This is a genomic window from Polaromonas glacialis, assembly GCF_000709345.1.
Lineage (GTDB): Bacteria > Pseudomonadota > Gammaproteobacteria > Burkholderiales > Burkholderiaceae_C > Polaromonas > Polaromonas glacialis.
The window spans coordinates 1148912-1262148 of sequence record NZ_KL448323.1 but is presented as its reverse complement, the minus strand read 5'-3'; the positions used below and the strand labels follow the sequence as shown (position 1 = coordinate 1262148).

The 113237-nt window shown below is 61.5% G+C and carries 109 protein-coding genes, 3 tRNA genes and 3 pseudogenes (1 of these 115 cut by a window edge); 44 read left to right on the top strand and 71 right to left on the bottom strand.

Annotation, left to right across the window (positions count from 1 at the left end; genetic code table 11):
• Together EC86_RS0106395 and EC86_RS0106390 are read left to right on the top strand one after the other, a co-directional pair.
• Window positions 1-176, top strand: the final stretch of a protein-coding gene (locus EC86_RS0106395; protein WP_029524839.1) for a hypothetical protein. The gene continues 364 nt to the left of window position 1, outside the view; only the last 176 of its 540 coding nucleotides appear in the window; the start codon falls outside the window, past its left edge; the stop codon is at window positions 174-176.
• Entirely contained in the window at window positions 173-391 is a 219-nt protein-coding gene (locus EC86_RS0106390; RefSeq protein WP_029524838.1) for a helix-turn-helix transcriptional regulator, read from the top strand. Before EC86_RS0106395 ends, EC86_RS0106390 begins: the two co-directional genes overlap by 4 nt.
• On the opposite strand, the gene EC86_RS0106385 is transcribed toward EC86_RS0106390, so the two are convergent.
• The 3 genes from EC86_RS0106385 to guaB form a co-directional block, all read right to left on the bottom strand.
• Window positions 378-1574 (bottom strand): tyrosine-type recombinase/integrase, encoded by a 1197-nt coding sequence (locus EC86_RS0106385; RefSeq protein ID WP_029524837.1) that lies wholly within the window; start codon window positions 1572-1574, stop codon window positions 378-380. The two genes, EC86_RS0106390 and EC86_RS0106385, sit on opposite strands and share 14 nt — an antisense overlap.
• Window positions 1575-1880: 306 nt before the next feature.
• Window positions 1881-3503 (bottom strand): glutamine-hydrolyzing GMP synthase, encoded by a 1623-nt coding sequence (gene guaA / locus EC86_RS0106380; protein WP_029524836.1) that lies wholly within the window; start codon window positions 3501-3503, stop codon window positions 1881-1883.
• Between the two features lie 81 nt (window positions 3504-3584).
• On the bottom strand, window positions 3585-5054 hold the full coding sequence (gene guaB / locus EC86_RS0106375) for an IMP dehydrogenase (RefSeq protein ID WP_029524835.1): 1470 nt from the start codon (window positions 5052-5054) through the stop codon (window positions 3585-3587).
• Between the two features lie 143 nt (window positions 5055-5197).
• On the opposite strand from guaB, the gene EC86_RS0106370 reads away from it, so the two are divergent.
• Complete coding sequence (locus tag EC86_RS0106370; protein ID WP_029524834.1) at window positions 5198-5725, top strand: DUF4124 domain-containing protein; 528 nt, start codon at window positions 5198-5200, stop codon at window positions 5723-5725.
• 21 nt (window positions 5726-5746) lie between these two features.
• Here the strand turns inward: EC86_RS0106370 and EC86_RS0106365 are convergent, their stop codons facing one another.
• Both EC86_RS0106365 and EC86_RS0106360 read right to left on the bottom strand, forming a co-directional pair.
• A complete protein-coding gene (locus EC86_RS0106365) occupies window positions 5747-6112 on the bottom strand; it encodes an RnfH family protein (RefSeq protein WP_029524833.1) in 366 nt (121 codons plus the stop codon).
• Window positions 6099-6545 (bottom strand): type II toxin-antitoxin system RatA family toxin, encoded by a 447-nt coding sequence (locus EC86_RS0106360; RefSeq protein ID WP_029524832.1) that lies wholly within the window; start codon window positions 6543-6545, stop codon window positions 6099-6101. The genes EC86_RS0106365 and EC86_RS0106360 overlap by 14 nt, the downstream gene beginning before the upstream one ends.
• A 71-nt stretch (window positions 6546-6616) precedes the next feature.
• On the opposite strand from EC86_RS0106360, the gene smpB reads away from it, so the two are divergent.
• The 4 genes and pseudogenes from smpB to EC86_RS0106340 all read left to right on the top strand — a co-directional run bounded on the left by smpB (window position 6617) and on the right by EC86_RS0106340 (window position 8979).
• Window positions 6617-7174, top strand: a complete 558-nt coding sequence (gene smpB / locus EC86_RS0106355; protein ID WP_232229819.1) for an SsrA-binding protein SmpB — start codon at window positions 6617-6619, stop codon at window positions 7172-7174.
• Between the two features lie 114 nt (window positions 7175-7288).
• On the top strand, window positions 7289-7663 hold the full coding sequence (locus EC86_RS0106350) for a COG4315 family predicted lipoprotein (RefSeq protein WP_029524830.1): 375 nt from the start codon (window positions 7289-7291) through the stop codon (window positions 7661-7663).
• A gap of 65 nt (window positions 7664-7728) precedes the next feature.
• Window positions 7729-8136: pseudogene (locus EC86_RS0106345) on the top strand (RNA polymerase sigma factor); the annotation flags it as partial.
• Between the two features lie 12 nt (window positions 8137-8148).
• Window positions 8149-8979, top strand: coding sequence for an anti-sigma factor family protein (locus tag EC86_RS0106340; protein ID WP_029524828.1), 831 nt, complete (start codon window positions 8149-8151; stop codon window positions 8977-8979).
• Between the two features lie 22 nt (window positions 8980-9001).
• Here the strand turns inward: EC86_RS0106340 and EC86_RS0106335 are convergent, their stop codons facing one another.
• The 12 genes from EC86_RS0106335 to EC86_RS0106280 form a co-directional block, all read right to left on the bottom strand.
• Window positions 9002-10135, bottom strand: a complete 1134-nt coding sequence (locus EC86_RS0106335; RefSeq protein ID WP_051675755.1) for an enoyl-CoA hydratase/isomerase family protein — start codon at window positions 10133-10135, stop codon at window positions 9002-9004.
• Window positions 10098-11009, bottom strand: a complete 912-nt coding sequence (locus tag EC86_RS0106330) for a DMT family transporter (protein ID WP_036771910.1) — start codon at window positions 11007-11009, stop codon at window positions 10098-10100. Before EC86_RS0106330 ends, EC86_RS0106335 begins: the two co-directional genes overlap by 38 nt.
• Window positions 11010-11197: 188 nt before the next feature.
• A complete protein-coding gene (gene typA, locus EC86_RS0106325; protein WP_029524825.1) occupies window positions 11198-13021 on the bottom strand; it encodes a translational GTPase TypA in 1824 nt (607 codons plus the stop codon).
• A gap of 35 nt (window positions 13022-13056) precedes the next feature.
• Window positions 13057-14106, bottom strand: a complete 1050-nt coding sequence (gene truB, locus EC86_RS0106320) for a tRNA pseudouridine(55) synthase TruB (protein WP_029524824.1) — start codon at window positions 14104-14106, stop codon at window positions 13057-13059.
• An 87-nt stretch (window positions 14107-14193) separates the two neighbouring features.
• A complete protein-coding gene (rbfA, locus tag EC86_RS0106315; RefSeq protein ID WP_029524823.1) occupies window positions 14194-14559 on the bottom strand; it encodes a 30S ribosome-binding factor RbfA in 366 nt (121 codons plus the stop codon).
• Window positions 14560-14636: 77 nt separating this feature from the next.
• Window positions 14637-17630: a translation initiation factor IF-2 gene (gene infB, locus EC86_RS0106310; RefSeq protein WP_029524822.1), complete on the bottom strand. Its 2994-nt coding sequence runs from the start codon at window positions 17628-17630 to the stop codon at window positions 14637-14639.
• A gap of 29 nt (window positions 17631-17659) precedes the next feature.
• Window positions 17660-19180 carry a transcription termination factor NusA gene (gene nusA, locus EC86_RS0106305; RefSeq protein WP_029524821.1) on the bottom strand — a complete coding sequence of 507 codons (1521 nt, stop codon included), beginning with the start codon at window positions 19178-19180 and terminating at the stop codon, window positions 17660-17662.
• A gap of 22 nt (window positions 19181-19202) precedes the next feature.
• Window positions 19203-19811, bottom strand: a complete 609-nt coding sequence (gene rimP, locus EC86_RS0106300; RefSeq protein ID WP_029524820.1) for a ribosome maturation factor RimP — start codon at window positions 19809-19811, stop codon at window positions 19203-19205.
• Window positions 19812-20014: 203 nt separating this feature from the next.
• Window positions 20015-21703 carry an ABC transporter ATP-binding protein gene (locus EC86_RS0106295; RefSeq protein WP_232229817.1) on the bottom strand — a complete coding sequence of 563 codons (1689 nt, stop codon included), beginning with the start codon at window positions 21701-21703 and terminating at the stop codon, window positions 20015-20017.
• The gene (locus tag EC86_RS0106290; RefSeq protein ID WP_051676125.1) at window positions 21700-22761 is read right to left on the bottom strand and encodes an ABC transporter permease; all 1062 of its coding nucleotides are present in this window, start codon (window positions 22759-22761) and stop codon (window positions 21700-21702) included. The genes EC86_RS0106295 and EC86_RS0106290 overlap by 4 nt, the downstream gene beginning before the upstream one ends.
• Window positions 22762-22828: 67 nt before the next feature.
• Complete coding sequence (locus EC86_RS0106285) at window positions 22829-23863, bottom strand: microcin C ABC transporter permease YejB (protein ID WP_029524817.1); 1035 nt, start codon at window positions 23861-23863, stop codon at window positions 22829-22831.
• 172 nt (window positions 23864-24035) lie between these two features.
• Window positions 24036-25850, bottom strand: a complete 1815-nt coding sequence (locus EC86_RS0106280; RefSeq protein WP_029524816.1) for an extracellular solute-binding protein — start codon at window positions 25848-25850, stop codon at window positions 24036-24038.
• Between the two features lie 113 nt (window positions 25851-25963).
• On the opposite strand from EC86_RS0106280, the gene fabI reads away from it, so the two are divergent.
• Together fabI and EC86_RS0106270 are read left to right on the top strand one after the other, a co-directional pair.
• A complete protein-coding gene (fabI, locus tag EC86_RS0106275) occupies window positions 25964-26761 on the top strand; it encodes an enoyl-ACP reductase FabI (RefSeq protein ID WP_029524815.1) in 798 nt (265 codons plus the stop codon).
• 89 nt (window positions 26762-26850) lie between these two features.
• Entirely contained in the window at window positions 26851-27729 is an 879-nt protein-coding gene (locus EC86_RS0106270; protein WP_036772832.1) for a DNA ligase, read from the top strand.
• 86 nt (window positions 27730-27815) lie between these two features.
• Here EC86_RS0106270 and EC86_RS0106265 read toward each other — a convergent pair whose 3' ends face one another.
• Complete coding sequence (locus EC86_RS0106265; RefSeq protein WP_029524813.1) at window positions 27816-30104, bottom strand: arginine/lysine/ornithine decarboxylase; 2289 nt, start codon at window positions 30102-30104, stop codon at window positions 27816-27818.
• 312 nt (window positions 30105-30416) lie between these two features.
• Between EC86_RS0106265 and EC86_RS0106260 the strand changes: the two genes are divergently transcribed.
• The 11 genes from EC86_RS0106260 to EC86_RS0106205 all read left to right on the top strand — a co-directional run bounded on the left by EC86_RS0106260 (window position 30417) and on the right by EC86_RS0106205 (window position 39718).
• Window positions 30417-30845: an NfeD family protein gene (locus EC86_RS0106260; protein ID WP_029524812.1), complete on the top strand. Its 429-nt coding sequence runs from the start codon at window positions 30417-30419 to the stop codon at window positions 30843-30845.
• Between the two features lie 71 nt (window positions 30846-30916).
• Window positions 30917-31828, top strand: coding sequence for an SPFH domain-containing protein (locus EC86_RS0106255; protein WP_029524811.1), 912 nt, complete (start codon window positions 30917-30919; stop codon window positions 31826-31828).
• 40 nt (window positions 31829-31868) lie between these two features.
• A complete protein-coding gene (locus tag EC86_RS0106250) occupies window positions 31869-32243 on the top strand; it encodes a DUF2237 family protein (protein WP_029524810.1) in 375 nt (124 codons plus the stop codon).
• Window positions 32244-32319: 76 nt separating this feature from the next.
• Window positions 32320-32409 (top strand) — tRNA-Ser (locus tag EC86_RS0106245).
• 598 nt (window positions 32410-33007) lie between these two features.
• Window positions 33008-33733: a Crp/Fnr family transcriptional regulator gene (locus EC86_RS0106235; RefSeq protein ID WP_029524809.1), complete on the top strand. Its 726-nt coding sequence runs from the start codon at window positions 33008-33010 to the stop codon at window positions 33731-33733.
• Window positions 33734-33760: 27 nt separating this feature from the next.
• Complete coding sequence (locus tag EC86_RS0106230; protein ID WP_029524808.1) at window positions 33761-34852, top strand: phosphotransferase; 1092 nt, start codon at window positions 33761-33763, stop codon at window positions 34850-34852.
• Between the two features lie 87 nt (window positions 34853-34939).
• Window positions 34940-36199, top strand: a complete 1260-nt coding sequence (locus EC86_RS0106225) for an acyl-CoA dehydrogenase family protein (protein ID WP_029524807.1) — start codon at window positions 34940-34942, stop codon at window positions 36197-36199.
• A 187-nt stretch (window positions 36200-36386) separates the two neighbouring features.
• Complete coding sequence (locus EC86_RS0106220; protein WP_029524806.1) at window positions 36387-37091, top strand: glutathione binding-like protein; 705 nt, start codon at window positions 36387-36389, stop codon at window positions 37089-37091.
• A complete protein-coding gene (locus tag EC86_RS0106215) occupies window positions 37091-37708 on the top strand; it encodes a fused MFS/spermidine synthase (RefSeq protein ID WP_029524805.1) in 618 nt (205 codons plus the stop codon). Before EC86_RS0106220 ends, EC86_RS0106215 begins: the two co-directional genes overlap by 1 nt.
• Window positions 37692-38600, top strand: a complete 909-nt coding sequence (locus EC86_RS0106210; protein WP_029524804.1) for a spermidine synthase — start codon at window positions 37692-37694, stop codon at window positions 38598-38600. Before EC86_RS0106215 ends, EC86_RS0106210 begins: the two co-directional genes overlap by 17 nt.
• A 389-nt stretch (window positions 38601-38989) precedes the next feature.
• Window positions 38990-39718: a hypothetical protein gene (locus tag EC86_RS0106205; RefSeq protein WP_232229815.1), complete on the top strand. Its 729-nt coding sequence runs from the start codon at window positions 38990-38992 to the stop codon at window positions 39716-39718.
• 208 nt (window positions 39719-39926) lie between these two features.
• Here the strand turns inward: EC86_RS0106205 and EC86_RS0106200 are convergent, their stop codons facing one another.
• The 12 genes from EC86_RS0106200 to EC86_RS0106150 form a co-directional block, all read right to left on the bottom strand.
• Window positions 39927-40535: a hypothetical protein gene (locus tag EC86_RS0106200; protein ID WP_156955241.1), complete on the bottom strand. Its 609-nt coding sequence runs from the start codon at window positions 40533-40535 to the stop codon at window positions 39927-39929.
• Window positions 40536-40576: 41 nt separating this feature from the next.
• Window positions 40577-40984, bottom strand: coding sequence for a hypothetical protein (locus EC86_RS28610; protein ID WP_156955240.1), 408 nt, complete (start codon window positions 40982-40984; stop codon window positions 40577-40579).
• On the bottom strand, window positions 40981-43419 hold the full coding sequence (locus EC86_RS26955) for a DUF3987 domain-containing protein (protein ID WP_156955239.1): 2439 nt from the start codon (window positions 43417-43419) through the stop codon (window positions 40981-40983). The genes EC86_RS28610 and EC86_RS26955 overlap by 4 nt, the downstream gene beginning before the upstream one ends.
• A 5-nt stretch (window positions 43420-43424) precedes the next feature.
• Window positions 43425-43625: a hypothetical protein gene (locus EC86_RS0106190; RefSeq protein ID WP_029524800.1), complete on the bottom strand. Its 201-nt coding sequence runs from the start codon at window positions 43623-43625 to the stop codon at window positions 43425-43427.
• Window positions 43622-44260 carry a hypothetical protein gene (locus EC86_RS28605; protein WP_156955238.1) on the bottom strand — a complete coding sequence of 213 codons (639 nt, stop codon included), beginning with the start codon at window positions 44258-44260 and terminating at the stop codon, window positions 43622-43624. Before EC86_RS28605 ends, EC86_RS0106190 begins: the two co-directional genes overlap by 4 nt.
• Window positions 44257-44547 (bottom strand): helix-turn-helix domain-containing protein, encoded by a 291-nt coding sequence (locus EC86_RS0106180; protein WP_029524798.1) that lies wholly within the window; start codon window positions 44545-44547, stop codon window positions 44257-44259. The genes EC86_RS28605 and EC86_RS0106180 overlap by 4 nt, the downstream gene beginning before the upstream one ends.
• On the bottom strand, window positions 44541-44735 hold the full coding sequence (locus tag EC86_RS0106175) for a hypothetical protein (protein ID WP_029524797.1): 195 nt from the start codon (window positions 44733-44735) through the stop codon (window positions 44541-44543). Before EC86_RS0106175 ends, EC86_RS0106180 begins: the two co-directional genes overlap by 7 nt.
• Entirely contained in the window at window positions 44732-45091 is a 360-nt protein-coding gene (locus EC86_RS0106170; RefSeq protein ID WP_084181209.1) for a helix-turn-helix transcriptional regulator, read from the bottom strand. The genes EC86_RS0106175 and EC86_RS0106170 overlap by 4 nt, the downstream gene beginning before the upstream one ends.
• Window positions 45092-45173: 82 nt before the next feature.
• Window positions 45174-45782 (bottom strand): hypothetical protein, encoded by a 609-nt coding sequence (locus EC86_RS28600; protein ID WP_156955237.1) that lies wholly within the window; start codon window positions 45780-45782, stop codon window positions 45174-45176.
• Window positions 45783-45887: 105 nt separating this feature from the next.
• Window positions 45888-47129, bottom strand: a complete 1242-nt coding sequence (locus EC86_RS0106160; protein WP_029524795.1) for a tyrosine-type recombinase/integrase — start codon at window positions 47127-47129, stop codon at window positions 45888-45890.
• Between the two features lie 175 nt (window positions 47130-47304).
• Window positions 47305-47381, bottom strand: a tRNA-Arg gene (locus EC86_RS0106155).
• A gap of 40 nt (window positions 47382-47421) precedes the next feature.
• A tRNA-Pro gene (locus tag EC86_RS0106150) sits at window positions 47422-47498 on the bottom strand.
• 102 nt (window positions 47499-47600) lie between these two features.
• Between EC86_RS0106150 and EC86_RS0106145 the strand changes: the two genes are divergently transcribed.
• The 6 genes from EC86_RS0106145 (at window position 47601) to EC86_RS0106120 (ending at window position 53045) form a co-directional block, all read left to right on the top strand.
• Window positions 47601-48188, top strand: a complete 588-nt coding sequence (locus tag EC86_RS0106145) for a flavodoxin domain-containing protein (RefSeq protein ID WP_232229813.1) — start codon at window positions 47601-47603, stop codon at window positions 48186-48188.
• Between the two features lie 168 nt (window positions 48189-48356).
• Window positions 48357-49544 carry an ABC transporter substrate-binding protein gene (locus EC86_RS0106140; protein WP_029524793.1) on the top strand — a complete coding sequence of 396 codons (1188 nt, stop codon included), beginning with the start codon at window positions 48357-48359 and terminating at the stop codon, window positions 49542-49544.
• 145 nt (window positions 49545-49689) lie between these two features.
• A complete protein-coding gene (locus EC86_RS0106135; RefSeq protein WP_029524792.1) occupies window positions 49690-50553 on the top strand; it encodes a branched-chain amino acid ABC transporter permease in 864 nt (287 codons plus the stop codon).
• A complete protein-coding gene (locus EC86_RS0106130) occupies window positions 50550-51557 on the top strand; it encodes a branched-chain amino acid ABC transporter permease (RefSeq protein ID WP_029524791.1) in 1008 nt (335 codons plus the stop codon). Before EC86_RS0106135 ends, EC86_RS0106130 begins: the two co-directional genes overlap by 4 nt.
• Window positions 51550-52314 carry an ABC transporter ATP-binding protein gene (locus tag EC86_RS0106125; RefSeq protein WP_029524790.1) on the top strand — a complete coding sequence of 255 codons (765 nt, stop codon included), beginning with the start codon at window positions 51550-51552 and terminating at the stop codon, window positions 52312-52314. The genes EC86_RS0106130 and EC86_RS0106125 overlap by 8 nt, the downstream gene beginning before the upstream one ends.
• A complete protein-coding gene (locus EC86_RS0106120) occupies window positions 52311-53045 on the top strand; it encodes an ABC transporter ATP-binding protein (RefSeq protein ID WP_029524789.1) in 735 nt (244 codons plus the stop codon). The genes EC86_RS0106125 and EC86_RS0106120 overlap by 4 nt, the downstream gene beginning before the upstream one ends.
• Before the next feature lie 144 nt (window positions 53046-53189).
• Here EC86_RS0106120 and dinG read toward each other — a convergent pair whose 3' ends face one another.
• Complete coding sequence (gene dinG, locus EC86_RS0106115; protein ID WP_029524788.1) at window positions 53190-55370, bottom strand: ATP-dependent DNA helicase DinG; 2181 nt, start codon at window positions 55368-55370, stop codon at window positions 53190-53192.
• 227 nt (window positions 55371-55597) lie between these two features.
• On the opposite strand from dinG, the gene EC86_RS0106110 reads away from it, so the two are divergent.
• Both EC86_RS0106110 and EC86_RS0106105 read left to right on the top strand, forming a co-directional pair.
• Window positions 55598-56473 (top strand): CoA transferase, encoded by an 876-nt coding sequence (locus tag EC86_RS0106110; RefSeq protein WP_029524787.1) that lies wholly within the window; start codon window positions 55598-55600, stop codon window positions 56471-56473.
• Window positions 56474-56575: 102 nt separating this feature from the next.
• Window positions 56576-57265, top strand: coding sequence for a DUF1294 domain-containing protein (locus EC86_RS0106105; protein ID WP_029524786.1), 690 nt, complete (start codon window positions 56576-56578; stop codon window positions 57263-57265).
• A 103-nt stretch (window positions 57266-57368) separates the two neighbouring features.
• Here the strand turns inward: EC86_RS0106105 and EC86_RS0106100 are convergent, their stop codons facing one another.
• The 3 genes from EC86_RS0106100 to EC86_RS0106090 all read right to left on the bottom strand — a co-directional run bounded on the left by EC86_RS0106100 (window position 57369) and on the right by EC86_RS0106090 (window position 61149).
• Entirely contained in the window at window positions 57369-59759 is a 2391-nt protein-coding gene (locus EC86_RS0106100) for a YgiQ family radical SAM protein (RefSeq protein WP_029524785.1), read from the bottom strand.
• A gap of 183 nt (window positions 59760-59942) precedes the next feature.
• A complete protein-coding gene (locus tag EC86_RS0106095; protein ID WP_051675751.1) occupies window positions 59943-60410 on the bottom strand; it encodes a hypothetical protein in 468 nt (155 codons plus the stop codon).
• Window positions 60411-60669: 259 nt separating this feature from the next.
• Window positions 60670-61149 carry a CHRD domain-containing protein gene (locus EC86_RS0106090; RefSeq protein WP_029524783.1) on the bottom strand — a complete coding sequence of 160 codons (480 nt, stop codon included), beginning with the start codon at window positions 61147-61149 and terminating at the stop codon, window positions 60670-60672.
• Between the two features lie 207 nt (window positions 61150-61356).
• On the opposite strand from EC86_RS0106090, the gene EC86_RS0106085 reads away from it, so the two are divergent.
• The 4 genes from EC86_RS0106085 (at window position 61357) to EC86_RS0106070 (ending at window position 63662) form a co-directional block, all read left to right on the top strand.
• A complete protein-coding gene (locus EC86_RS0106085) occupies window positions 61357-61971 on the top strand; it encodes a type 1 glutamine amidotransferase domain-containing protein (protein WP_036771899.1) in 615 nt (204 codons plus the stop codon).
• Window positions 61972-61973: 2 nt separating this feature from the next.
• Window positions 61974-62921, top strand: coding sequence for a non-homologous end joining protein Ku (ku, locus tag EC86_RS0106080; RefSeq protein ID WP_029524781.1), 948 nt, complete (start codon window positions 61974-61976; stop codon window positions 62919-62921).
• 223 nt (window positions 62922-63144) lie between these two features.
• A complete protein-coding gene (locus EC86_RS0106075; protein WP_029524780.1) occupies window positions 63145-63342 on the top strand; it encodes a hypothetical protein in 198 nt (65 codons plus the stop codon).
• Window positions 63339-63662, top strand: coding sequence for a hypothetical protein (locus EC86_RS0106070; RefSeq protein ID WP_029524779.1), 324 nt, complete (start codon window positions 63339-63341; stop codon window positions 63660-63662). The genes EC86_RS0106075 and EC86_RS0106070 overlap by 4 nt, the downstream gene beginning before the upstream one ends.
• Window positions 63663-63767: 105 nt before the next feature.
• Here EC86_RS0106070 and EC86_RS0106065 read toward each other — a convergent pair.
• Window positions 63768-64229 (bottom strand): annotated as a pseudogene (locus EC86_RS0106065) (PA2169 family four-helix-bundle protein); the annotation flags it as partial.
• 104 nt (window positions 64230-64333) lie between these two features.
• Between EC86_RS0106065 and EC86_RS28595 the strand changes: the two are divergent.
• Window positions 64334-64474: a hypothetical protein gene (locus EC86_RS28595; protein WP_156955236.1), complete on the top strand. Its 141-nt coding sequence runs from the start codon at window positions 64334-64336 to the stop codon at window positions 64472-64474.
• A 103-nt stretch (window positions 64475-64577) separates the two neighbouring features.
• Here EC86_RS28595 and EC86_RS0106055 read toward each other — a convergent pair whose 3' ends face one another.
• Entirely contained in the window at window positions 64578-65246 is a 669-nt protein-coding gene (locus tag EC86_RS0106055) for a DsbA family oxidoreductase (RefSeq protein ID WP_029524777.1), read from the bottom strand.
• Window positions 65247-65393: 147 nt separating this feature from the next.
• On the opposite strand from EC86_RS0106055, the pseudogene EC86_RS25935 reads away from it, so the two are divergent.
• Window positions 65394-66752 (top strand): annotated as a pseudogene (locus tag EC86_RS25935) (MBL fold metallo-hydrolase RNA specificity domain-containing protein).
• A gap of 148 nt (window positions 66753-66900) precedes the next feature.
• Here EC86_RS25935 and EC86_RS0106045 read toward each other — a convergent pair.
• Window positions 66901-67371: a universal stress protein gene (locus tag EC86_RS0106045; RefSeq protein WP_029524776.1), complete on the bottom strand. Its 471-nt coding sequence runs from the start codon at window positions 67369-67371 to the stop codon at window positions 66901-66903.
• A 119-nt stretch (window positions 67372-67490) separates the two neighbouring features.
• On the opposite strand from EC86_RS0106045, the gene EC86_RS0106040 reads away from it, so the two are divergent.
• Window positions 67491-67901, top strand: a complete 411-nt coding sequence (locus EC86_RS0106040; protein WP_156955235.1) for a permuted SH3 domain-containing protein — start codon at window positions 67491-67493, stop codon at window positions 67899-67901.
• Window positions 67902-67903: 2 nt separating this feature from the next.
• On the opposite strand, the gene EC86_RS0106035 is transcribed toward EC86_RS0106040, so the two are convergent.
• Window positions 67904-68746 carry a universal stress protein gene (locus tag EC86_RS0106035; protein WP_029524774.1) on the bottom strand — a complete coding sequence of 281 codons (843 nt, stop codon included), beginning with the start codon at window positions 68744-68746 and terminating at the stop codon, window positions 67904-67906.
• 212 nt (window positions 68747-68958) lie between these two features.
• Here EC86_RS0106035 and EC86_RS0106025 point away from each other — a divergent pair, with 212 nt between their 5' ends.
• The 4 genes from EC86_RS0106025 (at window position 68959) to EC86_RS0106010 (ending at window position 71640) form a co-directional block, all read left to right on the top strand.
• Entirely contained in the window at window positions 68959-69399 is a 441-nt protein-coding gene (locus EC86_RS0106025) for a universal stress protein (RefSeq protein ID WP_029524773.1), read from the top strand.
• A 135-nt stretch (window positions 69400-69534) separates the two neighbouring features.
• Entirely contained in the window at window positions 69535-70278 is a 744-nt protein-coding gene (gene fabG, locus EC86_RS0106020; RefSeq protein WP_029524772.1) for a 3-oxoacyl-ACP reductase FabG, read from the top strand.
• Between the two features lie 205 nt (window positions 70279-70483).
• Window positions 70484-71059, top strand: a complete 576-nt coding sequence (locus EC86_RS0106015) for a chromate transporter (RefSeq protein WP_029524771.1) — start codon at window positions 70484-70486, stop codon at window positions 71057-71059.
• Window positions 71056-71640 (top strand): chromate transporter, encoded by a 585-nt coding sequence (locus EC86_RS0106010; protein ID WP_029524770.1) that lies wholly within the window; start codon window positions 71056-71058, stop codon window positions 71638-71640. The genes EC86_RS0106015 and EC86_RS0106010 overlap by 4 nt, the downstream gene beginning before the upstream one ends.
• A 160-nt stretch (window positions 71641-71800) precedes the next feature.
• Here the strand turns inward: EC86_RS0106010 and rlmB are convergent, their stop codons facing one another.
• Both rlmB and EC86_RS0106000 read right to left on the bottom strand, forming a co-directional pair.
• Window positions 71801-72574: a 23S rRNA (guanosine(2251)-2'-O)-methyltransferase RlmB gene (rlmB, locus tag EC86_RS0106005; protein WP_029524769.1), complete on the bottom strand. Its 774-nt coding sequence runs from the start codon at window positions 72572-72574 to the stop codon at window positions 71801-71803.
• Between the two features lie 130 nt (window positions 72575-72704).
• Window positions 72705-73421: an ABC transporter ATP-binding protein gene (locus tag EC86_RS0106000; RefSeq protein ID WP_029524768.1), complete on the bottom strand. Its 717-nt coding sequence runs from the start codon at window positions 73419-73421 to the stop codon at window positions 72705-72707.
• A 22-nt stretch (window positions 73422-73443) separates the two neighbouring features.
• On the opposite strand from EC86_RS0106000, the gene EC86_RS0105995 reads away from it, so the two are divergent.
• Window positions 73444-74160 (top strand): arylesterase, encoded by a 717-nt coding sequence (locus tag EC86_RS0105995; protein WP_084181203.1) that lies wholly within the window; start codon window positions 73444-73446, stop codon window positions 74158-74160.
• Complete coding sequence (gene mnmH / locus EC86_RS0105990; RefSeq protein ID WP_029524766.1) at window positions 74157-75215, top strand: tRNA 2-selenouridine(34) synthase MnmH; 1059 nt, start codon at window positions 74157-74159, stop codon at window positions 75213-75215. The genes EC86_RS0105995 and mnmH overlap by 4 nt, the downstream gene beginning before the upstream one ends.
• A gap of 123 nt (window positions 75216-75338) precedes the next feature.
• Here mnmH and EC86_RS0105985 read toward each other — a convergent pair whose 3' ends face one another.
• The 21 genes from EC86_RS0105985 to EC86_RS0105885 all read right to left on the bottom strand — a co-directional run bounded on the left by EC86_RS0105985 (window position 75339) and on the right by EC86_RS0105885 (window position 97101).
• On the bottom strand, window positions 75339-75530 hold the full coding sequence (locus EC86_RS0105985) for a hypothetical protein (protein WP_029524765.1): 192 nt from the start codon (window positions 75528-75530) through the stop codon (window positions 75339-75341).
• A 27-nt stretch (window positions 75531-75557) separates the two neighbouring features.
• Window positions 75558-76778: a PLP-dependent transferase gene (locus tag EC86_RS0105980; protein WP_029524764.1), complete on the bottom strand. Its 1221-nt coding sequence runs from the start codon at window positions 76776-76778 to the stop codon at window positions 75558-75560.
• A gap of 230 nt (window positions 76779-77008) precedes the next feature.
• Window positions 77009-77533 (bottom strand): phosphoribosyltransferase, encoded by a 525-nt coding sequence (locus tag EC86_RS0105975; RefSeq protein WP_029524763.1) that lies wholly within the window; start codon window positions 77531-77533, stop codon window positions 77009-77011.
• 77 nt (window positions 77534-77610) lie between these two features.
• A complete protein-coding gene (locus EC86_RS0105970; RefSeq protein WP_029524762.1) occupies window positions 77611-78951 on the bottom strand; it encodes an adenylosuccinate synthase in 1341 nt (446 codons plus the stop codon).
• Window positions 78952-79039: 88 nt separating this feature from the next.
• Entirely contained in the window at window positions 79040-80209 is a 1170-nt protein-coding gene (locus EC86_RS0105965) for an ATP phosphoribosyltransferase regulatory subunit (RefSeq protein ID WP_029524761.1), read from the bottom strand.
• 148 nt (window positions 80210-80357) lie between these two features.
• Window positions 80358-81263: a protease modulator HflC gene (gene hflC, locus EC86_RS0105960; RefSeq protein WP_029524760.1), complete on the bottom strand. Its 906-nt coding sequence runs from the start codon at window positions 81261-81263 to the stop codon at window positions 80358-80360.
• 11 nt (window positions 81264-81274) lie between these two features.
• Entirely contained in the window at window positions 81275-82669 is a 1395-nt protein-coding gene (gene hflK / locus EC86_RS0105955) for an FtsH protease activity modulator HflK (RefSeq protein ID WP_029524759.1), read from the bottom strand.
• A 65-nt stretch (window positions 82670-82734) separates the two neighbouring features.
• Window positions 82735-83886 (bottom strand): GTPase HflX, encoded by a 1152-nt coding sequence (hflX, locus tag EC86_RS0105950; RefSeq protein WP_036771894.1) that lies wholly within the window; start codon window positions 83884-83886, stop codon window positions 82735-82737.
• 17 nt (window positions 83887-83903) lie between these two features.
• A complete protein-coding gene (hfq, locus tag EC86_RS0105945; protein WP_029524757.1) occupies window positions 83904-84173 on the bottom strand; it encodes an RNA chaperone Hfq in 270 nt (89 codons plus the stop codon).
• A 57-nt stretch (window positions 84174-84230) separates the two neighbouring features.
• Window positions 84231-85568, bottom strand: coding sequence for a ribosome biogenesis GTPase Der (der, locus tag EC86_RS0105940; RefSeq protein ID WP_029524756.1), 1338 nt, complete (start codon window positions 85566-85568; stop codon window positions 84231-84233).
• Between the two features lie 36 nt (window positions 85569-85604).
• Window positions 85605-86750 carry an outer membrane protein assembly factor BamB gene (gene bamB, locus EC86_RS0105935; RefSeq protein ID WP_029524755.1) on the bottom strand — a complete coding sequence of 382 codons (1146 nt, stop codon included), beginning with the start codon at window positions 86748-86750 and terminating at the stop codon, window positions 85605-85607.
• A complete protein-coding gene (locus EC86_RS0105930) occupies window positions 86747-87439 on the bottom strand; it encodes a YfgM family protein (RefSeq protein ID WP_029524754.1) in 693 nt (230 codons plus the stop codon). Before EC86_RS0105930 ends, bamB begins: the two co-directional genes overlap by 4 nt.
• A gap of 71 nt (window positions 87440-87510) precedes the next feature.
• On the bottom strand, window positions 87511-88830 hold the full coding sequence (gene hisS, locus EC86_RS0105925) for a histidine--tRNA ligase (protein WP_036772817.1): 1320 nt from the start codon (window positions 88828-88830) through the stop codon (window positions 87511-87513).
• 56 nt (window positions 88831-88886) lie between these two features.
• Window positions 88887-90161 (bottom strand): flavodoxin-dependent (E)-4-hydroxy-3-methylbut-2-enyl-diphosphate synthase, encoded by a 1275-nt coding sequence (gene ispG, locus EC86_RS0105920; protein WP_029524752.1) that lies wholly within the window; start codon window positions 90159-90161, stop codon window positions 88887-88889.
• Window positions 90161-91072, bottom strand: a complete 912-nt coding sequence (locus EC86_RS0105915; protein ID WP_051675750.1) for a helix-turn-helix domain-containing protein — start codon at window positions 91070-91072, stop codon at window positions 90161-90163. Before EC86_RS0105915 ends, ispG begins: the two co-directional genes overlap by 1 nt.
• A complete protein-coding gene (gene pilW / locus EC86_RS0105910; protein ID WP_029524750.1) occupies window positions 91065-91874 on the bottom strand; it encodes a type IV pilus biogenesis/stability protein PilW in 810 nt (269 codons plus the stop codon). The genes EC86_RS0105915 and pilW overlap by 8 nt, the downstream gene beginning before the upstream one ends.
• Window positions 91871-93019: a dual-specificity RNA methyltransferase RlmN gene (rlmN, locus tag EC86_RS0105905; protein ID WP_029524749.1), complete on the bottom strand. Its 1149-nt coding sequence runs from the start codon at window positions 93017-93019 to the stop codon at window positions 91871-91873. Before rlmN ends, pilW begins: the two co-directional genes overlap by 4 nt.
• Window positions 93020-93102: 83 nt before the next feature.
• Window positions 93103-93528 (bottom strand): nucleoside-diphosphate kinase, encoded by a 426-nt coding sequence (gene ndk / locus EC86_RS0105900; protein ID WP_029524748.1) that lies wholly within the window; start codon window positions 93526-93528, stop codon window positions 93103-93105.
• A gap of 133 nt (window positions 93529-93661) precedes the next feature.
• A complete protein-coding gene (locus EC86_RS0105895; RefSeq protein WP_029524747.1) occupies window positions 93662-95248 on the bottom strand; it encodes a pseudouridine synthase in 1587 nt (528 codons plus the stop codon).
• A gap of 38 nt (window positions 95249-95286) precedes the next feature.
• Window positions 95287-95952: an SMC-Scp complex subunit ScpB gene (scpB, locus tag EC86_RS0105890; protein WP_029524746.1), complete on the bottom strand. Its 666-nt coding sequence runs from the start codon at window positions 95950-95952 to the stop codon at window positions 95287-95289.
• Window positions 95953-96066: 114 nt separating this feature from the next.
• Window positions 96067-97101 carry an RluA family pseudouridine synthase gene (locus EC86_RS0105885; protein WP_029524745.1) on the bottom strand — a complete coding sequence of 345 codons (1035 nt, stop codon included), beginning with the start codon at window positions 97099-97101 and terminating at the stop codon, window positions 96067-96069.
• A 17-nt stretch (window positions 97102-97118) separates the two neighbouring features.
• Between EC86_RS0105885 and EC86_RS0105880 the strand changes: the two genes are divergently transcribed.
• Complete coding sequence (locus EC86_RS0105880; RefSeq protein WP_029524744.1) at window positions 97119-97943, top strand: outer membrane protein assembly factor BamD; 825 nt, start codon at window positions 97119-97121, stop codon at window positions 97941-97943.
• On the opposite strand, the gene EC86_RS0105875 is transcribed toward EC86_RS0105880, so the two are convergent.
• Together EC86_RS0105875 and EC86_RS0105870 are read right to left on the bottom strand one after the other, a co-directional pair.
• Window positions 97906-99912, bottom strand: a complete 2007-nt coding sequence (locus tag EC86_RS0105875; protein WP_029524743.1) for a DNA repair helicase YoaA — start codon at window positions 99910-99912, stop codon at window positions 97906-97908. The genes EC86_RS0105880 and EC86_RS0105875 overlap by 38 nt on opposite strands.
• Window positions 99912-100115, bottom strand: a complete 204-nt coding sequence (locus tag EC86_RS0105870) for a YdcH family protein (RefSeq protein ID WP_029524742.1) — start codon at window positions 100113-100115, stop codon at window positions 99912-99914. Before EC86_RS0105870 ends, EC86_RS0105875 begins: the two co-directional genes overlap by 1 nt.
• A gap of 88 nt (window positions 100116-100203) precedes the next feature.
• Between EC86_RS0105870 and EC86_RS0105865 the strand changes: the two genes are divergently transcribed.
• The gene (locus EC86_RS0105865) at window positions 100204-100962 is read left to right on the top strand and encodes a PP2C family protein-serine/threonine phosphatase (protein ID WP_029524741.1); all 759 of its coding nucleotides are present in this window, start codon (window positions 100204-100206) and stop codon (window positions 100960-100962) included.
• Between the two features lie 13 nt (window positions 100963-100975).
• Here EC86_RS0105865 and EC86_RS0105860 read toward each other — a convergent pair whose 3' ends face one another.
• The 5 genes from EC86_RS0105860 to EC86_RS0105840 form a co-directional block, all read right to left on the bottom strand.
• Window positions 100976-101623 carry a hypothetical protein gene (locus EC86_RS0105860; protein WP_029524740.1) on the bottom strand — a complete coding sequence of 216 codons (648 nt, stop codon included), beginning with the start codon at window positions 101621-101623 and terminating at the stop codon, window positions 100976-100978.
• A complete protein-coding gene (zapE, locus tag EC86_RS0105855) occupies window positions 101620-102723 on the bottom strand; it encodes a cell division protein ZapE (protein WP_029524739.1) in 1104 nt (367 codons plus the stop codon). The genes EC86_RS0105860 and zapE overlap by 4 nt, the downstream gene beginning before the upstream one ends.
• Before the next feature lie 12 nt (window positions 102724-102735).
• On the bottom strand, window positions 102736-104163 hold the full coding sequence (gene lpdA, locus EC86_RS0105850; RefSeq protein ID WP_029524738.1) for a dihydrolipoyl dehydrogenase: 1428 nt from the start codon (window positions 104161-104163) through the stop codon (window positions 102736-102738).
• 68 nt (window positions 104164-104231) lie between these two features.
• A complete protein-coding gene (gene odhB, locus EC86_RS0105845) occupies window positions 104232-105494 on the bottom strand; it encodes a 2-oxoglutarate dehydrogenase complex dihydrolipoyllysine-residue succinyltransferase (protein WP_029524737.1) in 1263 nt (420 codons plus the stop codon).
• A gap of 48 nt (window positions 105495-105542) precedes the next feature.
• The gene (locus EC86_RS0105840) at window positions 105543-108434 is read right to left on the bottom strand and encodes a 2-oxoglutarate dehydrogenase E1 component (RefSeq protein ID WP_029524736.1); all 2892 of its coding nucleotides are present in this window, start codon (window positions 108432-108434) and stop codon (window positions 105543-105545) included.
• A 394-nt stretch (window positions 108435-108828) separates the two neighbouring features.
• On the opposite strand from EC86_RS0105840, the gene EC86_RS0105835 reads away from it, so the two are divergent.
• Window positions 108829-109854 carry an IS110 family RNA-guided transposase gene (locus tag EC86_RS0105835; protein WP_029524735.1) on the top strand — a complete coding sequence of 342 codons (1026 nt, stop codon included), beginning with the start codon at window positions 108829-108831 and terminating at the stop codon, window positions 109852-109854.
• Between the two features lie 866 nt (window positions 109855-110720).
• Here EC86_RS0105835 and tnpC read toward each other — a convergent pair.
• From tnpC to EC86_RS0105820, 3 genes are all read right to left on the bottom strand, one after another.
• The gene (gene tnpC / locus EC86_RS0105830) at window positions 110721-112322 is read right to left on the bottom strand and encodes an IS66 family transposase (protein ID WP_029524734.1); all 1602 of its coding nucleotides are present in this window, start codon (window positions 112320-112322) and stop codon (window positions 110721-110723) included.
• 83 nt (window positions 112323-112405) lie between these two features.
• On the bottom strand, window positions 112406-112759 hold the full coding sequence (tnpB, locus tag EC86_RS0105825; protein WP_029524733.1) for an IS66 family insertion sequence element accessory protein TnpB: 354 nt from the start codon (window positions 112757-112759) through the stop codon (window positions 112406-112408).
• Window positions 112747-113154, bottom strand: coding sequence for a transposase (locus EC86_RS0105820; RefSeq protein ID WP_029524732.1), 408 nt, complete (start codon window positions 113152-113154; stop codon window positions 112747-112749). The genes tnpB and EC86_RS0105820 overlap by 13 nt, the downstream gene beginning before the upstream one ends.
• Between the last annotated feature and the right edge of the window lie 83 nt (window positions 113155-113237).

Below are 113237 nucleotides of genomic sequence, written 5' to 3'. Positions count from 1 at the left end.
TTCTGCATGAGGCTGCGCAGTTGGCCACCGAGGTTTTCCTGACGCAACCGGCCCATGGCGCTCGCACCTTTCCAGGCGTGTTCGAGCTGGCCATGAAGGTACGACACGGCACGGCCCGCATGGCGGATGTGGCCGGCGCTGAAATCTATAACGCGAATAACGAAGCGACAACATGAAAACAAAACAGCTCATCAATAAAAAGACCTTGCACACCATGGTTCCGCTTTCGGAAAGAACCATTGATGCCATGGAAAAGAATGGCACCTTTCCGCGCCGGTTCGCCTTGTCGGCTCGCAGCGTGGTTTGGGACCAGGATGATGTCCTGGCATGGATCGAGGCGCGCAAGGCTGCCAGCGTGCAGGTGAAGCGGCCCGGACTCAGGCGGGCGTGAGGGTCCAGCCGTCAATCATGTCAGCCCATTCCTGGAGCATGCTGGCACGCTGCTCCCGGTATTCAGCCTTGTTGTAGATAGCACGCACGCCCTTTTGCTCATGCGCCAGGCACTTTTCAATCCAGTCGGTGTTGTAGCCCGCCTCGTGCAGCAGTGTCGAGCCGGTGCGGCGCAGGTCGTGTGGTCCGAACTTCGGCAGATTCTTGCCTTCCTTTTGCGCCAGCCGGTAGGTCAGCGTCAGCACTTGGTTGAGCGTGGCGCTAGACATCGGCAGATCCGGATCGTAGCGCGACGGCAGCAGGTAACGCGAGCCACCGGCAAACGTCTTGAGTGCTACAAAAATTTCCAGCACCTGCTTTGACAGGTAAACATTGTGCGGGTTGCGCCGCTTCATGCGCTCCTTCGGGATGGTCCAGAGCGCCTGGCCAAAATTGACCTCATTCCATGTCGCATCCGTCAACTCGGACTTGCGCACCATGGTCAGCAGCAGCAACTTGGCCGCCGAGCGGATCGACGGCGTTGTACCGATCCGCTGCAGGTAGGTGTACATCAGGCCGATTTCTTCCGGCGTCAATGCCCGGTCCCGGGCTTCGAACGTCGCAATTGAATTGGGCCGCACCAGATCAGCCGGGTTTTCCACCGACACGCCGCGCTCTTTGGCCCAGCGATACACCTGCATGACCACCTCCCGGGCATGCACGGCCGTGGCCGGCGCGCCGCGTGCCACGATGGCATCGGTCAGCCGGCGCAGATCTTCATGCGTGATTTCAGGCAGCTTGCACTTGGCAAATGGCTCTTTCAATTCGCGGTCGTATATCGACTGGCGCATGTCTCGCGTCGAGTCAGCCATGGTATGGCCCGAAAACCACTTGTCAGCCCAAGCGCCAAAGGTTTCAGCCGTTTGGACCTTGGCCTTGGATCGCGCCTTTTCTTTGGCCGGCGAACGACCCTCGGCAATCAGCTTCTTTGCGTCACCGAGCCTTACACGCGCCTCGACCAGCGAGATCCCTCCCGTGCCGTACTTGCCGATGGTCAGCGTCTCCTGCCTGCCGCTGATTGAATAGTTGTACCTGAATGAAACTCCACCGGCCGGCGTGACGGCCACATACATGCCATCACGGTCGGGCACCTTGTAGAGCTTGTCTTGTGGCTTAAGGTTGCGCAGCTTGGTATCGGTCAGCAAAGAATCACCCCAAAATCACCCCGAAATACCATGATTTTTGACCTCTGATTTTTTGCCATTTTTTTCTTTTAAATCAAGCACTTAGCTTAAATTAATACCATGACAATCAGAAAAATAGCTTCATGGTATTGAATGACTGTCATGGTATCAACCTAATTGGTACCATCGCCCATACCAAGAAAATAAAGCGCTTCAGGCTGCGGGATGCTGCGTGATATTGCAATGTTGAAATTAAAAATCCCTGCCAAATCAACGACTTGGCAGGGCTTTGATGCGCTGGGGTGCGCTAGGTTGCGAGACGTGTAATCACTCCCACTCGATGGTTGCGGGCGGCTTGCTGCTGACGTCGTAGGTGACGCGGTTAATGCCGCGCACTTCGTTGATGATGCGGCCAGAGACCTTTTTGAGCAGCGCATAAGGCAACTCAGCCCAGTCGGCGGTCATGAAGTCGCTGGTCTGCACAGCGCGGAGCGCCACCACATACTCATACGTGCGGCCATCGCCCATCACGCCAACGCTCTTCACTGGCAGGAACACGGTGAAAGCCTGGCTGGTCAGGTCGTACCAGCTCTTGCCGGTTTCCGCATCCTTGAAGTTTCGCAACTCCTCGATGAAGATGGCGTCGGCCCGGCGCAGCAGATCGGCGTATTCCTTCTTGACTTCACCCAGGATTCGCACGCCCAGCCCCGGTCCTGGAAACGGATGGCGATACACCATGTCATGCGGCAGGCCCAGCGCCACGCCCAATTCGCGCACCTCGTCCTTGAACAGTTCGCGCAGCGGTTCAAGCAGCTTCAGGCCCAGCTGCTCGGGCAGGCCGCCGACGTTGTGATGGCTCTTGATCGAAACGGCTTTCTTGCTCTTGCCGCCGCCCGACTCGATCACATCCGGATAAATTGTTCCCTGGGCCAGCCATTTCGCGCCCTTGTAGGCTCCGTCCAGCCCCGCCTTGAGCCGCGCGGCCTCAGCCTTGAACACCTCGACAAACTCGCGGCCAATGATCTTGCGTTTGGCTTCCGGGTCGCTGACGCCAGCAAGGTGGCCCAGGAACTGGTCGGCGGCATCGACGCGAATCACCTTGGCGTGCAGCTTGCCGACGAACATCTCCATCACCATGTCGCCCTCGTTCTGGCGCAGCAGGCCGTGATCGACAAACACGCAAGTGAGCTGGTCGCCGATGGCGCGGTGGATCAGCGCCGCAGCGACCGACGAATCAACCCCGCCCGACAGGCCCAGGATGACTTCCTCGTCGCCCACCTGCTGACGGATTTTATCGACCGCTTCAGCGATGTAGTCGCCCATGACCCAATCGGGCCGGGTAGCGCAAATGTCGAGCACAAAGCGGTTGAGGATGGCTGCTCCCTGCCGGGTGTGCGTGACTTCTGGATGAAACTGCAGGCCGTAGAAATGCCGCTCTTCGTCGGCGATGCCGGCAATCGGGCAGCTCTCGGTACTCGCCATGAGCTTGAAACCCGGCGGCATTTCGGTGACCTTGTCGCCATGGCTCATCCAGACCGTGAGCATGCCCTGCCCTTCGGGTGTGGTGAAGTCGGCAATGCCTTCCAGCAGCGCCGTATGACCGCGCGCACGTACATCGGCATGGCCGAATTCGCGCTTGTGACCGCCCTCGACCTTGCCGCCCAGCTGGTGCGCCATGGCCTGCATGCCGTAGCAGATGCCCAGCACCGGAATGCCCAGTTCGAACACCGACTGCGGCGCCTTGTCGGTGGCTTCTTCATAGATGCTGGCGTGACTGCCCGAGAGGATCACGCCCTTGAGATTGCCGTCCCGGGCATAGTCGCGAATCCATTCGTCGGTTACGTCGCAGGGATGGACTTCGCAGAAAACATGGGCTTCGCGAACCCGGCGCGCGATCAGCTGGGTGACCTGCGAGCCGAAGTCGAGAATGAGGATTTTTTGGTGCTGCATGAAAGACGCCTCGGGCGAAAAGTTCAGTCAAAAATAAAAAGGGCGCCTGCCGCCAGACGCCCATAATGCCTGGAAAAAGCTTCAGTCAGCGCGGTAGTTCGGCGCTTCCTTGGTGATCTGCACGTCATGCACATGGCTTTCGCGGATGCCTGCGGAGGTGATCTCAACAAACTCCGAGTTGTTATGCATGTCCTCGATCGTTGCGCAGCCGCAGTAGCCCATGCTGGCGCGCAATCCGCCGGCCATCTGGTAAATGATGGCGACCATCGAGCCTTTGTAAGGAACCCGGCCTTCAATACCCTCGGGCACCAGCTTGTCGGCATTCGGATTGCCGGTGCTCGACTCCTGGAAGTAGCGGTCGGCGCTGCCCTGCTGCATGGCGCCAATGCTGCCCATGCCGCGGTAGCTCTTGTAGCTGCGACCCTGGAACAAAATGACTTCGCCAGGCGCCTCTTCGGTACCGGCAAACATGCCGCCCATCATCACGGTTCCGGCACCGGCCGCGATGGCCTTGGCAATGTCGCCGCTGTAGCGGATGCCGCCATCGGCAATCAGGGGAACGCCGGTGCCGCGCAGGGCGGTCGCCACGCTGTCGATGGCCATGATCTGCGGCACGCCGACGCCCGCGACGATGCGCGTGGTGCAGATGCTGCCCGGGCCGATGCCGACCTTGACCGCATCGGCGCCGGCCTCGACCAGCGCCAGCGCAGCCGCGCCGGTGGCGATGTTGCCGCCGATCACGTCGATATGCGGATAGTTCTGCTTGACCCAGCGTACCCGGTCGATCACGCCCTTGCTGTGGCCATGCGCGGTGTCCACGACGATGGCGTCAACGCCAGCCCGGACCAGCGCTTCGACGCGCTCCTCGGTGCCCTCGCCCACGCCGACCGCCGCGCCCACGCGCAGTTTTCCGTGCAAGTCGCGCGCGGCATTCGGAAAGGTAGTCTGCTTGGTGATGTCCTTGACCGTGATCAGGCCCTTGAGCTCGAATTCGTCGTTGATCAGGAGCACGCGCTCCAGGCGGTGCTTGTTCAGCAGTGCCTTGGCGTCGGCCAGCGTGGCCGTGTCGGGCATGGTGATCAGGCGATCGCGCGGCGTCATGATGGTGCTGACCGGCACGTCCATGCGCGATTCGAAACGCATGTCGCGTCCGGTCACGATGCCAACGACCTTGCCGCCGTCAATCACCGGAAAGCCGGAAATGCCGAGCTGCTCGCTCAGCGCCATCACCTGCCGCACCGTGTGCGTCGGGGTGATCACGACCGGGTCGCGCAGCACGCCACTTTCGTAGCGCTTCACGCGGGACACCTCGGCCGCCTGCTGCTGCGGCGTGAGGTTTTTGTGAACAATGCCGATGCCGCCCTCCTGCGCGATGGCAATGGCCAGGCGCGCTTCGGTGACCGTGTCCATGGCAGCCGAAACAAGCGGCAGGTTCAAGCGGATGTTGCGAGAGAACTGGGTGGAAAGTGAGGCGTCCTTGGGCAGGACCTGGGAGAACGCTGGCACCAACAATACGTCGTCGAAGGTGAGCGCTTTGCCGAGTAGGCGCATAGAGAAAGCTCCAAAAATACGATTGTACCTTTGCCCCCGGTGTGCCCCATACTTACCCTGGCCCGCCACGTTTGCGAGTCTTCAAGGTTCAGCTTTGCCGGCAAAACGCACAGACCTTCGAAACACAGGGATACACTTTCGCCATGGACTTCAAATTTCTGACACGAACCGTGGTTCTGGCACTGGCCGGCAGCGCATTGACGATTCCAGCCCAGGCCCAATGGCAATGGATGGACAAGGACGGCCGCAAGGTCTTCAGCGACCGGCCGCCACCGCCCGATATTCCGCAGAAAAGCATCCTGAAGGAGCCGGGATTTAAGGTGGTCAGTCCTCCGACGACCGGAGCGGCCGGTACGCCAGCCCCGGCGGCATCGGCGCCTGCTGCAAAAGCCAGCATGCCCAAGCTCTCGGGCAGGGATGCAGAACTTGAAGCCCGGAAAAAACAGGCCGATGCGCTGGAGGAAACCAAGAAGCAGGCAGAGGCCGAAAAGCTTGCCAGCGCCAAGGCCGACAATTGCGAACGGGCAAAAAAAGGTCAGGCCACGCTGAAATCTGGCGTTCGCATTGCGCTTACCAATGCAAAGGGAGAACGCGAATTCATGGATGACGCTGCCCGGTCCGTGGAAACCAGGCGCCTCCAGGCGATTACCGAAAGCGACTGCGCCAGATAAGGCGCTTGCCTGCTCGGCGGTTCAATAACCGGCTTTTGCGCCAGGCCGCTTCTGGGTGAACAGCCCTGCGCTTTTAGACCCCTGCCGGTCAAACCGCTCGCGTCTGGCGGTTTTTGGATCGACACGCAAAGGCCGGTAGATTTCGATCCGGTCCTTGTCCGCCAGCAAATGGTCGAGCCGGATTCTTTGCCCCCAGATGCCTGCCAGCAACCGGTTTTCCGCAAGCTCCGGAAATTCTTCAAAGATGCCGCATTCCGCAAGCGCCTGGCGCACGGTCGCGCCGGGCTCAAGCGCAAGCGACCACTCCCTGACCTGGCGCGGGGCAGGTGAATAAACCAGCGTGATGTTCAGGCGAAATCCATCCTGTGATGGTTCAGGCGTCGCCATACACATGCGAAGCCCGCTTGACGAAGGCATCGACCAGGCTGCCCGCGATCTTGTCAAACACCGGCCCGACCAGCGCCGCCAGTGTTCCGTTGTCAAAGTCATAGCACAGGGTGAATTCGACCTTGCACGCGCGCTGGCTGCCGTCGCCCAGCGGCAGAAAGTTCCAGTCGCCTTCGAGGCGGGAAAAAGGACCGTTGACCAGCTTGAGGCTGACCTTCTGGTCTGCTTCATGCCGGTTGCGCGTTGTGAAGCTTTGCCGGATGCCGGCAATGGAAATACCGACCTTCGCCACCATGCCCTGAGCCGTTTCCTCTTCCACCGAAGCACGGTCGCACCACGGAAGAAATTGCGGATAGCTGACAACGTCGGTCACCAGCGCGAACATTTCAGCGGGGCTGTACCAGATAAGAACGGACTTGTGAACGGTTTTCATACAATCTAAGGCTGGGGGCAATTGTATGAGCCACAAGTGCTGCTTCGCCCCTTCGCTCCACTATCTTGACCATGGCCACCAAAGAAGCATCCACCTCCAAAAAACCAGCAGCAGCATCTTCCGGCAAGCCGGCAGGAAAACCCGCTGCCAATCTCTCGCCGAAAGCTGCGGCAGCGGCCGTGCGTATTGCCGACAACAAGAAGGCGACGTTCAACTACCACATCGAAGAGCGGTTTGAAGCCGGCATGGTGCTGGAAGGCTGGGAAGTCAAGTCGGTGCGCGAAGGCAAGGTGCAACTCACCGACGGCTATGTGGTGATCCGGGGTGGCGAGCTGTTCATCATCGGCTGCCAGATCAACCCGCTGGGCACCGCCTCGACCCATATCCGGCCCGACTCGGTGCGCACCAAGAAGCTCCTGATGCACAAGGAAGAGATTCGCCGCCTGATTGGCAAGACCGAGCAGAAAGGCTTCACGCTGGTGCCGCTGAACATGCACTGGAAGGCCGGCAAGGTGAAGTGCGAGATCGGCCTGGCCAAGGGCAAGGCCGAGCACGACAAGCGCGACACCATCAAGGACCGCGAAGGCAAGCGCGAGGTGGACCGCGCGATGAAATCCAGGAACCGCTAAACACACAGCACACAGGCGCAAAAAAAATAGTTTTTCAAGATGGAATAAACAGGCCGTCAAGGGTGTTCATCACGGTGCAGCCACTTGCTGCGCCACATCACCAAGGGAAACCTCATGAAAATCTTGTCCATCGCCTTTCTGGCCGCCGCATTGCTGGGCGGATGCGCCTCCATTGCAACAGGCAGCCCCGCCACCGTCGCTGATGCCGTGCTGGTCGGCTCCAACGGCATGACGCTGTACGTGTTCGACAAGGATGCCGCCAACAGCGGGAAATCAGTTTGCAACGGCCCCTGCGCCACCAACTGGCCGCCCTTGATGGCTGCCGATATGGACAAACCGGCGGGCGACTACATGGTCATCACCCGTGACGACGGCAAAAAGCAGTGGGCCATGAAAGGCAAGCCGCTGTATTACTGGGCCAAGGACAGCAAGCCTGGCGTCAAGACCGGTGACGGGTTCATGAACATCTGGCACGTCGCCAAACCCTGACGACTCGCCCGGCTTTCCCGCGCATCGAGCCAGGCAAGCCGTGAATAACTTTCCGCTCGCCCACTGGCAGCGACTTGCGTGCCTGGCTTTTCACATTGATGCATAACTTATATGTAAATGATATTCGCCGGGCGGCCCGGCAGGCGGAAGCCGGCATCCGCGTCAATGTGGACGATGTGGCGCACGAGCTGGTGGCGCCTGACCTGAACACTTCGCAGTCGCTCGACCTGCAGCGCTGCCTGCTGCGCCTGCCGCAAGACCAGCGCATCGTGCTTTTGCTGGTCAGCCTCGAAGACCTGAGCTATGAAGAAGTGGCCCGCATCACCGGTGCGCCCATCGGGACCGTGATGTCGCGCCTGTCACGGGCCCGCAGCCGTTTGCGCGAACTGATGGACCCCCCGGCAAGGCCTGCAGCCAAACCGATGGAATCCGTACCCACCCGTCCGACCGCCTGGCTGCGGCGCCTGAAATGAAGGTTGCGCATCATGGCTAAAGCCCACGCTGAAATGCTGCAAGACCAGATCAATGCGCTGGTCGATGGCCAGTTGCCCGACCACCAACAGGCCGAGGCCATGCAACGGCTGGCAAGCAATCCGGCCGCGCTTGAGACGCTACGGTCCTGGCAGGCGCAGCGCGAGGCACTGCGCGCACTGCATGCCCCCGTGCTGGAAGAACCGTTTCCCGAATCGCTGCTGGCGGCAGCCCGCCGCAGCCACACCAGCCGGCTGCATGTCACACCATGGTGGCGCTGGGGCGGCATGGCGGCGGCGATGGTGCTGGCGTTTGGCTTGGGCTGGCTGTTTCATGGACAGATGGACCCGCGGGGCACGCCTCCCCTGGCATCAGTCCAAAGGCAGTCGGCGCAGGATTTCATGCGCCAGGCTTCGGTGGCCCATGCAGTGTTTTCGCCCGAGGTCCGGCATCCGGTGGAAGTGACTGCCGCGCAGCAGGAGCACCTGGTGCAGTGGCTGTCCAAACGCCTCGGCAAACCCCTGAAGGTGCCGTTGCTGGCCGCGCAAGGCTATGAACTGGTGGGCGGCCGGCTGCTGCCCGGCGACAGCCGCGCCCGTGCACAATTCATGTTCCAGAACCCGGCAGGCTCGCGCGTGACGCTTTATCTGGGCGCGCTCAATGACCCTGCACCGGGCGCAGTGGCACAGAAGAACGACACCGCCCAGACAGCTTTCCGCTACAGCGCGGACGGTCCGGTGTCCTCCTTTTATTGGGTCGATCAGGATTTTGGCTACGCACTGAGCGGCACCCTGCCGCGCGAGGAGCTGATGCGACTGGCGCAGCTGGTTTACCAGCAGCTTTGAGCGCGTCAAAAGCGGTGAATGCCTACAGGTCGTGCAACGGGTGTTCTTCTGCAGTCCACGGGCTGACGAAAAAAGCATCCGCCATGCCGGGCTTCACGTCCTCGATGCGCGCGGGCTTCCATTGCGGCTTGTAGTCCTTGTCCACCGCCAGCGCGCGAATACCCTCGACGGTTTCACTTTCCGCAGCTAGCCGCAGGTGAAAGCACAGGTGCACCATGTCACGCTCCATGCGCAGGTCATCGGCCAGCGTCATGCCTCGGGCGCGGCGAATCTGCTCCAGCGTCACATGCAGCATCAGCGGCGATCTCTTGCGCAGCACCACCGCCATCTTGGCCGCCCAGCGGTCGTCCTTGGCCTTTTCAAGGGCATCGACGATGTGCTTGACACGCAGCAATGAAAAATAAGCATCAATCTGGCCTGTTGCGCAGGCGGGGCGTGTGCTGTCAGCTATGAATTTTGATGCAATCCATTGATCAGCCTCGGCTGCGGAAGTCCAGGGCGTGGCGCCCAGTTCCGCCCAGAGCGCCGGCAAGGCAGCCGCTTCCAGCCTGACATCGGCCAGCCCATAGGCAATCGCCTCGTCGGCACCAATCACTTCGCCGGTCAGCGCCAGGTATTCGCCCACATGGCCGGGGCAGCGGCTCAGGAAATAGCCGCCGCCCACGTCGGGGAACAGGCCTATATTCGTCTCGGGCATGGCCATCTTGGTGCGCTCGGTGACGATGCGCACCCGCGCGCCCTGGCTCAGGCCCATGCCGCCGCCCATCACCACGCCGTCCATGAAGGCGATATAGGGCTTGGGATAGGTCTGGATCAGGTGGTTGAGGGTGTATTCCTCGGTGAAGAATTCGTCCAGCGCGGCATCGCCGGCCAGCGCTGCCTGGTGAAAAAACCGGATGTCGCCGCCGGCGCAAAATCCGCCGAACAGGCTCTCAGGCGTTCCGGGGCGGCCCATCTTGTTGGTGCCGCGAATTGCCACCACACGCACCTCCGGGTCGTCACGCCAGGCGCGCAGGATGGCGAGCAGCTCGCGCACCATGGGCAACGACAGGGCATTGAGCGCCTTGGGCCGGTTCAGCGTGATCAGCCCGGAATGGCCCCGGCGCTCGGCCAGCACGTCACCGGCCGCATCGGCTTTCATCATTTCTGTTGTCATGTTTCTTTAGTCTCCATCCAATCAATTCATTCACCACCAGCGCGCCAATGACCAGCGAACCGCCGGTCAGCACGCTGGAACCGGGCACCTCGCCGGCACCCATCCAGGCCAGCAGGATGCCGAAAATCACTTCCAGCAAAGCCAGCAGCGCCACCTCGGGCGCCTTGAGCACGCCGGCGCACAACACCGCCAGCACGCACGGAATCGCCAGCTGGAACAGGCCGAGCCCGGCCAGCAGGCCGATGTCGTGCGGCGTTGCCGAAAAGGGAAACGCCAGCGGCAAGGTGGCCAGCGACGACAGCGCCGCCCCGATCAGCACCGCAGGCACCAGGTCGATCTTCTGGCCATGGGCACCGCCATGCTGCACCACCGTCCAGTTGATGGCGCCCGCCACCGGCACCATCAACGCCACCAGCGTACCGGCCAACTGGCTGCCCAGGTCCATCTGGCCGCCATACATCCAGGCAATGCCAACGCTGGCCAACGCAATCGCCACCCAGGTGCGCGCAGGAATCCGGTGGCCGATGAAAACCCACGCCATCAGGGCCGTGATGAAGGGACCGAGCGCCAGCGTCACCAGCACATTGGCCACAGTGGTCAGCGTCAGCGCCACCATGAAGGCGGTGAACATCACGCTCCAGCAAACGCCCGACAACCACAGCGCCTTGCCGCCATGGCGGATTTTCGAGAAAACCGCCCGCCCCTGGAAAAAAGGCAGGATCACCAGCAGCGACGCCAGCGTGAAAAAGCTGCGCCAAAAGGTCACCTCAAAGCTGCGTGCTGCCTCCAGCTGGCGCGTCACCACGCCGGCCATCGACCACAACAGCGTCACCAGAACCATCACAGCCACCGCGCGGGCATGCGTCAACTTCATGAGGACACCTGTGCAAACGATAAAAAAGCCGCTGGCGCTTTTTGCGCGCAACGGCCTGATTTTTAACTGCGCTCAGGCCCGCCCCGCCTCCACCAGCAGGGGCCGCGGATCTGGCTTTGCCAGGCCGCAGGCGCAGCGCCCCCTCGGGGGGCAGCGAACCACACGAAGTGGGGAGCGTGGGGGCTTGTTCAGCGGCCGAAGCGCTTGCGCTCGCTTTCGGTCAGGTAGCGCTTGCGCAAGCGAATCGACTTGGGCGTGATTTCGACCAGCTCGTCGTCCTCGATGAACTCGACGCCGTATTCCAGCGTGCATTCGATCGGCGGCGTAATCTTGATCGCGTCTTCCTTGCCGGACACGCGGAAGTTGGTCAGCTGCTTGGTGCGCGTGGCGTTGACCACCAGGTCGTTGTCGCGGCTGTGGATGCCGACGATCATGCCTTCGTACACCGGATCGTTCGCCTTGACGAACATGCGGCCGCGGTCGTCGAGCTTGCCCAAGGCGTAGGTGAAGATTTCACCGGCGTCCATGGAAATCAGCACGCCGTTCTTGCGGCCGCCGATGTCGCCCTTGTGCGGCTCGTAGCAGTCGAAGATGTTGGCGATCAGGCCGGAGCCGCGCGTCAAATTCAGGAATTCATTGGTGAAACCGATCAGGCCACGCGCCGGAATGCGGTATTCGAGGCGCACGCGGCCACGGCCGTCCGGCTCCATGTTGACCAGCTCGCCCTTGCGCTCGCCCAGCGCCTGCATCACGCCGCCCTGGTGCTGCTCTTCGATGTCGGCGGTTACCAGCTCGATCGGCTCGTGCTTGACGCCGTCCACATCCTTGAGCAGCACGCGCGGCTTGGAAACAGCCATCTCGAAGCCTTCGCGGCGCATGTTTTCCAGCAGGATGGTGAGGTGCAACTCGCCACGGCCCATGACTTCGAAAATGCCTTCTTCACCGGTTTCATTGACGCGCAGCGCCACGTTGTGCTGCAGTTCCTTTTGCAGGCGGTCCCAGATCTGGCGGCTGGTGACGTACTTGCCTTCACGGCCGGCCAGCGGGCTGGTGTTGACGCAGAAGTTCATGGTCAGCGTCGGTTCATCGACCTTGAGCATCGGCAGCGGCATCGGATTGGCCGGGTCGGTGATGGTCACGCCAATGCCGATGTCGGTCAGGCCGTTGATCAGCACGATTTCGCCGGGGCCGGCTTCGGTGGCCTGCACGCGCTCCAGGCCCTGGAAGGTCAGCACCTGGTTGATGCGGCCCTTGACGGCCTTGCCGTCCGGGCCTTCCATCACGACCACGTCCATCATGGGGCGGATCGTTCCCTGGCTGATGCGGCCCACGCCGATGCGGCCGACAAAAGTCGAAAAGTCGAGCGCGGAAATCTGCAGCTGCAGTGGCGCGTCAGGATCGCCTTTCTGGGCAGGCACATGCTTGAGCACGGTGTTGAACAGGGCCGACATGTCGGGACCCCACTGCTCGCCTTGCGCGCCTTCTTCCATCGAAGACCAGCCGTTGATGCCCGAGGCATAGACCACCGGGAAATCGAGCTGTTCATCGGTCGCGCCGAGCTTGTCGAACAGGTCGAACGTGGCGTTGATCACCTTGTCGGGATTGGAGCCCGGCTTGTCCACCTTGTTCACAACCACGATAGGCTTGAGGCCCAGGGCCAGCGCCTTCTTGGTGACGAAGCGGGTCTGGGGCATGGGGCCTTCCTGCGCGTCGATCAGCAGCACGACACCGTCAACCATGGACAGGGCGCGCTCGACTTCACCGCCGAAGTCGGCGTGGCCCGGGGTATCGACGATGTTGATGTGCGTGCCTTCCCAGGTCACGGCGCAGTTCTTGGCCAGGATGGTGATGCCGCGCTCTTTTTCGATGGCATTGTTGTCCATCACGGTGTCAACGACCTTTTCGTGGTCGGCAAAGGTGCCGGACTGGCGCAGCAACTGGTCAACCATGGTGGTCTTACCATGGTCAACGTGGGCAATGATGGCGATGTTACGGATCTGTTTATGACTCATGGTGGACTTTCTGGGGACTTGAAACGGTAATTGGATTAATGTTGAAAAAAGCCGGCTTCCGTGGGTTCGGAGGCTGCGGCCGTGGAAACTGGCGATAAAACTTCAATAGCATCTGTTGTGCGCCGGGCCGATTCCAGGATGTCCTGGACTTCAACCGGGCTCAGCAGGCGCTGGGGAATCAACTCGTCCGCGCAGATATGGGCAGAACCCAGAAATGCAGCAGGCTCGCTGCCATAAACCTGCACCAGCGGCGCATCGGCGCCCCACTGGCCCCGGCGGCGCAGGCCGCTCAGGAAACGTCCGGCATTATCGGCGTCCAGTGTGACAGTCGGGTAAGCCGCCACCAGCGATTGAGGCGGCAACAGGCAGGCGTCGCGCCCGGTTTCGGTCATCGCCTCCAGCGCGGCCAGTGTCACGCATTGGCTAGCGACAAAACCACCGGTCTCGATCCGGCGCAGCGAACCCAGGTGCGCGCCACAGCCCAGGGCTTCGCCGATGTCTTCGCCGAGCGTGCGAATGTACGTTCCCTTGCTGCAGCTTACTATTATTTTAATAGCTGCTTGCGCCCGTGGGTCGTGCGCAAACGCCATATTTAGCTTGAAAATCGTGATGTGGCGCGCTTCCCGCTCGACCTCGATGCCCTTGCGGGCATATTCATACAGCGCCTTGCCGTCCTTCTTCAGCGCTGAGTACATCGGCGGCACCTGCGCCAGCGGGCCGGTGAAGCGCCGGGTGATGGCTTCGAGCAGTTCGGGCGTGATCTCGGGCACCGGCCGGGTCTCGATCACTTCGCCTTCGGCATCGGCCGTGCTGGTCTTCTGGCCCAGCAGCAGCACCGCTTCATAAGTCTTGTCGGCATCCAGCTGCAGTTGGCTGAACTTGGTGGCCGCGCCAAAGCACAGCGGCAACACCCCCGTAGCCAGCGGATCAAGCGTTCCGGTATGACCGGCCTTGTCGGCGCGCAGCAGCCATTTGGCTTTCTGCAGTGCCTGGTTGCTCGACAGGCCCAGCGGCTTGTCGAGCAGCAGCACGCCGTGAACGGGACGTCGCTGGATTTTCTGGCGGGGAGAAGTTGTTTGCGTCATAAGCTTTGACAGGCTCGGCGTCCGGGCTGGCCCGAACGCCCGGTGGCACCGTTGCCCCCGAACCTGTCAAAGGGGAACGGCGCGAAGTTAGTCCTGGGCGCGGGAAGATACCGCCTTGGCAATCAAGGCGTTCAGGTCGGCCGCACGTTCGGTCGTCTGGTCAAAATGGAAATGCAGCGTCGGCACCGTGTGCGTCATCAGACGCTTGAACAGGCCGTTGCGCAGGAAGCCGGCGGCCTGGTTGAGGGCAATTTCGCACTCTTTCGGGTCGCCGACCAGCACGCTGAAATAAATCTTGGCATGGGCATAGTCGGGCGTAACCTCGACCGACTGGACCGTCACCATGCCGACGCGCGGGTCTTTCAACTCGCGCGCGATCAGTTCCGTCAGATCGCGCTGGATCTGGTCGGCCACGCGAAAGCTGCGGTTGGGAGTAGATGATTTTTTACGCATGTATTGGGGTCTGAAGTTGCAGTCCTTGTCTGGAGCAGGCCATTCGCCAACCCGAAGGCTGGCGAATGGCCATGTGCTTACAAAGTCCGGGCCACTTCCTTGATTTCGAAGAACTCCAGGATGTCACCGACTTCGATGTCGTTGTAGTTCTTCAGGTTCAAGCCGCACTCGAAGCCTTCCTTGACTTCCTTGGCATCGTCCTTGAAGCGCTTGAGCGAGTCGAGTTCACCCGTGAAGATGACCACGTTCTGGCGCAGCAAGCGCAGCTTGGCGGTGCGGCGAACCACACCGGCGGTGACCATACAGCCGGCAATCGAGCCGATCTTGCTGACCTTGAACACCTGGCGAATCTCGGCATTGCCGATGATTTCTTCCTTCTTGTCGGGCGTGAGCATGCCGGACATGGCGGCCTTGAGTTCGTCCACCGCGTCATAAATGATCTGGTAGTAGCGAATGTCAATGCCGTTGTTCTCGGCCTGCTTGCGCGCCTGGGCATCGGCACGGGTGTTGAAGCCAATCAGCACCGCCTTCGAGGCGATGGCCAGGTTCACGTCAGATTCGGAAATACCGCCAACACCCGAGTACACCAGCTGGACCTTGACCTCGTCGGTCGAGAGCTTGAGCAGCGACTGGGCCAGCGCTTCCTGCGAACCCTGCACATCGGCCTTGATGATGATGGGCAGAAGCTTGACTTCGCCGGCGTTGATGTCGGAGAACATGTTCTCCAGCTTGGACGCCTGCTGCTTGGCCAGCTTGGTGTTGCGGAACTTGCCGGCACGGTAGGTGGCGATTTCGCGGACACGGCGTTCGTCGGTCATGACCATGAAATCATCGCCGGCTTGCGGCACTTCCGTCAGGCCCTGGATTTCGACCGGAATCGAAGGACCAGCGGTCTTGATCGGCTTGCCGTTTTCGTCGAGCATGGCGCGCACGCGGCCATAGGTCGAACCGGCCAGCACCACGTCGCCGGCCTTCAGCGTACCGGACTGGACCAGCACGGTGGCGACCGGGCCGCGGCCCTTGTCGAGGCGCGCCTCGATCACCAGGCCCTTGGCCAGGGAATCGACCGATGCCTTCAGTTCAAGCACTTCGGCCTGCAGCAGCACCTGCTCCAGCAGGTTGTCGATGCCTGCGCCGGTATGGGCGGAGACGGGCACGAACGGTGAATCGCCGCCGAACTCTTCGGGCACCACGCCCTCGGTGACCAGTTCGCCCTTGACGCGCTCCAGGTTGATGCCGGGCTTGTCGATCTTGTTGATCGCCACGACGATCGGAACACCTGCGGCACGGGCGTGCTTGATGGCTTCCTTGGTCTGCGGCATCACGCCGTCGTCCGCCGCGACCACCAGGATCACGATGTCGGTGGCCTGCGCGCCACGGGCACGCATGGCGGTGAACGCCTCGTGGCCCGGGGTGTCGAGGAAGGACACCATGCCGCGCGGGGTTTGAACATGGTAGGCGCCGATGTGCTGGGTGATGCCACCGGCTTCACCGGAGGCCACCTTGGCGCGGCGGATGTAGTCGAGCAGCGAGGTCTTGCCATGGTCAACGTGACCCATGACGGTGACCACCGGTGCGCGCGGCAGTGCTTCAGCCTGCTGGCCCTGCACGTCGTCATCGGTGAAGGCTTCCGGATCGTCCAGCGCGGCAGTGAGTGCCTTGTGGCCCATTTCTTCCACCACGATCATGGCGGTGTCCTGGTCCAGCGGCTGGTTGATGGTGACCATCTGGCCGAGCTTCATCAAATGCTTGATGACTTCGGACGACTTCACACTCATCTTGTGCGCCAGTTCGCCCACCGTGATGGTTTCGGGCACATGGACCTCGATCACCTTGAATTCGGTCGGTGCGACAAAGTTCGATTCCGGACGCACGTCGCGTCCGCCGCTGCGGCGGCCACGCGGGCCGGCGCGGAAATTGCCGCGTCCGGGAACCACCGGAGCGCCACGGCTCGGGATGCCTTTTTTCTTGGCCGCGTCGTCTTTCCAGGTCGAAGACAGGTTTTCGGACTTGACTTCCTTCTTGCCGGCGGCACCAGGCGCAGCAGATGCGCCAGCGGCGCCCGGAGCCGCAGGTTTGGCGGCGCCTGGAGCGACGACCGGTTTGTGCAGCGTTCCCTTCATGGCGACCTTGGGGTCGACGTGGGGAACCAGGACACGCTTGGGCGCGGACAGCATGGCGCGAATGCCGGCGGCTTCTGCCTCGGCCTTGCGGCGGCGTTCCTGAAGGTCAACGGCCTTGGCCGCATCCGCCTGGAATTCAGCGGTTGCCTTGGCTTTGGCAGCAGCCTGCAGGGTTGCGGCTTCTGCGGCCTTGGCGCTGGCGGCCTCGGCGGCCTTGCTGGTTTTTTCTGCTGCGGCAGTGTCCACGATCTTTTGTGCTTCCACGGTAACAGTTGCAGCCACCGGAGCAACAATGGGCGCCGGTTTGAAGATTTTGCCAATGGTGGGCTTGGGCTTTTTCGCAGCCTCGGCAGCTGCCGCAGCGGCCTGGGCAGCCGCTTGCGCCTGAGCCTGGGCTTGCACCTCGGCTTCAGCTTTCTGGGCAGCGGCTTCGCGCGCCTGCTCGCGTGCCGCTTCCTGCGCTGCCTGCTCGTCGCGCAAACGGCGCTTTTCCGTCAGTTCTTCTTCCTGGCGGCGCAGCAGCTCGGCATTGCGGTTGGCCTCGTCTTCACGGCGGACCAGTTCGGCGTCTGCAGCGGCCTGCACCTGCGGAGCAGCCATGGCCGCATCCAGTTGGTTTTCTTCAACCGGCAGATCCGTTTCATCTTCGCGCCTGATGAAGGTGCGCTTCTTGATGGTCTGGACGGGAATGGTGCGGGCCTTGCCCGAGGAATCAGCCTGCTTTATTTCAGAAGTGGACTTCTTCATCAAGGTGATCTTTTTCCGGTCGGCCGCGACAGTGCCATGGCTGGCATGCAGATAGCCGAGCAGCTTTTGCTTGTCGGATTCCGACAAGGGATCGCTGGCCTGCGACTTTGCAACGCCTGCGCTGGTCAATTGCTCGATCAAGGTGGCGGGGGATTTATTCAACTCAGCTGCGAATTCAGCGACGGTAGTGGTACTGGACATATTTGGTTTTCCTGACTGGCCTCCATGATTCAATGCTCTTGCGCTGCTGCAGGTGCAGCAGCATCGCCAGCGTCATCGGTAAACCAATGGGCGCGTGCAGTCATGATCAGGGCTTTGGCCTCGTCCGCAGACTGGCCGGTTATATCGGTAAGCTCATCCACGGCCAGATCGGCCAGGTCGTCACGGGTGGCAACACCCGCGGCAAGCAACTTTTCAATCAGCTCGGGGGTGAGGCCGGCAACGTCGCGCAGATTCTGCGAAACACCGCCGGCATTTTCTTCCAGGGCGATTTCCATGGTCAGGAGAGCGTCTTTGGCGCGTGTGCGCAGTTCATTGACGGTGTCTTCGTCGAAGGACTCGATTTCCAGCATTTCCTGCAGCGGCACGTAGGCCACTTCTTCCAGGCTGGTGAAGCCTTCGGAGATCAGGATGTCGGCGATTTCCTCGTCCACGTCGAGCTTGGCCATGAACAGCTTGCGGCTGCTGTCGGTTTCGCTGGCCTGCTTCTGGGCCGACTCGTTGGCATCCATGATGTTGATCTTCCAGCCGGTCAGCTCGGACGCCAGGCGCACGTTCTGGCCGCCACGGCCGATGGCGATGGCAAGGTTTTCCTCGTCCACCACCACATCCATGGCATGGCGCTCTTCATCGACCACGATCGACGACACGTTGGCAGGCGCCAGCGCGCCAATCACGAACTGGGCCGGGTCTTCGCTCCACAGCACGATATCGACACGCTCGCCGGCCAGCTCGTTGGTCACGCCGTTGACACGGGTGCCACGAACGCCAACGCAGGTGCCGATCGGGTCGACGCGCTTGTCATGCGACAGCACGGCGATCTTGGCGCGAGAGCCGGGGTCGCGGGCGCAGGTCTTGATCTCCAGCAGGCCCTGCTCGATCTCGGGCACTTCCTGGCGGAACAGCTCGATCATGTATTCGGGCGAGGTCCGTGACAGGATGATGGGCGCACCACGCAGCGTGGTGTCCACTTCCATGATCATGGCGCGAACCCGGTCGCCGGTGCGCAGGTTTTCCTTCGGAATCATGTCGCTGCGGCGCAGGCGGCCTTCCACCCGGCCGGACTCGACGATCAGGTCGCCCTTGTCCATGCGCTTGACGGTGCCGACAAAAATCTTGTCGCCGCGCGACATGAAGTCGTTGAGCAGCATTTCACGCTCGGCATCGCGGATTTTTTGCAAGATGACCTGCTTGGCCGCCTGCGCGCCAATGCGGCCAATCGGCAGGCTTTCGACCGGCTTCTCGATGTAGTCACCCTCTTCGATGTCGGGAATTTCGTCGCGCGCATCGGTCACCAGTTCTTCGGCTTCGGGGTTTTGCAGGCCGGCTTCATCCGCCACCACCAGCCAGCGGCGGAAGGTTTCGTAATTGCCGCTGTCACGGTCCACCGCGACACGGATGTCCACGCCGTCCGCATAAACCTTCTTGGTCGCCGATGCGAGCGCAAGCTCGACAGCGCCGAATACAACGTCGCGCTCAACGTTTTTTTCACGCGAGATGGCATCAACCAGCATCAACAGTTCGCGATTCATTTCACAAGCCTGCCTTTCTAAATTATGTTTCTATGGATGTATCGGCAACAGATTTGGGTCTGCGGCCCTTGAAATCAACAACGGGCGCCAAACGCGCCTGTTGGATTTCATCCAGCGTGAACCCCAGCGCCTGCAGCGGCGCGGGAATTCTTTTCTTGCTAACCTTCTGCCCAGGCTTGACAGCAGGCTCGTCGCTCCAGACGATTTGCCATCCCGGCTGGCCTTCAACAGGCTCGGCCCGTTCCAGCGTTCCACGGAATTTCTTGCGGCTGGCCGAAATGGTCGAACCCGCGCTGGCGGCCACGCCAATCGGCGCCTTGAGGGTGATGTCAATCAACTCACCCACGAAGCGCTCAAAATCTTTTTCATTGCGCAACGGCCGGTCGATGCCGGGGGAACTGACTTCCAAGCGCGAGTACTCGGCGCCTTCGACTTCAAGCACGAACTGCAGCTGGCGTGTCACCTTCTCGCAGTCTTCGGCATTGATGAACTGCACGGCGTCAGCCGGTGTTCCGGCAAGGTAGGGCATGTCGATCGTGACACGCAGCAGGCCGCCGCTGGTTCGCTCGATCTCGACCAGCTCGTAGCCCAGCCCCGTTACCGTTTGCTCAATCGTCTCTTGCAAAGCCATTCAGTCTTTCGTTCCTTTTAGCGATTCGCCAACTGCTCATTTGCCCTGTGCAAAAACAAACGCCCAAAAAAAATGGGCGGTAAAAACCCGCCCATTTGGTCGTGTGAAGCGCGTATTCTAGCGCAAGGGACGCCATGACGCAACCATTTTTGTGCAGGTTTAGCCTTCAAGGCCCTGCAAATTCACTCATTGCGGGCCATGACTCAACCCTGCGCGACCAGGATTTTCGTGTAGGCATGCTGCGGCGCATCAAGCACCGACTGCACAGGGCCCGATTCGACGATTTCGCCGTCTTTCATCACCATGACTTCGTGGGCCATGGCGCGAATCACGTCGATGTCGTGCGTGATCAAAAGATAGCTCAGGCCGCGCTCCCGCTGCAGCCGCTGCAGCAGCCCGAGCACCTGCTTTTGAATCGTCACATCGAGCGCGCTCGTCGGTTCATCGAGCACCAGCAGGCTGGGATTGACGATCAGCACCCGGGCAACGGCCAGGCGCTGGCGCTGCCCGCCCGAGAATTCATGCGGATAGCGCCGCAGCAACCCCGGAAACTGCGCTTCGCCCATGCCCACATCGGCCAGCGATTGTTCGACGCGCGCTCTTCTTTCACTTGGGCTCAGCAACGGCTCGTGGACCAGAAGGCCTTCTTCCACAATCGCCTCGACCGTCATGCGCGGCGACAGCGAGGAAAACGGGTCCTGGAACACCACCTGGACCACCTTGCGGATGGCCTTGTTGCCAGCGGCTTGCCGGCTCCACGACTGCCCCGCCGCCTGCAGCTGCCCGGAGAACTTCAGCAGCCCCAGGCTGGCCAGCGCCAGCGTGGACTTGCCCGAGCCCGACTCGCCCACGATGCCCAGCGTTCTTCCCGCCGCAATGGCAAAGCTCGCATCCTTGACGGCGACAAACTCACCGCTTTTGAACCAGCCCCGCAAGCCTGGAACAGCCACCGGATAGGCAACGCGCAACTGGCTGGCCCGCATGACCGGCGGGAGTTGCCTGGCTTGCGGGTGGGCTTCATCGACATCCCGCACCGGTTTGCTGTCGATCAGCTTGCGCGTATAGGCATGCTGCGGCCGGGCAAACACATCGGCCACATTGCCCTGCTCGACAATATGGCCGTTCTCCATGACCGCTACCCGGTCGGCAAAGCGTCGCACCAGGTTCAGGTCGTGGGTGATCAAGAGCACGGCCATGCCGTTTCGCCGCTGCAAATCACCGAGCAGGTCCAGTATCTGGCCACGCAGCGTGACATCGAGCGCCGTGGTCGGCTCGTCAGCCAGCAGCAGCCTGGGGCGGCATGCCAGCGCCATGGCGATCATGGCGCGCTGGCGCTGGCCACCCGACAACTGATGCGGAAAGGCATTCGCCCGCCGCGCTGGTTCCGTGATCCCAGTGTCTGCTAGCAATTTAATAGCTGCTTGTGCTGATGCAGCCTGCGTAACACCCTCTTTTAGTTGTAAAACTTCGGAAATCTGGTCGCCCACGGTGAACAGCGGGTTCAACGCCGTCATCGGCTCCTGGAAAATCATGGCGATGTCCCGGCCGCGAATCCCCAGCAGCGCCCGCTCGGGCATGGACAACAAGTCGCCCCGGCCGCCGGGCGCTTCAAAAACCGCCTGCCCGCTGATCGCGGCATCCTGGACCAGTCGCAGCAGGCTGAGCGCCGTCACCGTCTTGCCCGATCCCGACTCGCCCACCAGCGCCAGCTTTTCTCCGGGTGCGATGGAAAAATCTATGCCGCGCACGACTTCCTTGCCGGCGAACGACACGCGCAGGTCTTTGACGTCAAGGAGCGGCGCAGATGAACGTTCCGCCGACAGGCCGCCCTGAGGCGGAACAGCCCCCACGGGGGGCAGCGAACCACACGAAGTGGGGAGCGTGGGGGTCATTCCTGCGCCTTTCTAGGGTCCAGTGCATCGCGCAGCGCGTCGCCCATGAAGGTCAGCAGCAGCAAGGTCACGACCAGCACGGCAAACGTGGACAGCGAAATCCACCAGGCGTCGATATTGGCCTTGCCCTGGCTCAGCAGTTCGCCCAGCGAAGGCGTTCCGGGCGGAACGCCCAGCCCCAGGAAATCGAGCGACGTCAGCGCCAGGATCGCCGCGCTCATGCGAAAAGGCAAAAAAGTCACCACGGGCGTCAGGCTGTTGGGCAAAATGTGCCGCCACATGATCTGCAGATTGCTCACGCCCAGTGCCCTCGCCGCCCGCACGTAGTCCATCTGGCGGTTGCGCAGGAACTCGGCGCGCACATAGTCCGACAACCCCATCCAGCCGAACAGGCTGAGCAGCACCAGCAGCAGCGCCACGCTGGGCGCAAAGATGGCGCTGAAAATGATCAGGAGGTACAGCTCGGGCATGGAACCCCAGATTTCCATGAAGCGCTGGCCGACCAGGTCGGTCTTGCCGCCCGCGTAGCCTTGAATCGCACCGGCGATCACGCCCATCACCACGCCGATGGCGGTCAGCGCCAGGCCAAACAGCACGCTGAGGCGAAAGCCGTAAATCAGCTGGGCCAGCAAATCACGCCCCCGGTCATCGGTGCCGAAGAGGTTGTCACGCGACGGGGCCGAAGGATTGGGTTCCCTGGCGAAGTAATTGATGGTGCGCGGCCCATAAGGATTGGGCGGGTAGATCGCCCAGTTGCCGCCCTGCGTCAGCTTGTCACGGATGAACGGGTCGAGGTAATCGGCCGGCGTGTCAAAGTCGCCATCGAAGGTTTTCTCCGAATAGTCCTTGACCAGCGGAAAGTACAACGTGCCCTGGTAGCGCACCACCAGCGGCTTGTCGTTGGACAGGACCTCGGCGAACAGGCTGAACACCACCAGCAGGCAAAACAGCACCAGGCTCCAGTAACCCAGCCGGTTGCGCCGAAAACGCTGCCAGGCCCTGCGGCCAGGACTCAGGCTCAGGGGCGCAGATGTGCGTTTGCCAGAGCCGGCGCGGATCGGGCTCTGCCCGTCTGCAGCGGGCGCTCCCTCGGGGGGGAGGCGGCCATCGGCCGCTTCGGGGGGGTCAATCAAACCGTACACGTGGGTCTACCCAGACATAGCAAAGATCGCTGACCAGCTTGGTCACCAGGCCGATCAGCGTGAACAGATAAAGGGTGCCCAGCACCACGGGGTAGTCGCGCCGGATCACGCTTTCATAGCTGAGCAGGCCCAGGCCGTCGAGCGAAAACAGGGTTTCGATCAACAGCGAGCCGGTGAAGAATGCGCCGATGAAGGCCGCCGGAAAGCCGGTGATGATGGGAATCAGGGCATTGCGAAACACATGCTTCCACAGCACCTGGCGCTCGGCTAAACCCTTCGCGCGGGCGGTCAGCACATACTGCTTGCGGATTTCCTCCAGGAACGAATTCTTGGTCAGCACCGCCGTCACGGCAAAGCTGCCCAGCACCATGGCCGTGACCGGCAGCGTGATGTGCCAGAGGTAATCGGTGATGCGGGCGCCCCAGCCCAGCGTTTCCCAGTTGGCCGAGGTCAGCCCGCGCAAGGGAAACCACTGCAATTGCCCGCCAAACACCACCAGCAGCGCCACGCCCAGCACAAAACCCGGAATCGCATAGCCGACCAGCACCACCAGCGTGGTGACAAAGTCAAAGCGCGACCCAGCCCTGACCGCCTTGGCCACGCCCAGCGGCACGGCAATCAGGTAGCTCAGAAAAAAAGTCCACAGCCCCAGGCTGACCGACACCGGCAGCTTTTCCTTGACCAGTTGCCAGACATCCTTGTGCTGGTAAAAGCTGTTGCCGAGGTCAAACCGGGCAAACCGGCCCAGCATCTGGATAAACCGCTCATGCACCGGCTTGTCAAAGCCATACAGCACCTTGATCTCCTCGATGCGCTCGGCATCAACGCCCTGCCGTCCCCGGTAGCCAGCTCCGGTGCTCGCAGCGCGCTCGCCGCCCGAATCACGGCCCTGCAGCTGGGCGACCATCTGCTCGACCGGCCCGCCCGGAACGAACTGCACCATGATGAAGGTCAGCAGCAGCACGCCGAACACGGTCGGAATCATCAGCAGCAGGCGCTTGAGGATGTAGCTGGCCATGGTCACACAGTCTTTTCTATGGTCAAGAATAGATGGACCGACACGCCGTGCCACCAAAATCGCTGGAGCAATGGCTTATGCAAGCAAGGGCCGCGGAACCGGCTTTGCCGGGCCGCAGGCGCAGCGGCCCCCTCGGGGGGCAGCGCAGTACGCGAAGCGACAAGCGTGGGGGTCATTTGCTCCACCAGGTGCTCATCGCCCAGGTGTCGGGCTGGTAATACGGCGGAATGGTCGGCGGCAGCACGAAAGGACGCGGCCGGTAGCCGATGAGAAAGGCATCGCCGTAGTACTGCGGCACTGAATAGTAGCCATGCGTCAGCACCCGGTCCAGCGCCCGCATCGCCGCGCCGAGTTCGGGACGCGTCCTGGCGGTCACGACCTTTTGCAGCAGCGCATCGACCGCCGGGTCGGCAATTCCCCAGACATTGGAGGAACCCGGCGTCGCGGCAGCCTTTGAGCCGAACAGTTCCAGCAGTTCCCCGCCGGGCGCCGTGCTGCCGGGCAGGCGCAATGTGCTTATCTCGAAATCAAACGCATCCATCTTCTGCTTGCCCAGCGAGAAATCAACGATGCGGTAGGTCATGGTGATGCCGAGCTTTTCCAGCGCCTTCTGGAACGGCCCGACGATGCGCACCAGCGAAGGCTGGTCGTTCAAAAACTCGATGGTAAAGGCTTCACCCTTGCTATTCCTCAGCGCCCCATCACGGTAGGTCCAGCCCGCCTCGCGCAGCAGCGCCTGCGCCTGGCGCAGGTTTTCCCTGAGGCTGCCGGGCGGCGTGGTGCTGGGCGACACCGGCACCGGGCCGAAGACTTCGGGCTTGAGCTTGGCGCGCAAAGGTTCGAGCAAGGCCAGTTCATCAGCTTGGGGCAGGCCTTCGGCATGGAACTCGCTGTTAGGGAAATAGCCGTTGACGCGCTTGTACAAGCCGTAGAACAGTTGCCGGTTCATCCATTCGAAATCCATCGCCAGGCCAATGGCGCGCCGCACCCGCGCATCCTGGAACTTCGGGTTTCGCAGGTTGAACACATAGCCCTGGAAATCGCCGGGGTTGCGGTTTTCAAAGGCGCGCTTGACCAGCTCGCCCGAGGTGAAGTGCTTGCCGGTGTACTGCCGCGCCCAGTTGCGCGAGATGAATTCGCGCAGGAAATCGAATTCGCCGGCCTTCAGCCCCTCGAAACGCGAGGTTTCGTCCAGGTAGATCTTGAAGCTGATGCGGTCGAAGTTGAACTGGCCCTTGCGGCTGGGCAAGTCGGCGCCCCAGTAGGCCGGGTCGCGCACATAGGTGATGTCGCGGCCCATGGCCGGGCTGGCGATCTTGTACGGCCCTGAGCCGATGGGAATGTCGGAAACGATCTTGTCGAAAGGCTTGGGCTGACCATTGACCACTCCCCAGTCGCGGCTGAACACCGGCATGCCGCCCACGACCAGCGGCAGTTCGGGGTTCGGCGTCAGGAAATCAAAGCGAACGACCCGCTCCGACACCACCGTGACGCCCTTGACCTCCGCATAAATCGTGCGGTACTGCGGCGCGGCCAGCTTGCTGGTGAGCTGCGTCCAGGAATGCAGCACATCGGCGGCCAGTACCGGCGCCCCATTGTGAAAGCGCGCCTTGTCATTCAGGCGGAATGTCGCCGAGAGCTGGTCGGGCGCAACCGCCACGTCGTCGGCCAGCAGCCCGTAGGCCGTGGTCGGCTCTTCCGAATTGCCCGTCAGCAGGCTTTCGATCAGCAAGATGCCCAGTCCATACGGCGCGGTGCCGCGCAGGGTGAAGGGGTTGAACTTGTCGAAGTTGGTCGGGCGCGTCGGCGGCACCATGCGGATTTCGCCGCCCTTGGGCGCTGCCGGGTTCACATAATCGAAATGCGTGAAGCCTGCTGGATACTTGATGTCGCCAAACTGCGCATAGGCATGGGCGGCCCGGCTTTGCGGGGCAAAGGCTGCCACGCAAACCAGGACCCAGGCCCGTAAAAAAATCAAATCCCGCATGCGACAATTCTGCCCTACTTAAATCAGCAAGCTCTTGCAGCCCGCAGGTACATTACTGGCACGTTCCTGCAAGACGGTTTGCCGGTTCACACGAACACACTGGAGCACAAAAAATGGGTTTTCTCACCGGCAAAAAACTGTTGATCACGGGCGTGCTGTCCACCCGGTCCATCGCCTACGGCATTGCCAAGGCCTGCCACGCACAGGGCGCCGAACTGGCGTTCAGCTATGTGGGCGAGCGGTTCAAGGATCGCATCACCGAATTTGCGGCCGACTTCGACTCCACCCTGATCTTTGACTGCGATGTCGGCTCCGACGAGCAGATCGACCAGCTGTTTGCCGACCTGTCCAAGACCTGGCCGACCTTTGACGGCTTTGTCCACAGCATCGGCTACGCGCCGCGCGAAGCCATTGCGGGCGACTTCCTCGACGGCCTTTCGCGCGAGAACTTCCGCATTGCCCACGACATCAGCGCCTACAGCTTTCCAGCCATGACCAAGGCCGCCCTGCCCTACCTGAACCCGAAATCGGCCGTGCTGACGCTGACCTACCTGGGCGCGGACCGCATCATTCCGCACTACAACACCATGGGCCTGGCCAAGGCCAGCCTGGAAGCGTCGGTGCGCTACCTGGCCGAATCGCTCGGCCCCCGGGACATGCGCGTCAACGGCCTGAGCGCCGGCCCGATCAAGACCCTGGCCGCCAGCGGCATCAAGGACTTCGGCAAGCTGCTGGGCATGGTGGCGGCGGCCTCGCCGCTGCGCCGCAATGTCACGATCGACGATGTGGGCAATGTGGCCGCGTTCCTGCTGAGCGATCTGGCATCAGGCATGACCGCCGAGATTACCTATGTCGATTGCGGCTTCAACGCCACGGCAGGCGCCAGCCGCGACAGCGAGTCGGTTTCCTGAATTTTTTATAGAAAACATGCCTTTTTCGCATGCCCAGCATGCGTTTACAGCTATATAAAACATAGCATATATTCATCAGGCGTTTCATGATGCAGCGGCGTTTTCTTGCCTCCCTGGCCAGCCTGGTCCTCGCAGCGTCGCTGCTGCCTGCGGCGGCGCCTGCCCAGTCGCCGCAGCCTTCACCCGCGCCGTCATTGATGCTGGCCAATGTGTACCGCGACGGCACGATCCTGGCCGACTACTGGGTCAGTGAAAAATACGACGGCGTGCGCGGCTACTGGGACGGCCAGGCGCTCTGGACACGCGGCGGCGAGCGCGTTGCGGCCCCCGCCTGGTTCACGGCCGCCTGGCCGAAAGAGCCCATGGATGGCGAACTCTGGGCAGGACACGGGCAGTTCGCCAGAGCCGTTTCCACCGTGCGACAGCAAACGCCGAATGATGCCGCCTGGCGCACGCTGCGTTTCATGGTCTTCGACCTGCCGGCGCACGGCGGCACCTTCACCGAGCGAATTCCCGCGCTGAACGGCGTGGTCAGCCGGATTGACCAGCACTGGGTGCAGGCGGTCGCGCAGTCGAAGGTGGCCAGTCCGCAGGCACTGCGCATCCTGCTGGCGAGAACGGTCAAAAATGGCGGCGAAGGCTTGATGCTGCATCGCGGCGCCTCCCTGTACAAGGGCCTGCGCAGCGACGACCTGCTCAAGCTCAAGACCCACGAAGACAGCGAGGCACAGGTCGTGGCGCACCTTCCCGGCCAGGGCAAGCATGCCGGCAGGCTGGGCGCGCTGCTGGTGGAAATTCCGGCAGCAGGCGACAAGCCGGCGCAGCGCTTCAAATTGGGCACCGGTTTCAGCGATGCCCAGCGGCAAAATCCGCCCGCCATCGGCGCACGCGTCACCTACCGCTTCCGGGGACTGAACGACAGCGGCATTCCGCGCTTTGCCAGCTTCATGCGGGTGCGGGAAGACTGAAGAACCAGCACCTATGAAAAAGGCCGGCGCCCATCACGGGGCCGGCCTTTTTTTATCCAAGCCAGCCCGCAAGCTGACGGCTTGCGCTACAGCTTGACGCAGTCCGCGTAGTAGCGGGTCTTGCCCTTGGCATCGACCTGCTCGACCAAACCATGGATGTCGGTCTCGAATCCCGGGCACTGCGCATTGAACTCGCGGGAGAACTTCAGGTAATCGACGATTTTCTTGTTGAACACCTCGCCCGGGATCAAGAGCGGAATGCCCGGCGGGTAAGGCGTGACCAGGCCGACGGTGATGCGGCCTTCCAGATGGTCGATTTCCACGCGCTCGGTCGTGCGGTGGGCAATGTGCGCATACGCGTCGCTCGGCTTCATGGCCGGCGTCAGGTCGCTGAGGTACACATCCGTCGTCAGGCGGGCAATGTCGTATTTGGCGTACAGGGTGTGGATGTGCTGGCACAGGTCGGCCAGGCCCATGCGCTCGTACTTCGGAAACTTCTGGCAGAACTCGGGCAGGATGCGCCACATCGGCTGGTTCTTGTCGTAGTCGTCCTTGAACTGCTGCAGCGCCGTCAGCAGCGTGTTCCAGCGCCCCTTCGTGATGCCGATGGTGAACAGGATGAAGAAACTGTAGAGCCCCGTCTTTTCCACGATCACGCCGTGCTCGGCCAAAAACTTGGTCACGATGCTGGCCGGAATACCGGTCTTGGAGAACTTGCCGTTCAAATCCAGCCCGGGCGTCACGATGGTCGACTTGATCGGGTCCAGCATGTTGAAGCCGGTGGCCATCTGGCCAAAGCCGTGCCAGTTGTTGGCGCCGTTCTTGGCCGTCTTGGCGGTGCGCGATTCGCCCTTGATGATCCAGTCCTTGGCCTCGCCAATGCCTTCTTCCACCAGTTTGTCCGGTCCCCAGACCTTGAACCACCAGTCGGCGCCGTATTCCTCGTCGATCTTGCGCATGGCACGGCGAAAGTCCAGCGCTTCGGCAATGCTTTCTTCCACCAGCGCGGTGCCGCCCGGCGGCTCCATCATGGCGGCGGCCACGTCGCAGCTGGCGATGATGCTGTACTGCGGCGACGTCGAGGTGTGCATCAGGTAGGCCTCGTTGAACAAATGCCTGTCGAGCTTGACGTTTTGCGAATCCTGCACCAGCACATGGCTGGCCTGGCTGATGCCTGCCAGCAGCTTGTGGATCGACTGCGTGGCGTACACCACGGCGTTTTTCGGCCGGATGCGGTTCTTGCCCATCGAATGGTAGGTGCCGTAGAACGGATGGAAAGCGGCGTGCGGCAGCCAGGCCTCGTCGAAATGCAGGTTGTCGATGTAGCCGTCGAGCATGCCCTTGATGGTCTCGGTGTTGTACAGCACGCCGTCATAAGTCGATTGCGTCAGCGTCAGCACGCGAGGCTTGACCGTGGCGGCATCCACGCCCTTGAGCAGCGGATTGGCCGCAATCTTGGCGCGAATGGCTTCGGGCTCGAATTCACTTTGCGGAATAGGGCCGATGATGCCGAAATGGTTGCGCGTCGGCTTCAGGAACACCGGGATGGAGCCGGTCATGATGATGGCGTGCAGGATGGATTTGTGGCAGTTGCGGTCCACCACCACCACGTCGCCCGGCGCCACCGTGTGGTGCCAGACCATCTTGTTGCTGGTCGAGGTGCCGTTGGTCACGAAAAAGCAGTGGTCTGCATTGAAGATGCGCGCGGCATTGCGCTCGCTCGCGCCAATCGCGCCGTTGTGGTCCAGCAGCTGGCCGAGTTCTTCCACCGCGTTGCAGACGTCAGAGCGCAGCATGTTCTCGCCGTAGAACTGGTGGTACATCTGGCCCACCGGGCTTTTCAGGAAGGCCACGCCGCCCGAATGGCCCGGGCAATGCCATGAATACGAGCCGTCCTCGGCATAGTCCAGAAGCGCCTTGAAAAACGGCGGCTGCACGCCTTCAAGGTAGCTTTTGGCTTCGCGGATGATGTGGCGTGCCACGAACTCGGGCGTGTCCTCGAACATGTGGATGAAGCCGTGCAACTCGCGCAGGATGTCATTGGGAATGTGCCGCGAGGTCTTGGTTTCGCCATAGACGTAGATCGGCACGTCGAGATTTTTGCGGCGCACCTCTGCAATGAACTTGCGCAGGTCGAGCACCGCAGGGTCCAGGTCCGGGCCGGGGGTGAATTCCTCGTCGTCAATCGACAAGATGAAGGCGCTGGCGCGGCTTTGCTGCTGCGCGAACTGCGACAGGTCGCCGTAGCCGGTCACGCCAAGCACCTCGAAGCCCTCGGTTTCAATGGCCTGGGCCAAGGCGCGAATGCCCAGCCCAGAGGTGTTTTCGGAACGGAAGTCCTCGTCAATGATGACAATCGGAAAGCGAAATTTCATGGCGTATACAGCGGTTGAGGGTGCCCAGAACCTGTCGGAGGGCATGAAAATGAACGTTCAGAAGGCATAGACAGGTTGAGCCCGAACGGTTTGACGAAGAAAAGCGCGATGCGCCAGCTGGCAGGCCAGGCAAGCCGCGCAATTCCTTGCGCAGGGAAAACCGCAATTTTCGCTTATCTCTGAAGTCGTCCTTTTTCAAGGCGCAAAGACTTTTTTCAGACTGCGAAGTGTAAGGATGTATTGTGTCCATCCGGTTGGACGGCGTTTATCTGGCCCAAAATAGGGCAAATCACTGACAAAAAAGGAAACATCATGGGCGAAGCAGGCATGTGGTGGCTGCTGGCAGGCGCGGCCATCGCCGTGGAACTGGTGACAGGCACGTTTTATCTGCTGATGCTGGCCACCGGACTGGTGGCCGGTGCGCTGGCGGCGACGCTTGGCATGGCCTTGCCGGGCCAGATGCTGCTTGCCGCGGCCGTCGGCGGCGGCGCCGTGGCCGCATGGCGCTTGGGCCGCAACCAGCGCCCGGCGCCCATGCCGGCCCATTCCAACCCGGACGTCCATCTGGACATTGGCGACATAGTTCACGTGGCGCGGTGGAATGCCGACGGCACGGCCAGCGTGCATTTTCGCGGTGCCCACTGGACCGCCATAGCGGCCAACCCTGCTGAACCATTCAGCCCGGGAAACTTCCGGATCAAGGAAATGCGGGGCAACCGTCTGGTCATCGAACCGCAGTAAGGCAAGCTCAAGGGTCAGATTTCGGGCCACCCGCGCAAGGCCCCAACTTGAATTAAAACAAGGAAGTTTTCATGGAAATTGCACTCGTCATCCTCATCCTTGCGGGGATTTTTATCATCCAGAGCATCAAGGTGGTGCCGCAGCAAAATGCCTGGGTGGTGGAACGTCTGGGCAAATACCTCGGCACCCTCACGCCGGGCCTGAACTTCCTGATTCCCTTCGTTGACCGCGTGGCCTACAAGCACAGCCTGAAGGAAATCCCGCTGGACGTGCCCAGCCAGGTCTGCATCACCCGCGACAACACGCAGCTGCAGGTGGACGGCATCCTGTATTTCCAGGTGACTGACGCGATGCGGGCCAGCTACGGCTCGTCCAACTACATCGTGGCGGTCACGCAACTGGCCCAGACCTCGCTGCGCTCGGTCATCGGCAAGCTCGAACTGGACAAGACCTTTGAAGAGCGCAACATCATCAATGCGCAGGTGGTGGCCGCCATCGACGAGGCAGCGCTGAACTGGGGCGTGAAGGTGCTGCGCTACGAGATCAAGGATTTGACGCCGCCCAAGGAAATCCTCCATGCGATGCAGTCGCAAATCACGGCGGAGCGCGAGAAGCGCGCCCTGATCGCCGCCTCCGAAGGCCGCAAGCAGGAGCAGATCAACATCGCCACCGGCGAGCGCGAAGCCTTCATCGCCCGCTCCGAAGGCGAAAAACAGGCCGCCATCAACAATGCGCAGGGCGAGGCCTCCGCCATCCTGGCCGTGGCCGAGGCCAATGCCCGCGCCATCGAAGTTGTCGCGATGGCGATCCGCCAGCCCGGCGGCGAACTGGCGGTGCAGCTGAAGGTGGCGGAAAAAGCGGTTGCGGCGTATTCGCAGGTCGCCAGCGATGCGACGACGACGCTGATCGTTCCCAGCAACATGACCGAAGTCTCCGCGTTGATCACCTCGGCCATGAAAATGGTGCAGTCCAGCAAGGCCTGAGCGCTGGCCGGTCAGGTTTTTTTTACAAAGGCAAGACAACATGAATGCAAAAAACGTTCTCGGCACCGAGTTGGCGCCCTGCTCGTACGACCCGCTGACCGGTTACTTTCGCGACGGCTGCTGCAACACCGATGCGAGCGACCACGGCTCGCACCTGATCTGCGTCCGGGTGACGGCGCAATTCCTGCATTTCTCGAAGGCAGCAGGCAATGACCTGGTCACGCCCTTGCCCCAGCACCGTTTTTCCGGTTTGAAACCGGGGGACCGCTGGTGCCTGTGCGCCCTTCGCTGGCGGGAGGCGCTGGAGGCCGGGGCCGCGCCGCCCGTGATCCTGGAAGCCACGCATGCGAATGCGCTCCAGTTCGTGACCATGGCTCAGCTCGAAAAGCACCGCTTTCAGGGAACGGTGCACTAATCAACAGTTCACCGGCAATTTCCTGCGCCTGGCCGGCAAAGCCGCTGCAGGCGACTGCTATAATTTAAAGCTTCGCGGAAGGGTGGATGAGCGGTTTAAGTCACACGCCTGGAAAGCGTGCGTAGGGTTATACCTACCGCGGGTTCGAATCCCGCCTCTTCCGCCAGTAATTGATAAAAGCCCATGTAAATCATGGGCTTTTTTTCGTCCATACATTTCAACCATCAACCATGCGAGGCATGAATTTTCGCTACTTGAGTAGTAGCGTTAACGCTTGCATGGATTCGGCATTCAGGGACAGCTTTTTAGTTACCGACATCCATGAAGTTCGTCAGCAACGCTCGGCAAGAGCATGTCGTCGACTTGCTTCGTCCGGGCCTGAAGCCCGGCCATCAGTTGGACATCGTCTCGCTCAACATGTTGAACAGCGGGGGGAAAACACCTCAAAGGCGTTGACGTCAAGGCGCTGCGCAAAAAAGCCGACTGGGAAAATGACAGTCTGCGACTGATTTTGAAACACATTTTTTGATGGGTCAGCCCTGCCAGTGACCTGACCACAGCAGCGATCCGTCCTTGCTGGTTTTCTCGATTGACTTGACACCGCCATCGGCTAAAAATTGTTCAATGCGCCTCCCGCACGGGATTCCGGCTTGAAATGGGCCCTTGCCTTGCTGGCAAGAAGGCACCCATGCGACAGCAGGCAGTTCCGCCGCAGGTCGCGATAGCGACAATGCAAACCTTGTTAGTCACCCAAAAGACAGACCATGGACGATCCTATTCTTACGATAGATGAAAGAGCGGCCATCAACAGCGGCCGCTGGTTCTCATCCCTTTCACCTTCCCTGAGGCACGACATCCTGCGATGCGCTTACGTCAAACGATTCAAGGACGGCGACCTCATCGCGGCGCGCGGCGATCCGCCCGAGGAATGGATCGCCTGTGCCATGGGCGCGGTGCGTGTCAGTTCGACGTCTATTTCCGGAAAGCAGGTCACGCTGACCTATGTCGAGCCGGGCATCTGGTTTGGCGACGTGGCGATCTTCGACGGCGAACGGCGTACCCACGATGCTTATGCACACGGGAACACCACCATCCTGTGCGTGGCGCGTGCCGACCTGCGAAAAATCCTGGGCCAGCATGTCGAACTGTACGAAGCGCTGCTGCGCCTGCATGCGCGGCGCATCCGCCAGCTGTTCGGCCTGGTCGAGGACCTCAACACGCTGCCGCTGCGCGCGCGGCTGGCCAAGCAGCTGCTGCACCTGGTGCGCAGCTACGGCGTTCCCAGCCTGGCCAACGGAAGCGATACCCGCATCAGCCTGCAACTGGCGCAGGAAGAACTGGCGCAGCTGCTGGGCGCGTCGCGCCAGCGGGTCAACCAGGAACTCAAGGCGATGGAGCGCGAGGAAGCCATCCGCATCGAGCCGGGCGGCCTGGTGGTGCGCAACCGCCAGACCCTGTTGCGCATTTCAGAAGCGGATGCCGACAAATAACAAGAACAGCCCCAGGAGACAAGCCCCATGAGCAATTTTGACCATTTCGTCGGCACCCGGGCCGTCACCGCCGGCCAGGCGTTTGATACCGAAGCGCTCGGCGCCTACCTGCGAACGCATCTGGACGGCTTCAGCGGCCCGCTGGAGGTTGAGATTTTCAAGGGCGGCCAGTCCAACCCCACCTACAAGCTGGTCACGCCCCATGCCAGTTACGTGATGCGCGCCAAGCCCGGCCCGGTCGCCAAACTGCTGCCGTCGGCGCATGCGGTCGAGCGCGAATTCAGGGTGATGCAGGGCTTGCAGGGCACGGACGTGCCGGTGCCGAAAATGTATTGCCTGTGCGAGGACGAATCCGTCATAGGCCGCGCCTTCTATGTCATGGAGTTCGTGGAAGGTCGCGTGCTGTGGGACCAGTCCCTTCCCGGCATGACCAACACCCAGCGCGGCGACATCTACAACGAGATGAACCGCGTCATTTCAGCCCTGCACAAGGTCGATTTTGACGAACGCGGCCTGGCCGGCTACGGCAAGCCCGGCAACTACTTCGAGCGCCAGATCGGCCGCTGGAGCAAGCAGTACCAGGCGTCCGTCACGCAGCCCATCCCCGAGATGGACAGCCTGATGCAGTGGCTGCCGGCGAACATTCCGGCCAGCGCCCGCGATGAAGCCATGGTGTCCATCGTGCATGGCGACTTCCGGCTCGACAACCTGCTGTTTCACCCTACCCAGCCCCGGGTGCTGGCGGTGCTGGACTGGGAACTGTCCACGCTCGGTCATCCGCTGGCCGACTTCAGCTACCACTGCATGGCCTGGCACATTCCGCCCGGCACCTTTCGCGGCATTGGCGGCCTCGACGTGGCCAGCCTGGGCATCCCGACCGAGGCCGAGTACATCGCCCGGTACTGCGAGCGCACCAGGCTGAGCACGCCCGAGGCGCTCAAGGCCGACTGGAACTTTTACCTGGCCTACAACCTGTTTCGCATCGCCGCCATTTTGCAGGGCATCGCCAAGCGCGTTGAAGCCGGCACAGCGTCCAGCGCGCAGGCGGTCAGTTCGGCCGCCGGCGCGCCGCTGCTGGCCCGCATGGCCTGGGACTTTGCGCTCAAGGCGCAGGCCTGAACACGCGCTGCTCGACACATCCACCGCTCAACCGATTTCCCCGTCAAGCCTTTTCCCATAACAACCCGTTCCTTCAGGAGATATTTCATGGACTTCGACTACACCCCCAAAGTTAAGGAAATGCAGGCGCGCCTGTTGAAATTCATGGATGAGCATGTTTACCCGAACGAGGCACGGTTTTTCCGCGAAATCGCTGAAAACCGGGCTAATGGGAACGCATGGATTCCCACCACGCTGATCGAGGAACTCAAGCCCAAGGCGCGCGCCGCCGGCTTGTGGAACCTGTTCCTGCCGCATTCGCCGCGCGCGCCCGAAGGCCTGTCCAACCTTGAATACGCGCCGCTGTGCGAGATCATGGGCCGCGTGCCGTTTGCCGCCGAAGTGTTCAACTGCTCGGCGCCCGACACCGGCAACATGGAAACCATCGCCCGCTACGGCTCCGAAGCGAACAAGGACGAATGGCTCGACCCGCTGCTCAAGGGCGAAATCCGCTCGGCCTTCCTGATGACCGAGCCGGAAGTCGCCTCCTCCGACGCCACCAACATCGAGTGCCGCATCGAGCGCGACGGCGACGACTACGTCATCAACGGCCTGAAGTGGTGGTCGTCTGGCGCGGGCGATCCGCGCTGCGCGGTGTACATCGTGATGGGCAAGACCAATCCCGAGGCCGGCCGCCACGAGCAGCAGTCGATGATCCTGGTTCCCGCCAATTCACCCGGCGTCACCGTGATCCGGCCCTTGAGCGTTTTCGGCTACGACGACGCGCCGCACGGCCACATGGAAGTGCGACTGGACAATGTTCGCGTGCCCGCCAGCAACCTGCTGCTGGGCGAAGGGCGCGGCTTCGAGATTGCCCAGGGCCGCCTGGGCCCCGGACGCATCCACCACTGCATGCGCAGCATCGGCATTGCCGAGCGTGCGGTCGAGCTGATGTGCCAGCGGCTCAACAGCCGGATTGCTTTCGGCAAGCCCATTGCGGCGCAGTCGGTCTGGCGCGAACGCATTGCCGAGTCGCGCTGCATGATCGAGCAGGCCAGGTTGCTGACGCTCAAGGCCGCCTACATGATGGACACCGTCGGCAACAAGGTCGCCAAGGCCGAGATTGCGATGATCAAGGTGGTCGCGCCCAGCATGGCCTGCCAGATCATTGACTGGGCCATTCAGGCGCACGGCGGCGGCGGCGTGTCGGATGACTTTCCGCTGGCCTATGCGTACGCCAGCCAGCGCACCCTGCGCCTGGCCGACGGACCGGACGAGGTACACCGCGCGTCGCTGGCCAAGCTTGAACTGGCCAAGCACCAGATTATTCCGGGCGAGGTCAACATGCCGGTGACGCGCGGCTGCTGATTGCCTCGGGCTATTTGACGGGCACATGATGCTATCCAATAAATAGCATCATGTGCCCGTCCCACATGCGAAGAAGGCATAAATCACCCATTTTTTATTTTCAGCAACCAGGCAGCCAGGCCTGCAGCGGCCAGCCTGCTGTTTCCTTTCCCGTAAAGTCGCGTCAACCCAGCAAAAGGAAGCCGCCGTGATCAATGTTTATTCCTGGCCGACCCCCAATGGCCACAAGGTTCACATCATGCTGGAGGAATGCGGCCTTCGCCTGGGGCGCGACTGGCAGGTCTTCCCGGTCAACATTGGTGCCGGCGACCAGTTCAAGCCCGAGTTCCTCGCCATCAGCCCCAACAACAAGATACCGGCCCTGGTCGATCCACAAGGCCCCGATGGCAAGCCGATGTCGCTGTTCGAATCGGGCGCCATCCTGCTCTACCTGGCGTCGAAAACCGGCAAATTCCTGCCCAAAAGCGACCGGCTCAAGTTCCAGGTCCTGCAATGGCTGATGTTCCAGATGGGCAGCGTCGGGCCGATGCTCGGGCAGACCCATCATTTCCGCAAGTACGCGCCCGAGAAAATCGACTACGCCGTCAACCGCTATACCAATGAAACCCGGCGCCTGTACGGCGTCATGGACAAGCAACTGGCCAAAAGCAAATTCATGGCCTGCAACCAGTACACGGTGGCCGACATCGCCATCTTTCCATGGCTGTGCAGCTGGCAAGACCAGGGCATCGACTGGGCCGACTATCCGCATCTGAAAGCCTGGTTCCACCTGATCAGCGCCAGGCCGGCCGTCAGGCGCGGCGTCGAGGTGCTGGCCGAATTGCGCAAGCCGATCCGGGACGACAAAGAGCGCGAAATCCTGTTTGGCGGCACGCAATACCAAAGGCGCTGATGACAGCGTATAAATTTTTTGTCTACCTTCTGGCCGGCTGGTCGGGGTTTTTCGTCATGGCGCTTGAACTGCTCGGGGGCCGCGCGCTCGGGCCGTTCTTCGGAACGGGCATTTATGTATGGGGCGCCATCATCACGCTGTTCATGCTGTCGCTGTCCATCGGCTACCTGATTGGGGGATCGCTGTCCGCCAGCCGGCCGAGCCTGGAAAAGCTGAGCGCCATCCTGCTGCTGGCCGTCCTGGCATCCCTGCCCTGCGTGCTGGCAACCAATCCCATTCTGGAATTCATCTTTGACCGGGTGCCCGATCCCCGCTATGGCGCGCTGTGCGCCTCGGTCGCGCTTTTCTTTTTGCCGATCACGATATCTGGCGCAGTGTCCCCCTACGCCGTCCGGCTACTCGTGGACGGGTTGGGAACCAGCGGCAAGGTCGCCGGCAAAGTCTTTTTTGTATCGACCTTCGGCAGCATGCTGGGCACGCTGCTGACGTCTTTTTACTTGGTGCTGCTGTTCGAGCTGGACCAGATTTTGTGGGGAATGATGGCCATCTCTTTTTTGACAGGCATGGCAGGGCTGGTGTTTCACCGGGGAAGGGCCAGGCATGCGGCGATTGCCTGAATGGCTGATGGGCGCGGCCCTTGCACTGGCTCCAGGTTTGTCAAGCGCGCAGGAAATCTATCAGGAGAAGTCCCTGTACCGCAACATTCTGGTGTACGAGGAACAAGGCCTTCGCTGCATGAAGTTCGGCCGTCAAAGTACAGGGCGGCAAACCTGCATCTCCCTGAAAAACCCTGACGCGCTGGTGCTCAGCTACACCAGGATGCTGCTGGGCGCGCTTTACCTCAAGCCCCAACCACAGAAAATCCTGATCATCGGCCTGGGCGGTGGCAGCCTGCCTTCAGCACTGAAAAAAATCGTTCCCCAGGCAAAAATTGAAACGGTCGAGCTTGACCCTTCCGTGGCAAAAGTCGCAGAACGTTTTTTTGGCTTCGCACCCGGCAAGGACAACGCCGTCGCCATCGAGGATGGCCGGGTGTTTGTCAAGCGTGCGCAAAAGCAGGGAAAAAAGTACGACCTGGTCATTCTGGATGCGTTTGACCATGTCTATGTTCCCGAACACATGCTGACCCGGGAGTACCTGCTGGAGGTCAAGTCATTGCTTGAAAAAGACGGCGTGCTGGCGGCCAACACCTTTTCATCGTCCAGGCTCTACGACGCCGAATCCACAACCTACGCAGGCGTGTTTGGCGCTTTCTACAACCTGAAGACAGAAAACCGTGTGATCCTGGCCAAAAACGGCGGATTGCCGCCCATGGCGCAAATCCAGGTCAACGCAGGCCAGCTTGAGCAAAGGCTCAATCTTTTTGGAACGGGAAAGGACTGGTTGCTGCCGCTGTTTTCAACAAAAGTAGACTGGCCCGAAGGAACCAGAATCCTGACCGACCAGTATTCGCCGGCCAACTTGCTGAACGGAAGCGAAAATCAAAACCCGTGGTGGAGATTTTGGTGAAATGCTGATGTGGTCTCCGGAGGGGATTGAATATCAGGCTGCAACCCGCATGGATGCTAGGTTCTTGCAGTCGTCATTCAAAACATACCAACATAAATACCAACAAAAAGAAAAGTGTCTCCTTTTTGGCACAAGTTGAAGGTGCTTATCGTTGACCAGCGCCAACAGATCAGCCCAGCTTGCTGGCTGGCTGGGGCATTTGCCGAATTTGAATTAATTCAAATGGAGAAGTTATTCTGCGCGTGAGATACCGGGTGATTTCCGATCTGACAATGTGTCAGGCTTTGAACCCGCCCTATCCCGTTCTAATCACAACTTTATTGTTTAAGGACTATTTTTCCTTCTCATTGTTGAGTGTCTAATTGTTCATTCTCATCCATTCATTCAACATGACCCCCCAGCCAAAGATTTCCCTGTTTGCCTACCTGGTCAGTCCTCGGGCGGGTTTGACCCGGCTTAATGGTTGGCAGCGTATTTGGTTAGTTTTAACTGGCGTGATACTCGCGCTGCATGTACTCATTGGAAGCTTGTTCTTCCCCAACCCTTCCAGGATGCGATTTGATCCAAGCCTATACGAGGCACAGGTGGCCAGTGCAGACAAGTGGAAACTTGAAAATCGACAGCGATGCAGGGCTGCGGCTGAAGAGGTGCAGTTTGCTGACCGTTTTAACGCCGAGTACAACGACAAGGGAGAAGCGAAGGCCAGGGAATTGATGGCTGCAACCCAAGTGAAACTGGATGAAGCCAGGGCGCGACTATTTGCCATCGAGACATCGGGCGGAAAGTTCTATGGCGAATGGGCGAAGTACGATAACGCCATCGAGGCGTACACGATGAAACTTCGTGAGCAAAAATGGATACCTCGTTCGTTTAAAGATGACGAGATGGTTAAGCCTGAATCGTTGAGTACGGTGAAGGAGTGCATTTTTTTTGATCAACAGCGCACCTCGATACTTGCCGATATGGACACCGCCAAGCAAACTGCCGAAATCGCCCGCGAAGACGGTAGGAATGTAGTGTTTGGCACACTCATTTCCTTCCCTTGCATCTCATTAGGCCTGTATTTAATTGGCTGGTGCGTTGGCTGGATTAAAGGTGGGTTCAGAGCGGTGGGATAAGAAGCCCTAAAGTTTGCATACAAGACGCAATTTGTAGGTTCGCGCAAATCCAGATGATTTAGTCGGTTTCCTGCGTCTGAAGATTCAAACTTTTTACGCTTTCTCTAGCCAGTCCCGCTGCTTGCGCATAGCCTCATTCATCGCCTTGATGGCCTGCCGTAACTTTTTCCACTCGCCACCCGTCCAGGCATTGCCAGCCGCCGTTGCCTTACCCTCTGGACTTTTTGGCCCGCTGGACTGTTGCCACGGCTTCCACCGCTTGATGGCTTCGCGTTGCTTTTGCCGTTGCACTTGTGTCCAGGTGCGTGCTGCCATGCTGTGCTTCCTCTAATAGTTCGTTTTGCTTGGGCTGGGTTTGCTTTGCGTGCGTGAATTGATCCACCTCCGCGCCGTTGTTCACCTGTTGCGGCCCGTGGGCAATGTTGGCCTGCTTCACAAAGGTGGCCTGCCTTGGGTATTTCAAATCCACCAGCGCCGATATGGTCGCCCGGCTCTGCGCCTGCGCCTTCAAGGCCAGCCCCATGAAGGTTTCGTACTGGCGCAAGTGTTCCTGCGTCGCTGCCCGCCGCGCCAGGCTGGAAAAGATAGTTTGCAGCGCCGTCGCCTGCCCGACCAGCATGGCTTCAACGGTGGACAGGTCGCCATCCTTCACGCCCTTGCAGGATTCGCTCAAGCCGTTCACCAGCTCGCCCAGGTCAACGTCTGCGCCCATCAGGTTGCCTTGATAGGCTTCGATCACTGACGCGCAATTGATGGACGGGCGCAAGGCGGCACGGGACAAGGTTTGCGCCTTGGTCTGCCCAGGTGGGCGGGTCAAGCTCAAAGCCTTCGGATTGCTTGCCGGTGTCTTTGGCTGGGTCATGGTGTTTGTCTTTCAGATGCTTTGTCATAAATAGCCCACAGCGCCGCGCCCGTGCCACAGCGCAGGCCGTACCCAGCGCCGCGCCCGGCGGCAATGCAGGCGCTGCACTTGAAGTGGTGCAGGTGGTAGACCGTCGCCAGTTCGCGCCAAGCGTTCGGGTCGGTCGGTGGTTCTGGCGGTTCGATGAAAACCGGCGTTTGGCTGGATACCGGCGTGGATACCGCCAAACTGGTTGCCAGCCCCACGGTTTGCGCCGGGTCGTTCGCCGCCGCTGAAACACCCTCTTTTTTTTGAATAGGTGCCGCAATGGACGCTACAAACGCTACAAAACCCGGTTTCGTAGCGTTCGTAGCGTCGGTTTGGGGGGGTATCTGCGTTTTTTTGAGTCTTGCCAGCCAGTTCATGCCGTGCCTCTTGCCATCGGATTGACGGTGTAGCGGTCGCTCGATCTGCCACCTGTCGCGCCGCCGGGTACAACCTCCCGCCGCAACCAATCGAAGTCCGCCAGCACGTCCGCTGCCTTGCGCACGGCATCCGGCGTGTCCAGCCCCGCCCAATGCTTGATAGCCACCTGCCGGGGAGTGAAGCTGTCCAGGATCACGCCGTCCTTGTTGGTCAGCTTGCCTGCCTTGATCTTGACCAGCAGCGCCGCCGCGCCCGTGGTCTCGGGCGTGACTGCCGCCGCGTACAGCCGGTTGGCATGGGTGCGCAGGTAATCCCCCCAGGCCAGCGCCCGCAGCAGCTCAGGCTCATGGATCACGCCGCCGCTGTCGGGCGTGTCGATCATGGCGAACACCAGCGCCAGCGCCGGGATCAGCTTGCGGTACTTGGACAGGTGCGAGACCATCGCCGGGTGCAGTTCGTCGCCGCGTATCTCGTTTTCAAACGGGATCAGCCATTCCGCGAACAGGGCTTGCGCATCATCGTCAAAGCGCCAGACGGTCGGCTCCGTATCGCTGGCGGGCTGCAGCGCGGCCAGGCGCTCGAACACGGCCCATGCGGCTTGCTTGGCGGGCGTGTCGGGCCATTGGTCAACGTGGACATACTCGCCGCCCGTGTCCGGCCAGACGGCCAGCCCGAAGCGCTGCAGCAAGCCATCGTCTGCAGAGCCACCGGCCACCGCGCCCCGGACATATTCTTGAATCCGGCCCGGCTGGATACCGCCGATCATCGCCAGGCACACACGCGGGATATGCACCGTTCCGCGCCCGATACGGTCAAAGGTGTAGCCTTGGTTGCCGTCATAGCTTTGCAAATAAAAAGCGCGTGAACCCTCTTGGCCCTGCTTGTCCAGGCCAGTCAGCAGCCCGTACAGCTCGTCCCGATAGGACAAGGTGCCCCACGGGTTTTGCGTCAAAAGTTCACCCAGCTTTTCCACCGTGGCATCGTTGACGGTGAAGCGCCGCGCCGATGGTTCGGCGGGCAGGGCCACCGGCTCCAGCAGCGCCCGCGCCGCTGCCGGGTCTTTGCCAGCCAGCCCCTTTGCCTTTTTCTCGTTCAGATCATCTTGCATGGTCGAGACCTTGCAGTCCAATTCCCAGGCGTCATGCGCAGCTTGGTGCAGCTCGAACTCATCGGCTTGCAGGCGGTTCAAGGGCTTCAAGGCTTCGCTCAGGGCCGGACTTTTCTTCACGCCCGGCCTGCCGATGGTCATTCCCCACAAGTTCGGCACTACCTGCCATTCATCCCGCGCTTTGGGTTGCACTACGGCCCGCGCACCAATAAGGCTGGACAAGGCCACCAGCGCGGCCACCGTAGGAAAGTCAGCCGGGCATTGCATCCGGTGCGCAATGTCCATGACCCAGCCGCGCAAGGCCAGGGGCAACAGGTCGGCATCAAACGGCTGCACCGGGGGCAAGGCGTCAGGCAATGGCGTAGGCTCTGGCCACAGATCAATCTGGCCTGTTGCGAACGCTCCGTCTGCATGGGCAGCTCCTGATTCAATAGCGGCATCCATGCAAGCCTTCACCGCGTCCAGCCCCGCCAGCGCGGCCAGGTCGTTGAAGTCGGTCGCCTTGTCGGGCCTGCCCGCCGGGAACGATGGCACGGCCAGCAGAGCGCCCACGGCCTGCGCCGCCGCTGTCGCCTTGCTCAGTCCGGGGTTGCCGTCCGTCAGGTGGTCGTCATCGGCGGCCATGATGATCTGCAAGCCGGGGTGCTTGTCGTGCAGCGCCAGTGCCACCGGTATCATTCCGCCCGCATTGAAGCTGACGGCCACCGCGTCACCCGTGGCTTCATGAATGCTTGCGCCGGTCGCGTAGCCTTCGCAGACGATGATGCGGCCCGCTGGCTTGCCGATGGCGTGATAGCAGCCCTTCACCCGTCCGCCGGGGTGAAACCGCTTTTCGCCGTCTGGCGTGATGGCTTGCAGGCTGTGCAGCTTGCCCGCCGTGTCGCGCATGGGGATCAGCAAAGCGCCTGCCGCGTCAATCCGCACGCCGTGGCACTGCACGCCCTTCGTGCCGGTGTAGGCGTGCTGGGTGCAGGGCGTGGCGTCATTGAACCGCTGCAGGGCGGTTTCGCTGGCCTGTTGCTGGCTTGCCAGCGTGTCGGCGTCGCGCTGTGCCTGCACAGCCTTGATATTTGCCAGGTGCGCTTGGCGTTCGGCCGGGGTGTACGGGGCTGAATTGCTGGCCTGCCAGGTGCTTTCCATGTTGGTTGAATAGTCACCAAACACGCCGCCGCGCAAGTCGTCAAACATGAAGCACCAGGCCGCTTTGTTGCTGCCGCTCTTTTGATGGCCAGGGAACTTGATGACGCGGCCCGGCACGATGTGGTCGGGCGCTTCAAGGCCCGCCGCCGTGATGGCTTGGCGGAACTCGTCAATGGTGTTGCTCATGGCGATCATTGCGCACCTCCTACTTGAATCAGGAACTTCTCTGCGTCCGCCAGCGTGGGCAGATAGCGCGCCATGCCCCACTTTTCAGCCATGTAGCTGACAGGGCCGGGGCCATCGCCAGGGCCGGACTGGTGCAGGGTGTGGCCGTGCTTGGCGAACTGCGCTTGCAGCGTGACAAAGCGCTTTTGTTCTGTCGTGGTGGTCATGCTGCACCGCCTTCGATGGCGAACTCTGCACAAGCCTGTTTCAGCATGGATGCGGCCCGGATGGCCCGGCCTGTCGCTGCATGAATGCCGTTCTGGGTGCCGGTGGTGCGCACCAGGTGCAGCGCGTCGCTCAGGGCGGATTCAATGGCTTGCTGACGGATCAGCGCGGAGGTGTTGCCCGTTTTGGGCGTGGTGATGGCGTTGACCGTGGTCATGGTTTTCGTTCCTTGTTGAACTGAAAGGCCACCGTCCGGCTGGATAGACCGTAAGGTGGAGCTGGGTATATCCACACAAAACAAGTTGTGCTGCCGTCCTTGCGGATGGGCACTCCCAGCCCCGTAACCATCACTGCGCTGAAAAGTCAGCCCAGCTTCAAATTCGGAACGTGAAAAAACCTCGCTGTCGGGGAGGTTACCCGCTTGTTTTATGGTGTGGATAGCACCGAAAAGAACTGTAGCACAGCCCTTTGCAGCGCCTTTGTCAGCCTTGCCGATACCGTGGCAAGGAAAGGCAAGAAAAGCGACTCCTGCGCTTGCCTGACATGCGCCAGTAGCTATAAAATCCGTAGCGTTATGTGTTGCGGTCGCCGTGGTGGTCTTGAAGCCCCCGGCGGCTTTTTTTATGGCCGTCATCATTGCGCGCCCCCTGTTCCCAGCACATACACGCCAACACGGTGCAAGTCTCCTGACTCGGTAGTGATGCGGCTCCAGGTGGTTGTGATGAACTCCCCTGCCTTGCGCAGTTGCAGCACACGCGCCCTCGGGTCGTACACGTCCAGATGGCGCATGGCCTCAAAGGTCGTGAGATTGAAGCGGCTCAGCGCGGCCCGGATGCGGTCGCACTGCACGGTGCAACTGTTGCCGGGGTGCGCTGCCAAGATTTCAGCCAGGGCTTTGCGCTTGTCGTCGGGTGTGTTCAGCATCCGTGGAACTCCCGGTTCTTGCCGATGGCCGTCAGCAGCTCGCCCAGCGCGATCAGGCCAGTCGAGCCAATCGGAATCTGCACGGTGTTGTCGCTGTCATCGGTCGCGGTCAGCACGTTGTCATTAAAAGCCAGCGTGAAGCCATCCGGGTGCTGGTACACCAGCGCGGCGTCGGTCTTGATGTTCATGCTGCCGCCTGCGCATTGCGCTTGGACAATTTTGCAGTCACAGCCGATGTGTCGTAGGTCTGCGCTTCCTGAGCTGCCAGCCAGGCCCGAACCTCGCCAACTTTCCAGCAGGTCACGCGGTTGGACAATTTGTAGGGCTTGCAGAACGTGCCCTCTCGGACTTTTCGCCAAAGGGTCGGGGCTGAGAAAGGCAGCGGTGCTGCTACGCCCGGACGCTTTGGACTGGAAACCAACAGCGCTTCGCGGATGTATGCGCCGTCGGCCATGGCGTCGAAAACCGATTGGTGGATGGTTGCCTTGAGCGCCGGGATAGCGTGGGCAATAGTCTTGGTTTGGGTAGTTTCTTTTATCAACATTGCGTAACCTTCTGTGAGTGAAGGCCACAGTGTTGAGCTTTACTTTCCTTGCTGGAATCCCTTGTGCAGTGCAGCGTCTAGCCTATGCAGTGCAGCGTCTAGGCGGCTCAGGCGTATTGCGTAGCGCCCTTCTCGCTGTGCCAAATGCCATATTCAATGCGGCGCATTCTTGTTCTGCACATAAATCACGACTTGAATAATTTCCGCCTGCCCATGCGGCGCGGATTGCATCTTGCTTATCCCGACTGTTGCCCGGTTTGCTGTGTAGCGCATCGGCTGCAGCACGCCCTCTTACTGACGCTCGATTAACGTTTATTTTTTTTACCTTTTCAACCTTCGCAATGCCTCTTTTAGTGGCGTGGTGACTCCCGTTTATATTTCCGTCGTCGTGCCCCAAACGGTATGCCTTGGCGTACAAATTTTGTGACTTCTCTACCCATTTGGTCATCATCATTTTTGCCAAAACGTCTATGCCTCCATGAGGCTTTTTGCGCGAAATACAAACCAAATATTCAAACAACTCAAGCTGTTCTTCTTGCGTTCCTATGCCGAATTGGCGCTCATCGTCAATCAACCTGTTTACCCATTCAACTACGACAACAACCTTTTCAATTGAGTGCTGCCCATCCCCAATAAGGTGTGCGTCGATATATTTCAGTGCTCGTTCAGTTGAAAGTTTTTTGCCGTACATGCGTTCCCTATCTCGCACCTGAAAAGAAAACCAGCGCCGCCGGGTCAGGGTGTCCCGGTGTTCACCACGGGTAATTAGTCCGTGGCTAGGCGTGGCTCAAAACTGTTATGCCGCCTTAAACTGGATGACCTCGCCGCCCATGCGCAGCTTGTCCAGGTAGTCTGCCCACTCAAGCATCATCTTGCGCCGCTGTTCCATGAACTCGGCCCGGTCGTAGGCCATGCCCAGCGGCCCGGATTTACCGTGTGCGAGTTGTGCCTCGATCACGTCCGCCGATATGCCGGGCATCCGCTCGATCATCAGCGTCCTTGCCGTGGCCCTGAATCCGTGGGCGCTCATCTCGTCTTGGCTGAACCCCATGCGCCGCAAAGCTGCATTGATGGTGTTGTCGCTCATTGGCCTCTCACCCGTGCGCAGGCTGGGAAACACATACCGCCCGTGGCCGGTCAATGGGCGCAACTCGGCCAGATAGGCCAGCGCTTGCGGTGCCAACGGAACCAGGTGCGGCCTGCCGTTCACCTTCTGGTGCTTGCGCCGCTTCATGTCCTCGCTGGGGATGGTCATCAAGGCAGCTTCAACATTCACCCAGCCCCATTCCATCTGCCGGATGTTGCCAGGCCGCTGGAACAGCAAGGCAGACAGCGCCAGCGCCGTCCGGGTCATGGGCTGGCCTGAATAGCCGTCGATGGCGCGCATCAGTTCGCCTACCTTGACCGGCTCTAGGATGGCGGCCATGTGCGTGACGTTGACGGGCTTCAATGCGCCATTCAGATCAGGTGCAGGATTGCGTTCACAGCGCCCTGTCTGCACGCCATAGAGGAACACCTGCCCGGCTGTCTGCCTGAGGGTGTGGGCCGATTCAATCGCACCGCGCTTTTCTACCCGGCGCAAAGCGTCGAGCAGCACAGGTGCCGTGATGGTTGCCAGCGCAAGCGCGCCCACGTAGGGGAACAGGTCTTTCTCCAGGCCGCGCAGCCACTTGGCGGCATAGGCGGTTGACCAGGAATCTCCTTTGCTTTTGTGAAACTCCCGCGCCACCAGCTCGAAGGTGTTTGCCGCTGCCGTCGCCGTGGCGCGTTGATCTTCACGCTTGGCGGTACTAGGGTCTGTGCCTTGCGCCAGCAGCTTGCGGGCCTTGTCGCGTCCTTGCCGGGCCTCGGCCAGCGATACCGCCGGGTACACGCCAAGCGCCAGCGTCTTTTGCTTGCCTGCGAAGCGGTAATTCATGCGCCAGTATTTCCCGGCCTTGGTGATGTGCAGGTACATCCCGCCGCCGTCGCTGTGCTTGTCGCCAGCAGGTGCGCCGCTGTGCTTGGTGTTTCGCGTGAAGGTGTCGGTAAGCGCCACGGTCTGCCCTTTGTTGGTATCGGGTTTGCTGGTATCGGCATGTACCAACAAAAATACCATAATTAAGTTGGTATGTGATGGTATCCCGTGACATTGCATGAGACAACAAAAAACCCGCTGTAGCTATGAACTACGCGGGTTTTGATGTGTTGTGAGACGGTATGAAATGCTGATTTGGTCTGTCCGGAGGGGATCGAACCCCCGACCCTCAGCTTAGAAGGCTGATGCTCTATCCAACTGAGCTACGGACAGATATAAAAAAAGCCCACCAAGTGAGCTTTTTATTGATTTTTGGTCGGAGTACAAGGATTCGAACCTTGGACCCCCTGGTCCCAAACCAGGTGCGCTACCAGACTGCGCCACACTCCGACAAGTTGATTATTATAGTCCGTAAAAATGCGCTGCCTTGGGCTGCGCCAAACTTTTTAATGCGCTGCCCCACTTTTCTATCCTGGCAAGGCAGGCACCCCAATGAAAGCGCTGGTGCAGCGGAAATATACTTTCCGTCCAGTCTTCTTCAACTCCCTGCATTCCCAACCCTCCGGACCCTCCCAAATGAAACTGAAAATCCTGGTCGGCAGCATGACCCACACGGCGGACCATGTCGCGCAGGCCATTCAGATGGAATGCGCCGATCTGGCCCGTCCTGTCGAGGTTGAATGGATGGACGGTCTGGACATCCATGTCTTCGATGCCGAAAAAGCCGCGGATACGCTCTTTCTGGTGTGCATTTCCACCTATGGCGAGGGTGATGTTCCGGACAATGCGCAGATGCTTTTCCATTCTCTGGACGCGCAAGCCCGGTTTCTGGGCCATGTCCGTTATGGCGTGATCGCGCTTGGAGACAGCATGGCGCATTCGCAAACCTATGGCTTTGGAGGAAAGCGCTTTGACGAGCGCCTGCAGGACCTGGGCGCACAGCGCCTGGGCGACATCTGCTTTCTGGATTCGAGCGATGGCACGCTGCCCGAGGCAAAGGGCGCCCAATGGTGTCGCGCCTGGCTCAAAGCCGTCTTGGAGCAAGTCAGCGCACCTGGCGCCGCCGGCTCTGGTTCCTGAAATAAGGCGGCTGCCCAACCTGAAAAGCACCCATTCGCGGCAAGGAAAATCGCTTGAAAATACTTCACAGCTAAACAATTCGCCTCTCAAGCTCGGGTTTTACACTAGGCGGCACGGCCGCCAGCCATCTTATATTCGATTCATACCTGTTACCCACCAAGGAATTGCATGCCCACTCGTCGTCTGGTCCTCACCCGCAGCGCTGCCGTGATGGGAGCCGCCTCAACCGGCGCGCTGCTGCCCGGAATCGTTCGCGCCCAATCGGGCAAGGTCCGGGTGGGGTTCATGCTGCCTTACACGGGAACCTTCAGCCAGCTTGGCGTGGCGATTGAAAACGGCTTTCGCATGGCCATCAATGAACAGGGCGGCAAGCTCGGCGGCCGCGAGATCGAATACTTCAAGGTCGATGACGAGTCCGAACCGTCCAAGGGCATTGAAAACGCCAGCAAGCTGGTGCAGCGCGACAAGGTCGATGTTCTCGTCGGCACCGTGCATTCGGGCGTGCAGATGGGCATCCAGAAGGTCGCGCGCGACAGTGGCGTGCTGTGCCTGATTCCCAATGCCGGCGTGCATGCAGCCACCCGCGCCCTGTGCGCGCCCAACGTGTTCCGCACCTCCTTCAGCAATTCGCAGCCGACCCGGGCCTTGGGCAAGGTCATGGTGGACAGGGGCCATAAAAAAACCGTCTGGATCACCTGGAAGTACGCCGCTGGCGACGAGGCTTTTGAAGGCTTCAAGGAAAGCTATACGGCAGCCGGCGGCACCATCGTCAAGGAACTCGGCCTGCCCTTCCCCAATGTCGAGTTCCAGGCGCTGCTGACCGAAATTGCCGCGCTCAAGCCCGACGCTGTGGCCTGCTTCTTTGCCGGCGGCGGCGCAGCCAAATTCATCCGCGACTATGCGGCCGCAGGCCTCAAGGGAAAAATCCCGCTGTATGGTTCGGGCTTTTTGACCGAAGGCGTGCTCGACGCCGCTGGCCCGGCGGCCGACGGCATCGTCACCACCATGCATTACAGCGACTCGCTCGACACGCCGCGCAACAGGCAGTTCCGGCTGGACTACGTGAAGGCTTTTCGCAGCCAGCCCGACGTGTACGCGGTGCAGGGCTACGACACCGGCCTGCTGCTCATCCAGGGCGCCAACGCCGTCAAGGGCGACCTGAGCGCCAAACCCGCGCTGTACAAGGCCATGGAAGGCGCCACCATCGACAGTCCGCGCGGCAAGTGGACCATGAGCAAGGCACACAACCCGGTGCAGGACATCTACCTGCGCGTGGTCGAAAACAAGGAAAACAAGGTGATCGGCATTGCGGCCAAGGCCTTGGCCGACTCGGGCGCTGGCTGCAAAATGGCCTAAAGATGGCCCCCACGTTCGTTCACTGCGTGTAACTCCCTGCCCCCCGAGGGGGCCGCTGCGCCTGCGGCCCCTGCTTGCAGAGAAACACCTTTTACCCAACGCTGCTCGGGACTTCCGTCAACCATATTTCGCTTTAAGCCTGCCGATGGATCTCGCCAATTTTCTTATCCAACTGCTCAACAGCGTGCAATACGGACTGCTGCTGTTCATGCTGGCGGCCGGCCTGACGCTGATCTTCGGCATCATGGGCGTGGTCAATCTTGCGCACGGGAGCTTCTACATGCTGGGCGCCTACCTGGCCTGGTCGCTCAGTGCGCAGTTCGGCAGCCTGGCGCTGGCCATCGTGGTCGGCGCGGCGCTGTCGGTGCTGTTTGGCCTGGCGCTGGAATGGCTGCTGTTTCGCCACTTCTACGAACGCGACCACCTTGACCAGGTGCTGCTGACCTTTGGGCTGATCTATATCTTTGAAGAACTGCGCTCGATCCTGTGGGGCGACGACGTGCATGGCGTACCGATTCCCGAACTGCTGAGTGCGTCGATTCCGCTGACCGACACCCTAGCCTACCCGGTGTACCGGCTGTTCATGTCGGGCATGTGCCTGGCGCTGGCGGCCGGACTGTACTTTCTGATATCAAAAACCCGCCTTGGCATGAAGATACGCGCCGGCGCCTTCAACCGCGACATGGCCGAGGCGCTGGGCGTGAACATCAAGCTGATCCACGCGGTGGTGTTTGCGCTCGGCGTCGGACTGGCGGCGGTGGCGGGCATGATCGCCGCGCCGGTCGCCAGCGTCTATCCGAACATGGGCTCGCAGGTGCTGATCATGTGCTTCGTGGTGGTGGTCATCGGCGGCATCGGCTCGGTGCGCGGCGCGCTGGTCGCCGCGCTGCTGGTCGGCCTGGTCGATACCTTCGGCAAGGTGCTGCTGCCGCAGGTGGCCGGCATGCTGGTGTATATATTGATGGCGGTCGTGCTGCTGTACAAACCTGAAGGCCTGTTCAAGCAATGATTCGCTCCAACCTTGAAATCCTGCCGCGCGGCGTGCAGGTCGCGCTGGGGCTGGGATTGCTGGCGCTGCTGGCCTTTCCCTTCGCGGGAACCGATTTTTATACCGAAATGGTCACGCGCATGATGATCATGGCGATTTTTGCCATGAGCCTGGACCTGCTGCAGGGCGTGACCGGCCTGGTGTCGCTGGGCCATGCGGCCTATTTCGGGCTGGCGGGCTATGCGCTGGCGTTCCTGACGCCGCAGGGCGAGCCGGTCAGCCTGTGGTGGACGCTGCCGGCGGCCGTGCTGGCCTCGGGGCTGGCGGCGCTGGTCATCGGTTTTTTGGTGGTTCGCACGCGCGGCATCTACTTCATCATGGTCACCATGGCGTTTGCGCAGATGGTGTTTTTCCTGTTCTTCGACAACAAGGCGCTGGGCGGCTCCGACGGGCTGTACATCAACTTCCGGCCCAAAGCAGAGGTGTTCGGCTGGACGCCGTTCGACCTGGACAGCAAACGCACGCTTTACTACTTCACCCTGGCCTGCCTGCTGGGGGTGTATGTGTTCTTGCGGCGTCTGCTCTGGAGCCCGTTTGGCCGGGCGCTGGCGGGCATCCGCGTCAACGAGCACCGCATGCGGGCGATGGGCTTTGCCACCTTCGGCTACAAGCTCACCGCCTTCACGCTGGCCGGCAGCCTGGCCGGGCTGGCGGGCTACCTGTGGGGCGCGCAGACCGGCTACATCAACCCCGAACTCATGGGCTTCCAGATGAGCGCGCACACCATCATGATGGTCGTGCTTGGCGGCATGGGCAATATTGCCGGCGCCATCGTCGGCGCCTTCACTTTTGAATACCTGCTGCATGTGTTCAAGGACCTGCCGCAGGTCGGCAGCGTCAACCTGGGCAAGCACTGGCAACTCTGGATGGGCCTGTTCATCGTGCTGCTGGTGACCTTTGCCCCGCGCGGCATATTGGGGCTGGCGGAGCGCTTTGGCAGCAACAAGAAAGAGCCGAATGAATGAAGTGCTGCTGAGCGCCAAAAACCTGACCAAACGCTTCGGCGGCCTGACGGCGGTGAACGACGTGTCGGTCGATCTGTGGCGCGGCCGCATCCATGCGGTGATCGGCCCCAACGGCGCGGGCAAGTCCACGCTGACCAACCTGCTGTCGGGCGATTTGCCGCCCACGTCGGGCGCCATCGTGCTCGGCAGCAAGGATGTGACCGGCTGGAGCCCGGAAAAAATCTCAAGCCAGGGCCTGGGCCGCAGCTACCAGAAGACCAACATCTTCCTGCCCTTCACGGTCTGGGAAAACGTGCGGCTGGCGTCGCAGTCGCGCCAGCCCCATGCCATGAGCTGGCTCCGCAACGCTACTGATTTTGTAGCTATCAATGCCCGTGCAGAAAGCGCAATCGAGCTTTCCGGCTTAAAAGACAGGCGCGGCAGCATGGCCGGCACCATCAGCCACGGCGAACAGCGCCAGCTGGAAATCGCGATGACGCTGGCGACGAATCCGCAGGTTCTGCTGCTCGACGAGCCGCTGGCCGGCATGGGCGCGATCGAGTCCGAACGCATGATTGGCCTGCTGCACACCCTGAAAAAAGACCACGGCATCCTGCTGGTCGAGCACGACATGGACGCGGTGTTCAGCCTGGCCGACCAGCTCACGGTGATGGTCAACGGCCAGGTCATTGCCAGCGGCACGCCGGCGCAGATCCGGCTTGACGCCGGCGTCCAGGCTGCCTATCTGGGCGAAGACATCGGCGAGGACGGCGCATGACGACGAACCGCACCGGCCTGCCAGACCTGCTGGTCAACGCCCAGAAGATCAACACCTATTACGGCGCCAGCCACATCCTGCGCGACCTGAGTTTTTCGGTCGCGCGCGGCGAGACCATCGGCCTGATGGGCCGCAACGGCATGGGCAAGAGCACGCTGCTCAAAAGCATCATGGGGCTGGTCAAGCCGCGCTCCGGCACTATCGAGATTGCCGGCCAGCCGATGACCGGGCGCGCGCCTTATGAAATCGCACGGCTGGGCATGGCCTATGTGCCCGAGGGCCGGGGCATTTTCGGCAACCTGAGCGTGCTGGAAAACCTCAAGATGGCCGCGCGCGCGGGCACCCGGGGCCAGCGCGACTGGACCTGTGAGCGGGTGCTCGACACTTTTCCCCGGCTCAAGGAGCGCCTGAGCCACGGCGGCCAGCAGCTCAGCGGCGGCGAGCAGCAGATGCTGACCATTGGCCGCGCGCTCATGACGAACCCCGACGTGCTGATCCTGGACGAGGCCACCGAAGGCCTGGCGCCGCTGATCGCCCGTGATATCTGGCGCATCTGCCAGCTGGTCCGCGAATCGGGCATCAGCAGCGTGATCGTTGACAAGAACTGGAAGCACGTCAGCCAGATCACCGACCGCAATGTGATTCTGGTCAAGGGTGAGGTGGTGTTTGAAGGCAGTTCGCCCGAACTGCTTGCCCGGCCGGAACTGCTGCAGCAGTATCTGGGCGTCTAGCGCGCATCAGTTTTAACGGGAAAACCGCTTTTTCAATATCAAATAGGCTGCTTGCGCACGACTGGCATGCGCAAGCAGCTATAAATTCAGTAGCAACAGTGGTTGCCAGCCGGGGGATTGCGCTTTGGCAGCATTTACCCGCTTTCAAGCTGGCGACAAGGTGCCCGCCGCGCTGCGGCGCTGCTGCGTGAAAGCCGGCAGCCCTTGCAGCAGGCGTCGGCCATAAGGCGTGCTGACCAGCCGCCGGTCATAACAATAAACGAAAGCCCGGTCAGTCTCCAGGCGGATGGCGCGCCCGGCCCATTGCGCCAGCCGGATCGCCGTGGCCGGCACCACCAGCTCGTTGAACGGGTCGCGGCCGACGGATCGCAGCCACTCGGCGCGCGCCTCCCCGACCGGATCGTCCGGCGGTGCGAACGGAAGCTTGGCGATGAACACCGATTCGCACAGTTGCCCGGGCAGGTCCAGGCCTTCGCCGAACGACTGCATGCCGAAGATGACCGATGCCGCACCGGCCTCGACCCGGGCGCGGTGGCGGCTGAGCAGCAGTGCGCGCGGCAACTCGCCCTGCACCAGCACCGTTTCCTTTAGCTCGCCGGCCAGCGCCGCCACCGCCATGCGCATCTGCTCGCGCGAGGTGAACAGGCACAGCGCGCCGTGCTCGACCAGCGCCAGGTCGCCCAGCAGCGACTTGACCATTTCTGCCGTGAAGGCTTCGGCCTGCCGGGGGTCGGCCAGCGTTTCGACCGTCACGAAGCGCCCCTGGCTGGCGTAGTCGAACGGGCTGGCGACTTCCAGCGCGGTGGACGCCGGGTCCTGGTCCAGCCCCGATTCGCGCAGGTAAAAATCGAACTGCCCGCAACTCGTCAGCGTGGCCGAGGTGACGACCGCCGCGCGCACACGCGACCAGAAATGCTGGCGCAGCGTGCTGCCGGGCAGGATGGGACTGGCATGCGCCTTGATGACCAGCAGGCCGTTGTCCAGCCCGCCCGCGCCGGTCTCGAACGTGAACCATTTGGCCACCGGAACGCTGTCGTGCTCGTTCTCGGCGGCTTTCAGCAGCAGTTCGGTCGTGGCCTGGACCTTCTCCAGCCGGGGCGAGAGCATGCCCAGCTGGGCGTACAGGATGGACAGGCGCCGCGCCTCGTCGGGCTGGTCGCGCATCGCCGTGCGCAAGGCCTTGGCGATGGTGCTGAGCACCGCCAGGAAGCTTTCGGCCAGCAGGCGAAGCAGCCGCAGCGGTTCGTCCAGCGCTTCAGGCAGAACCCCGCGCGGCAGGCGAAAGCGCACCGGGCCCTGCGAGGTGCGCGCCTCCTTGAACGCCTGGCCATGCAGGTCCATCAGCAGGCGGCTCAGGTCCGTCATGCCCTGGCGCAACTGCGCGGCCAGTCGCGGCACGTCGGCCGATTCGGACACCGTCATCAGGCCGCCGATGCGGCGCGCGCGGTTGGCCAGCGTCTCGATCCACAGGGTGCGGCTCAGGTCCATCGACGCGGCGAAATGGTCCAGCGCCACGGCCGGCAGGTGATGCCCTTCATCGAGCACCAAGAGGCAGTTGTCCAGTTCCGGCAGCATGCGCGAGCCGAGCGAGGACATCAGCAGGTCGTGGTTCACCACGATCACCTGCGCGCCGACCAGTTCCTTGCGCTTTTCGTAATAGGTGCACTGGTTGAAGACCGGGCAATGCTTTCCCGTGCAGGAACTGGCCTCGGCGGCCACCGGCGACCACAGGTCGGACTCGGGCGGCCGGGCCAGGCTGTCGCGGTCGCCGTCCCAGGCGCCACTCGACAAGTCGCGCACCAGTGCGGCATAGAACACCGCGCGCGCCTCCATCACATGCAGCGGCGCGGCAGCGGCAAGTTCGTCGGCGAACAGGTCGTCGTCATCTGCAGGGTCGGCGTCGCCCGCATGGCGCGACAGCTTGAGCTTGCAGACATAGCGGCCGCGCCCCTTGGCCAGGCCGAACCTGAACGCCTGCGGCAGCAATGCGGCCAGCGCCGGCAGGTCCTTGTTGACCAGCTGCTCCTGCAGGGCGACGGTGGCGGTCGAAATCATCACCCGGGTGTTGCGCGCCAGGGCTGTTGCGATGGCTGGCGCGCAATAAGCCAGCGACTTGCCCACCCCGGTGCCGGCCTGGACCACGGCAATGGCGCGGATGGGCTCGTCATCGTCTTCCTCGACGCGGCCCAGCGTGGCGGTGCTGAAGGTCTGGGCGACTTTTTCGGCCATGAGTCGCTGGCCGGGCCGGTCGCGAAAGGCGCCGGAAGCATCCACGGCGTGGTCGAAGGCTTGCATGGCCAGCCGGGCAATTTCGTCAGGGAGCATGGGGGGGTCAGTCAGGGTCAGGGGCGGCGAATGCCGGGAGGCCAATGAGTTTACCGTGCGCTTTTTCTGTCATGCGGCAGCGGGTCGCGGCCCACGGCATCGGCCGTCATTCGCCCGGGCGTTGTCGCCCGTTTTTCATGGGCTATGCGTTTTTGCGGTAAATTAAGTAGCATTTCAGCCCCTTGCGCTTATCCATCGTGCATAAGCAGCTACAACTTTCATAGCATATGACACTCACCGCCGCTTTCCATCCCCTTCAGGGCGTCCGCATCCTGAGCCTGGCGCTCAACCTGCCCGGCCCGGCCGCGCTGATGCGATGCCGCCAGATGGGCGCTGCCTGCCTCAAGCTCGAACCGCCGGGCGGCGACCCGATGCAGCAGTACAACCTGGCCGCCTACCGCCAGCTGCATGAAGGCATCGAGCTGCTGACGGCAGACCTGAAGACCGAGTCGGGCCAGGCGCAGCTGCACCGCGAGCTGGCGCAAGCCGACGTGCTGATCACCTCGTTTCGCCCTTCTGCACTTGGCAATCTGGGGCTGACGTGGCAGGCGCTGCACCGGCAGCACCCGCAATTGAGCCAGATTGCCATCTTCGGCGCGTCCGGCGAACGCGCCGAGGAAGCCGGCCACGACCTGACCTACCTGGCGGAAAGCGGTCTGGTGACCGGCCTGGACCTGCCCGCCACGCTCTACGCCGACATGGGTGGCTCGCTGATGGCCAGCGAAGCGGTGCTGCAGGCCGTGATGCACCAACGCCGCCAGGGCGAAGGCGTTTACCTCGAAATCGCCCTGTCCAGCGCGGCGGGCTACCTCGCCCTGCCGCGCGCCTGGGGCCTGACCCAGCCGGGCGCGGCCATCGGCGGCGGCCATGCGGGCTACCGTGTCTATCCGTGCCAGGACGGCCGCGTGGCGCTGGCCGCGCTGGAGCCGCACTTCGCGCTCCGGCTGTGCGCGGCAGCCAGCATTGAAGCCAATAGCATGCAGGCGATGTTTGAGCCCGCCACGCACGAGGCGGTCGCCGCCTTTTTGCGGACGCGCACGCGCCGGGAACTCGATGCGCTGGCGGTGGAGAAGGACATTCCGCTGTTTACGCTGGGGGATTGAGGCGGTTGGTGATGACTGGAACCGGATCAAGCCGGCCTGTTAACCTTCTTGATTCCAGGCGAAAACGTCGCCTGGTTCCGACCAGAAATCCATCAGGGCCACATGAAAAAACAGGGGAAAGTCGTGCGCTGGGACAGTACACGCGCCTTCGGATTTATCCGCAGCCCGGATACGCCGGCCGACATTTTTTTCCATATCAAGGACTTTCGGGGTGCGGCCGCTCCACAGGAAGGCATGCTGGTGACGTTCGATGAAATCCACGTGGGCGGCAAGGGACCGCGCGCCATGTCGGTTCAGGCGCCGTTGTCCTTGCAGGACGCGCCACCCAGGCGCACGAATGCACGCGAAGCCATGACGCCAACTCCAGCCCAAAGTCGCACGACCACCCGCAACCGGACCTTGAATCGCACGGTGCCGTCCAGGCCGGCCGCTCCCGCGCTGCTGCTGATGCTCGGCTGGGCCGTGCTGCTGGGCTGGGAAATCCGGGCCGGCCGCTTGCCAGCCATGGCGCTGCCCATCGCGCTGCTGCTGAACCTGGCAACATTTTTCATGTACTGGGTTGACAAGCATGCGGCGCAAACCGGCCAGTGGCGCACGCCTGAAAACACGCTGCATCTGCTCGCCTTGCTGGGGGGCTGGCCTGGCGCATGGTGGGCGCAAGCGCTGCTGCGGCACAAATCGAGCAAAGCTTCGTTTCTTGCCGCGTATTGGGCGACCGTGGCGCTTCACTGCCTCGTGCTGGCTGGCTTTCTCTTCAGCCCGCAACTGCAAAGCCTGCTACTGAATCGATAGCTATCCGTGCTGACGGATCCTGCGCAAAAGGGCAATTCGGCTTAAAAACAGAAAGGCCCTGCGCATCCTCGGACACGCAGGGCCTCTTGAAATGCAGGGCGCTTCAGCGCGGCTTGCGCGCCAGCTTGTTCAGCGCCTTGCCCGAACCATTGTCGCGTGGCGGCAGCCCGGTGTGCTGCGTCAGCAAGCGGCCCTTGACGACCGGCGACGCCTTGGTCGTCACGGTGGCGGTCGAGTTCTTGCGGCGCGCGCTCGTGTAGGTGCCGTCCGTCATCGGCTGGAAGGTCGGAATCAGGTGGTGCTTGCCGTTGCCGATCAGGTCGGCGCGGCCCATGGCTTTCAGCGCCTCGCGCAGCACCGGCCAGTTGTTGGCATCGTGGTAGCGCAGAAAAGCCTTGTGCAGGCGGCGGCGCTTGTCGCCGCGAACAATGTCCACCGTCTCGCTGTCGCGGGTGATGCGGCGCAGCGGGTTCTTGTTGCTGTGGTACATCGCCGTGGCCGTGGCCATCGGGCTGGGGTAGAAGGTCTGCACCTGGTCGGCGCGAAAACCGTTCTTCTTCAGCCAGATCGCCAGGTTCATCATGTCCTCGTCGCTGGTGCCGGGGTGGGCGGCGATGAAGTAGGGAATCAAGAACTGCTTCTTGCCCGCTTCCAGGCTGAACTTCTCGAACAAGGTCTTGAACTTGTCGTAGTTGCCAATGCCCGGCTTCATCATCTTGGTCAGCGGGCCGGATTCGGTGTGCTCGGGCGCGATCTTCAGGTAGCCGCCGACGTGGTGCTGCACCAGTTCCTTGACGTATTCGGGGCTTTGCACCGCCAGGTCGTAACGCAGGCCCGAGCCGATCAGGATTTTCTTGATGCCCCGCAGCGCGCGGCCGCGCTTGTAGATCTTGATCAGCGGGCCGTGGTCGGTGGTCAGGTTCTGGCAGATGCCGGGGTAGACGCAGCTCGGCTTGCGGCAGGCGGCTTCAATTTCCGGGCTCTTGCAGCCGAGGCGGTACATGTTCGCCGTGGGGCCGCCCAGGTCGGAAATGGTGCCGGTGAAGCCTTCGACCTTGTCGCGGATGTCCTCGATCTCGCGGATCACCGATTCCTCGGAGCGGCTCTGGATGATGCGGCCTTCGTGCTCGGTGATGGAGCAGAAGGTGCAGCCGCCAAAGCAGCCGCGCATGATGTTGATCGAAAAGCGGATCATTTCCCAGGCCGGGATTTTGGTCGCGCCGTCGTGGCGGCCGTTTTCGTCGGCGTAGCTCGGGTGCGGGCCGCGCGCATACGGCAGATCGAACACGTAGTCCATCTCGGCCGTGGTCAGCGGAATCGGCGGCGGCGTGATCCAGACATCGCGCGCGGTCGTGCCTTCGCCGTGCGCCTGCACCAGCGCCCGGGCGTTGCCGGGGTTGGTTTCCAGATGCAGCACGCGGTTGGCGTGGGCGTAGAGCACCGGGTCGGCCTTGATCTGCTCGTAGCTCGGCAGGCGAATCACGGTGCGGTCGCGCGGCGGAACCTTGACGCTGCCCTTGCCGTAGAGCGCCGGATTCGGGAAGAAGGTCAGCGGCTTGATCGCCGGGTTGGACTCGTTTTTCAAGCCCGACGGGCCTGCAGCGCTTGCTGGTAGGGCGCTAGCAGCTATGCTATCAATAGCAGCCGCTTCGCCATCTTCCTTGGCGCAGGTCGCGCCCTGCCCGGCCGCCTGCTCGCTGGTGGTCATGTAGGGGTTGATGTGCGACTCGACGCGGCCGGGTTCATCGACCTGCGTGGAGTCGATCTCGTACCAGCCCCGGCCCGTCTCGTCGTCCTGGCGACGAACGAAGGCCGTGCCGCGCACGTCGGTGATGCTCTGTACGGGTTCGCGGGCGGCCAGGCGGTGGGCAATCTCGACCAGCGCGCGCTCGGCGTTGCCGTAGAGCAGCAGGTCGCTTTTCGCATCAACGACGATGGAGCGGCGCACCTTGTCGCTCCAGTAGTCGTAATGGGCAATGCGGCGCAGGCTGCCCTCGATGCCGCCCAGGATGATGGGCACGTCCTTGTAGGCTTCGCGGCAGCGCTGGCTGTACACGATGGCGGCGCGGTCGGGCCGCTTGCCGCCGATGTCGCCGGGCGTGTAGGCATCGTCGCTGCGGATCTTGCGGTCAGCCGTGTAGCGGTTGATCATCGAGTCCATGTTCCCGGCGGTCACGCCCCAGAACAGGTTGGGCTTGCCCAGCGCCTTGAAGGGCTCGGCGCTGTGCCAGTCGGGCTGGGCAATGATGCCGACGCGAAAACCCTGCGCTTCCAGCACCCGGCCGATCACCGCCATGCCGAAGCTCGGATGATCGACATAGGCATCGCCGGTGACGATGATGATGTCGCAGCTGTCCCAGCCGAGCGCGTCCATCTCGGCGCGGCTGGTCGGCAGGAATTTGGCGGTGCCAAAGCGGGCGGCCCAGTACTTGCGGTAACTGGTCAGCGGCTTGGCGGCGCGGTTGAAAAAGGAGACGTCGATGGGGGCGTTCATGGCGGGCGATTCTTGGTTGAAATCGCGCGGACTGCCGAATGGCAACGCCTGCGATTTTTGCTTAACCCGCGATTTTAAGGTTTTAACCGCATCAGGGTCAGACTGCGATGGCATACGCCCTGGAAATGAAAGCCCATGCAGCCCCGCGCGAAGCGATTTCAGGCGCCAAGGGAGGGCTAGCCGTCAGTCGAGCTGGTCCATCAGCACCGGGCTGACCGCTTCAAGCAAGGGGATCTCGCCGTCGGGAATCATCATGGGTTCGACGTCGAAATGGCACAAGGTGCCATAGATGGTGCCGGGCTTGCGCGACAGCGGAAGGCCGAAATACGAATTCAGGACGCCCCGGTAGGGATGGCCGAGCAGCCGCGCATCGTTGGCCGAATTGGCCGTGTTGAAGCCGTTGTCGCGCATCACGAACTGGCAAAAACTGTCGCCCAGCGGGACTTCGGCCAGGCTGGTCGGGTTCTCGCCCTGCCGGTCGTACAGATAGATGTTGCGCATCATCTGCCCGTCCAGCCGGTAGATCGCGGTGTAGCGAAAGGGGGTGCGGGCGTTCAGGTAGCGCAGCGCGCCATACAGGCCGCCACTGTCGAATGCCAGGCGGAACTGCGCCAGTTGCTGGTCGAGTTCATGTTGTTCCTGCAATGCCATGGCGGGTCTCCGGTACGGTTGAAAACAGCGGGCCTGACGGCCAGACCCGGCATGTAGGCTCCGATATTGGGGGATTGGGCAGGTTGTCAAGCCATTGCAGAAAATTGTCATGGAAGGTCGAGCCCACCATGACAAAGGGAAGAAAAAACGTTTCAAGCATGCGCAGGCAGTGACTCAATTTCAAGCAAAACAAACCTTTTGCGCAAATCCAGCTTGCATAGTCAGCTATGTAAACAATAGCAAGCTAAAAGATCAAGGATCAGTTGCGCACCATCATCTGGCCCCGGATTTCGCCGCCCGGGTTGGCGGCGGTGTGAATGTTGGCATACCAGCGGCCGGCGACCAGTTCGGCCACTTGCGCAGGCGTCAGGGTGGCGCTGCCTTCCATCGGGCTGGTGACGGGGCCGGGCCACGGCAGTACCACGCCGGCATTGGCGCCAACGGCGGCCGGACCATGAAAATGCGCACCCGTGACGGGGCCGCTCAGGCCGGTGTAGTTGACCTTCCAGCGCAGCAGGTTGGTGTCCTTGTTGAGCACGGCATCGACGGTTCCGGTGGCCTGGCTGGCATTGGGCGGCACCTCGTTGGCGGCGCGCAGCTGGGTGCTCAGGGCCACCATGCTGGCGCCCGGCATGGCGGTCGATGACGGTTTCATCATGCCGCAGCCGCTGATGACGGCAAGCGCCGACACGGTCAGCGTGGCAAGGGAAAGGCGAAGGGCTTGGCGGCGTGGAATCATGGGGTCTCCCGGTGGGTAAAAGAGGTGATTGTGGTCGTACGCGCAGGGCGTCGCGCTAGGATAAACCCGATCGTTCGCGCAGTGCGCCTCCTGGGCCTGCGCGGGCTGCATTTGCGCTTTTCTCCTACGCCACGGACCCCGGCGCGCCGACAAACGGCAAGGATGGCGCGGATCAAAGTCAGGCCATGTTCAAGATGTGAGGAATCCATGTCCAACCCACCGCAACACCAGTTGGGCGGCCTTTGCATTGGCATTGTGCTGAGCGACGGCTTCGAGCAGTCAGAGATGACCGGTCCGCGCGCGGCGCTTGAAGAATCAGGCGTGATCATCCGCATGCTGTCCGATAAAACCGGCCAGGTTCGCGGTGTCCACCATGACCAGCCGGGCGACCTGTTCGATGTGGACACGACCTTCAAGCAGGTCACGGCCGACGAGTTCGATGCGCTCTTGCTGCCCGGCGGGGAAGTCAATGCCAGGCGCCTGCGGGACAATGCCGACGCGCAGGCGCTGGTCCGGCAGATCGACGCGCAGGGCAAGCCGATTGCCGTGATCTGCCATGCGCCCTGGCTGCTGATCTCGGCCGGCCTGGTGCGGGGCCGCAAGATGACCAGTTCGCCCGACGTGAAGCAAGACCTTGAAAAAGCCGGCGCGCACTGGGTCGATGAAAAGGCCGTGGTGGACCGCAACTGGGTCAGCAGCCGCACGCCCGAGGACATTCCCGCCTTCAATGCGGCCTTCAAGGGCATCCTGGCCCAGCGCACGCGCCAGCACATCCGTGGCACGGCAGACGACATCCCCTCTTCTGCCGGTGAAGGCGGCTGAACATGGCGACACGCGCTGTCTGGAAAGGCGCCATCAGCTTCGGGCTGGTGCATATCCCGGTGGCCCTGCATCCGGCCACGGTAGACACCGGCCTGGATTTTGACTGGCTGGACAAGCGCACGCTGGACCCGGTGGGCTACCGGCGCATCAACAAGGCCACCGGCGAGGCCATCGAGGCCGAAAACGTCATCAAGGGCATCGAATACGAAAAGGGCCGCTACGTGGTGCTGACCGACGAGGAAATCCGCGCCGCCTACCCGAAGACGACGCAGACCATCGCGATTGACAGCTTTGTGCCCAACACCCAGATTCCCTTCGTTTACCTGGAACGGCCGTATTACCTGGAGCCGATCAACAAGGGCGAAAAAGTTTATGCGCTGCTGCGCGATGCCTTGCTGCAGTCCCGGCGCGTCGGCGTGGCGCGGGTGGTGCTGCAAAACAAGCAGCATCTGGCAGCGCTGGTGCCGTCGGGTCAGGGCCTGGTGCTGAACCTGCTGCGCTGGGGCGATGAAATCCGCCCCTGGGAAGACCTGGACCTGCCGCCCGTTGGCCCGAAAGCGGCCGGCGTCAGCGACAAGGAACTGGCCATGGCCAAGGCATTGATCGACGACATGAGCGGCAAATGGGACCCGCACCAGTTCAGCGATTCGTTCAAGGAGGAAATCCTCGCGCTGGTCGAGCGCAAGGTCAGGGCCGGCGAGCTGCAACCCGTGGTGCAGCCCGAAGCTGCTGCGGAGGAAGCGATTCCTTTCGGCGCGCAGGTCCTGGACCTGAGCGACCTGCTGCAGCGCAGCCTGCGCAAGGGCGACGGCGCAGATGCCCCGCCCGATGGCGATGGCTCCAGGGGAAAATCCCGGGCACGGGCCTTGCCTGGCAAGAAAGAAGCGCCAGCGCCTGACGGGACCGACGACACGTCCCCGCACTCCCCCGGCCGCCGCAAGGCCGCGTAAAGCCCGGCAGGGGCAAGCGCCTGATGGTGCGGGTCAAGGACCATCCGCTGGCCCACGCAGGTTTCAAGGCAACGATTCCGCCCAACCCACATGCGCGACGGGCCCGACCTGTCGCACGGATTTGCTTGTAGGCCTTGGCCGCAACATGGCCGCGCCTGATGGCCGGGCAGCAAGTGACCGCCTATGATTTGCCACTGCAGAAAGTCTGCGCCTGGAGAACCCGATGAAACGCCTTTTTTTAGTGCTGCCACTGGCCTGCGCGGCCCTGCTGCTTTCAGGCTGTCCCGATGCCAAGCTGCCGACGCCCAACCCCATGGTGCCCACACCCAAGGCACAGGAAGCCGTACGCCACGGCTTGCCGCAAACCCTTGCAGGGCATCAGCCAGTGGCCGCAATGCCGGTCAACGCAAGCCATTCATGAAACCGCGTGACGCCTTGGTGCTGGCGGCCGTCAGCCTTGGAATGGGCGGCTGCGCCATGCTTGCCGAAACCGGGGGGCCGCCCGCACGCAGCGTGACGCTGGGCGGCGAATCCTACCTCGTCAGGCAGATCACCGAAAGCACCTGGACGGCCAGCGCCCCCGGAAGTCAGAAAATCCTGGCAGGAACGCCGGCGGCCAAGGCGTCGCTTCAGAAAGCGGTGGAAATGGTTTCCGGCTGCAGCGTGACCGACAGCGATTATTCACGGCAGGGAACGCAGTTTGACGCACAGGTCAGCTGTGCGGGCGATCTGGCAAATTAGCGGAATCCGTCGCCAAAAAAGAGGGCTGCAGCGGAAAGATCCCGCTGCAGCCCCGGCTTGCCGCACGGTTAGATGCGGCAGGCAAACTCAAAAATGCCAGCCAGCTCAGTGCCGCGCTTTGTACGAATCGCGCAGGGCCTTGATCTCGTCATGGTTTTTCTGCGCGCCCTGGGCCTGCTTCTCGACAGCATTGCGGATGGCCGGCGGCAGGTCCTGCTTGAGCGCCTTGCGGTAGCTCGCCACGGCGGAATCCTCGCCGCGTTCGCATTCATCGAGCATGGCCTGGTCGCTGTGGCCGCTCAGGACGCCGCGCACCGACACCCATCCGCGGTGCAGCGCGCCAGACATCGAACCCCCTTCATCGGGCTCGCCGCCAAGCTGGCGGACCAGCGCCTGCAGTTCCTGGCCGGCGGTGCGGCATTCGGCCGCGTGGCGCGTCAACAGGCTTTTCAGGTCGGCCGTCTCGGTGTGTTCGGCAGAGGTGGTGAATCCATATTCACCGTCGCGGCAGGATTCGAGCAGGTCGTTCAGCGTGCTGATCACGTCATCGTTGCTGGCTGTCATGGTGTGTTCTCCGTCAGGTTCATGGTTGAAAAAAGCTTGCCCAATGGCGCCGTGGCTGAATGCCCGGAAGGGGAAACCGTTCAGCGGCGCGTTTCAGGGCAAGGCCCATGATCGCCTGGGTGAAAAACAGGTTTGGTCAGGCAAGCACAGACAGCGCTGTAGGCGAAAACCGTTGCGCCGTTGCAGACAGCATCCAGCCGATGGCGGCACGCGTGCCGGTTGAAGCCAGCATTTGTGATAAAAAATAGCAGTTTCCGCACGCCCACCATGCATATACAGCTATCAAAATCGAAGCAGTTCGGGTCAGGTGTCAAGTTCCGGACGAAGCCGCCGGGCTAACGCGCAGGGGAATCAGCCCGCCGCTGCAATCTGGCGCAGCGCCTGCTCGAACACCTCGACCGGCTGGCCGCCGGAAATCAGGTGGCGGTCGTTGATGATGACCGCTGGCACCGAATGGACTCCCTGGCTCAGGTAGAACGACTCACGCTCACGCACTTGCTTGGCATAGGCCTGGCTGGCCAGTATCTCGGCGGCCTGGACCGGGTCGAGGCCGCTTTCACTGGCCACCCGGACCAGCACCTCATGCGAAGCAGGACTCTGGCCATCGGTGAAGTAGGCCTTGAGCAGGCCTTCTTTTAACGTCTTTTGCACGCCGCCGCCCTGAAGCCCGGCCCAGTGCAGCAGGCGGTGGGCGTCAAAAGTGTTGTAGATGCGGCTGCGCCCGCCGCCAGGCTGGTCCGCCCGGCTGAAGGCAAAGCCGACCTTTTCACCGCGCTGGCGGATGTTTTCCCGGTTGACATCGGCCTGCTCGGGCGTGATGCCGTACTTTTGGGTGATGTGCTCGGTGATTTCCTGGCCCTCGGGCGCCATCTTCGGATTGAGTTCGAAAGGCTGGAAGTGCAGCTCGGCCGTGATGTCGCCGGCCACGCGCGCCAGCGCCTGGTCGAGCGCCTTCAGGCCGATGGCGCACCAGGGGCATGAAACGTCGGAAACAAAGTCGATCTTGAGGAAGGTGGTCATAGGTTTTTGCCGCAATTCAGGGCCAGCCAGCCAGGGAAAGGCCGGTTTGCTGGTTTTATGCGGATATGAATATTCAAGCATTGTCCACCGTCCAATGGACTTGATGCACATCAAGCCGGAGCATTGCCGGGCTTCCTAAACTCGCGCATGCAACTCCAGTTCCTGGGTGCGACCGGCACCGTCACCGGTTCCAAGTACCTGCTTCGGCAGGGCCCGACCAGCGTGCTGGTCGATTGCGGGCTGTTCCAGGGCTACAAGCAGTTGCGCCTGCGAAACTGGACGCCAATGCCGGTCGATCCGGCCAGCATCGACGCGGTCATCCTTACCCATGCGCACATCGACCACAGCGGCTACCTGCCGCTGCTCGCCCGGCAGGGCTTCAGGGGAAAGGTGTATTGCAGCCCGGCGACCGCAGACCTGTGCGGCATCCTGCTGCCCGACTGCGGCTACCTGCTCGAAGAGGAAGCCGAGTACCTGAACCGGCACAAGCTGTCCAGGCACGCGCCAGCGCTGCCGCTCTACACCCGGGGCGATGCCCAGCGCTGCCTCAAGCTGTTCGAGCCCGTCGGCTACCGCACCGAATGGCTGCCTGCCGAAGGCTTGACGGCGACGCTGGCGCCGTCGGGCCACATGCCCGGCTCGTCATTTGTCCGGCTGGACAACGGCACGCGCTCCATTTTGTTTTCCGGCGACATCGGCCGGCCCAACGACCTGGTGCTGGCCGGACCCACGCCCATGGACGGCGCCGACTACCTGGTGGTCGAATCCACCTACGGCGACCGCCTGCACAAACAGACCGACGTGCTGCTGGAACTGGCCCATGTCATCAACCGCACGGCGGCGCGCGGCGGCGTGGTGGTGATCCCGGCGTTTGCCGTCGGTCGTGCGCAAAGCCTGCTTTACTGCATCCACCTGCTCAAGGCGCAGGGCGTCATCCATGACCTGCCGGTTTACCTGAACAGTTCCATGGCCGCCAACGCCACGCAGGTCTATGAGCGCCACCGCGACGAGCTGCGGCTGACGGCGGCGCAATGCCGGGCCATGGCGCACACCGCCCAGATTGTTCACACGGCCGAGGAGTCGCGCCTGCTCAATGCGCGACGCGGGCCGATGGTCATCATCTCGGCCAGCGGCATGGCCACCGGCGGGCGGGTGCTGCACCATATCAAGGCGTTTGGCCCGGACAAGCGAAACACCCTCCTGTTCGCCGGCTACCAGGCTGGCGGCACGCGCGGCGCCACCATCGCCGGCGGCGCACAGACGGTGCGCATCTTCGGCAAGGACGTGCCGATTCGCGCCGAAGTGGTCATGCTGGGCAGCCTGTAGGCCCATGCGGACGGCGCGGAAATCATCGGGTGGCTGCGACACTTCACCTCGGCGCCGCGCCAGACCTTCATCACCCATGGCGAGCCGGCCGCAGCCGACGCCATGCGCCAGCGCATCGAGCGCGAACTCCACTGGAGCTGCCACATGCCCGACTGCCTGGAATCGGTCACGCTCGACTGAAGCCGGGTGGCCTTTTTGCGGGACAGGCCGCTATTTCAATACTAAATAGGCATCTTGCGCATGACTGTCTTGCACAAGTAGCTATAAATTCAGTAGCAAAAACATCAGGAACCTTGCACGTCATGGTTGCCAACGGGGTGATTGCGCTCTAAGACGTGACGCCTTCCGCAGCCGCCCTGACCACCAGCACCGGAACCGGCGCGTGCCGCACGATCTGCTCGGCATCGCTGCCCAGCAAAATGCGGCCGACACCGCGCCGGCCATGGGAGCCGACGACGATCAGGTCGGCCTTGGCCCGCATGGCCTGCGCGGCCACATGGTCGCAGATGCGCCCCGGGCCTTCGTCGATCAGCACGCTGTCCGCCTCGACGCCCTGGTCGGTCGCTTTTTTCAGGTAATGCGCCAGCAGCTTTTCCCCGGCCACACGCATCAGCGGGATGATTTCGTTCAGGTAGTTCACCGCCGACTCAAAACCGTTGACATAGCCCAGTTCATCGACCACATGCAGCAGCCGCAGGCGGGCGCCGTTCAGCCGGGCCAGGCGGATTGCTTCATCAAGCGCCTTTTCTGACGTGGGACTGCCATCGACCGCGACAAGTATCTGGTGAAAACTGGGCATGAGGTGGCTCCTGGGTTGAAAAATGCATCTTTTCGGTTTTTTGCCCGATGGCACTTGCGCAAGGTCAAGAAGAAACCTGAAATCTTCACGCGCCGGCGGCCCTTGCGTACCATGAATCCATGTTGCCAACCACGATGTTCGCGATGAGCGCCGACCCGGCAGGACACACGCTGCTGGGAGGGTTCAAACCGGCGCCGCAGGCCGTGGAGCACGACGTGGTGGTGCGCGTGCTGGCCTGCGGTGTGTGCCGCACCGACATGGGCGACGGCTTCCGGGTCGGGGTGAGGATCATCACCGACAGCATCGAGCCGGCAGTGGTGGTTCCGGTCGGGGCCGTTCTGGCGCACGGGGAAGGCATGGCCGCCTACCGGCTGGAAGCAGGAAAGGCCAGGCTTCAGGCGGTGGAAGTGGGTGCGCGCAATGCGACCCTGGCCTGGGTGCGCCAGGGACTGGCGCCCGGCCAGACGGTGGTGGTCTATCCGCCCGCAGCGCTGGCCGATGGCCGCAAGGTCCGGGTGCGCAGGCCCTGAAATCAGTGCGACATCAGGACCGGCAGCGTCATCGACTCCAGCACGGTGCGCGAGGTGCCGCCCAGCACCCATTCGCGCGCCCGGCTGTGGCCATAGCAGCCCATCACCAGCAGGTCAGCCCCCATGTCAAAGCAACGCGAGAGCAGCACTTCGCCCAGTGCCGAAGGCTCGTCTCCCTGTTCCAGCCAGTCTGCCGCGACGCCGTTCAGCCGGAGGTAGCCGCGCAGGTCGAGCCGCTTGCCGACCACCTTTTCATCCTCGCCAGACCATGACAGGATGACGACGCGCCGCGCGCGCTTGAGCAGTGGCATGGCCGCGCTCACGGCGCGCGCCGCTTCGCGCGCCGGTTTCCAGGCAATCACCACGGTTTCGCCGATCACGGCGGGCGCCATGCCAGCATACGGCAGGATCAGCGCCGGCTTGCCGCTCATGAGCATCACGTTCTCGGCAAAATCGGACGGCACGCCGGACGAAGAAGCGGTGGACGGGTCATGCTGGCCCAGCACCATCAAGTCAGCGTAAAAAGCCTGCTGCGCAAACGCCGCCATCATCGGGTCTTCACGAATCTCGGCCCATTCGACGGCCGCGCCGGGCGTTGCCAGCGCCTGGTCGAAGGCGGTGCGCGCCAGCCGGCGCTGCTGGTCGTCGATGTCCTGCAGCGCCGAAGCGATGCCGGGACCGATTTCCGGCGAGAAAGGCAATTCCACGAAATGCGACATCACCACGTACATCGCCGTCACTGCGGCGCCTTGCGCCTGTCCGAGCCGCCGGGCGGCCTCCAGGCGCTGCTGCGCCTTCGGCAGGGCGTCCATGTGTACCAGCAGTTGTGCAAGCGATCCGTTCATGGCCGGCTCCATCAGGAAGTGGTGATTGCAGCAACGATATCGACTGGCAAGCTGCTCAGGCTTGACGCAGATCAAGCAGCGCCCACTGCTGGCAGAAAGCGCAGGCCAGTCCTTGCGCACCGGGCCGTCCCTGCCGGCCGCTTGATGCACATCAACCCGGCAGGCCGCAAACCCGGCCAAAATCACCGTCCAGTTTGCACAAGGAGCAGCCCATGTACCAGCGAATACTTGTCCCGGTCGACGGAAGTGACAGCGCCAACAAGGCGCTGGTCGCCGCCCTGCAGATGGCCAGGGATTCGGGCGGCCGGGTGCGGCTGATCCACGTGGTGGAGGAAATCGCTTACCTGACCGGCTACGAGCAGTACGGCGGCTATTCGGGCGAACTGGTTTCGGCGATGCGCCAAGCCGGCACCAAGATACTCGAAGATGCCATGGCGATTGCCCGCTCGGCCGGCAGCGAAGCCGACAGCCTGCTGTACGACAAGCCCGGCGAGCGGCTGGCCGAAGTGGTCGCCGACGCCGCCAGGGAATGGAATGCCGACCTGGTGGTGGTCGGCACCCATGGCCGGCGCGGCTTCGGACGGATGCTGCTGGGCAGCGGCGCCGAGCAGATCCTGCGGCTGTCGGCCCTGCCTGTGCTGGTGATTCGCTAAGGCATCAACGGCGGCCGCGCCGCTTGCAGCCGCAAGCGGGCAGCCGGCGCGCGGCTACGATAGGCGCCTCAATCCGCCTGCACCGGCCTGCCAGCTGGCGCCCTCCACCCTTTGCCCTTTTTCAGAAGAACCTCCATGCCAAGACTCCAGAACAAGGTCAGCCTCATCACCGGCGCAGCGCAGGGCATCGGCCTGGCCACCGCCCTCAAGTTTGCCGCCGAAGGCGCCATCGTCATCGTCTGCGACATCCGGCAGGCCGCGATTGACGAGGCGGTCAAGCAATGCAAGGCCCTGGGCGCGCAGGCGGTCGGCTTTGTCATGGACGTGACGCAGCGGGACATGGTCGATGCCGTGGTCGCCCATGTCAGGGAACAGTTCGGCCGCATCGACGTGCTGGTCAACAATGCCGGCATCACGCAGGATGCGCGGCTGCAGAAAATGACGCTGGAGCAGTTCGACCGGGTGATCGATGTCAACCTGCGCGGCGTGTTCCACTGCGCCCAGGCGGTGACCGACACCATGGTGGCGCAGGGCAGCGGCGTGATCCTGAATGCCAGCTCGGTGGTCGGCATCTACGGCAACTTCGGCCAGACCAACTATGCGGCGACCAAGTTCGGCGTGATCGGCTTCACCAAGACCTGGAGCCGCGAACTCGGCCCCAAGGGCATCCGCGTGAACGCCGTCGCGCCGGGCTTTGTCACCACGCCGATTCTGGCGACCATCCCCGACAATGTGCTCAAGGAAATGGAGCACCGCGTTCCGCTCAAGCGTCTGGGCAAACCCGAGGAAATCGCCAACGTCTACGCCTTCCTTGCCAGCGACGAGGCCAGCTACATCAACGGCGCAGTGATCGAGGTGTCGGGCGGCATGACGGTGTGATGGCACGCCAGCGCGCGATGGCCGGTGTCGTGAATCGCGTGGGCAGTTGGGCGCCGCGCCGGCCTGCAGCCGTCACTTCAGCATGTTTAATGCGTTTTTCGCATATCCAGCGGGCATCTACAGCTATTACTTTCATAGCTTGAAACCGCCTGCATCCGGCCTGGCAGTTCAAGGCGGTTTTCAGGCCAGCGGCGATAATTGCCGCATGAGTTCCCTGCCGGCGCAAGACCATCCGCAACCCCAATCCCTGACCGATCTGTTTGTCTCCTTCACCCTGCTGGCGCTGCAGGGTTTTGGCGGCGTGCTGGCCGTGGTGCAGCGCGAACTGGTCGAGAAAAAGCGCTGGATGACGCGCGAGGAATTCATCGAGGACTGGGCGGTGGCGCAGATCATGCCCGGCCCGAACGTGGTCAACCTGTCCCTGATGATTGGCGGGCGCTATTTCGGACTGAAAGGCGCGATGGCCGCTCTGGCCGGCATGCTCACCGTGCCGCTGGTCATCGTGCTGGGGCTGGCGCTGGTCTATGCCCAGTTCGCCGGCCATCCCGGCGTGGCTGGCGCGCTGCGCGGCATGGGCGCAGTGGCGGCAGGGCTGATCGCGGCGACCGGCCTGAAGCTGTTTGGCGCCCTGCTGAAAAACGTGCTCGGCCTGCGGCTGTGCATTGGCTTTGGCGTGCTGTGTTTTGCCGCCATCGCGCTGCTGCGCTGGCCGCTGGTCTATGTGCTGCTTGGCCTGGGCGGCATCGCCTGCATCATGGCTTATCAAAAGCTCAAGCCATGACCGAACCGCTCACCCTGGTGTTCAGCCTGCAGGACTGGTTCACGCTGTTTCTGCATTACCTGACGCTGTCGCTGCTGTCGATAGGCGGGGCCATCACCACCGCGCCCGACATGCATCGCTTTCTGGTGGACCAGCAGCACTGGCTGACCGACGAGCAGTTCAACGCCTCGATCGCGATTGCCCAGGCAGCACCCGGCCCGAACGTGCTGTTTGTCGCCCTGCTCGGCTGGAATGTCGGCCTGAACGCCGGCGGCATGCTGGCCGGCGTGCTCGGCGTGCTGCTGTCGCTGCTGGGGATTTTGATTCCGAGCACCGTGCTGACCTATGCCGCTGCCCAGTGGGGCCACCGCAACCGCGAACTGCGCGCCGTGCGCGCCTTCAAGCAGGGCATGGCGCCCATCGTCGTGGCGCTCTTGATCGCCACCGGCTGGATTCTGGCCAGCGCCAACGGCAGTTCGCTGAAGGACTGGCCGGTGTGGCTGGTGACGGTGGTGACGGCGCTGATCGTCTGGCGCACCCGGACGCACCTGCTCTGGCTGCTGGGCGCGGGCGCGCTGCTCGGCTGGTACGGGCTGATTTAGGAGTCTGCCGGACTTAGGAGTCGTCGGCTACAAATCGGCCGCAGCGGTCTATTTTTCGCCGCTTTCTTGACCAATATCCAGATATTGGCCTGCGAAATCGTCAAAAACTATCCTCGCTGGGGCCAATTTTCGCTTTCGACGACCTCAGTCCGACAGCCTCCTAAGCTGCTGAATCGGCTGCCGGGCGGCGCTGGCGCAGCGCCTCGTACAGGCAGACGCCGCTGGCGACCGACACGTTCAGGCTTTCCACCGCGCCGTTCATCGGAATGCGGACCAGCTCGTCGCAGGTCTTGCGCGTCAGCTGGCGCATGCCTTCGCCCTCGGCGCCCAAAATCAAGGCTACCGGGCCTCTCAAGTCCACGTCGTAAATCGTCTTTTCGGCATCGTCGCTGGTGCCGATGCACCAGATGTTGCGTTCCTTCAACTCACCCAAGGTGCGCGCCAGGTTGGTGACCATGAAATACGGCACGGTCTCGGCCGCGCCGCTGGCGACCTTGGACACCGTGGCATTGATGCCGGCCGCATGGTCCTTGGGCGCGATCACCGCCTGCGCGCCGGCGCCGTCGGCCACCCGCAGGCAGGCGCCCAGGTTGTGCGGATCGGTCACGCCGTCGAGCACCAGCAGCAGCGGCTGGGCGGTGCCGGCTTCTTCCAGCTGCTCCAGCAGCTCGTCGAGCGAGGTGACTTGGGCGACCACATCGACCCGGGCAACGACGCCCTGGTGGCCGTGGCTGCCGCACATCTTGGCCAGGCGCAGGCCGTCGGACTCGATCAGCCGCACGCCGGCTTCGCGCGCGCGGTCGGTGAACTGGCGCATCCGGGCATCGCGGCGCGAGGCATCGTAAAAAACTTCAATGACCGACTTGGGCGCGGTCTTGAGGCGGACACCGACGGCATGGAAGCCGAAAAGGACTTTGTGGGGGGAAGAAGACATCGGGCAATTATCGCTGCTCGGGTTTTGCGGTCTGCGCGGGGCTAGGCCGGATCACCAGCGAAGCCGTGCGAATTGCTATTTTTTAGATTGCACTCTTCGCACGACTGGCATGCGCAAGAGGCATTTTTTCTCAAGAAACCACGATCTGCCCGGCCTCGATGGTGATGCGCCGCTGGCAGCGCGCGGCAATCGCCGGGTCGTGCGTGACCAGCACCAGCGTCGTGCCGAGTTCCTGGTTCAGCTCGAACATCAGCTTCATCACCGTCTCGCCAGTGGCAAAGTCCAGGCTGCCGGTCGGCTCGTCGGCCAGCAGCACGGCCGGCTTGACGACAAAGGCCCGCGCCAGCGCCACCCGCTGCTGCTCGCCGCCCGAGAGCACCTTCGGGTAGTGGCCCAGCCGCTCGCCCAGGCCGACCCGCTTGAGCATGTCGGTGGCCAGCGCGCGCGCCTGCTTCATTCCCGAGAGTTCGAGCGGCAGCATGACGTTTTCCAGCGCCGTCAGGTTGGCCATGAGCTGGAAGCTCTGGAACACGAAACCGACTTTCTGCGCCCGCAGCGCTGCGCGGTCGTCCTCGCTGATGGCAAAGATGTCCTGGCCAGCCAGCCGCACCGTGCCGGTCGTGGGCGTGTCGAGACCGGCAATGATCGTCAGCAGCGTGCTTTTGCCCGAGCCCGATGCACCGACAATGGCGGCGGTTTCGCGCGGATTCAGCGCAAAGTCGATATCGCGCAAAATGGTCAAGGTGCCGGTCGAGTCGGTGACCGACTTGAAAACATGCTCAACGGAAACAATTGGAGTGCTGGCAGGCTCCAACACGATTGAAGGCCTGGATAAAACTTCACCCATCCCGGAAACCACAGGTTCAAACATGTCAACCCTCTCTGAAAACGTTAAATCGATTGCTGCCGACTGTAGCAAGCCTGGCCTGGGTGCGCGAAACCGCTGGGCCAAATCCTTGGGAAGCGTGTTGATCAGCGCCCTGCTGGCAGTGCCCGCATTTGCCCAGGCGCCGGCGCAGGCCAAGGCGCAGCCGACCGTGCTGATCGTGGGCGACTCGCTGAGCGCCGAATATGGCCTCAGGCGCGGCACCGGCTGGGTTCCGCTGCTTGAAAAGCAGCTGGCCAGCGAAAACAAAAATGTCCGGGTCGTCAATGCCAGCATCAGCGGCGACACCACCTCGGGTGGCCGCTCGCGCCTGCCGGCCCTGCTGGCGCAGCACAAACCCGCCACCGTGGTGATCGAGCTGGGCGGCAACGACGCGCTGCGCGGCCTGCCGCTGGACATGACCGGAAAGAACCTGACGGCCATGACGCAGGCGTCCAAGAAAGCCGGCGCCCGCGTGCTGCTGGTCGGCATGGAGGTGCCGCCCAACTATGGCGGCGCCTACGCCGCCACCTTTTCAGGCCTCTTCTCCAAGGTCGCCAGGGAGGAGAAAGTCGCGCTTGTGCCCTTTTTCCTCAAGGGCGTTGCCGACGGCGACAATGCCGCCGCCAATTTCCAGGCCGACCGCATCCACCCCAACGAGTCATCGCAAGCCAGAATGCTGGCCAATGTCTGGCCAGAACTGAAGAAAATCATCCCGTGAGCCTTGACCGCATTTCCGCCGCAGACGCCCTGGCCCAACTGGGGCAGTTCTCCACCGTCATCGACGCCCGCTCCGAGGGCGAATACGCCGAAGACCACCTGCCAGGCGCGGTGAACTGGCCCAGCCTGCACGACGACGAGCGAAAGATCGTCGGCACCCAATACAAGCAGATCAGCCAGTTCGAGGCCAAGAAGCTGGGCGCGGCGCTGGTCGCCAGGAACATTTCAGAGCACATCCAGCGCGATGTACTCGACAAGCCCAGGGAATGGCAGCCGCTGGTGTATTGCTGGCGCGGCGGCAAGCGCAGCGGCTCGCTGGCGCTGGTGCTGGACCAGATCGGCTTCAAGGTGACGCTGGTCGATGGCGGCTACAAGGCCTTCCGGGCGGCGCTGGTCGCGGACCTGCCGCAAGTCGCCGCGCGGCACCGCTACCGCGTGGTGTGCGGCCCCACCGGCTCGGGCAAGACGCGGCTGCTGCAGGCCCTGGAGGCGCAGGGGGCGCAGGTGCTGGACCTTGAAGCGCTGGCCAACCACCGCAGTTCGGTGCTCGGCATGATCCCGGGCGTGGCCCAGCCCAGCCAGAAGGCTTACGACAGCCGCATCTGGACGGCGCTGCGCAGCTTTGACGCAGCGCAGCCGGTCTATATTGAAAGCGAGAGCAAGAAGGTCGGCAACGTGGCCGTTCCCGAAGGGCTGATTGCCGCCATGCGCGCCAGCCCCTGCCTGCGCCTTGATTTGCCTGAAGGCGAGCGCGTGGCGCTGCTGCTGGAAGACTATGACTTTTTTGTCCGGGACATCGAATTCTTCTGCAACCGGCTCGGCGCCCTGACCGAGGCGCGCGGCAAGGCCACCGTCCAGGACTGGCAGGCGCGTGCGCGCGGCGGCGACGTGGCGTCGGTGGTGCTCGAACTGCTGCTCAAGCATTACGACCCGGGCTACCTGCAGTCCATGCAGCGCAACTTCACCCAGTACGAAGCGGCGCGAGCCCTGGCGCCGCGCGACCACAGCGCGCAAGCCATGACCGAGCTTGCCCGTTCGCTGCTGGCCGAGGCTTGACGCAAAAAAACCCGGCACCACCAGTGGCGGTGATGCCGGGTCAGTCGTATATTCGCTATCAAATCAATAGCTGGTTGCGCACATCTGTGTTGCGCCGGAAGGCTTTTTTCTTTAATTCAGGACTCAGGGAGGGGAACCGGCGGGTGGTATGTCAAGCTGGGCTTCGCTGATGTTGTCCTGATCCGGCACACCGTCAGGGGAAGCATCGCCGTCGTCAGGCTTGCCTTCGCCCTTGCGCTTGAGCTTGTCTTCTTTCTTGCGTTTTTTCGCCAGCTCCTTCTGACGCTTTTCATAGGAGTAATTGGGAGTTGCCACAGCTTAGCTTTCGTGAATAAGTAACCCTTACTGTAATGCATTGCCATCGGGCCTTGCGGACAAGCCGGCCAGCGCCTGGGCCAAGTCGGCCTGCAGGTCGGCAACGGCTTCCAGACCGACCGAAAAGCGCACCAGTCCGCCCTGGTGGGGCCAGGGACGCACCGCACGCAGGGCCGGCATGTCATAAGGCACGCACAGGCTCATCGGCCCGGCCCAGCTATAGCCGAGCCTGAAAAGCTGCAGGCTGTCGCAAAACCGGTCGATCTGCACGGGCGTGATGACAGGCCGGAAGACCGCGCTGAACAGGCAGGCCGCGCCAGTGCAGTCGCGCTTCCATTGCGCATGGCCTGGCGAGTCAGACAATGCCGGATGCAGCACGGCGGCGATTTGCGGCTGGCCCTGGAGCCAGCCGGCCAGCTGGCGCGTGGCAGCATCCTGCGCGGCATAGCGCAGCGCGATGCTGTTCAGCCCGCGCAGCACGAGTTCGGCGTCATTGCCGCTGACGCCGTAGCCGACGCGCATATGGCAAAAATGCATCAGGTGGTGCAGCGCTTCGCTGTTCGTCACCACCGAGCCCATCAGCACGTCGGCGCCGCCGCTCGGGTATTTGGTCAGCGCCTGCACCGAGATATCGGCGCCCAGTGCAAAGGCATTGAACGCCAGGCCCGCGCCCCAGGTGTTGTCGAGTACCGTGATGGCGGCCTGTGGATGTGCCCCGCCCGATGCGTTGTGCGCCTTGACGGCGGCCACCAGCGCGGGAAGGTCCGGAAACTCCAGCGTGATCGATCCGGGCGCCTCCAGCCAGACCAGGCGGGTCCGGCCGTTCAGCCGCGCGGCCAGGTCGGCCGGGTTCATCGCGTCGTAGAACTGGCAGCCGATGCCCCAGGCCGCCAGTTCGGCCTGCGCGAAGGCCTTGTTCGGGCCGTAGGCATTGTCCGGAATCAGGACCTCGTCGCCGGACTTCAGCAGGGCCATGTCCACCAGCACGACCGCCGCCAGCCCGCTCGGAACCAGCGTACAGAACTTGCCGCCTTCGAGCGTCGCAATGCGCGCTTCCAGCGTGAAGGTGGTCGGCGTTCCGTGCAGGCCGTAGGTGTAGCCGGTCTTGTGCTTCCAGTCGCGGCTGCGCAGGGCTGCCACGTTGGGGAAGATGATCGTTGAGGCTTTGTGGACCGGGGGGGATACCGACTCGAAGCCGGCGGGTGGACGGTAGGGATGGTGAATCAGCTGGGTGGATAAATCGCTCATCCACGCATGTTAACGGCATGCGCTTTTGATCAGCCAGGGCCGCGGAACTGGCTTTGCCAGGCCGCAGGCGCAGTAATCCCTCGGCGGGAAGCGAACCACACGAAATCGAGGGCATGGGGGCTTTCCCTTCCCCACCAGCCGGGGCCGCGGAACCGGCTCCGCCGGACCGCAGGCGCAGCGGCCCCCTCGGGGGGCAGGGAGCTACACGCAGTGAGCGACCGTGGGGGCTACTATACCCTCCACTTGTCCATCAGCTGCACCGGCGAAAGCGCATCGTAGCTCTCGAAGGGCTGGTGAATCCACGGGTTGGTCGGCAGCGTCTCGACCGTGTAGTCGGCCTGGAAAGTCGAAACACCCTTGGTCCAGATCACGGCGCTGCGCAGTTCGGTGATCGGCTTGTAGTTGTTGCGAAGCTGGTCGATCACCGCGTTCAGGGTATGGCCCGAATCGGCCAGGTCATCGACCAGCAGCACCCGGCCGGCGATCTCGCCCTTGGGCGTGGTGATGTAGTGGGCAATGTCCAGCTTGCCCTGCACCGTGCCGGCGTCGGCGCGGTAGGAACTGGTGGACATGATGGCCAGCGGCTTGTCAAAGATGCGCGACAGGATGTCGCCGGGCCGCATGCCGCCCCGCGCCAGGCACAGGATGGTGTCGAACTGCCAGCCGGACTGGTGGATCTTGATGGCCAGTTTTTCAATCAGGTTATGGTATTCGTCATAGCTGACGTAGAGATGCTTGCCGTCTTCGGTCAACATGGAGTTACTCCTGATTTAATAGCTGCCTGCGCCCGTGGTTATTGCGCAAGCGGCCTTTTTGTCTAAATTTAAAGGCTTCAGAGCGCGTAGGGGTTACGCAGCAGGATGGTGTGGTCGCGGTCCGGGCTGGTCGAGATCATGTGAATCGGCACGCCGGTGACTTCTTCGATCCGTTGCAGGTAGCGCTGTGCGGCGGGCGGCAGCTTGTCATATTGCGTCACGCCCACGCTGCTCTGGCTCCAGCCCGGCAGGGTTTCGTAAATCGGCACGCAGCGGGCAATGTCGTCGGCGCCCATCGGCAGGATGTCGGTGGTCTGGCCGTCGAGTTCGTAGCCGGTGCATAGCTTCAACTCGTCCAGGCCATCGAGCACGTCAAGCTTGGTGATGCACAGGCCCGACAGGCCATTGACCTGCGCCGAGCGCTTGAGCAGCGCCGCGTCGAACCAGCCGCAGCGGCGGCTGCGCCCGGTCGTCACGCCTTTTTCGGCGCCGACGGTGCTCATGTGCCAGCCCGGCGTGCCTTCGGCTTCCCAGTCGAGTTCGGTCGGGAACGGCCCGCCGCCCACGCGGGTGCAATACGCCTTGGTGATGCCCAGGATGTAGTGCAGCATGCCCGGCCCCACGCCGGCACCGGCCGACGCATTGCCGGCCACGCAGTTGCTGGAAGTGACATAAGGATAGGTGCCGTGGTCCACGTCGAGCAGCGTGCCCTGCGCACCCTCGAACAGCAGGTTGGCGCCGGCTTGGTGCGCATCATTGAGTTCGCGCGACACGTCGGCCATCATCGGCTTGAGCAGTTCGGCGTGACGCATGGCTTCGTCGTACACCGTGTCGAAGTCAACGGCCGGCGCATTCAGGAAACCGGTCAGCACGAAGTTGTGCAGGTCCAGCAGTTCGCGCAGCTTGGCGGCAAAGCGCTCGGGGTATTTCAGGTCCTGCACGCGCAGCGCGCGACGGGCGATCTTGTCTTCGTAGGCCGGGCCGATGCCTCGGCCGGTGGTGCCGATTTTCTCAGTGCCGCCTTTTTCGCGGAAGGTTTCGCGGGCAATGTCGATGGCTGCATGGAAAGGCAGGATCAAGGGGCAGGCTTCGCTGATGCGCAGGCGCGAGCGCACTTCGACGCCGGCTTTTTCCAGCCCTTCGATCTCCTCGAACAGCTTGGCCGCCGACAGCACCACGCCGTTGCCGATGTAGCACTTCACGCCGGGACGCATGATGCCGCTCGGGATCAGGTGCAAGGCGGTTTTGACGCCATTGATGACCAGCGTGTGGCCGGCATTGTGGCCGCCCTGGAAGCGCACCACGCCCTGCGACATTTCGGTCAGCCAGTCGACCAGTTTTCCCTTGCCTTCGTCACCCCATTGGGTGCCCACGACCACGACATTGCGGCCGGTGGCTGCGCTTGGTTTGTTTGTCATCTTCAGTTCTCGTTAAGGATCAAATGGATAAAGCTGGCGCCGGGCCCAGCCCTTCGCACAGCATTTTGTACCGCTTCAGGGTTGCGGCTTAAGGGCGGGGCTGCACCACCCACTGGCCGTCCGTCAGGGCCAACTCGCGGTCGCAGTCAAACTCATTGACTTCATTGTCGTGGCCCGGCAACAGACAGGTCACGGTTTCGCCGCTGCCCCGCAAGCGGGCAATGGCGGCATTGAGCCTGGCATCGTCACCCCAGGGCGCGCAAATGGCCGCCTTGAGGGGTCGCGGCGGCAGCACGCTGACCAGTTCCTTCAGGTCAAGGCTGAAGCCGGCGGCCGGACGGTTGCGACCAAAAACGGCGCCGACCTCGTCGTAACGCCCGCCCCGGGCCAGTTCGGCGCCCTGGCCATAAATGGCGAAGCGGACACCGCTGTAATAGGCGTAGCCGCGCAGGTCAGCCAGATCAAAGCTGACCTTGACATCAGGAAGATAGGCGGCGAGCAACTTCAAATTTTGTAGCGCTTCATGCACGCCAGGCAAGCGCGGAAGGCATTTTTCAGCCTCAAACAACACCTGTTCATCACCGTAGAGCTGCAGCAGCGCCAACATGCCTTCGCGTGCTTCCGATGAAATGCCGCCATGCAGGCCAGCGAGCAAACTGCCCAATTCGCTCGCATCCTTGGCCGCCAGCGCCGCATGGATGCGCGCCAGGATTGAAGGGCCAAGACTGGCGCCGGCCAGCAGGCTGGCAACGATGCGAACGTCCGCCATGTCCACCATGAGATCGGTGACGCCCGCCGCCTTCAGGCAGTCCAGCGCGAGCCGCTGGGCTTCCAGGTCGGCTTCCAGACCGGCATGGCCGTAAATTTCAGCGCCGAACTGCAAGGGCTCGCGGGTCGCATGCGGCCGGTCGGCGCGAGTATGCAGCACCGGACCACAATAGCAAAGGCGGGCCACGCCGCTGCGGTTGAGCAAATGGGCATCAATTCGGGCGACCTGCGGCGTGGTGTCGGCGCGCAGCCCCAGTGTGCGGCCCGACAGCTGATCGACCAGTTTGAAGGTCTGCAGGTCCAGCGCTTCACCGGTTCCGGTGAGCAGCGACTCCAGATGCTCCAGCAGCGGCGGCATGACCAGTTCATAGCCATAGCTGCGGGCGGTGTCCAGGAACAGACGGCGTAGTTCTTCGATGTGACGCGCCTCGGAAGGCAGGACATCGGCAATTTGATCAGGCAATTGCCAAGATGACGACCAGGCGGGCATGTAGATTTAGTAAGCTGTTAAAAACAGGATTTTACCGGCATGGGCTGGATCAAAAAACAGAAAAGGGCAGACTGCCCTTTTGCTTGATGAACACCGCCCGCTGGTGAAGGCAATTCATATCGCCTGGGTGCCGGAAAGCTGACGTTTGTTAACGCGAGGCGGCCCCTGAAGCGCTGCCACTGTTGGCGCCACGCATGGCTTTGAAAAAGTCCGACGAAGGATCGACCACCATCACGTCGCTTTTCTTGCTGAAGCTGGCCTTGTAGGCTTCCAGGCTGCGATAGAACTGCGCAAACTGGGGGTCCCGTCCAAAAGACTGGGCAAAGGTGCTGGCCGCCTCGGCATCGCCCTCGCCCTTGATCTTCTGCGCATCACGATAGGCGTTGGCGACGGTGATCTCACGCTGGCGATCGGCATCGGCGCGAATTTTTTCACCTTCTGCCGCACCTGTCGAGCGCAACTCGTTGGCCACGCGCTTGCGCTCGGCCTCCATGCGGCGGTAAACCGATTCGGTAATGGCTTCCACGTAATCGACGCGGGTAATGCGCACGTCGATCACATCGATGCCCCAGGGCTTGGCGCCCCGCACCACGGCAAGCACTTCTTTCTTGACATCGGCCATCAGCTGCTCACGCTTGAGCGAGAGCAGATCCTTGACGGTGCGCCGGTTGATTTCTTCCTGGAACGCATTGCGAACCACGCGATTCAACTGGTTGGCACCGGCTTTTTCATCAAGCCCGACGTTGCGGATGTATTCCGAAGGGTTGATGATGCGCCAGCGCACATACCAGTCGATCACGACACGCTGCTTTTCGGCTGTCAGCATCGGCTCGGAGTCGGTGCTGTCCAGCGTCAGCAAACGCCTGTCAATGTACGAAACGTTCTGAAATGGAGGTGGCAGCTTGAAATTGAGGCCCGGCTCAAGAACAACCTCCTTGATTTGTCCAAGGGCGTACACGACGCCAAACTGGCGCTGGTCTACCACGAACAGCGTGGAACTGAGCAATGCCAGAAGCACCAGCAATGAAGAAACGACGAGTCCAACTCTATTCACTTTTGTATTCCTTAGCGGGTTTCACGTTCGCGGGTTCGGGAAGCGTCCCGGGCTCGGGAATCTACAGGGACCCCATTGAGCGGGGCTTGCGCTGCAGGCGATGTTGACAGTGGCGCCGTCGCATCGCTGCCTGCCGCCGCGCCGCCCGTTCCGGTCATCTGCATGATCTTGTCGAGCGGCAGGTAGAGCAGGTTGGAACCCTGGCGGGATTCGACCAGCACCTTGGTCACGTTGGTGTAAACCTGCTGCATCGCGTCGGTGTACATGCGGTCGCGGGTGACCTGCGGGGCTTTCTGGTATTCGGTCAACACCGAACTGAAGCGCTGCGCATCACCCTGAGCCTGCGCCACGATCCGGGCCTTGTAGGCATCCGCCTCTTCCTTCAGGCGGGAAGCCGAACCGACGGCGCGGGGAACCACGTCATTGGCATAGGCCTGCGCTTCATTCTTGGCGCGCTCGCGCTCCTGTCCAGCCTTCAGCACATCATCGAAAGCCGCCTGAACCTGCTCGGGAGGCCGGACGCCGCTTTGCTGCAAATTGATGGCGACCACTTCGACACCGACCTTGTAGCGATCCAGGATGGTCTGCATGAGCACCCGGACGCGCGGACCGATCTGGTCACGCTCTTCGGCAAGCGCCATGTCCATTTTCATCTTGCCGACGACTTCGCGCACGGCGGTTTCGGCAGCCTGAACCACTGCGGCAGCCGGGTCCTTGCTTTCGAACAGGTAAGCGCGGGCATCGTTCAGGCGGTACTGCACGGCAAACTTGATCTCGACGATATTTTCGTCTTCCGTCAACATGGCCGAATCGCGCAGGCCGGTTGCCTTGAGAACGGTGTCACGCCCGACATCGACCGAACGAATCTGGGTGACCACGACAATCTCGTGACGTTGTATGGGGTAAGGCAAGCGCCAGTTGAAGCCGGCGCCGACCGTGGACCGGTATTTGCCGAACTGCGTGATCACCGCTTGCTGGCCCTCTTGCACGATGAAAAAGCCGGTACCCAGCCAGATCAATGCCACCACCGCCGCAATCAGGCCAACGCCGATTCCGGCATTCTTCATATCGGGCTGAAAGCCGCCGCCGCCTTTGTTGCCGCCACCACCAAAACCATCGCGGTTGCCGCCGTTCTTCGCGCCGCCAAACAAGTTACCCAGTTTGCGGTTGAAGTCGCGCCACAACTCGTCAAGGTCAGGCGGCCCCTGATTGGGGCCTTGAGGACGACTCGGCGGCTTGGGCGGCTGCCGGTCATCGCGCGAGCCCTCGGGCCTGGAACCATCAGATGCCGACTTGTCCTCATCCCGGCCCCAGCGCGGATCATTCAGATTGAATATGCCTTGGGCGCGTTGTTTGAGCCGACCCGGAAAGTTTGTCAGCGTTTGCAGCACGGGATTCAAATTCATGGAAAAAAACTCGCTTTTTTGTTACACCGACATTGTGCCTAACGAAACTGCCCGGCCGGGCAATATCATTGGGGTGTTTGGGGGCTATCGCCTGCCTGCGCATGGGAACCTCGAATCGCCAGCAATTCGCGCAGCAGATTCAGGCCTTCACCGGTCTTGGCACTCACAAATACGCGTTCGACACTGCGGCTGGCGCCTTCAAAGGCATCCCTGAGTTCGAACCTATCCTGCAGGTGCAGTGGCAAGCTGCTTTTTTCAATAGCGTCCAGCTTGTTGAAAACAAGTATTTGCGGAACATTCTCGGCACCGATCTCGGAAAGCACGCGCTGTACCTGCTCGATCTGCTCAAGGTAGTCGGGGTTGGAGCCATCGACCACATGCAGCAGCAGATCGGCATCGACCGCTTCCTTCAGGGTTGCCGCAAAGGCATCAATCAGCCCATGCGGCAAATCGCGAATGAAACCGACAGTATCGGACAGGGATGCGAAACGTCCGGCCTCGCCCAAATAAAGCTGTCGCGTGGTGGTGTCGAGCGTTGCAAAAAGCTGGTCGGCGGTGTAGGCAGTGGCCTTGACCAGGGCATTGAACAAAGTGGATTTTCCGGCATTGGTGTAACCCACCAGCGAAACCGAAAACGAGTTGCGCCGCTCACGCTGCTTTCGCTGCGTCTGGCGCTGCTTTTTGACTTTGGTCAGGCGCTCCTTGGTTCGCTTGATGGCATCGCCGATCATGCGTTTGTCAAGTTCGATCTGTTTTTCGCCCGGACCACCGCGCACGCCAGCGCCGCCCGTCTGACGCTCAAGGTGCGACCAGCGGCGGACCAGCCGTGTCGAGACGTACTGCAGACGGGCAAGCTCCACCTGAAGCTTGCCCTCGTGGCTGCGGGCGCGCTGTGCAAAGATTTCCAGGATCAGCAGCGTCCGGTCATTGACCGGCATTTCAAGATGCCGCTCAAGGTTGCGCTGCTGGGCGGGACTGAGCGACTGGTCGAACAGGACTTCGGTGGCGCCAGTATCAAGGGCGAGCATTTTGATCTCGTCGGCCTTGCCCGACCCGATGAACAGGGCGGCATCGGGTGCCCTGCGTTTGCAGGTGATGCGCGCCACAGGCTCAAGGCCGGCAGTTTGCGCCAGCAGGCCTAGCTCCAGCAGATCCGTATCAAAATTGGGAAGGCCCAGATCGACCCCTACCAGAAGGGCGAGTGCTTGTGTTTTCACCGGTGCGTCATTGCTTCTCAGCTGGTCGGTGTTTCTTCGGACTCGGTCGTCGAAAAATTCACGGCGCGGCCTGGGACGATGGTGGAAATCGCATGCTTGTATACCATCTGGGTGACGGTGTTGCGAAGCAGGACCACGTACTGGTCGAACGATTCGATCTGGCCCTGTAGCTTGATGCCGTTGACCAGATAAATCGAAACAGGAACATGCTCGCGACGCAAGGTGTTGAGAAACGGGTCCTGCAATAGCTGGCCTTTATTATTGCTCACGATATTTTCCGTGTTCAAAAGTTAGTAAGGGTTTGACCATACCACAGCGATTTCGATGGCCTTGTAATATTAGGCCTATTCTTTATCCGTGAAAGGATTGTGCTGGCTTTTCAGCTGGATACGCAAAGGCGTGCCGACCAGATCAAACTCCTTGCGTATCCGGCCTTCAAGGTAGCGCTTGTAGGACTCGGTCACGTGCTCGAGCGAATTGCCGTGAATGATCACGATGGGCGGGTTCATGCCGCCCTGGTGGGCATAACGCAACTTGGGGCGGAAAACGCCCGAACGCTGGGGTTGCTGGAACTGCACCGCTTCCATCAGCAAACGGGTCAGCACCGGCGTGGACATCTTGCGGTTGGCTGAAGCGTGCGCCTGGATGATGGATTTCCAGACCGGCCCCAGCCCCTGGCGCTTGATGGCCGAAATATGGTGGATGGAGGCAAACTTCAGGAAACCAAGCCGGGTTTCAATCGAGCGCTGCAGCAGTTCGCGCTGGTAAGCATCGACCGCATCCCATTTGTTCACGGCCAGCACCACGGCCCGGCCGCTTTCAAGGATGTAGCCTGCAATGTGCGCGTCCTGGTCTGTCACGCCCTGGGTGGCATCGAGCAGCAGCAGCACGACGTTGGCGTTTTCAATCGCCTGCAGGGTCTTGACGACGGAGAATTTCTCGATCGCTTCAAAGACCTTGCCCTTGCGGCGCAGCCCGGCGGTGTCGATGAGTTCAAACCGCTGGCCGGCATGCTCAAAAGGCACCGAGATCGCATCGCGGGTGGTACCCGGCAGGTCAAAGGCCACCAGGCGCTCTTCGCCAAGCCAGGTATTGATCAGTGTCGATTTGCCGACGTTGGGGCGGCCTGCCACCGCGAGTTTGATGACCGAGGGGTCTTCCTGCTCGACGGCTTCCGACGGATCGGGCAGGTTGAGGGGCGCCAGTGCCAAATCAACCAGCAACCGCATGCCCTGCCCGTGCGATGCCGACACCGCCAGCATTTCACCAAGCCCGAGTTCAAAGAACTCCGAAACCTGCGTGCCTTCGGGCAGGCCCTCGGCCTTGTTGGCCGCCAGCACCGTCGGTTTTCCGAGCTTGCGCAGGTAGTTGGCAATGTCGTAGTCCTGCGCGCTGATGCCGGCACGGGCATCGACCACAAAAATCACCACGTCGGATTCGGCAACGGCCTGGCGGGTCTGCCGGGCCATTTCCTTGTAGATGCCGGTGACGGCATCGGGCTCGAAGCCTCCGGTGTCGATGACGATGTACTCATGCGGGCCGAGCTTGCCGTTGCCGTAATGACGATCACGCGTCAGCCCGGCATAGTCGGCCACGATCGCGTCGCGTGTCTTGGTCAGCCGGTTAAAAAGGGTTGACTTGCCAACGTTCGGGCGGCCAACTAACGCAATGACAGGTTTCATCAAAATGAGTAGATCAGTTTCTGGCGAGAATGCCGTTTATTCGGGCTGAAAGCCGTAAATGCCGCCGTTGCGGGTGACGACGACCAGGGTGTTGCCCGCCAGCACCGGGGCAGCGGAAATGGGCGAACCATCGGTGTTCAGGCGGTTGAGCAGGGAGCCGTCTTCACGCGACAGCAGGTGGATGAATCCGGTGGCATCACCAATCACCACGGAACGGCCGGCCAGCAGCGGCGCGGTCAGCCCCCGGTAGCGCAGCCGCTCGCTGGACCAGACACGCTCGCCATCGCTGCGTTTCCAGGCCAGCACGGTGCCATCGGCTTCCGTGCCGAACAGCAGCCGGTCGTCGCCCTGGATGCCCTGCACACCATTGGCAGGCCGGGTCCAGAGCACATTGCCACGGGCGGTATTCACGCAGCCAATGCTGGACTGGAACGCCCGCACGCAAACGCTATCGCCCACCCGGCTGACGCTGCCGACCAGGTCCACGAGCCGTTCGATGTCATTGATGCCACGCGGGGTGGCGATGGGCGCTTCCCACTGAATGCTGCCATTCGACGGGTTCATGCCCACCAGTCGGCCGCCCACACCGACCACCAGCGTGTCGCCAACGGCCAGCATCACGCCGGACTGGCGCAACACCAGCGGTTCGCTTGAACGCTGCTGCGCCCACAGCTTTCGGCCGGTCTGCCCATCAAAGGCATTGACCGAACGGTCTGCCGCCAGCACAAACACACGCTCACCCGCAACGAACGGGGCAGTGAACGCCTGGGCATTGAGCTTTTGACGCCACAGCTCGCGGCCTGCCTGCATGGCAATTACTTCGTTGTCTTTTGTGACGACGGCGAGAACCTTCCCATCGCTGCCCACGCCGGCGGCAATCGGCGTCTTCAACGCCAGGCGCCAGACGTCGCGGCCGGTCTGGGCATCGAGCAGCGCGACCGTGCCGTCGTCGCTGGCGACCGCCACGCCGTTGCCGGCCACGCCGACATCAAGCGGGAAATTGACCGGACCGATGCGCTGGGTCCAGCTTTGGCGCACGGAAACCAGCGCCGTCACCGGCTGCAGTTCCGTGGGCTGTGGCTTTTTGACGCCCCCAAAGCAACCCGCCAAGAGCGCTATGCTAATAATAGCTACTGGCGCTCGTCCAGCAAGCGCAAATGGCCAAAATGACTGAATTTTCATTTGTTTGCTCCGGCATTTTCGGCAGTTGCCAGCTTGACCTGTCCGGCGGTGGGGTCAACGCCCAGCGCATTGAGCTTGACCTCGACCAGACGCCGGTATTCGGTACGATCGTCAAAGGCCTTCCAGGCTTTTTCATATTCAGCCTTGGCTTCGACTTTTTTTCCTTGCGCCATCAGGATGTCCGCGCGCCGGTCAGCCACCAGCGCATCGAAGTTTTTGGGGAAAGCACCGGAAAGCTGCTGTAGGGCTTCGTCATACGACTTCTTTTCAAGCAACAGTCCGGCAAGCCGAAGCCTGGCAATGGCCTGGTAACCGGGATCGGACGCCTTGTCGGCCACCCAGGCCAGCGCTGCGCGGGCCGCATCGGCGTTGCCTTTGTCATGATGGGCCTTGGCCACGAGAAGGCCGGCCTGCTGGGCGTAGGCGGTGCTTGCGAAACGATCCTTCATGTCGGCCAGGGCACGGTCGATCCGTGCGGCATCGCCCGACTGGACGGCGCGCTCGATCTCGTCGAACATCACCGAGGCCTGTGCCGCCTGGCTGCGTTGCCAGTACTGGTAGCCGTTCCAGGCGGCAAACGCACCCAGAACCACAATCAGCGCCCAGGTGATCAGGTTTCCATACTGTTTCCAGAAATGCTTGATCTCGTCAAGCTGTTCCTGTTCTTCCAAATCGAGGTGTTTTGCCATAAATTTCTGGGGTTCTGCCCGACGCGGGGCGGGCTGGATTGAAGAGGGATTGTAGGGTGCCGAGCCGTCGCTCAAACCATGGGGCTGCTGCGCAGCATGCCTGCCCATGCGGCCACATCATCCAGCGCTTGAAGCGTTTGAGCAGTTGACGACCCGTCTTTCTCGCCGCGCAGCGGCTTGACGGCCACGCAGCCTTCGGCCAGTTCGGCCTCGCCGAAAATCAGCGCAAACTGCGCGCCGCTGCCATCGGCCCGCTTGAACTGCGACTTCATGCTGCCCATGCCGCCCGGTGACGTGCTGGCATGCATCTGCACGCTGATGCCGGCGCTTCGCAGGGCCTGCAGGGTTTTCAGAACGACCGGCAGGGCTGAAGATTCGGGAACCACCGCATAAGCGTCGGGCACGGGGAGTTCGCCGAAGGCGCCCTCCTCCTTGATCAGTTCGAGCACGCGCTCGACGCCCAGCGCCCAGCCGACCGCAGGCGCCGGCTTGCCGCCCATCTGCCCGATCAGGTAGTCGTAACGGCCGCCTGCGCAAATGGTGCCCTGCGCGCCCAGGCGGTCGGTCACGAATTCAAAGACCGACAGGTTGTAATAGTCCAGCCCGCGAACCAGTCGGTGGTTGAGCGTCCAGGCAATGCCGTTGGCATCCAGGATGGCCTTGAGTCCGTCGAAATGCGCCAGTGACTCGGCGCCAAGAAAATCGATGAGGCGCGGCGCGCTTTCAACCAAGGATTTCATCGCCGGGTTCTTGGTGTCGAGGATGCGCAGCGGATTGCTGTGCAGGCGCCTTTTCGCCTCTTCATCGAGCAAATCGGCATGCTGTTCAAAGTGCGCGATCAGTTGCGCCCTGTGCAGGGCGCGTTCGTCAGGCTGGCCCAGGCTGTTGATTTCCAGGCGCCAGTCGCTCAGGCCGAGTTCTTTCCAGAGCGCGACAGCCAGCAGGATCAGTTCGGCGTCTACTTCAGGGCCGGCAAACCCCAGCGCTTCGGCGCCGATCTGGTGAAACTGGCGGTAGCGCCCGCGCTGCGGCCGCTCGCGGCGAAACATCGGCCCCATGTAGTACAGCCGTTTGCCACCGTCGTAAAGCAGGTTATGTTCGGTCACAGCGCGTACCACGCTGGCGGTATTTTCCGGACGCATGGTCAGGTGGTCGTGGTCGCCATGCTTGTCCGAGCGGTCTTCGAAGGAATACATTTCCTTTTCGACAATGTCGGTGACCTCGCCAATGCCGCGCACGAAAAGCTGGGTGTGCTCCAGAATCGGCGTGCGGATGTTGCGGTAGGCATAACGCGCCATGAGTGCGCGAACCTTGTCTTCCAGCCATTCCCAGCGCGCCGAGTCCGGCGGCAGGATGTCGTTCATGCCCTTGACGGCGGCAAGTTTTTCGATTTTGGCCGGCGCGGATTGTTCTGCCGGGCCGGCATTCATTTTTTCAGGCATGTGGTTCAGGAAGCGTCGGCCAGCGCATGCGAGCCAAAGCGTTTTTCAATGTAGTTTTCGACAATCACCTGGAACTCCTGCGCAATGTTGTCGCCGCGCAGGGTCAGCCGTTTTTCGCCATCGATGAACACCGGCGCAGCCGGGGCTTCGCCCGATCCGGGAAGGCTGATGCCGATGTCGGCATGCTTGCTTTCACCGGGTCCGTTGACAATGCAGCCCATCACCGCCACCCGCAAGCCTTCGACGCCTGGGTACTGTTCGCGCCACACGGGCATCTGGGCGCGCAGGAAGTCGTCAATCTGCTTGGCCAGTTCCTGGAACGTGGTGCTGGTGGTGCGACCGCACCCGGGGCAGGCCGTCACGCTGGGCACAAAGGTCCGCAAGCCCAGAGCCTGCAAAATTTCGGCGGCAATGACCACTTCCTGCGTTCGCGCCTCGCCGGGTTGGGGTGTGAGTGAAACGCGAATCGTGTCGCCAATGCCTTCCTGCAGCAAGATAGCGAGCGCCGTGGTCGAAGCGACCGTTCCCTTGGTGCCCATGCCGGCTTCGGTCAGTCCGAGGTGAAGGGTGTGATCGGTGCGCCTGGACAGTTCCCGGTAGACGGAAACCAGGTCCTGGACGCCGCTGACCTTGCACGACAGGATGATCTGGTCGCGCCGCATGCCCATGTCTTCGGCACGCTTGGCCGAGTCGATGGCCGAGGTGATCAGCGCTTCATACATCACCTGCCGGGCATCCCAGGGCGTGCTGCGCGCACTGTTTTCATCCATCAGGCTGGCGAGCAGTTCCTGGTCCAGGCTGCCCCAGTTCACGCCGATGCGGATGACCTTGTTCCAGCGCATGGCCGCTTCGATCATCTGGCCGAACTGGGTGTCGCGCTTGTTGCCTTTGCCGACGTTTCCAGGATTGATCCGGTACTTGGACAGCGCCTGCGCACAGGCCGGGTAATCGGTCAGAAGCCGGTGGCCGTTGTAATGAAAGTCGCCGATCAAGGGAACATCGACACCCATCCGGTCGAGTTGCTCGCGGACATAAGGAACGGCGGCAGCCGCTTCAGGCGTGTTAACCGTGATGCGGACCATTTCGGACCCGGCCAGGGCCAGTTCCTTGACCTGGATGGCCGTGCCAATCGCGTCCACGGTGTCGGTATTGGTCATGGACTGGATACGCACCGGCGCATCGCCGCCCACGGTCACGACACGCGAACCCCAGACGACCCGGGACTGGATGGAATGATGCGGCTTTGGAAAAGCAGATGCGATGGGAAGACAGGTTTGCACTATTTCACCTCGAAACGGGCAATGTTGTTCTTGGTGACGCTGGCGAGATCAAAGGCCTGGCCACGCACCTGAACCTGTATGACGTTGGCACGGCTCGCCACCACGGCCAGCGGCAGCACGCCCGACAGGCTGACAGACTCGCCGGCACGAAGCGTGCGGTCGAGAACCACCGCGCCGCTGGCATCCGTCACCTTTATTTTCGATGCGCCTTTTGCGCTGATGGTCATCGGCGGTTCACCAGCGGCACCCTCTGCGCCTGCGGAAACTGTTGCGAGCGGACCTGTTGCAGCAGCAGGCACATCGGCAGGCGTCACCAAGGTAGAAGACACGCCAGGCACATCATTGCCCGGCGATGTCGGAGTGATCACGGTCGTTGTGACAGAGGCGGATTCCACCGCCTGGCCCGGGACGGTTTCAAGCTGGCCTGCTTGCCGGTATCTGGCAATTTCCTTTTGAATGGACGGCAAGAACATCAGCACGAGCGCGCCGAGCAGCAAAGCCAGACCGACCAGAACGGCTGGCCGCGAAATGTGGGACCAGAAGGGCACCGCATTCCTGCTGCTGCTGCGGACGCGAAACGGCGTGTTGATTCCCCGGTTCTGGGAAGTCACCTTGAACGCGGCTATCGCGGGCAGCCGCTGCAGCACGGGGGCCGGATCCAGCTTGAGGATGCGGCACATGCTGGCGGCCAAGGCCCGCGCGAAGACCGGATCGGCCAAAAGCGCCGACTGGTCCTGCTCAAGCGCCTGCAACTTGTGAACCGGTACCTTCAACAGCGCTGCCAGCGTGGCAATGTCCAGGCCCTGCGACTGCCGGGCCGTGCGAAGCAGGGCACCGGCGGTGTCCGGCTGGCCCGCCGCTTCACGATTTAACGCAATGCCAGACACCAGCACCGCTTCATCCTTACTCATTGAACAGGCCCTTTTCATACGCTGCGGCCTCGGGAGACTGCGCAAAGCGTTTCTTCAACTGACTGGCGAGTTGCACCATCGCCTCCTGATTGTTGAGCTTTTGCTCCGTCTTGATGCCCAGCCAGAGCGTCTGGGCATTGGCCAGTTCGCTGTTGTTCAGGCGGCGGATGTAAAACTGGGCGCGCGTCAGATCGCCGCGCGCATACAGCAGCTTGGACAGGTTGTAGCCGGTCACAGGATTGCCTGCATCGAGTTCGTAGGAATGCATGAGGCTTTGTTCAGCCTCACTTAACTGTCCGGCGTTCACCTGGCACACACCCAGGGCCATCAAAGTTTTCGCTTTTCCCGTGTAAGTGGGATTCGCGGCGGCCTGGGCAAACAGCTTGAACGACTCGGCATAACGCGCCTGCTGGCAAAGCAGCCAACCGTAGTTGTGGGCCACTGCGGCATCGCGCGCATTGAGGGAAAGCGCACGGCGAAAGCTGTCTTCTGCGAGCGGAATGTCGTTGAGCCGCATGTAGACCAGCCCGCGCAGGTTGTAGGCATCGACAAAATTCGGATCGGTTGCCAGCGACTGCTTGATTTCATCCAGGGCCACCTTGGTCTGGCCCTGTTCAAAATAACCGGTCGCCAGTTCGACGCGCAAGCGTGCCCGGCGGCGCTGGTCGGTTTCATCGGAATCGGTGATCAGGTCAGTCCGGTTGCCCAGCCCGTCTATGGAGCCGGGCTGGCTGGCACAGCCGCCCAGCAGCATGGCCGTCCAGCAGACGAAGACCCAGGCAGGACGTGCGATGCGCTTCATGCCGCGTCCTTGCTGAGTACCACCACCTTGATGCCGCCCAGCATGCCCTGGCGCTGCGCAGCCATGCGCTGGTCCACGCCGGTGCGGTCCTGCACATCGCCCGCCAGCTGGCCGCAGGCCGCATCGATGTCATCGCCGCGCGTCTTGCGCACGGTGGTGACGATGCCGGCATCCATCAGGATTCTGGCAAAAGCCATGACCTGCGGCATTTGCGAACGCACCAGGCCCGAAGCCGGAAAAGGGTTGAAGGGAATCAGGTTGAACTTGCACGACAGGCCGTTGGCCGCATGGGTTTTCATCAATGCCACCAACTGGCGCGCATGCTCGGGCTGGTCGTTGACGCCATCGAGCATGCAGTATTCAAACGTGATGAAGTCGCGAGGCGCTGCCGACTGGTAGCGGGTGCAGGCTTCGAGCAGTTCGGCAATCGGGTATTTCTTGTTCAGCGGAACCAGGTCGCTGCGCAGCGCATCCTGCGGCGCATGGAGCGAGACTGCCAGGGCGACCGGGCAATCCCGGGCCAGGCGGTCGATCATCGGCACCACGCCGGAGGTGGACACCGTGACCCGGCGGCGCGACAGGCCATAGCCGTGATCATCCAGCATGACCTTGAGCGCCGGCAGCAACTGCGAATAATTCTGCAAGGGCTCGCCCATGCCCATCATGACCACGTTGGAGATGACACGTTCGTCCCGGCCCAGATGCTTGCGCAGGAAGTGCTCGGCAAACCACAACTGGGAAATGATTTCGCCGGTCGTCAGGTTGCGGCTGAAGCCTTGGTGCCCGGTCGAGCAGAAACGGCAGCCCACGGCGCAACCCGCCTGGGATGAAATACACAGCGTTCCACGGTCGGATTCAGGGATGAAAACTGTTTCGATCACATCGCCCGCACCCACGTCGAACAACCATTTGATCGTGCCGTCCGTTGACTCGTGGCGCGACACCACCTTGGGGCCCGTGATGCGAGCCGAGACCGCCAGCTTTTCGCGCAGCGCCTTGGCCAGATCGGTCATCTGCTCGAAATCGGACGCGCCTTTCTGGTGAATCCAGCGAAACAGCTGGGTCGCGCGAAAGCGTTTCTGGCCGAGCTGCTCGCAAAACGCAGCCATGCCTTCCAGGTCGAGATCGAGAAGATTGGTTGTCATCGCAGGCAGCGATGCGCCGCATCGCCCCACACAAGCGGCGACCCTGTCAAAGGGCGGCAAGGCATGGGAGCGGTACGCATTAATTAACGCGAGTAAACGTTCAGGCCGGCAAAGAAGAAAGCGATTTCTTCCTTGGCGGTTTCGACAGCGTCGGAACCATGGACGGCATTGGCATCGATGCTGTCGGCGAAGTCGGCGCGAATGGTGCCCGCATCAGCCTTCTTCGGGTCGGTCGCGCCCATCAGGTCACGGTTCTTCAGCACGGCGCCTTCGCCTTCGAGTGCCTGGATCATCACCGGGCCGGAGATCATGAAAGAGACCAGATCCTTGAAGAAAGGACGGGCCTTGTGCACGCCGTAAAACGCTTCGGCTTCGGCTTGCGACAGGTGAACCATTTTGGCAGCAACGACTTTCAGGCCTGCGGCTTCAAAGCGTGCATAGATTTGACCGATCACGTTCTTGGCGACGGCGTCAGGCTTGATGATGGAGAGAGTGCGTTCGATGGCCATGAATTTTTCCTAAAAAATATTGGAGTTATTGGATTTTCAAATTATTCAAGGACTGAATAAAGCCCATGATTTTAACCCGCGGGTTTGCCCCTTCCAGAGCAACCGTGCGAAATGGAGTGCTAACGGCAAAGGGCTAGCGGTTTCCGCCCCGGTTGCCACCGCCGCGATTGCCGCCAGAATTGCCGCCATTGCGGCGCGCCCCCCCGCTGCTGCCACCACCAAAGCCGCCGGCATTGCCGCCGCCGCCCCGGCGCTGACCCTGGTCCTGCCGCTGCCGGGTGAAGGTGTCGGCGCCAATGTAGCCAAACGAGGTCTTCATGGGATCGGGCTGGGCGCCTCCGGCCGGTTTGTCGCTGCGCGGACCCCGGTCGTCCCGACGCTTCTGGCCTTGCGGCGCGCCCGCTCCGGGAGGTCCGAAGCGCGTCGCCGGACCGGCATTGCCGCCCTGGCTGCGGCCTCTGGCGCCGCCAGCGCCTGGATTGGCGCCGCGCCGATTGCCTCGCTGCGCAGCATCGTTCCGGTTCATGGGCGGCTGCGAATCATCGAGCGGCTGGACGATGCCGGTTTGGCCTGCGCCCGCATTGCGGGGCCGGCCGCCGTTATTGCGTGGACGGTCGTTGCTGCGCGGACCGCGGCGCTGCGGGGTTCCGCTCTCACCGTCGGGCTGGCCCGCAACGGCAGCGTCGCCACGCGGGTCCGGCCGCGATTCTGACCGGCTAACCGCGCTGGTCAAGGCGTAGATGTCGTTTTCGTCGAGTTCGACAAACGCGCCCCGCTTCAATCCGCGCGGCAGCACCATGGCGCCATAGCGGATACGGATCAGGCGGCTCACCGCGTGGCCCACGGCTTCGAACATGCGCCGCACCTCTCTGTTGCGGCCTTCGGAAATCGTCACCCGGTACCAGCAGTTGGCGCCTTCGCCGCCACCGGCCTCAATCGAGCCGAACTGCGCCACGCCATCGTCCAGCGTCACGCCGTCGAGCAAGCGCTTTTTCTCTTCGTTGTTCAGCGCGCCGAGCACCCGAACAGCATATTCACGTTCCAGGCCGAAGCGCGGATGCATCAGCTTGTTGGCCAGTTCGCCGGAACTTGTCAGCAGCAGCAGGCCTTCGGTGTTCAGATCAAGCCGCCCGACGGATTGCCATTTACCCTGGAACAGCTTGGGTAGGCGCCGGAAGACGGTCGGACGGTTTTGCGGGTCATCATGCGTCACCACTTCCCCAGCGGGCTTGTGGTAGGCGATGACACGCGGCGGCGGCGGATCGATCTGCACACGGATGGGCTTGCCATTGACCTTGACGGTATCGCCAAACTGGATGCGCTGGCCGATATGCGCAGGTTCGGCATTGACGGAAATCCGCCCTTGCAGAATCAGCTGCTCCATCTCCAGACGCGAGCCCAGCCCGGCCTGGGCCAGCACCTTGTGCAGCTTGGGCGTTTCTGGCTGCGGCAACAGGACCCGCTTGGGCAGGTCAAGCGCAGCGTCAGCTTCGTCAGCATCGAATTGACCGGTGATCACGTCCTCGAAGCGAATGGATGCCGGCGGCGGTTTGGGGCCATGTCGCCGAGCGCCAGCCTGCGGTGACGCATTTCGGCCATTTTCCACGTCTGCTATTAATTCAGGAGCTTCTTGCGCTTGCTGGTCGTGCGATAGAGCACTATTTAAATCATTTTCTGGCATGGGCGATGGCTTGCTGGCCGGATTGTCGTTTGAGTTCATGCTTTTACATTCGTTCGTGTGGGTAGCGGGCATACGGATTACTGCGGATCAGGTTGAGAACTTTTGCCGGCATCCGACGCTAGGTCCTCGATATAGGTCGAAATTTGCACTTCCGGCATGGTCAGCGGCGGAAAACTGCCAGGTGCGTCCTCCATGCCCAGTTCGAACTGTTCAAGCTTTGCAATCTGCGCCGGCGTATCGCCCATCGAAGGCAGCCCGGCCAGAGATTCAACGCCCAGGTCATCAAGAAACTGGCGGGTCGTCGCATACAGCGCCGGACGACCAACCGTCTCGCGATGACCGATGACCTCGACCCATCCACGATCCTCCAACTGCCTGAGCAGCAGGCTGTTGATCGTCACGCCGCGAATGTCTTCCATGTCACCCCGCGTCACAGGCTGCCGATAGGCAATGATGGCCAGCGTTTCCAGCGTCGCCCGGCTATAGCGGGGCGGTTTTTCAGGGGTCAGCCGGTCAAGGTACTCACGCATTTCCGGCCGGCTTTGAAAGCGCCATCCACTGGCCACATGCACCAGTTCCACGCCTCGGTTCGACCACTCGTCCTGCAAGTCTCCAAGCGCCAGTTTAATGCTGTCAGCCGCAACATCCCCGTTAAACAAACCCCCAAGCTCGCGCAACGTCAGGGGTTGCTGTGCGCAAATAAGGGCTGTTTCGAGGATGCGCCTGGCATCCGTCGTATTCATGATTGGTCGTTCCGAAATAAACGGGAGGAAAGCGGATCAAGGCGCTTTTGTCAGCGCATCGCATTCGTGCGGGCTCTGCCTGGATCAGGAAGCCATGTTGCCGGTAGCAGAAAACTACAGGGAAGGATTGTATCTTAGGCCCAAAGCATCCATTGCAGACAGCAGGTCGGACGGCGGTGGCGACTTGAATTCCATCGGTTCGCCTGTTGCCGGATGGGCAAATGCCAGCCGGCAGGCATGCAGCGCCTGGCGCGCCATGTCGCCTGCAAGGGCGCCGCCGTACAACGCATCCGACACCAGCGGATGGGCCAGAAATGCCATGTGAACGCGAATCTGGTGGGTGCGGCCGGTATGCAGCCGGCACTTGACCAGGCAATGCTTTTCGGCGTTGCCCATCAGGGAAACCACCGTGGAAGCCGTCTTGCCCGAATTTTTCTCCAGGTCAACCACCGCCATGCGCAGCCGGTTTCGCGGGTCGCGGCCGATGGGTGCCTCGACCTGGCGGGTTTTTGCGCCTTCCCACGCGCCATGCGCCAGCGCGATGTATTCCCGGCTCACTGTGCGGGCGGCAATCATGCCCACCAGCTGGTCCATGGTCTGACGCTGGCGCGCCACCACCATCAGGCCGCTGGTGTCCTTGTCGAGCCGGTGCACAATGCCGGCGCGCGGCATGAAGGAAGCCTGGGGATCGTGGGCAAGCAAGCCGTTGAGCAAGGTGCCGCTCCAGTTGCCGGGGGCCGGATGGACCACCAGGCCGGCTGGTTTATTGATCACCAAGAGGTGAGCGTCCTCATACACAATCTCGAGCGCCATGGCTTCAGGCTTGAAAGCCTGGCTCTGGGGCGTGGGCCGCAACTCGATTGACAATTCATCGCCGGCCTTCACCTTCGCAGAGGTCTTGACGGTTTTAATGCCTTTGACCGTTACGCCGCCGGCTTCGATCAATTGCTGAAGGTAGTTGCGTGAAAACTCCGGCACCAGTCCGGCCAGCGCTTTGTCGAGCCGGCTCCCGTGGCTCTCAACCGGGACGCTGACATGGCGCAATTCCATTTCTGCAGCGGCGTCTCCCTCGTCCTGGGCATCGTCGTCGGGCGATTTGGCATCAACGCTGCCCGATATAATAAATTTTCTCAGTTCTGAATCAGTCATCAAGAGGGTCGATTGCTATGTTTTTTGCCAAATTGTCGGATTTTCCGAAAGCATCGCCGCTTGTAGCAGCCGTTTGCGCAGGCTTGTTTGTGTTGTCGGGTTGCTCAACCACACCGGCGCCCGACAAGACTGCAACCTGGAGTCCGAACAAGATTTACGCCGAAGCCAAGGACGAAGCCAGTTCAGGCGCCTACGACAAAGCTATTCCGCTTTACGAAAAGCTTGAAGGCCGCGCGGCTGGAACGCCGCTGGCGCAGCAGGCGCAACTCGACAAGGCCTATGCCCAGTATAAAGGCGCAGAGCAAGCCCAGGCCCTGGCCACGCTGAACCGGTTCATCAAACTTCATCCCGCCAGCCCGGCCATGGACTACGCCCTGTACCTGAAAGGGCTGGTGAACTTCAATGACAACCTGGGCCTTTTCGGATTCATCTCGCGTCAGGACCTGTCCGAGCGTGACCAGAATGCGGCAAAGGAATCGTTCGAGTCGTTCAAGGAACTGGTCGCCCGGTTTCCCGATTCGCGCTATGCGCCTGATTCACGCCTGCGTATGAATTACATTGTCAATTCGCTGGCGCAGTCGGAAGTCCATGTTGCGCGCTACTACTACTCACGCGGCGCCTATGTCGCCGCCATCAACCGCGCGCAAAGCGCCATCGCCGACTACCGCGACGTTCCGGCGCTTGAAGAAGCCACCTTCATTCTCTACAAATCCTACGATGCCCTTGGCATGACCGAGTTGCGTGACGACATGCGCCGCATCCTGGAAAAAAGCTATCCCCAAAGCCAGTACATGAGCAAAGGCTTCAGGACGGCGGAGAACCCGTGGTACAAGTTCTGGTGAGACTGGCCAGCCTGTCCATCAGCGCCTGTTCCGACGCCAGCCTCTGCATCGGAGGCAGCGCCCTGACCAGGCGGCGTCCATACCCCATCGAAACCAGCCGACTGTCGCAGACCACCAGCACTCCTTTATCCGTTTCCCGGCGTATCAGGCGACCGGCGCCCTGCTTGAGGGCGACAGCGGCTTCGGGCAGGAAGTAATCGGTAAAGGCACTGCGCCCTTGCGACTCCAGCAACTTCGCCCGGGCCTCGGCCAAAGGGTCGTTGGGTGGAGGAAAAGGAAGCTTGTCGATGATCACCAGTTGAAGGGCATCGCCGGGAACGTCAATGCCTTCCCAGAACGATACCGATGCCACCAGAACACAGCCTTTCCCGCCGAGTGAATCGCCTTCACGAAAACGCTCGATCAGCGCACGTTTGGGCATGCTGCCCTGCACCAGCACCAGCGGATCTTCTGGCTCCGTGAAAACAGCGACCAGCGCCTCTCCGATGGTTCGCAAAGCGCGCAAGGTCGTTGTCAGCACCATCGTGCGCCCGCCCAACTGGCGTGACCATGTCGCCACGGATTGGGCAACCTTGACAGGATGCGCCGGGTCGCCAGGCTTGGGAAAGCTGGGCGGAACATAGAGCGCGGCCTGGCGCTGGTAGTCGAATGGACTTCCAATCCGCAGTACGCTGGCATCCTCGAGCCCGCAAGGTTGCGTAAACCAGCTGAGTTTTTCGTCATCGCCCAGCGTTGCGGAGGTAAATATCCAAGTCTTGACACCTTCGCCCGACATGCCGAGCATTTTGCTTTTCACAGCTGCGGAAATATCGAGCGGCGACTCGACCAGCCGCAACTGCGTGCCCACGTCAACCCAGCGTACAAAGCCGGCTTTGCAGGTATTGGCAAAGCTGGCGACACGCTCTGCGAGTTGGGCAGCACGCTCATGAAGACGGACAAAATCAGGCGCAATTTCGCTGACCGTGTCAAGCGCTGCGCAAGCCTGAAGGCAGGAGGCGTGGACAGCCTCCAGGGCGTGCTGCCAATCGATTGCGGGCAAACCATCCGGCACCGAAGCAGCCCATCGAAGTTTGGTACCGGGATAGTGTTTTCCGGCACAAAGGCGCAACTCACGGGCGGCCTGTTCGGTGGCTGCAACCACTTGCTGCCAGTCAACCAGCCCGCGTGCCAATTGCAAGCCGGCCGCCAGCATGTCCCGCGAAAAATCGAGCAACTGCCCGGTGCTCAGGTTGTTTCCCAGAAATTGCACGCCCGTTTCATTCAACTGGTGCGCCTCATCAAAAATGGCAATCCGTACCGAAGGCAGCAACTCGGTCACGCCTGATTCACGAACCGCCAGATCGGCAAAAAACAGGTGATGGTTGATGACAACCACATCGGCCGCCATGGCTTCCCTGCGGGCAAGGTTGACATGGCAGGCACGAAAACGCGGACATTGCGAACCCAGGCAATTGTCCCGCGTCGAAGTGATCAGGGGAATCATGGGCGAACGCTCGTCAAGGCCGGGAAGTTCCGCCAGATCGCCTGTTCGCGTGACCTGGGACCACTCCTCCACCCGGGCAAGCGAGCGTATCGATACGCCCTCAGGCAAAAACCGCTCCTGCCGGGCCATCTCCATCCGATGAAGGCACAGGTAGCTGCCCCGGCCTTTGAGCAGTGCAGTCTTCACTGGCAATTCAAGCGCTTCAACCAGACGGGGCAAATCGCGGCCAAACAGTTGATCCTGCAAAGCCTTGGTTGCCGTGGACAAAAGTATCCGCTCGCCGCTGAGCAGGGCTGGCACCAGATACGAAAAAGTCTTGCCAACGCCGGTGCTGGCCTCGACGACGAGCGGATACCCATCCTCGATGGCCTGCGAAACCGCCAGTGCCATCTCTTTCTGGCCGCTACGAGGAACAAAATGCTCCGTTGTCCGCGACAAGACGCCTCCAGTCGAAAAGGCCTGATCCACCTCGGATGCAAGATTCATCAGGCAGGCGCGGGAGGAGTCAGGGACGCTTCCAGCCGTGAGATGCGGTCCCGAAGCTGAAGTCGGCGTTTTTTCAGCCGCTTGATCAACAATTCGTCGATGTGCGGCGCATGCACTGCCTTGTCGGCAAGTGCGTTCAAGTCTGCATGCTCGATTTTGAGCTGTATTAGCAGCCGCTGGGGAGAGGAATGATTTAGGATCAATGAATTTTTCCGTTTACGCCGCTTGATAATACGTCGATTGCCGCTGGTAATAGAAACAACGAGAAACAGCGAAGCTGCCACGACCACAATGACCAAAAGTTATCGCATCACAGCCTCTACGGGCATCCACAAGGGTGACCGTGACTACCAGCAGGACCAGGTCAGTTTGCTGAGCCATCACCGCATTCCCGAATGTATTTTGGGCATCGTTGCCGACGGAATGGGCGGTCGGAGCGGCGGACGCAAAGCCTCCGACCAGGTGATGCTGACGGCAAAGCAGCTTTTTGACCGCTATTCACCAGACACTGACGATGGCCCATCGATGCTAAGGCAAATTGTCGAGGAAGCCCATATCGTCATCAAACTGACGGCGATTTCCTCTGAACAGGAGCCCCACAGCACGCTGGCTGCATTCCTGATTAATCCGAGCGGCGAATGCCATTGGGTCCACACCGGGGATTCGCGCATTTACCACTACCATGGCAGCAAGCTGGTCTACAAAACTGTGGACCATTCCTATGTTCAAACGCTGGTAGCCAAGGGCGAGATCAGTGAAGAAGAAGCCAACAATCACCCCCAGTCAAATATTCTCATGGGTTGCCTGGGGGCGGAAGAAGCGCCACCCATTGCCCAGCATTACATTCCAAAACTCCAGCCCGATGACGTGTTGATGGCTTGCAGTGATGGCATCTGGCATTACTTCAACACCAGTGAGATGGGGTCTGCCCTGTCAATGCTGTCGCCACGCGAGGGAGCTGAATTCCTGATTCAGAAAGCATGCAAGCGCGCACGAGGCGTTGGCGACAATCTGTCGCTGGTGATTGTCAAGTTTGAACCGCTGGATTAAAAGCCGCCTCCTGCTACTGGGGCAAGGGTAACGGTTTCGAGGCAGGTTTGACACGATTTGCCTGATCGGCTTCATGCTGGGCTCGACGCTCCTGCGCTTGAATCTGACGCTCCTTGAATTTTTTTTCTTCTCCCACTGCATTGGCTTGCTTCTCGGCGCGTGCCTGATTTTTTTTCTCGTGATTTTCAAGCCGGGCCGCGTTGGCTTCGCGGACAGCCGCTTCGTTCGCAACAGCAGCATTGCGCCGCTGCGCATTTTCCTGGTCACGCCCTTGCCGGCCTCGAAAATCTTCAATCGCTTTGGTCCGGCGGTCGCTGTCCTGCTGCATACTTTCAGGCGATGACTTCTCCTGGCTCTTGCGAATCTGCTGCTCAGCCTTGTTTTTTCGCTGCTCGTCATTGAGCATAATTTCCTGCCGCCTCAGGTCTGCCATGACGGTCCTGCGCCTGGCGTTGACGTTCTCAAGGCAGTTGTTGACAGCAAACTTTTTGTAGCAGGCCGCATCTTCGCCCAAGAAACTGGCTTTCAGCCTGTTTCGCTCGGCGGCAATGGCGGCTCTTTGCGCATCGATATCGTCAGTTTGCACATTCACGGGGCCGATTTGCGAGCTTGCAAAACCGCCAAGTGACAACAGAAAAAATGCAGTGACGAAAGATTTCATGTCAAGGTGGTGTCTACAGTTCTGTGCTCCAGAGCCAGAAACTCCATGGACTGCATTTCATTGAGCCGCGACACAGTCCGCGGAAACTCATGCACCAGAGGACCTTCGGTGTACAAAGCTTCAGGCGGCACAGCCGCAGAAAGTATCAGTTTCACCCGGCGGTCGTACAGCACATCCACCAGCCACGTAAAACGCCGGGCCTCCGAGGCCATGCGGACCGGCATATAAGGCACGTCACTGACCAGCACCGTATGGAACTGGGTTGCGATTTCAAGATAATCATTCTGGGACCGCGGCCCTCCGCACAAGGTCTTGAAGTCAAACCATACCACCCCGCCGGCTTTTCGCCTCGCCTGGATCTGTCTGGATTCGATCTGAAGCACCGGGTTTTCATCCTTGGAAGCAGTTAGCCGGTTAAAGGTTTCCGTCATTTCAGCATCGGCCTCAGGACCGAGCGGTAAATGATAGAGCCTGGCCTGTTCTAGCGTACGCCGCCGATAGTCGGTGCCATTGTCAACATTGATGACTTCCATGTGCGTCTTCAACAGTTCAATAGCTGGCAGAATGCGATCGCGATGCAATCCATTGGGGTAAAGCTTGTCAGGATGAAAATTCGATGTCGTCACGAACCCTACGCCGTTGTCAAACAGGGCGACAAGCATGCGATGAAGGATCATGGCATCGGTGATATCAGCCACATGAAACTCGTCAAAACAAATCAGTCTGAACCGCTTCGCCATTCGCTTTCCCAAGGCGTCCAGCGGATTGGACGTCCCTTGCAGATCCAGCAATTCCCGATGGACTTCGCGCATGAATTCATGGAAGTGAAGCCGTACTTTTCGCTTGAGTGGCACTGCATTGAAAAAGCAGTCCATCAAAAAGCTTTTGCCGCGCCCCACCCCGCCGTACATGTACACACCGCGCGGAATGGGCGGACGATTGATCAGCTTCTTGAACGCATTTGACCTTTGCCCCTTGTAGGCTGCCCACTCTGTGGCACAGCGCTCCAGCACATCGATCGCAAGCAACTGCGCAGGGTCACTCGCATAGCCCCGTGCAGATAATTCAGCGTCATAAGCTGACCGAACCGGATGTGACACTACGCGATGCCCTTAGAAATTGAGCGTGCGCTTGTCAACAGCAAGCGCTGCTTCTTTTGTAGCCTCGCTCAGCGAAGGATGGGCATGGCAGATACGGGCAATATCTTCACTGCTCGCCCGGAATTCCATCGCCACGACGCACTCGGCAATCAATTCACTGGCCATGGGTCCGACAATGTGGACCCCCAGAATTTCATCGGTTGCCGCATCGGCCAGCATCTTGACCATGCCGGTCGTGTCGCCCAGCGCCCTAGCCCGGCCGTTGGCCATGAAGGGGAAAGTGCCGGACTTGTAAGCACGCCCTTCCGCCTTCAGCTGTTCCTCGGTCTGGCCAACCCATGCAATCTCGGGGCTGGTGTAGATGACCCACGGAATGGTGTTGAAATTAACATGGCCATGCTGACCGGCGATGCGCTCGGCGACAGCCACGCCCTCTTCTTCAGCCTTGTGCGCCAGCATCGGGCCACGCACCACGTCGCCCACCGCCCACACATTGGGCAAATTGGTCTTGCAGTCGCCATCGACCACAATCGCACCACGCTCGTCCAGACTCAAGCCCACGGCTTCCGGGTTGAGCCCGATGGTGTTGGCCGTGCGGCCGATGGAAATGATGAGTTTGTCAACTTCCAGCGTCTGCGCTTCACCCTTGGCATTGGCATAAGCGATGGAGACGCCCGCCTTGCCGTTCTTGATCTCGCCGACTTTCACGCCCAGTTCGATTTTCAGGCCTTGCTTGGTGAATGCCTTGTGCGCCTCTTTGGCGATCTGCTGATCAACCGCGCCCAGGAAGGCGGGAAGTCCTTCGAGAATCGTCACGTCGGCACCCAGGCGGCGCCAGACCGAACCCATTTCCAGGCCAATCACGCCAGAGCCGATGACGCCCAGTTTCTGGGGAACCGCACCGATGCGCAGGGCGCCGTCATTCGACAAAATGTTGACTTCGTCGAAAGGCGCACCCGGCAAAGCCCTGGCATTGGAGCCGGTAGCCACAATGATGTGCTTGCCGGAGATGGTTTCCTCGGCAGTGCCTGCGACCTTGACGTCATAAGCGCCGTCCCGGGCTGCCACAAAAGAACCACGACCATGGAAAAAAGTGACCTTGTTCTTTTTGAACAGGTAAATGATGCCATCGTTGTTTTGCTTGACAACCGTATCCTTGCGGCCAATCATCTTGCCAACATCGAGACCAAGACCTTTAACCTCAATGCCGTGGTCGGCAAAGTGGTGGCCCGCATGCTCGAAATACTCCGAGGATTGCAGCAGCGCTTTGGACGGAATGCAGCCCGTGTTGGTGCAGGTTCCGCCCAGGGCAGGTCCGCCCTTGGCATTCTTCCACTCGTCGATGCAGGCAACGTTAAAACCCAGCTGGGCGGCACGAATGGCCGCAATGTAGCCGCCGGGACCGCCGCCGATGACGATCACGTCAAATTGTTTGGACATATTCTTTTCCAGTAAATGCGGGGCAGAGGCGCGCAGCCACATGGCCGTGGCCTCTGCCCCAACAGGGTTTAAATATCGAACAGCAGACGGGCAGGATCTTCCAGCGCCTCTTTCATCGCTACCAGACCCAGCACGGCCTCACGGCCGTCAATGATGCGGTGGTCGTAGCTCATGGCGAGGTAGTTCATCGGACGGATCACGATTTGGCCGTTTTCGACAACCGCACGGTCCTTGGTGGCATGCACACCCAAAATTGCGGACTGCGGCGGGTTGATGATCGGCGTCGAAAGCATCGAACCAAACGTGCCGCCATTGGAAATCGAGAAGGTGCCGCCGGTCATTTCTTCAATGCCCAGCTTGCCGTCCTTGGCTTTCTGGCCGTATTCAGCGATTTTCTTCTCGATCTCTGCAAAACTCATCTGGTCTGCATTGCGCAGGATGGGAACGACCAGGCCGCGCGGCGAACCCACCGCAATGCCAATGTCGAAGTAGCCGTGATAGACGATGTCATTGCCATCGACCGATGCGTTGATCATCGGGAACTTCTTGAGCGCATGCACCGCAGCCTTGACAAAAAAGCTCATGAAGCCGATCTTGACGCCATGCTCCTTGCTGAAGGCATCCTGGAACTTCTTGCGCATCTCCATCACCGGCGCCATGTTGACTTCGTTGAAGGTCGTCAAAATGGCATTGGTCGATTGCGATTGCAAAAGACGCTCGGCTATACGGGCACGCAGGCGGCTCATGGGAACCCGCTGCTCAGGACGGTCACCCAGGTCGGCAGCTTTCACTGGCGATGCCACTTTAGGCAAAGAAGTGGTCGGTGCACCCGTCGATATTGCGCTAGTAGCTACTGATTTGATAGCACCAGCAGCAGTGGCGCCCAGAACATCGCCCTTGGTGACGCGGCCATCCTTGCCGGTTCCGGGAACACTGCCTGCAGCCAGGCTGTTGTCCGCCATCAGCTTGGCAGCGGAAGGCATGGGAACGCCCGCCATGGAGCCGCCCGTAGCAGCCGGAGCCGGTGCGGCCACCGATGCTGTTGCAGCAGCTGGCGCAGCAGCGTCAGGCGCCGTTGCACCGACCTTGCCTTCGGTATCGATTCTTGCAATCACCTGGTCCGACACCACCGTGCCGCCATCGGCGACCACCAGCTCAACCAGCACGCCGGCTGAAGGCGCTGGAACTTCCAGGACAACCTTGTCGGTTTCAATTTCAATCAGGATTTCGTCAATTGCAATTGCGTCGCCGACCTTCTTTTTCCATTGCAGCATGGTGGCTTCGGCCACGGACTCGGACAGTTGGGGAACTTTTACTTCTACGATTGGCATTTTGATTCTTTCGAGTGTTTTCTTGTATTTCAGGAAATAGCTTGACCCTTATTTGGTCAGGATAAAGCCCTTCAACTTGGAAAATGCGCCGTCCACCAGCGCCTTTTGCTGTTCCTGATGCAGATGCGAATAACCGACGGCTGGAGAAGCCGACGCAGTGCGTCCCGAATAGCCCAGCTTTTGGCCGTCAAGCATGTTCTCATGGATGTAGTGCTGCACGAAGAACCAGGCGCCCTGATTTTGCGGCTCGTCCTGGCACCACACGATGTCGGTGGCGTTCGGGTACTTTTTCAACTCTGCAGCAAAAGCCTTGTGGGGGAAAGGATACAGCTGCTCCACACGCAAAATCACGGCGTCATCTATACCTTTTTCCTCACGCTTCTTGACCAGGTCGTAATACACCTTGCCCGAGCAGGCAATGACCCGCTTGACCTTGTCGGCCCGCTTGATGATTTCTTCCTTGTTCTCAGGAATGACCGTCTGGAAAGCGCCCTTGGTGAACTCGGACAGCGGCGAGGTCGCGTCCTTGTTGCGCAGCAGCGATTTCGGCGTCATGATGATCAGCGGCTTGCGCAAGTTGCGCACCATCTGGCGGCGCAACACATGGAAAATCTGGCTGGCCGTCGTGGGCTGGACCACCTGCATGTTGGCATCGGCCGACAACTGCATGAAGCGCTCAAGACGCGCCGAACTGTGCTCCGGACCCTGTCCTTCGTAACCGTGCGGCAGCATCAGGGTGATGCCGTTGACACGGCCCCATTTGACTTCGCCAGAAGCGATGAACTGGTCAATCACGACTTGAGCGCCATTGGCGAAGTCGCCGAACTGCGCTTCCCAGATCACCATGGTGCTGGGGTCATTGGACGCGTAGCCGTATTCAAAAGCCAGCACGGCTTCTTCGGACAAGATGGAGTCGATGACGACGAACGGAGCCTGGTTGTCCGCCACGTTTTGCAGTGGCACGTAAGTGCCCGTATCCCATTTTTCGCGACTCTGGTCGTGAATCACGGAATGGCGGTGCGTGAAGGTTCCGCGTCCGCAATCTTCGCCTGACAGGCGCACCGGATAGCCGCTGGCCACCAGGGAAGCAAATGCCATGTGCTCGCCCATGCCCCAGTCCACAGGAATGTCGCCACGTCCCATGGCAGCGCGGTCGTCATACACTTTCTTGACCAGGTTGTGCGGCGTGACGGTTGCAGGAATGGTCGTGATTTTGGTGGCCAGGCGTTTCCACTCGGCCATGGGAATGGCAGTATCGCCTGCATCGGTCCACTTCTTGCCGACGTAGGGGCTCCAGTCCACTGCGTACTTGCTCTTGAAATTGGTCAGGACCGGGTCAAACGTGCTCTTGCCGGCGTCCAGCGCGGCGCGCGTGGCCTTGACCATGTCGTCGCCCAGCGTTTCGCCAAAGCCTTGCGCCGTCAGCTTGTCGGCGTAGAGGCGGCGTGTTCCGGGATGCTGCGCAATCTTTTTGTACATCAGCGGCTGGGTCAGCGCCGGGGTGTCCTGCTCGTTGTGGCCCAGTTTACGGAAACAGATGATGTCCACCACAACGTCTTTCTGGAATTCCATGCGGAATTCAAGCGCCAACTGGGTGGCCAGCACCACAGCCTCCGGATCATCACCGTTGACGTGCAGCACGGGCGCTTCAATCATCTTGACAACGTCGGTGCAATACAGCGTGGAACGGCTGTCGCGCGGATCGCTGGTGGTAAAGCCGATCTGGTTGTTGATCACCAAGTGGACCGTGCCGCCCGTGGAATAGCCACGGGTTTCAGCCAGTGCCAGCGTTTCCATGACCACGCCTTGCCCGGCAAATGCCGCATCGCCATGCACCAGCACGGGCAGCACTTGCAGGCCTTTGGGGTCGGCGCGGCGGTCCATGCGGGCACGGACCGAGCCCTCCACGACCGGGTTCACAATTTCAAGGTGCGAGGGGTTGAACGCCAGGGACAAGTGAACCGGACCGCCAGGCGTCGTCACGTCGGAGCTGAAACCCTGGTGGTATTTCACATCGCCGCTGGGCAGGTCTTCAGGCGCCGTATGGTCGAACTCGGCAAACAGGTTGGCAGGCACCTTGCCCAAGGAGTTGACCAGCACATTCAGGCGGCCCCGGTGCGCCATGCCAATGACAATTTCCTGCACACCGATTTCACCGCCGCGCTGGATCAACTCGTCCATGCTGGCAATGAAGCTTTCGCCGCCTTCGAGCGAGAAACGTTTTTGTCCCACGTATTTAGTGTGCAAGAAACGCTCAAGGCCTTCGGCCGCCGAGAGACGGTCCAGAAGATGAAGCTTCTTTTCCTTGGATAAATTTGGTTTGCTGCGAATGCTCTCTAACTTTTGCTGCCACCAGCGCTTCTGGTTCTGGTCGGTGGCGTACATGTATTCGGCACCAATCGTGCCGCAATAGGTTTCGCGCAGCGCATTGAGCAGCTCGCGCAGGCTCATGGTTTCCTTGCCGAAGAATGTGTTGCTGGTGTTGAACACAATTTCCTGGTCGGCGTCAGTGAAACCGTAAAAAGCCGGATCCAGTTCGGGAATGTTGTCACGTTCGGCACGCTTGAGTGGATCAAGATCGGCCCAGCGCGCACCGACATTGCGGTATGCGGCAATCAACTGCTGAACGGAGGTGCGTTTGCGGCCCATTTCAGAGTCTGCACCGCTGGCAACCACAACCTTGGTTTGCCCCAGCTTGGCCCGCTCGGCAAAGGCATTGACGACCGGCAAATGGGGAATATCCTTGGCATTGCTGCCATCGGTTGCGGCGACATTCTGGAGCGCGTCAAAATAATCGCGCCAGTTATCGGTCACGCTCCCGGGATTGGCAAGGTAGTTTTCGTACATCTCTTCGACATAAGGCGCATTGCCGCCAAAAAGATAGGTATTGCCTTGATAGGCTGTATAGATAGACGCAGGTGGCTGCGAGTTTGAACTCATATCCGCTGACCTCCGTTTCCCTTAGGGAAACATTAGCTGGTTAAAGCTTGGTTGATTAACCTTCCGCAACACGGCTGAACCGATTAGCGGATGCGACTGTGGCAAGGAAGGACCTTCAGAAACATTAAGGATTGTGCCACTTTGCTACCGTATGTGGAAGACTATCCCTGTCTTATCAAGACTGATTTGTAGAAATCGGGCGACTATTCATATCCAAGCCTATCTGACCTTACCCCTACAGGGACTTTTCACGCAGTCAAGAGAGACGGTATTCCTTGCGGCCGAGAAGCACGAAGTGACTTGAAACGAGGAACAGACTACTGAGATGGACCCGGCGCCACCTTTGAAGGAAACTGGGCATCCGTTGTCAACCGTTCTCATCAGGAGGTTCATCATGGAAATCGATCTTCTGGGCATTGATCTGGCCAAGCGTGTCTTTCAACTCCACGGTGCCGACCGCCGTGGTCACGTGCTTCATCGCGCCAAGGTGTCGCGAGCCGCGCTCGTTGACACTGTGCGGCAATTGCGTCCTCGCGTCATCGCCATGGAAGCGTGCAGTTCGGCTCATCACTGGGCTCGGCGCTTCCAGGAGCTGGGCGCCGAGGTGCGGCTTATCAGTCCGCAGTACGTCACGCCCTTCGTCAAGACGAACAAGAACGACCGCAACGATGCCGAGGCGATCGTCGAGGCCGCATGCCGTCCGGCGATGCGCTTTGTAACCGTAAAGTCGGTCGAGCAACAGGACATGCAGGCGGCCCACCGCGTCCGCGAGCTGCTGGTTCAGCAGCGCACGGCACTGATCAACCAGTGCAGAGGTTTGCTCGGCGAGCGCGGCATCACGATTGCCCAGTCACCTGCAGCATTCAAGCGTGCCGTACCGGAAATTCTCAAGGAGTGCGAAGGCGAAATCACCAGCTTTTGCCAGGCGCTCATGATGGAGTTGCTCGAGCAGGTCCATGCCATCGAAGAACGGATTGCAACCTCGGAAGCCTGGATAAAGGCGTTTTTGAAACGCTCAGCATTATGCAAAAAGATTGCTGCCATTGACGGCATCGGCCCGATCACTGCCACGGCCATCGTTGCGGCTGTGGGCGATGCCAAGGCGTTCAAAAATGGCCGACACCTGGCGGCCTGGCTCGGTCTGGTGCCCAGGCAGTATTCATCGGGCGGCAAGTCGCGGCTCCAGGGCATCAGCAAGCGCGGCGATAAATACCTGCGCACGCTGCTGATCCATGGTGCGCGTTCAGTGCTGCGCTACGTCGCCAACAAGACAGACGCGCGCAGCCGGTGGTTGCAGGAACTGATCGCGCGCCGTGGCTATAACCGTGCAGCGGTGGCGCTGGCCAACAAAAACGCCCGCGTTATCCAGGTGCTGCTGAGCAGCGAGGTTGCCTATCACCCCAGGGGCATTTCGGTCTGAGCGGTTGCCAGCCGACGAGCCCAAAGACAACTCGTTTTGAAGGAGGAAGGACTACCCCAACACTGGTTTGCGAAGCTTTTTGAACGTGATGACGAAACCGGTTAGACCAGCTCCCTGAAACCTGTTAGATGTGCCGGCTGGACTTCAATGTTCAAGCCGTCAGACTGCTAAGGACAGGGTGCGCGAATCTCATCGAGGCTGCGGGCATGGATGTGACATTGCCCAGATGCAAGCCGTATACATGCCTGCAAACTGTTTCTAGTCACAAAAAAGCTTGCAAAAGTGCGTCGGGTCCATACATGCAAACCTAGAGACGGGCTTGTTGCACTGGTTACAGTGCGGCCCCAGATACGAACCGCTCAGCAGGACTCCATTCGGATTTCGTGATTCGATTAACCCGAATCACAAGGGGCAAGTCGAGTTTTCCTGCTGCCGGTCTGACCTGTTCATTGCATCTTCGATTTCACGTCTGGCAAGGAAACTACACTGTGATTGGATTCCTATGCCGCCGGCACCAAGAGAGTGGTGCATGCCGGATTGACACTCACATGCCGCGCATCAAAGGGAAGCGCGTCTTTGAGTTTGCGCATATTGATCCTTACAGCTGGCATGTGTTTCTTTGCAAAAAGCATCGAAGCTACACGCCACACAGAGTTTCGTTTATGCACAACACCGTGCCAACGGCGTACACGGCGTTGTTGCATAAATACCCCAAAGTATCCGGATAAGCAGGCTGACGTACCGGTTAGGCTTCGTGCTTTTGCTCCGAACATGCCAAAAGACAGTATGCGGTCAATTAACAGCGTACCTTGCGCCGCTGGCCGGGGTGTGATTGAAATGGCTGAGGAGCGTTGCCCGGCCGCTGCTCAGCGGCCGGGCAATGTAATGCGCCAAGGCAGTAGCGCCTCGTAGTCGTCTGCCGTTTGCGCGCTGGGCAGCGCGGTGAGCAATGCGCGCAGGTACGCGTAGCCGTCGACGCCGTTGACCACGCAGGTCTGCAGCAACGAATACAGGTTGGCGCTGGCCTGTGCGCCGGCTACCGTATCGCTGAAGAGCCAGTTGCGTCTTCCAATACAAAACGGACGAATCGAATTTTCGGCAGCATTGTTGTCAATCGGGTAGGCGCCATCGGTGACATACAGCGCCAGCTTCGTCCATTGCGAAGCCAGGTAATGCAGCGCCTTGCCCAGCAAACTGCCCGGCAGCACGGTGTGCACGTTGGCCAGCAGCAACGCCTCTATCTGGCCAAGCACGGGCACGCTGTGCTGTTGCCGCTGGACCAGCAATTCCTGGGGAGGAAGCCGGTGCTCGCGTGCGCGCGACTCTACCGCATACAACTGGGCGATGAGCGCGAGAAACCGCGCAGCGAGCTGCTCGGGGCCGCGCGCATTCCTGGGCAGCGCCTGCAGCGCCTCATGGAACCCGCGCCTGCAATGCGCCCAGCATCCCAGATGCACGAGGTGGTGCGCCTGCGCGATGGCGTCATAAACCGCGTAGCCATCCGTCATCAGCACGCTGCCTTCTTGCACCCCGGCATACAGGATTTGTGCGGCCGCCGTGCTGCGCGAGGGCGCGTAGCCAAACAGCCGGATGGGTGGCCCCGCTCCCTGCACCCCGGAGCACGGGGTTGTCTGCACCCACATGTAGCTTTTGGACTGCGCGCTTTTGCCGGCTTCTTTGAGTACCTGCACATGGGTTTCGTCGCCATGGATGAGGGGCGAGTCCAGCAAATGGTCGCGCAGCACATTGATGATGGGCTGCACCTCCCGGCCCACGCGCACGACGCTGGCGGCCAGGGTGTTGCGCGCCAGGTCGCCGCCGCCAAAGCGCGAGAGCAGCGCCGTCTGGCGGTACAGCGGCAGGCCGTCGCAATACTTCGACGTAATCACCCAGGCCAGCAGGCCTTCGCTGAACAAGCCCTTGGGGATGATTTGCGCCGGCTTGGACGCCAGGCGCAAGGCGCCATCGCAGCAGGGACAGGCATATTTGACGCGTTCATGGCGAATCACGCGAACCTGCTGGGGAATGATGTCGAGCTGCTCGCTGGTCTCCACGCCAATTTCCACCAGCGCCGTGCCATCGTGCGGGCACACCCGCTGGTCTTCGGGCAGTTCGTGGCGCACCACCTCCCGGGGCAAGGCCGCATCGAGCGGCTTGCGTCCGCGCGGCACGCGCTGATGGGCGCGGACCTCCTGGCTGCCATCTTCGTGGCCGTCGCAAGTGGCCGGTTCGCTGGCCGCGCCCAGCGCCTCGGCCTCGTTGAAGAACAGGTCCCTTTGCTGCGGGCTGCCCGCTTCGCTGCGGGCGGCAAAGAGCTTGCGCATGAACTGCTTGAGCCGCTCCTGGAGCAGGTCACGCTCGGCGCGCACCATACGCAACTCCCCCGCCAGGGCGTCGCTGCGCTGCAAAGCCTGCGCCAGCGCCTCTTTCAAGGCGTCTATTTCTTGGGCATCAGGCACAGCGAGCATGCCCGTTTAGACAAGGCGGCGCGGGTGAAAGTTCCCAAAAATCCGAGTCTGAGCCTTGCCTTCCAAGCCAGAATTTGTCCCCCTTACGCTGCGCGCTCGTAGCGCACGGCCTGGTGTCCGCGCAGGGCCTGGATGTCGATACCCTTGAGCAGCCAGTGCAGCTGCTCCACGCTGAGCGTCACGACGCCGAGTTCGCCTCGCGGCCAGATGAAGCGGTCCTTCTCCAGGCGCTTGTGCAGCAGCCAAAACCCGTTGACATCCCAGCCCAGAATCTTGATGCGGTCGCGCCTGCGGTTGGCAAAGACAAACAGTGCCTGGGCAAACGCGTCCAGGCCCAGGCCATGCTCGACCAGGCTGGCCAGACCGTTGATGCTCTTGCGAAAATCAATGGCCTCCTGGTGCAGGTACACCGCACGGGTGGCGTTCAGCGTGAACACGCCAGTGTGCCCAGCAGTTGCAGCACGGGCGCCATCGCCTCCAGCGGGACCTGGCCCACATCGAGCGCCACCCCGTTGGGCAGGCGCACGTGCAGGCAAAGTGCGACTGGTGCGGTTGTTGCAGCCGGCGCTGCCGGCTCGCTAACCTGCACGGCCACGAAAGCCGCTGGCGACGCCAGCGCTTTGCCATGGTTGGGCTGGCCTGACTTGGCAATCCAGGTGCGCAGCAAATTGGCGTTGATGCCGTACAGCATCCCCACGCGCGCCACCGACACGCCAGGCTTGAGGCATTCGTCAATTAGCGCCTGCTTGGCCAGCGGGTCGTAAGTGCACCGTCCGTCGCGTTTGCGCCCGACCACCAGCCGGGCCAGCAACTCTGCGTTCATCTCTGTCATAGGTGTCCATGTAGTTGTAGATGGACACATAGCATCATCGAATCAGCTCACGAATAAAAGGGCGTGGTTCGCGGACCGCTTAC

Bases quoted from the DNA above. Each gene is read 5' to 3' on its own strand.
- EC86_RS0106390 (WP_029524838.1), top strand. From the start codon at position 173: ATGAAAACAAAACAGCTCATCAATAAAAAGACCTTGCACACCATGGTT.
- guaA (WP_029524836.1), bottom strand. From the start codon at position 3,503: ATGCAGCACCAAAAAATCCTCATTCTCGACTTCGGCTCGCAGGTCACC.
- guaB (WP_029524835.1), bottom strand. From the start codon at position 5,054: ATGCGCCTACTCGGCAAAGCGCTCACCTTCGACGACGTATTGTTGGTG.
- EC86_RS0106370 (WP_029524834.1), top strand. From the start codon at position 5,198: ATGGACTTCAAATTTCTGACACGAACCGTGGTTCTGGCACTGGCCGGC.
- EC86_RS0106365 (WP_029524833.1), bottom strand. From the start codon at position 6,112: ATGGCGACGCCTGAACCATCACAGGATGGATTTCGCCTGAACATCACG.
- EC86_RS0106360 (WP_029524832.1), bottom strand. From the start codon at position 6,545: ATGAAAACCGTTCACAAGTCCGTTCTTATCTGGTACAGCCCCGCTGAA.
- smpB (WP_232229819.1), top strand. From the start codon at position 6,617: ATGGCCACCAAAGAAGCATCCACCTCCAAAAAACCAGCAGCAGCATCT.
- EC86_RS0106350 (WP_029524830.1), top strand. From the start codon at position 7,289: ATGAAAATCTTGTCCATCGCCTTTCTGGCCGCCGCATTGCTGGGCGGA.
- EC86_RS0106340 (WP_029524828.1), top strand. From the start codon at position 8,149: ATGGCTAAAGCCCACGCTGAAATGCTGCAAGACCAGATCAATGCGCTG.
- EC86_RS0106335 (WP_051675755.1), bottom strand. From the start codon at position 10,135: ATGACAACAGAAATGATGAAAGCCGATGCGGCCGGTGACGTGCTGGCC.
- EC86_RS0106330 (WP_036771910.1), bottom strand. From the start codon at position 11,009: ATGAAGTTGACGCATGCCCGCGCGGTGGCTGTGATGGTTCTGGTGACG.
- typA (WP_029524825.1), bottom strand. From the start codon at position 13,021: ATGAGTCATAAACAGATCCGTAACATCGCCATCATTGCCCACGTTGAC.
- truB (WP_029524824.1), bottom strand. From the start codon at position 14,106: ATGACGCAAACAACTTCTCCCCGCCAGAAAATCCAGCGACGTCCCGTT.
- rbfA (WP_029524823.1), bottom strand. From the start codon at position 14,559: ATGCGTAAAAAATCATCTACTCCCAACCGCAGCTTTCGCGTGGCCGAC.
- infB (WP_029524822.1), bottom strand. From the start codon at position 17,630: ATGTCCAGTACCACTACCGTCGCTGAATTCGCAGCTGAGTTGAATAAA.
- nusA (WP_029524821.1), bottom strand. From the start codon at position 19,180: ATGAATCGCGAACTGTTGATGCTGGTTGATGCCATCTCGCGTGAAAAA.
- rimP (WP_029524820.1), bottom strand. From the start codon at position 19,811: ATGGCTTTGCAAGAGACGATTGAGCAAACGGTAACGGGGCTGGGCTAC.
- EC86_RS0106295 (WP_232229817.1), bottom strand. From the start codon at position 21,703: ATGACCCCCACGCTCCCCACTTCGTGTGGTTCGCTGCCCCCCGTGGGG.
- EC86_RS0106285 (WP_029524817.1), bottom strand. From the start codon at position 23,863: ATGGCCAGCTACATCCTCAAGCGCCTGCTGCTGATGATTCCGACCGTG.
- EC86_RS0106280 (WP_029524816.1), bottom strand. From the start codon at position 25,850: ATGCGGGATTTGATTTTTTTACGGGCCTGGGTCCTGGTTTGCGTGGCA.
- fabI (WP_029524815.1), top strand. From the start codon at position 25,964: ATGGGTTTTCTCACCGGCAAAAAACTGTTGATCACGGGCGTGCTGTCC.
- EC86_RS0106270 (WP_036772832.1), top strand. From the start codon at position 26,851: ATGCAGCGGCGTTTTCTTGCCTCCCTGGCCAGCCTGGTCCTCGCAGCG.
- EC86_RS0106265 (WP_029524813.1), bottom strand. From the start codon at position 30,104: ATGAAATTTCGCTTTCCGATTGTCATCATTGACGAGGACTTCCGTTCC.
- EC86_RS0106260 (WP_029524812.1), top strand. From the start codon at position 30,417: ATGGGCGAAGCAGGCATGTGGTGGCTGCTGGCAGGCGCGGCCATCGCC.
- EC86_RS0106255 (WP_029524811.1), top strand. From the start codon at position 30,917: ATGGAAATTGCACTCGTCATCCTCATCCTTGCGGGGATTTTTATCATC.
- EC86_RS0106250 (WP_029524810.1), top strand. From the start codon at position 31,869: ATGAATGCAAAAAACGTTCTCGGCACCGAGTTGGCGCCCTGCTCGTAC.
- EC86_RS0106235 (WP_029524809.1), top strand. From the start codon at position 33,008: ATGGACGATCCTATTCTTACGATAGATGAAAGAGCGGCCATCAACAGC.
- EC86_RS0106230 (WP_029524808.1), top strand. From the start codon at position 33,761: ATGAGCAATTTTGACCATTTCGTCGGCACCCGGGCCGTCACCGCCGGC.
- EC86_RS0106225 (WP_029524807.1), top strand. From the start codon at position 34,940: ATGGACTTCGACTACACCCCCAAAGTTAAGGAAATGCAGGCGCGCCTG.
- EC86_RS0106215 (WP_029524805.1), top strand. From the start codon at position 37,091: ATGACAGCGTATAAATTTTTTGTCTACCTTCTGGCCGGCTGGTCGGGG.
- EC86_RS0106210 (WP_029524804.1), top strand. From the start codon at position 37,692: ATGCGGCGATTGCCTGAATGGCTGATGGGCGCGGCCCTTGCACTGGCT.
- EC86_RS0106205 (WP_232229815.1), top strand. From the start codon at position 38,990: ATGACCCCCCAGCCAAAGATTTCCCTGTTTGCCTACCTGGTCAGTCCT.
- EC86_RS28610 (WP_156955240.1), bottom strand. From the start codon at position 40,984: ATGAACTGGCTGGCAAGACTCAAAAAAACGCAGATACCCCCCCAAACC.
- EC86_RS26955 (WP_156955239.1), bottom strand. From the start codon at position 43,419: ATGAGCAACACCATTGACGAGTTCCGCCAAGCCATCACGGCGGCGGGC.
- EC86_RS0106190 (WP_029524800.1), bottom strand. From the start codon at position 43,625: ATGACCACCACGACAGAACAAAAGCGCTTTGTCACGCTGCAAGCGCAG.
- EC86_RS28605 (WP_156955238.1), bottom strand. From the start codon at position 44,260: ATGATGACGGCCATAAAAAAAGCCGCCGGGGGCTTCAAGACCACCACG.
- EC86_RS0106180 (WP_029524798.1), bottom strand. From the start codon at position 44,547: ATGCTGAACACACCCGACGACAAGCGCAAAGCCCTGGCTGAAATCTTG.
- EC86_RS0106175 (WP_029524797.1), bottom strand. From the start codon at position 44,735: ATGAACATCAAGACCGACGCCGCGCTGGTGTACCAGCACCCGGATGGC.
- EC86_RS0106170 (WP_084181209.1), bottom strand. From the start codon at position 45,091: ATGTTGATAAAAGAAACTACCCAAACCAAGACTATTGCCCACGCTATC.
- EC86_RS28600 (WP_156955237.1), bottom strand. From the start codon at position 45,782: ATGTACGGCAAAAAACTTTCAACTGAACGAGCACTGAAATATATCGAC.
- EC86_RS0106145 (WP_232229813.1), top strand. From the start codon at position 47,601: ATGAAAGCGCTGGTGCAGCGGAAATATACTTTCCGTCCAGTCTTCTTC.
- EC86_RS0106140 (WP_029524793.1), top strand. From the start codon at position 48,357: ATGCCCACTCGTCGTCTGGTCCTCACCCGCAGCGCTGCCGTGATGGGA.
- EC86_RS0106135 (WP_029524792.1), top strand. From the start codon at position 49,690: ATGGATCTCGCCAATTTTCTTATCCAACTGCTCAACAGCGTGCAATAC.
- EC86_RS0106130 (WP_029524791.1), top strand. From the start codon at position 50,550: ATGATTCGCTCCAACCTTGAAATCCTGCCGCGCGGCGTGCAGGTCGCG.
- EC86_RS0106125 (WP_029524790.1), top strand. From the start codon at position 51,550: ATGAATGAAGTGCTGCTGAGCGCCAAAAACCTGACCAAACGCTTCGGC.
- EC86_RS0106120 (WP_029524789.1), top strand. From the start codon at position 52,311: ATGACGACGAACCGCACCGGCCTGCCAGACCTGCTGGTCAACGCCCAG.
- dinG (WP_029524788.1), bottom strand. From the start codon at position 55,370: ATGCTCCCTGACGAAATTGCCCGGCTGGCCATGCAAGCCTTCGACCAC.
- EC86_RS0106110 (WP_029524787.1), top strand. From the start codon at position 55,598: ATGACACTCACCGCCGCTTTCCATCCCCTTCAGGGCGTCCGCATCCTG.
- EC86_RS0106105 (WP_029524786.1), top strand. From the start codon at position 56,576: ATGAAAAAACAGGGGAAAGTCGTGCGCTGGGACAGTACACGCGCCTTC.
- EC86_RS0106100 (WP_029524785.1), bottom strand. From the start codon at position 59,759: ATGAACGCCCCCATCGACGTCTCCTTTTTCAACCGCGCCGCCAAGCCG.
- EC86_RS0106095 (WP_051675751.1), bottom strand. From the start codon at position 60,410: ATGGCATTGCAGGAACAACATGAACTCGACCAGCAACTGGCGCAGTTC.
- EC86_RS0106090 (WP_029524783.1), bottom strand. From the start codon at position 61,149: ATGATTCCACGCCGCCAAGCCCTTCGCCTTTCCCTTGCCACGCTGACC.
- EC86_RS0106085 (WP_036771899.1), top strand. From the start codon at position 61,357: ATGTCCAACCCACCGCAACACCAGTTGGGCGGCCTTTGCATTGGCATT.
- ku (WP_029524781.1), top strand. From the start codon at position 61,974: ATGGCGACACGCGCTGTCTGGAAAGGCGCCATCAGCTTCGGGCTGGTG.
- EC86_RS0106075 (WP_029524780.1), top strand. From the start codon at position 63,145: ATGAAACGCCTTTTTTTAGTGCTGCCACTGGCCTGCGCGGCCCTGCTG.
- EC86_RS0106070 (WP_029524779.1), top strand. From the start codon at position 63,339: ATGAAACCGCGTGACGCCTTGGTGCTGGCGGCCGTCAGCCTTGGAATG.
- EC86_RS28595 (WP_156955236.1), top strand. From the start codon at position 64,334: ATGATCGCCTGGGTGAAAAACAGGTTTGGTCAGGCAAGCACAGACAGC.
- EC86_RS0106055 (WP_029524777.1), bottom strand. From the start codon at position 65,246: ATGACCACCTTCCTCAAGATCGACTTTGTTTCCGACGTTTCATGCCCC.
- EC86_RS0106045 (WP_029524776.1), bottom strand. From the start codon at position 67,371: ATGCCCAGTTTTCACCAGATACTTGTCGCGGTCGATGGCAGTCCCACG.
- EC86_RS0106040 (WP_156955235.1), top strand. From the start codon at position 67,491: ATGTTGCCAACCACGATGTTCGCGATGAGCGCCGACCCGGCAGGACAC.
- EC86_RS0106035 (WP_029524774.1), bottom strand. From the start codon at position 68,746: ATGAACGGATCGCTTGCACAACTGCTGGTACACATGGACGCCCTGCCG.
- EC86_RS0106025 (WP_029524773.1), top strand. From the start codon at position 68,959: ATGTACCAGCGAATACTTGTCCCGGTCGACGGAAGTGACAGCGCCAAC.
- fabG (WP_029524772.1), top strand. From the start codon at position 69,535: ATGCCAAGACTCCAGAACAAGGTCAGCCTCATCACCGGCGCAGCGCAG.
- EC86_RS0106015 (WP_029524771.1), top strand. From the start codon at position 70,484: ATGAGTTCCCTGCCGGCGCAAGACCATCCGCAACCCCAATCCCTGACC.
- EC86_RS0106010 (WP_029524770.1), top strand. From the start codon at position 71,056: ATGACCGAACCGCTCACCCTGGTGTTCAGCCTGCAGGACTGGTTCACG.
- rlmB (WP_029524769.1), bottom strand. From the start codon at position 72,574: ATGTCTTCTTCCCCCCACAAAGTCCTTTTCGGCTTCCATGCCGTCGGT.
- EC86_RS0106000 (WP_029524768.1), bottom strand. From the start codon at position 73,421: ATGGGTGAAGTTTTATCCAGGCCTTCAATCGTGTTGGAGCCTGCCAGC.
- EC86_RS0105995 (WP_084181203.1), top strand. From the start codon at position 73,444: ATGTCAACCCTCTCTGAAAACGTTAAATCGATTGCTGCCGACTGTAGC.
- EC86_RS0105980 (WP_029524764.1), bottom strand. From the start codon at position 76,778: ATGAGCGATTTATCCACCCAGCTGATTCACCATCCCTACCGTCCACCC.
- EC86_RS0105975 (WP_029524763.1), bottom strand. From the start codon at position 77,533: ATGTTGACCGAAGACGGCAAGCATCTCTACGTCAGCTATGACGAATAC.
- EC86_RS0105970 (WP_029524762.1), bottom strand. From the start codon at position 78,951: ATGACAAACAAACCAAGCGCAGCCACCGGCCGCAATGTCGTGGTCGTG.
- EC86_RS0105965 (WP_029524761.1), bottom strand. From the start codon at position 80,209: ATGCCCGCCTGGTCGTCATCTTGGCAATTGCCTGATCAAATTGCCGAT.
- hflK (WP_029524759.1), bottom strand. From the start codon at position 82,669: ATGAATTTGAATCCCGTGCTGCAAACGCTGACAAACTTTCCGGGTCGG.
- der (WP_029524756.1), bottom strand. From the start codon at position 85,568: ATGAAACCTGTCATTGCGTTAGTTGGCCGCCCGAACGTTGGCAAGTCA.
- bamB (WP_029524755.1), bottom strand. From the start codon at position 86,750: ATGAAAATTCAGTCATTTTGGCCATTTGCGCTTGCTGGACGAGCGCCA.
- EC86_RS0105930 (WP_029524754.1), bottom strand. From the start codon at position 87,439: ATGGCAAAACACCTCGATTTGGAAGAACAGGAACAGCTTGACGAGATC.
- EC86_RS0105915 (WP_051675750.1), bottom strand. From the start codon at position 91,072: ATGAGTAAGGATGAAGCGGTGCTGGTGTCTGGCATTGCGTTAAATCGT.
- pilW (WP_029524750.1), bottom strand. From the start codon at position 91,874: ATGAAGCGCATCGCACGTCCTGCCTGGGTCTTCGTCTGCTGGACGGCC.
- rlmN (WP_029524749.1), bottom strand. From the start codon at position 93,019: ATGACAACCAATCTTCTCGATCTCGACCTGGAAGGCATGGCTGCGTTT.
- ndk (WP_029524748.1), bottom strand. From the start codon at position 93,528: ATGGCCATCGAACGCACTCTCTCCATCATCAAGCCTGACGCCGTCGCC.
- EC86_RS0105895 (WP_029524747.1), bottom strand. From the start codon at position 95,248: ATGAACTCAAACGACAATCCGGCCAGCAAGCCATCGCCCATGCCAGAA.
- scpB (WP_029524746.1), bottom strand. From the start codon at position 95,952: ATGAATACGACGGATGCCAGGCGCATCCTCGAAACAGCCCTTATTTGC.
- EC86_RS0105885 (WP_029524745.1), bottom strand. From the start codon at position 97,101: ATGACTGATTCAGAACTGAGAAAATTTATTATATCGGGCAGCGTTGAT.
- EC86_RS0105880 (WP_029524744.1), top strand. From the start codon at position 97,119: ATGTTTTTTGCCAAATTGTCGGATTTTCCGAAAGCATCGCCGCTTGTA.
- EC86_RS0105875 (WP_029524743.1), bottom strand. From the start codon at position 99,912: ATGAATCTTGCATCCGAGGTGGATCAGGCCTTTTCGACTGGAGGCGTC.
- EC86_RS0105865 (WP_029524741.1), top strand. From the start codon at position 100,204: ATGACCAAAAGTTATCGCATCACAGCCTCTACGGGCATCCACAAGGGT.
- EC86_RS0105860 (WP_029524740.1), bottom strand. From the start codon at position 101,623: ATGAAATCTTTCGTCACTGCATTTTTTCTGTTGTCACTTGGCGGTTTT.
- lpdA (WP_029524738.1), bottom strand. From the start codon at position 104,163: ATGTCCAAACAATTTGACGTGATCGTCATCGGCGGCGGTCCCGGCGGC.
- odhB (WP_029524737.1), bottom strand. From the start codon at position 105,494: ATGCCAATCGTAGAAGTAAAAGTTCCCCAACTGTCCGAGTCCGTGGCC.
- EC86_RS0105840 (WP_029524736.1), bottom strand. From the start codon at position 108,434: ATGAGTTCAAACTCGCAGCCACCTGCGTCTATCTATACAGCCTATCAA.
- EC86_RS0105835 (WP_029524735.1), top strand. From the start codon at position 108,829: ATGGAAATCGATCTTCTGGGCATTGATCTGGCCAAGCGTGTCTTTCAA.
- tnpC (WP_029524734.1), bottom strand. From the start codon at position 112,322: ATGCTCGCTGTGCCTGATGCCCAAGAAATAGACGCCTTGAAAGAGGCG.
- EC86_RS0105820 (WP_029524732.1), bottom strand. From the start codon at position 113,154: ATGACAGAGATGAACGCAGAGTTGCTGGCCCGGCTGGTGGTCGGGCGC.